Genomic DNA, 112,657 nt, shown 5'->3' on the forward strand with positions numbered 1-112,657 from the left:
TACCCCGGTGTGATTCCTGTCACGTTCGTCTGCCAAGGGTACCTCGCCTGCGACGTCTCACGAGGTGGACGATCACAGGGAGGTCTCGGCGGGCCGGAGGCACAGATGTGGCGAAAGGACAACCCCTGACTTCGTCCATCCCCGCGCCCTCGCGGGCCGTCGGACGGGTACGCGGCACCGGTGACCGATGCGATCCCCACGCCCGCGCCCTCGCGGGCCGTCAGTAGTGCTGGTTGGAGCTGGGCAGTTTGACGACGGTCACGAAGAAGTCGTCGATCCGCCGGACCACGCTGATGAACTGGTCGAAGTCGACCGGCTTGGAGACGTAGGCGTTGGCGTGCAGGTTGTAGCTGCGCAGGATGTCCTCCTCGGACTCCGACGTGGTGAGCACGACCACCGGGATCCCGCGGAGCTTCTCGTCGGCCTTTATGTCCTGGAGCACCTCCCTGCCGTCTTTTCTGGGCAGGTTGAGGTCGAGCAGGATCAGGTCGGGCCTGGGTGCGTCGGCGTAGTCGCCCTCCTTGCGAAGGAAGGCCATGGCCTGCTCGCCGTCGTTCACCACGTGCAGCTTGTTGCGGACCTTGTTGAGCTCGAACGCCTCCCGCGTCAGCAGAACGTCGCCCGGGTCGTCCTCGACCAGGAGCACGTCGATCCAGCGCAGGTCATTCATCCAAATCTCCTGTGGGAAGGGTCCAGCGGAAGGTCGTACCCCGTCTCGGGGCCTTCTCGACGTTCTCACCGGGCTCGGTGACTTCGGTGGTTCCGGCGCTCTGGGTGCTTCCCCCGTTTTCCGAGTCGACCCAGATCCGGCCACCGTGATATTCGACGATCTTCTTGCAGAGTGCCAGCCCGATGCCCGTGCCCGCGTACACGTCCCGTCCGTGCAGGCGCTGGAAGATCAGGAAGATGCGGTCAGTGTACTTACTGTCGATGCCGATGCCGTTGTCGGTGCAGGAGAACTCCCACATGTCCCCGTCGCGCCGCACCCCGATGTGGATCACCGGTGGGTCCTGCGAATGGAACTTGATCGCGTTGCCGATGAGGTTCTGGAAGAGCTGGGTCAGCTGAGGGCGGTTGCCGAGCACCTCGGGCAGCTCGTCGTGGGTCACCGTCGCGTCGCTGTCCTCGATGGTCGCGCCGAGGTTGTTCAGCGCGGCCCTGAGCGGCACGGTGGCGTCGATCCTGGTGCGCTCGCCGCCCATCCTGCCGACCCTGGAGAAGTCGAGCAGGTCGTTGATGAGCATCTGCATGCGCTTGGCGCCGTCGACGGCGAAGGCGATGTACTGCTTGGCGCGCTCGTCGAGCTGGTCGCTGTAGCGCTGGTCCAGCATCTGGGTGAAGCTGGCGACCTTGCGCAGCGGCTCCTGCAGGTCGTGGCTGGCCACGTAGGCGAACTGTTCGAGCTCGCCGTTGGAGCGCTTCAGCTCCGCGGCCTGGTCCTCCAGCTTGCGCTGCGTCTCCGAGGACAGGCGCCACTCGGCGAGGATGCGGCGGCGCATCGCGTCGACGTGGCCCGACAGCTCCGACAGCTCGGCGGGGCGCTCGACCTTGAGCCTGTGGTCGAAGTCTCCCTGGGCGACCGCGCGGACCTGCTGGTTCAGCTCCGCCAGCGGGCGGAGCACCGCGTACCGCACGATGAGCACCGCGGCGATCCCGGCCACGACGAGTGCCGCGGCCACCCCGACGAGCGCGACGTAGAGGGCCTGCCAGCCGGCGTCGAGCCGTACGACACCGGCGTCGTGCAGCTGGTTCAGGTGTCTCTGGAGCACCGCGAGGGACTGGCGCACCTCGTTGAAGCGGGTGGCGTTGACGGGGGCGTTCTGCCGGGCCGCGTCGGTCTTGAGGGTCGGCACGGCGGCGATGACCTTCTCGGCGTAGTCGCGCCGCCAGGCGTCTCCCGCGGCCTTCAGCCCGGCCACCTCGGCGCCGACCGCCTGCCCCTCCGGCATCCGGGGGAGCAGCGCGGTGAGGGTGCCCAGCGCGCTCTCCTCCGCGGTGATCGCCTTGCGGTATTCCTGGAGGGAGATCTCCTCGTTGGTCCTGCCGTAGGCCCGTACCGAGCTCTCCTGCGAGGTCAGGGTGTTGGAGATCTCCAGCAGGCGCAGCGCCGCCGGGTCGACGACGTCGACCAGCGCCTCCTTCGCCTCCCGTGTCTCCTCGATCGCGTTGACCGTGACGGCGGCCGAGATCATGAAGACCAGTGCGACGCCCACCCCGGCGAACGCGAACCAGCGTCCGACCGGCAGGTTCCCGAACCCGCGACCGGGGGTGAACGCGGGCAGGGGACGCGGACTCGAACGGTCGGAGCGGTCGGAGCGGTCGGCCATCACTTCCCGTTCCTGGAGATGAGCACGGTCGCCAGGTCGTCGCTGAGCGCGTCGCGGTTCAGCTCGACGACGCGCTCGATGAGGCGGTCGAGCTCGATCCCGCCCTGCTCCTGGACGAGGCTGAGCAGGCCCTCGGTGCCGAGCAGGTCGGGTCCGCCGCCCACGGTGGCCTCGATCAGGCCGTCGGTGTAGAGCAGCAGCGACCAGTCGTCGCCGAGTTCGACGTCGATCTCCGACCACTCGATGCCCTGGAAGATCCCCAGCGGAGGTCCCGAGGGGGTGCCCGGCACCACGCCGATCTCGCCGTCGCGGATGAGCAGCGGCGGCGGATGGCCGACCACGTGCATCCGCGCGGTGCTGAGCGTGGGATCGATCGTGGCGATGCACAGGGTGGTGAAGATCTCCGCGGACTTGCGTTCCAGGCGGAGCACCGACTCCAGGGTGGTGAGCAACTCGTTGCCGGTGTGCCCGGCCAGGACCAGGGTCCGCCAGGCGATCCTGAGCGCGACCCCCAGCGCGGCCTCGTCGGGGCCGTGCCCGCACACGTCGCCGACCACCACGTGGACGGCGCCGTCGGGGCTCTGCACGGTGTCCCAGAAGTCACCGGCGAGAAGGGCGCGTCTGCGTCCTGGCAGGTAGCGGGCGTGGTGGTCCAGGACCGTGGTGGTGAGCAGCGGGACCGGCAGCAGCCCGCGTTCGAGGCGGGAGTTCTCCTTGGTGAGCAGCTCGGCCTGCACCAGCTTGCGCTGGGCGAGGTCGGCGCGCTTGCGCTCTATCGAGTAGCGGATCGCCCGCGCCAGCAGGCGGGCCTCCACATCCTGCTTGACCAGGAAGTCCTGCGCGCCGGCGGCGACGGCCTCCACACCGACGTGGGTGTCGTTCAGACCGGTCAGCACGAGCACGGCGGCGTGCGGCGCCATCGACAGCACCTGTTCCAGCGCCTCAAGACCGGTCGCGTCGGGCAGGGAGAGGTCGACGAGCACGCATCGCACGTCCTCGGTGAGGCGCTCCCGGCTCTCGGCCAGGCTGCGCACCCAAATGATCTTGGGTGGGTTGTCCGCCTCGCTGAGCAGCTCCTCCACGAGGAAGGCGTCGCCCGCGTCGTCCTCGATGAGGAGGAGCGTGAGCGTTTCATTGGCGGGGGCGGTCACTGACGCCTCTTCGTTGATCGGGAGAACCTGTCGACGCTACGTAGAATAGTGCGACACCGGCACTTGGAGGGTGTTGATCAGTCACCTTGATCCACCGGCCGCCGTCGTGCCTGCTCCGCACATGGGAACGCGGCAAAGCGCCCGCCTCCTCCTCCCGCACCGTCAGCTCTCGGTGATCAGGTCGACCCCCTGCGGAAGGCTGCCGTCGCGGGCGGCCTCGGTGAGGAAGCGGAGCAGGGTCGCGCGGAAGGCCTGGGCTGCCCGGGTGGGTTCGACGTCCTTGCGGTGCGCGATCGCTATGGTGCGGCGCAGTCCGGGGGGTGCCAGGGGGGTGCCCGCCAGTCCGGGACGACCGTCCAGCACCATCGAGGGGACCAGGGCGACGCCCAGCCCGGCCTCGACGAAGCGCAGCACGGCGTCCATCTCGCCGCCCTCCACCGCGAACATGGGCTCGAACCCGGCCTGTCTGCAGGCGCTGAGCGTGGCCTCCCGCAGGTCGTACCCGCGCCTGAACATCACCATCGGCCGCCGCCGCAGCTCCTCGATGCGCGCGTACGGCTTGCGGGGGTGGTCGTTGGAGGGGGAGGCGACGACGAGGTTCTCCCGCAGGATCTCCTCGGTGACGAGGGCGGGATCGTCGTTGTGCAGCGGCATGATGATCAGCGCCAGGTCGAGCTGGCCCCGGGCGAGGGTGCGGACCAGGTCGCGGGAGCCGCCCTCCTCCACGAACAGCTCGATGCCGGGGTAGGCGTGGTGGAACCTGGCCAGCGCGTCGGCGAGCAGCCCGGCGCAGAGCGAGGGGGTCGCGCCCAGCCGAACCCGGCCGCGGCGCAGTCCCACCAGCTCGCCGACCTCGCTTCTCGCGGTCTCGGCGTCGGCCAGCATCCTGCGGGCCAGCGGCAGCAGGGCCTCGCCCGCGGGGGTGAGCGTGACGTTCCCCCGGGCGCGGCTGAACAGCGACGCGCCGAGTTCGGCCTCCAGGGCCTTGATCTGCTTGCTCAGCGAGGGCTGGGCGACGCGCATCCTCTCGGCGGCCTGGGTGAAGTGGCGGGCCTCGGCGACCGCCACGAAGTAGGCGAGTTGCTGGAGCTGCACGTTTCCCAAGCGTAGGGGGTCGCCGGGGGCGGATGCCTGCCGGGACATATCGGACGCGCGGGTATTTATAGCGCATGGATCCTCCGGCCTTGGATCCGGGGCCGACGGCGACACGGGAGAAAATGGGAGATTGCCCCATAAGGAAGTTGTGAGATTGCTCGCACAGCGGGGCGGTCGCGCCTCCGGAAGCAGCAGAAGCGCAGAGGTGATAGCCACAGGCTATGGAAACCACATCCTCGATGACTTGGACGGTGGTAAACCCTCCTACCTAGCGTGATGGACGTGACTGCCACGATTGAGCGCGGATCCGCCACCGCGCCGGTGAAACCTTCGGCGGACGCCCCCGCGAAGTCGACGCGACCCAGGCGGCGGGGCGGTTTCCTGGGTTCCACCAACGGCAAGAAGGCCGTGATGGCCGTCACGGGTGCCGTGATGGTGCTCTTCCTCGTCGGGCACATGGCCGGAAACCTCAAGAGTTTCTTCGGCGCGGAGTCCTTCAACTCCTACGCGGCCTTCCTGCGGACCATGGGCGAGCCGATCCTCCCGCACCGCACCCTGCTGACCGTCGTCGAGATCGGACTGGTCGTCGCGGTCGGCCTGCACATGTGGGCGGCGATCTCGCTGGCCAGACGGGCGCGCAAGGCCCGCCCGGTCAGGTACGCGGCGAGGCGCAAGTCCCGGGCGAACGGCTACGCGGTCCACACGATGCGCTACGGCGGCGTCGTCATTGTGCTGTTCGTGGTCTACCACCTGCTCGACCTGACGTTCGGCGCGGCGAACCCGGCCGGTGCCGGCTCCACCCCGTACGAGCGCCTCGTCGAGGGCTTCGCGCCGTCCCGCTGGTGGGTCACCCTGTTCTACGTGTTCGCGGTCGTCATGGTCGGCCTGCACCTGCGCCACGGCCTGTGGAGCGCCTTCCAGACGCTCGGCCTGGCGAGCCGCCGAGGCTACCGCTCGCTGAGGGCCGCCGCCACGGGGCTGTCCGCCCTGCTGGTCGTCGGCTTCCTCGCGGTCCCGGTCGCGGTCGCGGTCGGAGTGATCAAGTGAGCGGAGCCGGGCGTGGCGGCGTACGGGGAGCCGATCTCCGGTGCGACGGACGAGAGGCGGGTCCTTCGCGGGGTGTGCGGGGAGCCGGCGTACGAGGAGCGGATCTTCCGCATGGTGAGCGAGGAGCGGTGAGCGGGGCATGAGCACGGGACACGCGGGATATCCGGGATATACGGAGGGCGCGCCGATCCGCGACACCAAGGCTCCCGAAGGCCCGATCGAGGACCGCTGGGAGAAGCGCAAGTTCGGCGCCAAGCTGGTCAACCCGGCCAACAAGCGCAAGCTCAACGTCATCGTCGTGGGCACGGGGCTCGCGGGCGGTTCGGCCGCCGCGACCCTCGGCGAGCTGGGCTACAACGTCAAGTCCTTCTGCTACCAGGACACGCCCCGCCGCGCGCACTCCATCGCGGCCCAGGGCGGCATCAACGCGGCGAAGAACTACCGGGGCGACGGCGACTCGATCTACCGGCTGTTCTACGACACGGTCAAGGGCGGCGACTTCCGCGCCCGCGAGTCCAACGTCTACCGGCTCGCCCAGGTCAGCGTGAACATCATCGACCAGGCCGTGGCCCAGGGCGTGCCGTTCGCCCGCGAGTACGGCGGCCTGCTCGACACCCGCTCCTTCGGCGGCGCGCAGGTCTCCCGCACCTTCTACGCGCGCGGCCAGACGGGCCAGCAGCTCCTGCTCGGCGCGTACCAGGCGCTGGAGCGGCAGATCGCGGCGGGAACCGTCGAGATGCACACCCGCCACGAGATGCTCGACCTGATCGTCTCCGACGGCCGGGCGCGCGGCGTCATCGTCCGCGACATGGTCACCGGCGAGATCGAGCGGCACCTGGCCGACGCGGTCGTGCTGGCGAGCGGCGGGTACGGCAACGTGTTCTTCCTCTCGACCAACGCCAAGGGCTGCAACACCACGGCGATCTGGCGGGCGCACCGGCGCGGCGCGATGTTCGCCAACCCCTGCTACACCCAGATCCACCCGACCTGCATCCCGGTCAGCGGCGACTACCAGTCGAAGCTGACACTGATGTCGGAGTCGCTGCGCAACGACGGCCGCGTGTGGGTGCCGCTGGAGCGGGGCGACAGCCGTCCGGCCTCGGAGATCCCCGAGGAGGAGCGCGACTACTACCTGGAGCGCATCTACCCGGCGTTCGGCAACCTGGTCCCGCGCGACATCGCCTCCCGCGCCGCCAAGAACGTCTGCGACGAGGGTCGCGGCGTCGGCCCCGGCGGCCTGGGCGTCTACCTCGACTTCGCCGACGCGATCCGCCGCCTGGGCCGCGACGCGGTGGAGAAGAAGTACGGCAACCTCTTCGAGATGTACGAGCGCATCACCGGCGAGGACCCCTACGCCCAGCCGATGCGCATCTACCCGGCCGTCCACTACACGATGGGCGGTCTGTGGGTGGACTACGACCTGCAGTCCACGATCCCCGGCCTGTTCGTGATCGGCGAGGCCAACTTCTCCGACCACGGCGCCAACCGCCTCGGCGCGTCCGCGCTGATGCAGGGCCTGGCCGACGGCTACTTCGTGCTGCCGACCACGATCGGCGACTACCTCGCGAACGGTCCGTACGGCGAGGTCGACGAGGAGGCCGTGGCGGAGGCCGAGGTCGCGGTGCGCGAGAAGATCGCCAGGCTGCTGTCGAACGACGGCGATCGCACCGCAGACTCCTACCACCGCGAGCTGGGCAGGCTCATGTGGGACCACTGCGGCATGGAGCGCACCGAGGAGTCGCTGCGCAAGGCCCTGGAGCGGATCCCCGAGCTGCGCGAGGAGTTCTGGAAGAACGTGAAGGTCTCCGGCGAGGCCGGGGAGCTCAACCAGGCGCTTGAGCGGGCCGGGCGGGTGGCCGACTTCTTCGACCTGGCCGAGCTGATGTGCATCGACGCGCTGCACCGTACCGAGTCCTGCGGCGGCCACTTCCGCGCCGAGTCTCAGGACGCCGACGGCGAGGCCCTGCGCGACGACGAGCACTTCGCCTACGTCGCCGCCTGGGAGTACGGGGAGCAGGGCCCGATCCTGCACAAGGAAGATCTCGACTACGAGTACGTCAAGATGAGCCAGCGGAGTTACAAGTGAACCTCACTCTCAAGATCTGGCGGCAGAAGGGGCCCGAGGACAAGGGCCGTATGGTCAACTACCGGGTCGAGGACGTGTCACCGGACATGTCCTTCCTGGAGATGCTCGACGTCCTCAACGAGCGGCTCATTCTGGAGGGCGACGACCCGATCGCCTTCGACCACGACTGCCGCGAGGGCATCTGCGGCATGTGCGGCATGGTCATCAACGGGGTCGCGCACGGCGAGCAGGTGGCCACCACCACCTGCCAGCTGCACATGCGGCACTTCGAGGACAACGCGGTCATCACCATCGAGCCGTGGCGCGCGGCGCCCTTCCCGGTGGTGAAGGACCTGGTCGTGGACCGCTCGGCGTTCGACCGGATCATCCAGGCGGGCGGCTTCGTCTCGGTCCCCGCGGGATCGGCCCCCGACGCGCACAGCGTCCCGGTGAAGAAGGACGACGCCGACTCGGCGTTCGACGCGGCCACCTGCATCGGCTGCGGCGCCTGCGTCGCCGCCTGCCCGAACGGCTCGGCCTCCCTCTTCACGGCTGCCAAGATCACCCACCTCGCCCTGCTGCCGCAGGGCCAGCCCGAGCGCGACTCCCGCGCCAAGGCGATGGTCGAGCAGATGGACGCGGAGGGCTTCGGCGGCTGCACCAACACCGGGGAGTGCACGGCGGTCTGCCCCAAGGGCATCCCGCTGGACACCATCGCCCAGATGAACCGCGACTACCTGCGAGCCGCGAAGTAGATCTCCCGGAAGCGGGAGCCGCCCCACACCGGGCGCGGCTCCCGCTTTCCCGTTTTCCCTGACCGGTGTGGTTTCCGCCTTCACCGTTCCAGGCCGTCGGTGTCCGGGCGTGGCCGCCTTCACCGTCCCGAGCCGGTGACGTGCCGGGTGTGGTTTCCGCCCTCCGTCAGGGCCGGTGTCCTCCGGGTGGCCGGCCGAGCTCGCTCACGATCTCCCGTCGCAGGGTCGCGGCGTCGATGCCCGCGTCGGCCAGCACCTCGCCGCCCCGCCCTCCGCCGTCGCGCAGGATGCCCAGCAGGATGTGGCCGTCGCCGATGTAGTTGTGCTTGAGGTTCACGGCCTCGCGCAGGGACAGCTCCAGGGTCTTCTTCGCCCGAGGACTGAAGGGGACGTGGAAGCCGAACAGCCGGCCCCGCCGCTGGATGTCGGGTTTGCGGTCCAGCGCGCCGGGTCCGAAGGTCGCCTCGACCTTCTCCCGCACGGCGGACAGGTCGATGCCGATCGACTCCAGCGCCTCGGCGTCGAGCGCGTTGCCGGGCTTCTGGGGGGTGAGGCGGGTGACCGACCGGTAGGCGCGGGCGTGGTCGAGGCCGTGGCGGCCGAGCACCCGCGCCGAGACGCTTTCCGGCTGGGCGAGCAGGCCGAGCAGGATGTGCTCGGTGCCGATGACGTCGTGCCGCAGTTTGCGGGCGTTCTCCTGGGCGAGGACCACCGCCTGGCGGGCATCGTGATGGAACCGTTCGAACATCGCTATCTCTCCCGTCTCAGTAAACCTCGGCCACCCGCGTACTTCTTGTGCACCGCCTGCCGGGTGACCTCCAGGCAGTGCGCGATCTCCTGCCAGGACCAGCCCTGCTCGCGTGCGTTCTCCACCTGGAGTGCCTCCAGCCGGTCGACCAGTGTCCGCAGCGCTCGCACGGCTCGCAGGCCGACGGCCGGATCGCGGCTGCCGGCGTCGGATGCCAGTTGTGCCGTATCGCTCATGTCTGTCAATTTAGGTTGACGTGATGTGCTTGTCAACCCCAATTGACGGCGACACGCCGGGAAGGCCGAAAATGGTTTGCCGGGCCTGGTCGAAGTTTGTGACCCTTGCTGTGAGATGCGCTCCCTACCTGTCGCCGACCCCGGCGTTCCCGATGCCCGCAGCCCTTTCGGATACCTGTGGTGGGTGGCCCGCGCGCAGATGGGCCCGCTGCTCCTCGGCATCGCCTACGCCATCCTGTGGTGGCTCGCGATGGCCCTCGTGCCGTACGCCATGGGCAAGGGGATCGACGCCATCACGGCGAAGGACGTGCCTTCCCTGACCATCTGGGGCGGGGTGGTGCTCGCCCTGGGCATCACCCAGGCCGTCGCCGGCATCCTGCGCCACCGGATGGCCGTCTACAACTGGCTCGCCGCCGCCTACCGGACCGTCCAGGTCACCGCGAGGCAGGCGACCAGGCTGGGCGCGACCCTGCCCAAGCGCATGTCCACCGGCGAGGTCGTCAGCGTCGGCAACTCCGACATCGCCCACATCGGCAACACGATCGACATCCTCATCCGGGGCGGCGGCGCGGCCGTCGCCGTCGTCGTCGTGACCGTCATCCTGCTGAGCAGCTCGGCGCCGCTCGGCCTGATGGTGCTGGCGGGCCTGCCCGTGATGGCGGTCGCCGTCGCCCCCCTGCTCAGGCCGCTGCACCACCGCCAGAACGCCCACCGCGACCTGCAGGGCGACCTCTCCACCCGCGCCGCGGACATCGTCTCCGGCCTGCGGGTGCTGCGCGGCATCGGCGGCGAGCGGGTCTTCGCCGACCGCTACGGCGCCGAGTCCCAGCGGGTGCGGCGGGCGGGGGTGCGGGTGGCCTCGGTGGAGTCGATGCTGGAGGGCGCGCAGGTCCTGCTGCCCGGGCTGCTGGTCACCGCGGTGACCTGGCTCGGCGCGACCTTCGCGACGCGCGGCGAGATCAGCGCCGGCCAGCTCGTCGCCTTCTACGGCTACGCGGCCTTCCTCATCGCCCCCGTACGCACCCTCACCGAGGCCGCGGACAAGCTGACCAAGGGGCACGTCGCCGCCCGCAGGGTGGTGCGCATCCTCTCGCTGAGGCCGGAGGTGGAGGGCGGCACCGGCCGCTCGGAGGGCGGCCTGCTGCGCGACGTCGCCTCCGGGGTCGCCGTGCGTCCCGGCATGCTCACCGCCGTCGCGGCGGCCGTCCCCGAGGAGGCCGAGGCCATCGCCGACCGGCTCGGCCGCTACGGCGAGGGCGACGTCGACTTCGGCGACGTGTCGCTCGCGACCCTGCCGGTCTCCGAGGTGCGCCGCCGGATCCTCGTCGCCGACAACGACGCGAGACTGTTCGCCGGAGTGCTCAGGGACGAGCTCGACGTCACAGGCCGCGCCACGGACGAGGAGCTGGGCCGGGCGCTGTGGGTCGCGTGCGCCGAGGACATCGTCGAGGCGCTGCCCGGCGGCCTCGGCGGGCGCGTCGCCGAGGCGGGCCGGGAGTTCTCCGGCGGCCAGCAGCAGCGGCTCCGGCTCGCCAGGGCGCTCACCCTCGACCCGGAGGTGCTCATCCTCATCGAGCCCACCAGCGCGGTCGACGCCCACAGCGAGGCGCGCATCGCCGACCGGCTGGCCAAGGCACGCGCGGGCAGGACCACGCTGGTCTGCACGACGAGCCCGCTGGTGCTCGACCGCACCGACCACGTCGTCTACGTCGAAGGAGGCGTCGTGCGCGCCCAGGGCACGCACCGGGAGCTGCTCGCCGCCCACCCCGGTTACGCCGCCGTCGTCACCCGGGGAGAAGCGTGATGAGCAGGCAGATCCTGCCTGTCGCCGACCAGTCGCAGGTCCGCGCGTACGCCCGCAGGCTCACCCTGAAGTACCCCCGCGACCTGACCGTGGCGCTCCTCCTGCACGCCCTCGCCGCCGTCGCGGGCCTGACGGCGCCGTGGCTGCTCGGTGGCCTCGTCCAGGGCGTCCACGACGACTCGGGGATCGACGTCACCGGGGTGTCGCTCGCCATCGGCGGCTTCGTGGTCGCCCAGGCGGTGCTGGTCAGGTTCGCCGTCTACTTCTCCTCCAGGCTCGGGGAGAAGGTCCTCGCCGAGCTGCGCGAGGAGTTCGTCGGGCGGGTGCTCGGCCTGCCGCTGTCCACGGTCGAGCGCGCCGGATCCGGCGACCTGATCTCCAGGACCTCCCGCGACGTCGACTCGCTGTCGCGCACCGTGCGGCACGCCGTGCCGGAGACCCTGATCGCGCTCGTCACCTGCGTGATCACCGTCGGCGCGCTGCTGCTGGTCGGGCCGCTGCTCGCGCTGCCCTCGCTGCTCGCCGTCCCCGTCCTGTGGATCTCCACCCGCTGGTATCTCAAGCGGGCCAGAGACGGATACCTGCGAGAGAGCGCGGCGTACGCCGACATGACCGACGGCCTCGCCGAGACGGTGAACGGCGCTCGCGCCGTGGAGGCCCTGGGCCTGCAGGACCGGCGCCACCGCCGCACCGACGCCGACATCGCCGAGTCGTGGGCGGCCGAGAGATACACGATGGGGCTGCGCACGGTCTGGTTCCCCACGGTCGAGCTCGGCTACGTGATCCCGATCGTGGCGACGCTGGTCATCGGCGGCCTCTTCTACACCCGGGGCTGGGTATCGCTGGGGCAGGTCACCGCCGCCACACTGTACGTCCAGCAGCTCATCGACCCGCTCGACCGGCTACTCATGTGGATCGACGAGCTCCAGGTCGGCGGCGCCTCCATGGCCCGCCTGCTGGGCGTCGCCGAGGTGCCCGACGACCGCGAGGCCACCTCCGCCGCTCCCGAGGGCAGCGAGCTGAGGGCCGACGACGTCCGCTACGCCTACCGTGAGGGCCACGACGTGCTGCACGGCATCGACCTCACGATCAGGCCGGGGGAGCGGCTCGCCATGGTCGGCCCCTCGGGGGCGGGCAAGTCCACGCTGGGACGCCTGCTCGCGGGCATCCACGGTCCCCGCACCGGCTCGGTCGCGGTCGGCGGCGTCCCGCTCGTCGAACTCCCCCTGGACGACCTGCGCGGCCACGTCGCCCTGGTGACCCAGGAACACCACGTCTTCCGCGGCACCGTACGCGAGAACGTGCTGATCGCCAGGCCCGACGCCGACGACGCACGGGTCCGCGAGGTGCTGGAGGCCGTCGACGCCTGGGAGTGGGTCGAGGCCCTGCCCGAAGGGCTTGACACGGTCGTCGGCTCCGGCGGCGAGGCCGTCCCCGCCGCCCAGGCGCAGCAGCTCGCCCTGGCCCGGTTGGTCCTCGCCGATCCGCACACCCTCGTCCTGGACGAGGCCACCTCGCTGATCGACCCCCGCGCCGCCCGCCACCTGGAGCGCTCACTCGCCGCCGTCCTCGAAGGACGTACGGTCATCGCGATCGCCCACCGCCTCTACACGGCCCACGACGCCGACCGGGTCGCGGTGGTGGAGGACGGCCGCGTCAGCGAGCTCGGCTCGCACGACGAGCTGGTCGCGGCCGGAGGCTCGTACGCGGCACTGTGGAGCAGCTGGCACGGCACCTCCAGGTGAGAGCGTGTCCCTGCGGCTCTCACCCGGAGGTCGCGGGGACGGGTCCTTGCCACACCTTGGTGAGCGGCGGAACGCGACCGTCGGGTCGTTCCTGCCGCGCCGGAGACCTCCGCCCCCGCCAGGCGCTCCTCGGCGCTGAAGACACCGGCGTCGCAAATCGGGTCGAGCTGGACGTTGGTGGCGTTCTGGTCACGGGTGACCGCTCCGCCATAGCCGGTCATGACGATCTGGGCGTGGGGGCTGCGGCGCTTGATCTCGGTGAGGAGGCCGCTCAGGGGCTGCCTCAGTGCGGGAATTCGGTCGAGGATCGCCGTGGTGGGCGCGCTCGTGCAGTCGGCCTGGATGCACACGCCGCCATACCCGGCGAAGCCGATGTCGTTGCCGCCCCCTACCTTCCCGCTCTCTCAGGGGTAGCTCACGTAGAGGGTCTTCCACCCGCTGTCCTCCAGGCAGTGCAGCGATGGCTTGGTGCCTTCCGGGCGCTTGCCGTCGGTGCACGCTTTGGCTTCGAGCCGGTGGACATTCGGGTGGGAGAAGTCGAAGGCCAGCTTGGTCTTGCCCTTGCAGTTCCGGTAGTACTTCATGGTGGAAAGCAGGTTTCCGTCGGTGGCGAGATAGGTGATGCGGAAAAGTCCGAAGGCGCAGCGAAAGTCGCCCGCGACCTGGTTGATCACATTTCCTTTAACGTGGGCGGTGCCTACCGGCTGGAAGAGGTCGGGATGGATGTCGGTGATTTCGTAGGTGCCCTTCATCGAGGCCTCGAACTTGCCCGTGGCGAGATTGTGGTCGTACCTGAGGAACGAGCCGGATTCCGGCCAGTTGGCCGTCGCGGCCAGGCGCTGTGCGTCCGCGTGGGCGGTGACGGGCGCGGGTGCGATGATGGCCGCAGCCATGGCGAGCCCGGCAAGGAGGGGGGTGCCGATCATGGTAGGTCCTCTTTTCTATGGCTTGGGGATACGCCGATAGCCGGCCCCTACGGGCGGATGGAAAGCGTTCATGGCCGCTTCTGCTGGGTGTAGAGCCGGATTTCGATGCCGTCGGGGTCGATGACACCGCCGATCAGCCATCCCACGCTCCCTTCGGCGATGCCGGAGTGATTTACACCGAGGGCATCCAGATGATCGGACCAGGCGTGGAGCGCTTCCACGGTTGGCACGGCCAGTGCGACCGGATCGAACCCGCCCAGGGTGGCGGCCCGCTCGGGCTCCTCGCGTAGCGCGAGCATCAGCGTCTGGTCCGTGTCGTTCAGCGCCACGCCGCGCAGCACGCCGTCCTCGACGAACTCGATCGCCACCTCAAGGCCGAGCACGCGCCGGTACCACTCCAGACTCTTGTGCACGCTCGAGACAGGCAGCTTGACATGGTGGAATCCACCCAGGGCGATCATGAACCATCTCCTTTTATAGTGATACTTTAAGGTACCACTCTAAAGTGGTACTCTAAATGAATGGAAGACGTCAAGAGCCCCAAGCGGCGTTCGGCACAAACCAGAAGCCGTATTGTGAACGCCGCGAAAGGGCTGTTCGTGGGGCGCGGCTATGCCGGGGCGACCTTCCAGCAGATCGCCGACGCGGCCGAGGTGTCGGTGCAGACGGTTTACTTCCACTACGGGACCAAGAGCCAGCTACTCAAGTACGTGGTCGATGTCGCCTCCACCGGAGACGAGGAGCCCGTGCCGCTGCTGAAACGGCCCTGGTTCGCCGCCTTGCAGGCGGAGCAGGATCCGATGGCGGTGGTGCGGGGATGGGTGCACCATAGCGGCGTCATCCTCGACCGGGTCGCCCCCGTCCTCGCGGTAGTCCGCGACGCGGCGGCTGGCGACCCCGACATGGCCGCTCAATGGGCCGCCAACAGCGAACAGCGGCACACCGCTCACGGGGAGGTCGTCACCATCCTGGCCCGCCTGCAGGCCCTGCGGCCCGGCCTGACCGAAAGCCAGGCCACCGACATCACGGTCGGGCTGCTGTCGCCGGATCTGTTTCTGGTGATGACCCGTGAATGCGGGTGGACCACGGCGCGGTGGCAGGACTGGAGTGCCGACCAACTGTGCCACGGGCTGCTGTCACCCTGACGGTCGGGAGTGCGCGGCGTGCCGTACCGGACTCGCTCAGCGCACCGGGTGGCCTGACCGCTGCCCTGCTGCCCTGGTGCCGTGCCTGACGGTCGCGACCGGCCTTCACCGCTCGGTGGAGGCGGTGCGCCGACGACGGTGACCGGTGGCTTAGGACAAGATCGTCCGGAGGGAAACTCAGGACAGGCTCTGCTTCGGGAAGGCCCTGAGCAGAGGGCCTTCCCGAAGAGAGCTCAGGACAGAGACTTTTTCAGGAAGTCGACCTGGAGGAGCAGGAGGTTCTCCGCCACGGTCTCCTGCGGGGTCATGTGGGTCACCCCCGACAGCGGCAGCACGTTGTGCGGGCGGCCCGCGGCCAGCAGGGCGGAGGACAGGCGCAGGGTGTGCGCGGCGACCACGTTGTCGTCGGCGAGGCCGTGGATCAGCAGCAGGGGGCGGTCCAGCTTCTCGGCGTCGGCGAACAGCGACGAGGAGTCGTAGTGGCCCTCGTCGGGGTGGCCGAGGTAGCGCTCGGTGTAGCAGGTGTCGTACAGGCGCCAGTCGGTCACCGGGGCCCCGGCGACGGCCGCGTGGAACACGTCGGGGCGGCGGAGCACGGCGAGGGCGGCCAGATAACCGCCGAACGACCACCCCCTGATGCCGACCCGCGACAGGTCCAGGTCGTCGGGGAACCGCGCGGCGGCGCCGTGCAGGGCGTCGATCTGGTCCTCCAGGATCGGGGTGGCCAGATCGTGCAGGACGGCCCGCTCGAACTCCGGGCCGCGCCCCGGGGTGCCGCGGCCGTCGGCGACGACCACCGCGAAGCCCTGGTCGGCGAACCACTGGCTGGTCAGGTGCGCTCCGCTCGCGGCCAGCACGCGCTGGGCGTGCGGTCCGCCGTACGGGTCCATGAGGACCGGCAGCCTCGCCGAGCCCGGCACGTGCCCGGCGGGCAGGAGTACAGCGGTGGCGAGGTCGCGCTCGCCCGCCTTGATCAGGGAGACCCGCAGGTCCAGGGTGGGACGTTCGGCGTGGGAGGTGATGTGGCCGCGGGGCGTGCCGTTGTGCAGGACGCGGGTGACCGAACCCTCACTGCCGAGGGTCTGGCCGGTGATCACCAGGGTGCCGCCCGCGGTGTGGCCGCTGTAGACGCCGCCCTCGGTCGGGCTGACCAGGGTGATCTGGCCCCGCCGGTAGGCCCAGACGGCGATCTCGGTGGGCTCACCGCTCGCGCGGAAGAGCACGGTCTCGCCGTCGATGTCGAGGATCTGACGGACCTGGAGGGTGGGCGGCGTGACGGGGGAGTCGCCGACGATCAGGCGGTGGCCGCCCTCGGCGGTGGCGGCCCAGACGAGGCTGCCGTCGGACAGGTGGCCCGGAACGCCGGTGACGACGTCGACCCAGGCGGGGTCGGTGTCCTCGCGGACGAGCGTGGAGGTGCCGGTGGCGGGGTCGACGTCGAACAGCCGCATGGTCCGCTGGTCGCGCGTCATGGTGACGATCGAGAGGCCGTGGGCGTCCCAGCCGGCGTTGACGAGGTATTCGTCGTCGAAGGGCACCGGGACGCGGGCCCCGTCGAGGGTGAGGACGAAGAGCTCGACCCCGGCGTTGGGCGTCCCCGCGGCGGGGTAGCGCTGCTCGGTGGCGGGGCGGGCCGGGTTGGCGGGGTCGGCGATGTGCCAGTGCTGCACCGGCGACTCGTCGGCCCGCTCGACCAGGATCGCCTCACCCGACGGCGACCACCAGTAACCCCGCATGCGGTCCATCTCCTCGGCGGCGATGAACTCGGCGAGGCCGTACGTCACCTCGGGAGACTCGGGACGGGCCAGCGCGTGGTCGACCTCGTCCTCCAGGTCCTGGATGTGGAACGCGCCGCCGGTCACGTAGCCGACGTGGACGCCGGTGGGGGACATCCGGGGGTCGATCACCGGCCCGGAGGTCGTCAGCCGCCGTATGTGCCTGGTCTTCAGATCGACGACGTAGAGGCCACCGGAGAGAGCGAAGGCGGCGACGGTCACCGCCGAGTCGGTGCTGTATCCGACGATGCCCCCGGCCTGCTCCCTGCTCCGCTCGCGGCGCGCCCGCTCCTCGGGCGGCAGGTCCTCCTCGTCGGCCGCCAGCGCGCGAGGGTCGGCGATGAGCCGTTCCGTGCCGCTGAGGACGTCGTACTCCCACAGGCAGGTCACCGGGTCGAAGCCGCTCCTGGTCCGGAGGAAGACGACGCGGTCACCGCCCGGGGCGATCGTGAAGCCGCGCGGCACCCCGAGAGTGAATCGACGGGTTCTGGCGTGCAGGCGAGGGAAGCTCTCACTCATACCAGCCATCTTGCCAGTTCCGCATCGAGTGTCTTGTTTTCCAGGGGCCGCCGGGAAGGGAATTCGGAGGTTCTGGGCGATGCCCGGCATCGATACCCTCGGACGCATGACTGATCGGCGCCTCATGCTCGTACACGCCCACCCGGACGACGAGACGATCGGCAGCGGAGCCACCATGGCCAGGTACGCCGCCGAGGGCGCGCACGTCACGCTGGTGACCTGCACGCTGGGGGAGGAGGGCGAGGTCATCCCCCCGGAGCTGGCCCACCTGACCGCCGACCGCGACGACACGCTGGGCGAGCATCGCGTCGAGGAGCTCGCCGCGGCCTGCGCGGCGCTCGGCGTCACCGACCACCGCTTCCTGGGCGGCCCCGGCCGCTGGAGGGACTCGGGCATGATGGGCGCCGCCTCCAACCACAGGGAGAACGCCTTCTGGGGGGCCGACCTGGACGAGGCGGCGGGCGAGCTCGCGAGGATCATCCGCGAGGTGCGGCCCCAGGTGCTCGTCACCTACGACGAGAACGGTTTCTACGGCCACCCCGACCACATCCAGGCCCACCGCGTCGCCTGGCGGGCCGTCGAGTTGGCCGCCGACCCGGGGTTCGGGGTGCTCTCGGGCTCCGTGACCCGCTCGGAGGGCGCTTCCGCGTCCGGGGAGGCCCCCGGTGGAGGGGGCGGGGAGGTGCCCGACGAGAGGGCCGGGGGGACGTCCGGAGAGGTGCTCGGCGGGGACGGGCCGTGGCGGGTCGCGAAGTTCTACCACACAGCCGTCCCCAGATCCGTGCTGCACAGGAGCGAGGAGGCGATGCGCGAGAGCGGCACCCCCTTTCTCGTCGAGCCGGTCGACGACCTGCCGTTCGGTTGCGCGGACGGGGACGTCACCACCGAGATCGACGCCCGCGCCCACATCGACAGGAAGACCGAGGCGTTGCGGGCGCACGCCACCCAGATCAGCGTGAGCCCGCCCTGGTTCGCCCTGTCCAACGACGTCGGCCAGGAACTCCTCGGGGTCGAGCACTTCATCCTCCGCTCCGGTGTACGGGGTCCCGCGGGCCCGGGAGCGCCGATCGAAATGGGCGGGCTCGGCGAGCCGTACGACCGTGAGGACGATCTCTTCGCCGGGATCCACTAGCCTCGATGCTTGTGATGGAGCAGGTCCCGGCTGTGCGCGCGCCCTCGGAGACGGTTGTCGCCGTGGCGACGAACGCCGTGCTCTTCGTGCTCGGGCTGCTGCTGGGTGTTCTGGGAGGCTTCCAGCACTCCTGGTACATCAGGCCCGTCCCGGTCTCCGCCGTCGTCTGCCTCGCCCTGCTGTTCGCGATCCCCTACGGGGCCGGCCGGATGACGCACGGCAAGTCCGCGGCCGTGGCGTTCGTGGCGGGCTGGGCGCTGATCACCATGATCTGGATCTCCGGACGGCCGGAGGGCGACCTGGTCATCGCCAACGACCTGTCCGGTTACCTTTACCTCTACGGAGGGCTCGCGGCGGTCACGGTGGGGATCATGCTCTCGCCGTCGGCCACCCTGGGCGGGACGTGGCCGCCCACCTCGGACGGCTACCGTTCCGGTCCCGAGTCCGCGCCGATACCGTCGGATTCCCCGCCTCCGTCCGGTTCCCCGTCCGGTTCTCCGCCCTCGCCCGCGACGTCCGACCCGGGGATTCCGCCGGGCCCGGCTCAGTCCGGCGCGGTCGCGTCCGGCTCGGCTCAGTCCGGTTCGGTCGCGTCCGGCTCGGCTCAGTCCGGTTCGGTCGCGTCCGGCTCGGCCCGGTCCGGTGCGGTGCCGCCCGACTCGGTCGTGCCCGGTTCCGTGCAGCCCGACCGGACCGGGCCGGATCAAACCCCGCCCGGCCGGGTCCCTCCCGGCTCCCAGACCCCACCCGCACCACCGGGCACGTCCGCTCCCTGACGCGGCCCCGCTCGGCGTCCCGGGGCGTCTGTCGCTCGCCGCCCCGATGGCGGACAATCCGGGTATGCGGCGGTTACATCGAGTACGGCGAACCCTCAACTACATCAACCTGTCCACACCGCTGGGGCTGCTCCTGGCGCGCGTCGGCCGCGCCCGGGTGACGCCCGGGCCCGACGGGCTGCTCCTGGCGTACGGCTACCGCTTCGGGTTCCCGATCGCCTCGGCGTTCACCGTGGGGAACGTGGTGCTGACCAAGCACCCGGAGGGCTTCCTCGCCGGTGCCCTGCTCAAGCATGAGGACCGGCACGCCTCCCAGTACATGTGCTGCGTGGGCCTGCCGATGCTCCCGCTCTACGTCGTCGCGGTGGTCGTCTCCATGATGATCTGCGGAAACCAGGCTTCGTGGAACCTTTTCGAGCGGCTGGCGAACCTGGAGGACGGCAACTACGTCCGAAGGTCGCCCTGGTGGCGTAACACCAGATCCCCACAAAAGGAATGAATCCCGCTGTGGGGGGATCTACAAGGGGTGAGCTGTCGATGACCGAAGGGGGCCGCCCATGTCACAGACCTCCCACCCAGCAACCGCCTCCCACCTGCCCGCGGAATTCGACGGCCTCGTCGCGGTGCCTCCATGGCGTCCCGGATGGTCGGCCCGCTTCACCGCGCGACCGGCGCGAGCCCTCAGGAAACTGGGCCGCACCGCCGGCCGGGCGGTGCGGGATCGCCCCTCAGGACCGCGTACGGCCATCGCCGAGGCGGCATCCCGTTCCTCCGTGCTCTCCGCTCCCTCGACGGCCCCCTCGTTGGCTCTCTCGCCGGCTTTCTCGACGGGAACCTCGACGGGGGCGGAGTTCCCCGTACGGTTCGGGACCTCCGTGCGACCCGCGCCTCCCGTACCGCCCGCGCCGCCGAGGCGGCCGGAGCCCTTGCCGAGACGGTCGTGGCCGGATGGCTTCAGGGACCGGCTGACCTCGCCGATCCCGACGTTCCAGGAGTTGCTGGCGGTCGCCTGGCACGGCACGCTCCGGCCCGATGTCGGGGACGCGGACCGCATCCCGGTCCACAGGAACGGGCTCCCACGGCCGACGGGGACCGAGGCGGTCGTCACCTGGGTGGGACACGCGACGTACGTGGTGCAGATCGGCGGGCTCACCATTCTCACGGACCCGGTCTGGGCGAGGAAGATCGTCGGTGTCCACCGACCCCGCCTCACCCCGCCCGGCGTCGCGTGGGCGGACCTGCCCAGGATCGACGCCGTGGTGATCAGCCACAACCACTACGACCACCTGGACGCGTGGACGGTGCGGCGGTTGCCGCGCAGCACGCCCGTCCTCGTACCGGCCGGGCTCAGGTCCTGGTTCACCCGGCGCGGATTCCGTGACGTCACCGAGCTCGACTGGTGGGAGAGCACCCGGGTGGGGGACGTCCGCTTCGACTTCGTCCCCGCCCACCACTGGAGCCGCCGGTCGATCTGGGACACCTGCAAGACCCTCTGGGGCGGCTGGGTGATCGCCTCCGACGACCAGACGATCTACTTCGCCGGGGACAGCGCGTACGGTGAGCGCTTCGCGCAGATCGGCGCCCGCTACCCGGACGGCATCGACCTGGCTCTGATGCCGGTGGGGGCGTTCGAGCCCCGCTGGTTCATGCAGGCCGCGCACGTCGATCCTGAGCAGGCCGTGCGGGCGTGCCAGGACGTGGGGGCGCGCCGGATGGCGACCATGCACTGGGGCACGTTCGTCCTGTCGGGGGAGTCGCTCCTCGCGCCGGTGGAGGAGGCGAGGGTGGCCTGGGCACAGGCCGGACGTGACCGCGCCGACCTGTGGGACCTCGCCGTCGGCGAGTCCCGCGTCCTGACGCCCTGACAGCGCTTCGGGGAGGCGGGAGGAACGGGGATCCGGGCCGCGAGGGCTCGCCCCGCGCCCGGAAGCGGCCCGGAAGCGGCCGTCAGGGGTCCCGGAGGCGCAGCCCTCGCCTCTCAGGGGCCACGCCTCGGGGACCGAGCGTCAGGGGATGAGCGTCAGGGTGTGGGTGGCCGCCTTCTTGACGGCCTCCTGGCCGGCGAGCATGGGGGTGGTCTCGCCGCGCGCCCACAGTGGCGCCTGGTCCCAGTAGTTGTCGTGGAACGCGTGGCCGGAGGCGCCGGTCAGGTTGATCCATCGGGACTTGTCCGGGTTCGCCAGGTCCACCACCATCCGCATGGACGGCAGCCAGCTCACCGCGTAACCGTCCCGCACGTCCCACCCCGCGGCGTTGACGGCGTCGTCGCTGCCCGCGACCGGGAACGGACCCCGGTTGAACAGCCACTCGATCGGGCCGATCCCCGAGGTGCCGAAGGTCTGGTGGACGAGCTCCAGGGAGTGCAGGTCGCCCCAGCGCCAGTCCTTGACGTCCGGGCCGAGCAGGCCGTTCAGCTCGTCGTAGGCCCTCGCCATCGCCCGTCGCAGCATGTCGTCGCGGGTCTCGGCGCGTGGGGTGGTCGTGTCGTCCCAGAACGCCTCGTCCTGCTTGTCGAGCATGACCCGTACGACCTCGAACCAGCGGTCGCCGCCCTGGGGCCAGGCGCCCTCGGGGAGATCGTCGTTGAAGGTCTCGATGAGCAGGTGCCGCCAGACGGCGTTGAAGTACATCGCGGGAGCCGAGTCCGCGCCCTGCCCGTGGTCCCAGTCGCGCAGCAGCTCGCGGGCGTCCTTGGCGGGCCCGGCCATCTCGACGTCGAGCAGCCTGGGCACCAGGAAGCGGGCGAGGCCGTTGTCGCTGTCCTGCTGCAACGCGCTCATCGCCGCCACGTCCACCTTGCCGTCGTCCTTCAGCGCCTCGCGGAGGCGCTGAAGGATGCGCTGGGAGCGGTATCCGTACGCCCAGTCCTTGGTGAGGTTGTACGGATATCGGGCGGGGTCGATGACCGCGTTGTTGGCGGTCACGATGTAGCCCTCCGGCGGGTTGTAGAGGCTGGGCAGCTCGTTGAAGGGGATCGTCGACTGCCAGGCGTACTCACCGGTCCAGCCGGGCACCGGCCAGGTGCCGTCGCCGCGGGTCCGCACCGGGATCCGCCCGGGGGCCTGGTAGCCGATGTTGCCCTCGGTGTCGGCGTAGATCAGGTTCTGCGCGGGCACCTCGAACCTGCTCGCCGCCGCCCTGAACTCCTGCCAGTCCTGCGCGACGTTCAGCGAGAAGATCGCGTCGGCGGTCCTGCCGGGCTCCAGGGCGGTCCACTTGAGCGCGACCGCGTCGCCTTTCTCCTCGAAGACCGCGTCCATGCCGGGCAGCGTGTTCTTCGCGCTCTCCAGGACGTCGGAGATGATCGGCCCGTGCATGGTGTCGCGCACCGTGAGCCGTACGTCGTCGCCCCCGGCCACCTTGATCGTCTCGGTCCTGATGGTCATCGGCTTCCACTCGCCCATGAGCAGGTACGAATCGTCCTTGATCCGCTCCAGGTAAAGGTCGGCGACGTCCGGGCCGAGGTTGGTGAAGCCCCATGCGATCTTGTCGTTGCGGCCGATGACCACGCCGGGTACACCGGAGAAGGTGAATCCGGTGACGTCGAACGGGCACTCGGGGCTCTTGACGCGGCAGTGCAGCCCGGCCTGGTACCAGACCGAGGGCATGCCCGGCCCCAGATGGGGGTCGTTGGCGAGGATCGGTTTGCCCGACTCGGTGTGCTCGCCGCCGACCACCCAGGAGTTCGAGCCGATGCCCCTGCCGCCCGCCGGGTCGCCCATCAGGCTCGGCACCGCGCGGATGGCCTCGGCGGCCCGGGTGAGCGCCCCGGTGGCGGGCGCCACCCCCGACGGCTCGGGCTCGGCCGTCTTCGGCTCCTCGTCCTGGCGGAACCCGCGCTCGCCGACCGAGCCCCGGGTGACGATCGGCTGGTTGGTCTCGTACGGGTAGTCGGGCCAGAGCTGCTCCACCCGGCCGCGCGGCAGCTTGCTCGCCGCGAGCGCCCGGCCGATCTCGTCGGTCATGTTGGAGCGCAGGTCCCAGGCCATCGCCTTGAGCCAGGCGAGCGAGTCGGCCGGGGTCCACGGCTCGGGCCGGTAGTCCGGGCTGGTCGCCCGCAACAGCACGTACTCCAGGCTCTTGTCGGCGAAGCCGTCGTTCCGCTTCATCCAGGCGTTCACCCCGCCCGCGTAGGCGTCCAGGTAGCGCCGGGTTCGCTCGTCGAGCAGGGGGAGTTCCTTCTCGGCCACCTTCCGCCAGCCCATGGTCCTGATGACCCTGTCCTCGGTCAGCGTCGCCGAGCCGAACATCTCCGAGAGCCGTCCCGCGGTGACGTGGCGGCGGAAGTCCATCTCGAAGAAACGGTCCTGGGCGTGGACGTAGCCCTGGGAGAGAAAGAGATCTTCTGGGGAGTCTGCGTATATGTGCGGGATGCCCGTCTTATCGCGATATACGGTGACTTTTCCCTTCAAGCCGTCCACCTTGAGCTCGCCTTCGAGCTGCGGGAAGGACGCTCGTACGCTCCATACGCCCGCTCCGGCGAGCAGCAGCCCGAGCACCAGAAGAACGGTGAGCACCCGCGCCAGCCACGTGAGTGGGCGGGGCATCCAGGCGTACGGGCGGAACCTCACAAAAACCTCCTAGGCGACATGCTTCCGCAAGTGTGGCACCACCCCCATGGGGTCGGCACCGACGTCAGGGCGAAGATGCGCGTATGAGACTTTTGCTACCGACCTGGTCAACGCCCACGGCACGGTGGCCGCGAGCCGTCTGACCCGGTTCCGCTCGTACGACCCGAACCCTCAGGAGCGGGCCGGGACGCCGGTCAGATTGGGCCGATCCCCCAGTGGTGGACGGCGCGGTCGCCGGGGGCGAGCCTGATGACGTCCTCACCGCTGCGGAAGGCGTTCGGCGGGCAGGTCATCGGCTCCACCGCGAGCCCCAGACGGCGGTGACCCTCCGGCAGGGTGTCACCGGTGTAGAGCTGGAGCCACTCGATCCCCTCGCCTGCCCACAGCTCGACCCCGGTCCCGTCGGGGGCCGCCAGCGTGACCCGCACCCGGCCGTCGGCGCCGCGCTCCAGACCGGTGAACGCGGTGTCGAGCTCCGTCCCGCCGATCGGGCGGGGGACCCTGAAGTCGTACTCGGTGCCCTCGACGTCGTGGCGGCCGGTGGGGATCTTGCGGTCGTTCACCGCGATCCACTGGGCTGCGGGGAGTTCCAGGAGGGCATCGTCCAAAGCGCAGAGGGTGCCCAGGGACAGGTAGGGATGAGCCCCGAAGCCGTACGGCGCGTCGGTGGCGCCGACGTTCTCCACGCTCACCTCGACCTCCAGGCCGGCCGCGCCCAGCGCGTACCGGACGGAGAAGTCAAGGACGTGCGGGTAGCCGAGCTGGGGGAACAGCCGCATCCCCAGTCGGATCGAGCTGTCGTCGTGGAAGAGGACCGTCCAGGGGAACGACCGGGAGAAGCCGTGGATCGCGTTGCCGGTCTTGGGCTCGCTCAGCGCGAGCTGCCGCTCCTCGCCGTCGAACGTGTAGCGGCCGTCCTCGACCCTGTTCGGCCAGGGAAGCAGCGGCAGCCCCGCCCCGCCGAGCGGGGGCTCGTCCTCGGGAAAATCGATGACGAGCGGACGGCTGTCCAGGGTGAGACTCCGTAGTCCTGCTCCGAGCTCGGTGACGACGGCCTGGAAACCGCCGTCCGAGATGGTGTGTTGGGCCCCTGTGGGCGCGATGTTTTTCACCCGGCAATTCAACACCTCCTGCTGCCGCCCCCCATCCACCAACCACCGCGCGGCTGAAAGAGAATGATGACCGGAAACGGCCCCCACGGGTCACTTGCTTTCCTCTAATCGCTCCTTGTGCGCGCGCGTGGAGAGATATCCCCAGCCTCGAAACCGGATGCTCCGTTGGTTGAGGACGTGGCGGCGCTGCTCCTTCAGGATCGTGCCGCCGCGCCGGGCTGTTAGGTGAGTTCGAACCAGACAACGGTTCCTATGAGGTCGCGGTGGAAGCCCCAGCGGGTGGCGAGGTCGTTGACGAGGAGGAGTCCTCGGCCGCCGGTGGCATTGGGTCGGGGATTTCCGGTGTGGGGGATCCGGGTGAAGCCGGGGTCCTGGACGGTGACGATGACGCCGCGCAAGGTGAAGGCCACCGTGACGACAAACTCCCGTGGCCGGTCGACCGGTGTGACGTCCGCGCTTCCGGCGTTCGAGGTTCCGGTGTCGGCGGGTTCGGTGCTGGTCAGTCCGCTGGAGTGTTCGATGGCGTTGGTGGCGAGTTCGCTGGTCAGGAGCACGGCGTCGTCGCGGAGCGGGTGATCGTCGCCGAGGATCTCGGCGACGAAGTTCCGTGCGGGCCTGACCTGGTCGGTGGTGGCCGTGAACCGCTGGGAGATGACGGGAGCGTGGTTCGGCGTCGTCGACCAGCCGGGTATCCGGCCCGGGTCCGGCGACCAGAGCGCGGCCGGGTGAGCCGGTCGGGTGGCGTCGCCGGTCGTGGTCCGGAATCGGTCGGCGAGCACGCCGACGAGGACGGACAACAGTCGTACGGTCATCCCGGTCACCTCCCTTGCTCGTGATCTCGGCGTTCTCACAACCTCCGGCGACCCCGATGTCCCTGTCGGCTGTTCGGTGGTCGGTGCCGACCGGCTGGTCCTGCTGTTCGGGGTGAGGGTGGAAGTCCTCGATGTGCCGCATCCGCGCGGCAAGTTCGGCGGGGGTGTCGGCCTCGACAAAGCCGACGTACTGCCGATATCGAGTGGGGGAAAATGCCCACCAGCGCCCGGTGGCGTGGCCGTACCAGGGACACCAGTCGGGAAAGCGGAGCGTCAGCGTGCGCAGTGCCCGGAGGTCTTCGCCGGGCTCGTGCCGAAGGCTCTCCGCATCCGCCTCGATGAAGGACGTGCTCATGCCGTCGCCCCTTTTCGGTGTGTCTCGCGTGGCCACACCCCGGGCGGCAACTTCCGCCCGCACGGCGTCACAGCCTGTCGCGCGTCGGGTTTCGTCCCGACCTGCGACGCGCCCCAGGGGAACGGCGTTCGGCTGATGATCAATCGCCATCTTGGGGCGGCGGTTGCGGGCACGGTGGCGCTGGCGTCGCTCATGGATCGCGACTCCTTTTCGATCAAGGGACTCCGCATGGCCTGGTCCACCTACGGCGTTCCGTTTTACGTGACGCTGACTGGCGCCCATAGTCGAAGTCACGGATGGTGTTCAACAAGACACAATGCGTCGCGCCGATGCTCGTGCGACGTATGCGACGGATCACGAGGGCAGACGTGATTGGACAATCAACAGCGAATGCCTCCACGGAGTGGCAGGAGTTCGGTCGCACCCTGCGAGCGTGGCGGGAGCGCCGTGAGCTGAGCCTGCGCGATCTCGCCGAGCGGGTCCGGTGGCACTTCTCGCTGATCGGCAAGTGGGAGCAGGGGAAGCACCGTCCGCCTGTTGAGGCGATCACGGCCCTCGATGCCGAACTCGACGCGGGGGGCGAACTCATGGCACGGGCACTTCGTGCGGCCATGGTTGACGCCGATCAGTTGCGGAAGAGTACCGTCGAGGTAAAGACCTCAAGCTGGGACGAGGGCGAGGATATGGAGCGCAGACGGCTCATCCGGGATGCCGCTGTCGTTGCCGTCGGCGGTGCCGTGGCGCCTGCGTTGGCCGCTCTGACGGATGCTTGGCAGGCGTCTGAGCCTCGGATCGCCGGTGCGAGCGTGTCGGGGGTGATGATCGACGATTGGGAGGACGCCGCCGCCGCGCACGCGAAAACCGCCCGCACCGAACCGCCCGCAGTCGTCCTCACCGCGCTCGCCGCTGACTTCGCTGAGATGGCGCCCCACCTTGCCCGTAAGCAACCCGACGCTGTACGACGAGATCTGACCCATGCCGCCGCCCGACATGCCGCTTTGATCGCTGGAAAGTGGACCGACATGGGCAATCGCCGACAGGCGCGCCGCTGGTGGAGAACAACCAGAGCGCTCATCGACGAATCCGGAGATCGGCTGCTCGCCTCCTGGTTGCGTAGCCGTGAGGCGCTCCACCGGCGCAGTGATCCAGCCGAGGACCTCACGGAGGTTCTCAAACTCTCCCAGGAGGCTCGCCGTCTGGCCGGTCAGCAGCCAACTGCTCCGCTTGTGGCCGCCTTGACCGCAGAGGCGAAAACACTCGCGGCGATGGGGTCTCACACGGACGCAGTCGGCACACTGCGAGAAGCCGAGAAGATGTTCGACCGGCTTCCGGCCCTGACCGGCGCGTTTCACAGACTTGGCGAACGCGGACTGTGGTTCGATCGGAGCCTGATCTACACCCTCGCGGGTGATGTGAAGAACGCTGCTCAGTCGCAGGACGCCGCCGAAGGTCTGTATCCCGTTAGCGATCAGACGTTGCCCCGGATTCGATTGCACCGTGCCGCGCTGCATGCTCGCACCGATCCAGAGCAGGCCGCACAAGAGGCCTTCAAGATTGTCGATGATCTTTCCATCGAGCGCTGGATGACCCGCTATGCGATGGATGCAAAACTCGTGCTCGGCGCTCTACCTGAGCAGGCCCGTGCTCTGCCTGCCGCTCGTGAGCTACGCGCGCTGACTGCCAGCCGGTCGGTCTGAATCGAACACGACGCCTCGGCTTTCGGAGGTCAGGATCGAGGCAGCCGAGGCCGCGAGCCTGCACCCACAGTATTTCCAGCCGCTTGGGCAAGAGTCGTGCGTACACTCAAGGCATGACCGCCGCCCATGACTACGACGACGTACACCACCTCGTCGAGCAGCTGACCCCCGACCAACTGGTCGAGGTCCGCGCCCACGCGCTCCGGCTGGTCACCGGCCGCCAGACCTTCGTGCCATGGAACGAACTCAAGCGGACAGCTGCTCACCTGCCGCGCATCGACTACGCCGAGTTCCGCAGCGACGTCGATGTCGCGATCGATCAAGACACCCTGCTCGGGGACGCTCGGTGAGCGACCAGCACAGCCTCTTGCTGGACACCTCCGCCGTCATCGATCTCGAACGACTCGACGAGCAGCGCATCGCCGACGTTCTCGGCTGCCGTCCAGGCGATTTGCGTCCGGCGATCAGCTCCATCTCGATGGCCGAACTCGCGGCAGGCCCGCACGCGGCCAAAGCCGCCGACACACGAGCCGTACGGCAGGCGGTACTGCAGTGGGCGGAGTCCACCTTCGATCCGATTCCTTTCGACACCGACGCAGCGCGTGCCTACGGAATCATCTACGCCCTCGTGTTGGACCTCGGCCGCCAGCCACGTAAGCGACTCGCTGATCTGTTGATCGCATCGGTCGCTGCAGCCAACAGCCTCCCCTTGGTGACCCGGAACCCCGACGACTTCGCCGGGCTAGAGTCCCAGATTCAGGTGATCGCCGCCTGAAACGGCCACCTCAAGGAGGGATGGACGGGTTGTAAAGACGACGCCCTCAGAACGATATTCGCCTGATCGTCAGGACCAGGTCTGGCCCTCGGGGGTGTCGACGACCTTCACGCCGAGGGCGGCGAGCTCGTCGCGGAGGAGGTCGGAGGCGGCCCAGTCCTTGGCGTCGCGGGCTCGTGAGCGCCGATCGAGCAGTTCGGCGGCGCCTTCGGGCAAGGTCTTCGGCCTGACCGCTTTGCCGATGTCGAGGGAGAGGTCCAGGGCGAGGATCTGGTCGAGGTGCAGGAACGCCTCGAAGCGCGAACCGGGGGAGATCGAGCCGTCGCGCTCCAGCTCGCGCATGAGCCGCAGCGCGAGCGGGGTGTCGAGGTCGTCGTCGAAGGCGGCCTCGATCCGGGCGACCCGGTCGGCGGGCATCGGGCCGCTCGGCGACTCCGACCACTCGGCCACCTGGCCGCGCCAGCGGCGCAGGGTCTTGTCGGCGGCCCGCAGGGTGTCCCAGGTGAGGTTCATCTGCTGGCGGTGGCGGTGCTCAAGCAGCGCGAGCCGTACGGCCAGCGGGTCGAGACCGGCGTCGGCCACGTCCTTGAGCAGGACGACGTTGCCGGTGGACTTCGACATCTTGCGCCCGTCGAAGAGCAGGTGCTCGCCGTGGACCCAGTGCCGCACTACCTCGTGCCCGGCGGTGGCGTCGGACTGGGCGCGCTCGTCGTCGTGGTGCGGGAAACGCAGGTCGATGCCGCCGGTGTGCAGGTCGATGTTCTCGCCGAGGAAGCGCAGCGACATGGCCGAGCACTCGATGTGCCAGCCGGGGAAGCCACGGCCCCACGGGGTCTCCCAGGTCAGCCCCTGCTCGGAGGGCTTCCACAGCGCCCAGTCGGCGTGGAAGCGCTTGCGCGGGTCGACGGCCTCGATCCGGTGGCCCGGCCTCAGCTGGTCGAGCCGGTTGCCGGAGATCTCCCCGTACGTCGGGAAGGATGCGGCGTCGAAGAAGACCGAGCCGTCGGGGGTCGCGTACGCGTGTCCCTTCTCGATCAGCTTGGCGATCATCTCGATCATCAGGTCGATCGACTCGCTCGCCCGGGGCGAGTGCTCGGGCGGGCGGATGTTCAGCGCGGTCGTGTCCGCCACGAAGGCGTCCTCGTAGAAGCGCGCGACCTCGAGGATGCCCCGCCCCTCGGCTCTGGCCTGGGCGAGCACCTTGTCCTCGCCGGAGGGGTCGATCTCGGTGTCGTCCACCAGGTGCCCGACGTCGGTGATGTTGCGGCAGGCCACCACCCGGACCTTCTGCCGCTCGCTGACCCGCCTGATCAGGTCCGCGAGCAGGTACGACCGGAGGTTGCCCACGTGGGCCGACCTGTAGACGGTCGGGCCGCAGGTGTACATCCGCAGGGAACGGCTCCCCTCGGGGACGATCCGCTCGACCCGGCGATTCCGTGTGTCATACAGGCGCAGCATGTGTCGAGCCTACGCAATCGACCGCACCCCCACACGGAACGGGCTTCACGCACAACAATCAGACACTACTTTCGAGGAAGGCGAGGATCTCGCGGTCGCCCCGGTCGCGCAGGCGGGTGATCACCTCTTCGCGGGTGCAGCCCTCCGACAGGCCGATGCGGGCGCCGATCAGGCGGATGCCCTCCGCCTCTGAGGCCACCGGCGCCGTGTAGCCGATCAGGTGCAGTGCCCGGTTCAGGGCGGGCAGGGTCGGTGAGGCGGCGGGCAGGTAGCGGGTGAGCAGCTCGCCGCCGTCGGAGACCGTGAGGAAGACGTGGTCGCCCTCGGAGGCGTTGGCGGCGATCAGGACGGGACGGATGGAGCCCATCGTCGGCTGGTTGTGCCAGCTGATCACCACGTCGCCCGAGGGGGTGGCGGCGGTGAGCTGGCCGCCGGGGGCCATGCCCAGGTGCGCGGCGAAACCGGTCGGCAGCGGCGAGCCCGAGCCGCGCAGGTGCTCGGCGTTCACGTCCACCCGGTGCCACCAGCGCCCGTCGCGGCTGCGGAAGCAGCGCCGGGTCTCGGAGACGTCCCTGCGCGGCTGGTAGTCGGCCTGCTCGGCTCCGGCGACCCTGATCCACCCGCGCTGCGTACGCTCGAAGCCGGGCCCGCCCGCGTACGCGCGGACCGAGCTCTCGCTCACGTCGTAGCGTTCGGTGAGGTTGGTGACGATCGTGTTGACCGATGCCTCGCCGTTGGCCCGTTCGATCTCCCGGACGATCATCTCCCGGATGCCCAGATACTGCTCGCCGCCCCAGCGCGCGAGCCCGTACTTGTTCCGGTCGACCCGCAGGAAACGGTCGTCGGCGGTGAGCTGGTTGCGGATGCCGACGAGGCTGTAGTCCTCGCCGATGCGTTCCTGGATCTCCTCGGGGGTGAGCGGGCCGCCCGCCACCGCGAGCACGGCCTCGGCCTTGTCGTTGACGCTGCGCGGCCAGGGCACCACGTGGTTCTCCAGCACGCGCAGCTGGGGCACCGCGATGAGCCAGCGCTCCGCGACGTCCTCGCGGATGCCGAGCTGGCTGGCGAGCGTCACGGCCTCGTCCATCGGGCGGGGCCCGTCGGTGAACAGCTGCCGGGTCTTCTCCCTGAGCTCGTCGGCGCCTCCGGCGACCAGCCAGCCGTCCACCTGCTCGTAGCCGGTGAGCAGGGTCCGTACGAACCGCCAGGAGGGGATGCCCAGCGTGGCGAGCTCGGTGCGGTGCCAGGGGACGGCGGCGGCGAGGTCGTCGGCGGGTACGGCGGAGCCCAGCCGGCCCCGCAGCCACGACACGTGGGCGATGAGCGGCGCCGCGTCCTCCTTGGCGAGCCAGGCCTCGACGTGGTCGCGCAGGTCGCGTTCGATCTGCCGGATGCGCTCCCTGGTGACCGAGAACCGCTGGGCCAGGTCGTCGAGGGTGGCCCGCTGGGAGGCGTACAGCCGGTCCCTGGCGATGGCCCGCTGCCGCTCGTCCAGTGCGGTGAAGACCTCGTCGATCAGCTCGGGCAGCGGCCGGTCGGGCCGGGAGGGGCGAATCCTGGTGACGCTCTCCTCGGTGATCGGTTCGAGGAGCCGTTCCAGCACCCCGGTGAACAGCTTGTGCACCACCTCGCGGCCGAGTCCTTCCGGCGTGCGGGCGCTCGCGGCGGGGTCGGCGAACCTGAGCAGGGGGAGGACGTCACCGAGCATCAGGTGGCCCCAGCACGCCAGGGCGAGGTCGGCCAGGCGGCCGGCCACCTCGGACGTCCCGATGGTCGAGCAGGCGGTGTCGAGCGGGAGCGCCTGCCACCACGCCTCGGGGAGGCGGGGGTCGGTCGCGATCGGCGCCACCTGGCCGGGAGAGGTCCAGCGCAGAGGTGGCGCGATGTCGCTCAAACTGAGGTTCATTGAGGTCCAACCGGCAAAGGGGAATATATCCGCATTTCAGACTATGTGGTCAGGTAGGAAGGAATGGACTTGCCCGTCCGTAATGAGAAACGTAAAGAAGTTCCCTGGCCCGGGTGCAGGCCACATACAGCAGGCCGCGTTCCCGCTGAAGGTCGTGTGCCCTTGCGGCGGGGTCCTCGCCGATCGGGGTGAGGGAGTCGAGGTCGGGGACGATCCCCTCGGTCACGCCGATCACCGCGACCCGGCGGAACTCCAGTCCCTTCATGCCGTGCAGCGTCGTCACCCGTACCCCCAGATCACGCAGAGCGGCCCGCGCGTCACGCACGAGGCCGGCGGTCCTGGCAGCCACCGCTATCTCCTCGGGCGTCACACCCTCATTCACCCACTGTCCCACCTGTGCCACCAGACCCGTCAGTTCGTCCTGCGGTGAATCGTAGGCGCGGACCATCGGCCGGAGCCCGTGCCGGGTGCCCCTGAAGCCGTAAAGCTCCTGCACACCCTTGACGAGCCCGTCGGCGGGACCGCCCCCGCGTAATCGGACTCCCCAGGACAGGATCTCCCGTGGGAGCCGGTACGACACTCGCAGACGCTGCTGGATCGCGTCGATTCCCACGGCGCCGAGCGTCACCCGCGTGTCGAAGATGCGCTGGTGCGGGTCGCCCACGATGAACAGGTCGTCGCGGGCGTGCGGCACCGCCGCCCGCAGCAGCCGCCACTGCGCCGGGTGGAGATCCTGCGCCTCGTCCACGATGATGTGCCGGTACGGCTCCCGCGCGGGCTCCGCCTCCTCCAGCAGGTCCCCCGTCGTCTGGCCGAGCAGCACCGACGCCTCGGAGGCGAGCTGCAGCAGGGTCCGCTTGCCGCGTACCCGCAACTGCTCGGTGACGTGCTCGACGGCCCTCCACACGGAGGCGCGCTCCTCACCGGACAGTTCGACGCTGCGGCCGGGGCGGGGGGCCGCCAGATACTCGTCCAGGGTCCGCAGGTTCTGCGCCAGGACCACCTGCTCCCACTCGCGCAGCAGGAACGCCGGGCTGTGACCGGTCTCGGTCTCCTCCCAGAGCGCGGTCAGCTCGGCGGCGCCGATCAGCGAGGGCGGGCGCCCCTCGGCCTCGGCGACGACGCGGTGGGCGAGCCGGTCCACGTTGCCGACCTCGATCCGCTTGCGGACCACCTCGTCCTCGATCAGCAGGTCGAGCCTGGTCGCGAGCTCGGCGCTCAGCCCCTGGGAGAAGGTGACGAGCAGGATCTGCCCGCTCGCGCGCCTGGCCAGGTAGGCGGCCCTGTGCAGGGCGACGAGCGTCTTGCCGGTGCCCGCGCCTCCGGTGACCAGCGTCGGCTGCTGGTAGGACTCCCAGTACGCGAGCCGGTGCTGCGGCGGGTGCAGGAACACGCACCAGCCGGGCGCGTCGAGCACGCGGTTCAGCTCGCGCGGATCTTCGACGAAGACGGCGCGGTCGGGGCTGCGCACGAGCGCGGCGCCGAAGTCCTCGGGATTGATCGGCTCGGGGCCCGCGGCGACGGCGCGGCAGTTCTCCAGCTCCCGCCACGCCCCGGCCATCGACTCGCCCCTGGCCAGCGCCGCCAGCGGCTCGTACTGCGTCGGGGGCAGCAGCGGCTCCAGCGCCTCCAGGGTGAGCTGGTCGGTGATCTGCCTGACCAGCGGCAGGAAACGACCGTCGACCCCCAGTTCGGCCAGGTCGCTGTCGCAGATGTCGACGAACAGCCGCGTCGCGGACGCCTCGGCCGCCCGGCGCACCGCGGGCCGCACCCGGTCCAGCGCCTCGGCGTCCCACATCTCGACCACGCCCAGCGCCGTGTTCACGCCGAACCGGTAGCGCTGCGCGTACGCCCACGCCTCCGCGTCCGGCAGCACGGTGAGCAGCCAGTACACGTCCCGCTGCTTGACCACGACGCCCCGGTACCGCTCGGCCAGCCACAGGGTGGCCACCCGGGGGTCCCTCGCCCCCCTGACCCGCTCGGGGTGCGGGGCGCCCGCCACGTTCTGAAGGAACCTGCGCGTCGAGACCACGACGTCCCTGCGCACCGGCTGGGCCAGGGCGCCGAGTTCGACGGGGAAGTCGGGGGAGATGGCGAGGCGGGGCATGGGTCAGGCCAACAGGGACAGGAGATCGCGGTCCCCGCGTTCTCGAAGCCTGGTGAGGAGTTCCGGGAAGCCCACGGGGCCCGTCATGCCGACCCGGGTGGCGATGACCCGCCTCGCCTGCTCGGGAGTGCCGCCGGCCGCGGTGTAGCCGACCAGCCGCAGCGCCCGCGCCGTCGTCTCCACCTCCTCGCCCGCGAGCGGCAGGTGCCTGGCCCGTAGGACCCCCTCGTCGGACAGGGTGAGAAACAGGTGACTGCCCTCCTTGGCGCCCACGTCCTCCAGGAGCGTCCTGAGCGACTCCAGCACGGGCCTGTCGTGCCAGCTGAGTACCAGTTCGCCGACCGCGCTGCTGACCGTGCGGCCCTCGCCCGGCGACATCCCGAGGTAGGCGGCGAACCCGCTGGGCAGCGGGCACTCGGTGCCCCCGAGGTGTTCTTCGGTGACGTCGATCCTGAGCCACCAGCGGCCGTCCGGCTGCCGGAAACAGCGCCTGGTGAGCGAGACGTCCTTCAGCGGGCGGAACGGGGCCTTCCTCGGCTCCCCGCCGCCCGGCGGCTCGCCGGTCCCGTCACCCGGCTTCTCCACGGTGAGGGCCGGGGCGCCGTTCGAACGCTGGGGAGACCGCTCGCCCGCGCCGAGGATGCGAAGCTGCGGGACGTTCTCCAGCCACTCCTTGGACACCTCGGGGTGAATGCCCAGCGAGGAGACCATGTCGAGGGCCTTGTTGATCGTGAGCGGCGGCTTGGCGCCGCTGATCATGTCGCGGGTACGGTGGCGCAGCTCGGTGATGTCGCCCTCCACCAGCCACTCGTCGACCAGGTGGTAGCCGGGGAGGGTGGCCAGCACGAACTGCCAGGCCGGTACGTCGAGGGAATGCAGTTCCCCGGTGTGCCACTCGGCCGCGTTGATCAGACGCTCCCTCGGCGCGGCCTTGCCGAGGATTTCCTTCACCCCCTCCAGGTGCTCCCGGTACGGGGCGGCCTCGTCGGAGGCGACCCACTCGGCGAGTTCCCGGCGCAGATCGGCCTCGATCTCGCTGATGACCTCGGGAGACACCGCGAAGAGCTTGGCCAGCGCCTCCACGGTCGCCGGGGCGTCGCTGAACAACCTGTTCTGCGCCACCGCCCAGCGCTTGTCCTCCACGTTGGCGAAGACGCCGTCCAGCAGCGCGTGCAGGTTCTTCCGCACCGGCCGAGCCTCGTCGCCGTCGTCGCGGCCCTCGTCGTCACCCTCGTCACGCCTGTCGGCCTCGCCGCTCTCCGCGACCGGCTCGGGGGCGTCGGGGAGTGCGCGGGCGTCCTCGGAGTCGTCCTCGTGGGCGTCTTCCGCGCCGGTCTCAGCTGTCTCGGCGGCGGGCTCCACGTCCGGCTCGGAGGTTTCCGCAGCTCCGGCTTCCGTAGATCCGGCTCCTGCGGCTCCGGCTTCCACGGCCTCGACTTCCGAGGGTTCAGCCTTGGTTTCCGCGGGTCCGTCCCCGGTTTCCGCAGGTTCGTCCCCGGTTTCCGCGGCTCCGGTTTCCGTGGCCTCGACTTCCGAGGGTTCAGCCTCCGTTTCCGCAGGTCTGTCCCCGGTTTCCGCGGCTTCGACGTCCGCGGGTTCGGCCCCGTTTTCCACTGGACCGGCCCCCGCGGGCTCGGCCCCGGTTTCCAGGAACCCGGCTCCGGTTTCCGCAGGTCCGGCTCCGGAGGCGGGCTCCGCCTCCCCGGGAGCGGGCGCGAACCGGTCCTCCGGTACGAACGCGCTCGCCCCCTCCCACGGGAAGGCGTCATCCCGCTGGAAGGTGCTCGCCGACGGGCTCTTCCTCGTCGAGGCGGGCTGGAAGAGCGATCCGGGGGCCTCGTCGGGGCGGCGGGCGTCGGTTACCGGTGGCTCCCGGCGGGCCTTGCGCTTCGGCAACACCATCGGCTGCACGGGGGCCTCGGGCTCCGGCGTGGGAACGTTCTCGGCCTCTTCCGGCACGGTCTGCGCGCGGAGGTCCGCCACGACGGGCGGGCCGTCCGGCGCCCGGAGCCCTCCGGCGACGGATCCACTCGCGACGGACCCGCTCTCGGCTCCCTCGCCCGCGAGGGCTCCACGCGTGGCGGCACCGTCCGCGACGGGCCCGTGAGCGGCCCCGGCCGCCCTGGAGGACGCGGCCCCGGAGGACGCGGCCGCGTGCGCCGGCGGGATCGCGTGGGCGGGGACCGCCAGGCGCGTGAAGACCGCCGTGAACAGGACGTGCAGCAGGGGGACCGGCTGGATGAACGGCTGGTCGCGCAGGTCGTGGCCGGTCAGCGCGAGAAGGCCTGACCAGGACCCGGCGCGGTCGAGGGCGATGGCCGTGGAGGGCTCGTCGGCCTCGTCCGGGTCCAGGACGTGCAGGGCGGGGAGCACGTCACCCAGGGCGGCGGCGGGCCAGTGGTTCAGGACGATCGAGGCGAGGATGTCGGCGAGCCTCTCCGGACCCAGCACGGCGAGCACGCGGGCCATCGGCAGGCTCCGCCACCAAGCGTCCGGTAGGTCGGGCTGTTCGCGCAGAAGTGGGATCGTGGCCGCGTCGCTCCAGCGCAGCGGCGGCACGAGGTCACTCAGACAGAAGTTCATCCGTTCCCTTCACCAGCCCCTCAAGCCGCCCGAGTCACCCCATGTGGCCGGGGAACGAGACTCATGGAACAGACCATAGTCTGGCAAATTACCTCGGCGCATTGGGTGAGTTCAGCGGCGTACGGCCGCGAACCGCAGTCTCACGTAGTCGGCCATCCACCCGCTCTCCCGACGCAGGGCGGGGGCGGCCAGCTCGTTCACCCGCCGGAGCAGCGGGTCGACCATCTCCGCGGGCACCTCCTTGAGCAGCGAGCCGGCGAACATCCGCACCCAGTCGGCCGCCCCGCCGGGGCACTCGTCGAGCGGGGTCGGCCGGTCGAAGTATTCCAGCAGGCGGACGGTGAAGCCGCCCTTCTCCAGCCGCGTGGCGTATTCGGCGGGGGTGGGGAAGTACCAGGGCAGGCCGGGCTCGGGCAGCCCGTACTCCCGCCAGGCGGTGGACAGCGCCGCCGTCAGCGCGGCGCAGTTGCCCGCGCCGCCCATCTCGGCCACGAACCGCCCGCCGGGCGTGAGGGCCTCGCGGACCCTGCTGATCACCGCGTCCGGTTCCTGGCCCATCCAGTGCAGGGCGGCGTTGGAGAAGACCGCGTCGTAGGGCTTGGCCACCGTGAAGCTTCGGCCGTCGCCGACGACGAAGTCCAGCCCGGGATGCTGCGCCTGGGCCTTCTCGATCATCGCCTGCGATCCGTCGATCCCCAGGACGTAGGCGCCCCGGGAGGTGATCTCGGCCGCGAGCATTCCCGTGCCGCAGCCGAGATCCACGATGCGCTCCCCGGGCTGCGGGTCGAGGAGGTCGACCAGGGGGGCGCCGTGCGCCGAGACGTACCCGAAGCTGTTGTCGTAGGCGCGAGCGTTCCACCTCATCAAGCTCGGGGTGTCGTATCGCAAGACGATCAGCTCACATTCTGAGACGCGAAGCCTCTTATCGGTACTCTCCAGACACTTTAGAGCCTCTGGGAAGTCGCGACATATCAGTCTCAGCAGCCTCAGCGGCCTCAGGGCTATCTCACCTTGTCGGCCCACTCGCGCTGGAGATAGGCCCTCGCCGTGTCGATCTCCGGGATGGTGAGGACCACCGGCCTCGCGTTGGTGGCGGGGAGTTTCGCGGCCAGCTCCTGGTCGAGGGTGCCGCGCATCTGGAGGGCCTCCATCCTCGCGGGCCTGGCGTAACCCTTCAGGAACAGGTTCTGCCCCTTGTCGGAGAACAGGAACTCCTGCCAGAGCCTGGCCGCGGCCGGGTGCGGGGCCCGCTTGTTGATGGCCTGCACGTAGTACGCGCCGAGCACGGCGTCGCCGGGAATCATCACCTTCCACGTCTTGTCGGCGGCGGCCCGCTCGGTGTTGTTGTAGTCCCAGTCGACGAGGACCGAGGCCGCCTTGGGGGTGGCCGCGAGGTTGCCCGCCTTCTTGAGGCGGTGGAAGAACTCCACGCCCCGCTCCGCCCGCGCCTCGCCGCCCCGCAGGGAGGTCGCCATCACCCCGTTGAAGGCCGCGGAGACCTCTCGGGGGTCGCCGGGCAGCGCGACGCTGTGGCGCGGCTTGAGCAGGTCGGAGAAGGACGCGGGGGCCGTGACCCTGGTCGGGTCGTAGCCGATGGACATGTAGCCGCCGTACCCGGCGTACCAGAAGCCCCTGTGGTCCTTCAGGCGGTCGGGGATGTCCTGCCAGCCCTGGACCCGGTACGGGGCGAAACGGGCGGCGTTGGCCGCGGCGACGTCCATGCTCAGGTCGAACACGTCCGGTTTGAGGTCGTCCGCGGCCGCGATCTCCCGTGCGCTTCCGGCGTCGGGCTCCAACTGGTGCACCTTGATCCCGTACTCCTCGGAGAAGGTGTCGATGATCTCGCCGTAGTTCACCCAGTCGCGCGGCAGCGCGATCACCGTGAGCGCCCCCTCCTGCCTGGCGGCCTCCACGAGGCGCTCCATCGTCGAGAAGCCCTCCTTGAGGGAGGCGGCCTGCACGTTGAGAGGCGGGAATTGGACGTTCTGAGGAGCCGGGGCGCCACATCCGGCGATCGTGGCCGTGAGGATCACGGCGGCTGCGGCGCTGGTACGTACGGTCACGAGCGGAATGCTCTCCGCTGTCATTCCCCTGGTCGAGCAGGCGCGACGCTTCTTAGCGAACGGCTTACACGTGTCTTGGCGAGCGGCTTACCCACCGGGCGCCCATCCTGACCGGTCAAGGGTTCCGAGAGTCCCGGCGAGACTCCGGTGAGGTCTGTGGCTTACCCGCAGGGCGCCCGTCCTGACCGGTCGGCGGCTCCGAGCATCCCGGCGAGGCTCCGGTGGAATCCCCTGAGGTCCCCGGAAGTCCCCTGGAGTCCTTCGGAGTCTCTGTGCCGCCGTTCACGCGCCGGTGCGAGGCCCCCGGGGCCGTGGAGACTCGGGAACGACCTTCGCCGCGGCGAGCGTCTCCTCGGCGATCTCCACCAGGACGCCGTTCCGCCTGCGCACACCGAGCACGCCGTCCCGCCAGAACTCCAACTCGCCGACCGCGTCGCGAAATCCCTCGGGGACCCTTCTCCGAGTGGTGACTCTTTTGCCCACGTCGGAAGGGGTTATGGTGATGCTCAGGCGAGCGCTGACATGAAAGGCCACCGGCTTTTGCCCCCTCCCGTTTCAGAGACGCGGCGGGCACGGCAATACTAGGGCTTAGCAACTCGCGGTCGAAGTCGTGCCTAGGTGCGTAAAGAAGAAGGAGCCCGAGGTGACCTACGTCATCGCGCAGCCTTGCGTGGACGTCCTGGACAAGGCGTGCATCGAGGAGTGCCCTGTCGATTGCATCTACGAGGGTGAGCGGATGCTCTACATCCACCCCGACGAATGCGTCGACTGCGGCGCGTGCGAACCGGTGTGCCCGGTGGAGGCCATCTTCTACGAGGACGACCTTCCCGAGCAGTGGAAGGACTTCTACAAGGCGAACGTGGACTTCTTCGAGGACCTGGGGTCGCCCGGCGGCGCCTCCAAGGTCGGCAAGATCGAGAAGGACCACCCGGTCGTCGCGGCCCTGCCCCCGCAGGCCGAGAGCCACTAGGAGTCGGTGTCCGAGGGGGCGGCCGCGACGGCCGTTCCCTCGAGCCGCCGTCGCCGGACCCCGCTCCGGCGAATCACACCGCCATCGCCGGACCCTGTTCCGGTGAATCGCATCGCCATCGCGGGACCTCGTTCCGGCGAAATCCCTCGCCATGTCATCGGCGGGCCCAGTTCCAGTGAAAGACGACGGCTGATCACCATGAACGCCACTCCCGACCGGTCAGCGGCTTCGAGTGCCCCGGCGAGGCTCCGATGAACGGCCTGCCGGACTTCCCGTGGGACCGGCTCACGCCGCTGAAGGAGCTCGCGGCGTCGCACCCGGACGGGATCGTCGACCTGTCGGTGGGCACGCCCGTCGACCCGGTGCCCGCCATCGTGCGGCAGGCTCTCGCGGATGCCTCCGACAGTCCCGGATACCCGCTGACGTACGGCACCGAGCGCCTCCGCTCGGCCGCCGCCGGGTGGCTGCGACGCAGGCACGGCGTGATCCTCGACCAGGCGAACGTGCTGCCGCTGATCGGTTCCAAGGAGTTCGTGGCCTGGTTGCCGACGTTGCTCGGTGTCGGCCCGGGGCAGCGGGTGATCCTGCCCGAGCTCGCCTACCCCACCTACGACGTGGGAGCGCGGCTCGCGGGCGCCGAGCCGTACGCCACCGACGGGCTGCTCGCGCTCGGTCCCGAGCGGGTGCCGCTGGTCTGGGTGAACTCCCCGTCCAACCCGACCGGCAGGGTGCTGCCCGCCGAGCACCTGCGCAAGGTCGTCTCGTGGGCGCGTGAGCACGGCGCGGTCGTGGCCTCCGACGAGTGCTACATCGAGCTGGGCTGGGAGGAGCGGCCGGTCTCGATCCTGCACCCGGACGTCTGCGGCGGCTCGCACGAGGGCCTGCTCGCGGTGCACTCGCTGTCCAAGCGCTCCAACCTGGCCGGTTACCGGGCCGGGTTCGTCGCGGGAGACCCCGCGCTGGTCAAGCGGTTGCTGGAGATACGCAAGCACGCCGGCATGATCATGCCGGCGCCGGTCCAGGCGGCGATGGCCGTGGCCCTGGACGACGACGAGCACGCCGAGGAGCAGCGGGCCCGCTACGCCGCCCGCCGTGCGGCGCTCCGCCCCGCCCTGGAGGCGGCCGGCTGGAAGATCGAGCACTCCACCGCGGGCCTGTACCTGTGGGCGTCCAACGGAGCCGGCTGCTGGGACCAGGTCCGCGCGCTGGCCGGGAAGGGAATCCTGGTCGCGCCCGGCGACTTCTACGGGACCGCGGGCGAGAGGCACATCAGGATCGCCGTGACGGCCGACGACGAACGCGTCGCTGCGGCGGTGCGGCGCCTCCAGTAGGATCGCGCGGCATGACCCCCGAGGTCGTCGTGATATTCGGACTGAGTGTGGCCACGCTCGTCCTGCTGTTCGTCGCGTTCCTCGCGACGACGCGTCAGGACGGGGAGGCCGACGAGTCCGAGCGCTCCGGCGAGACGCCCCTGCCCTCGGTTGAGGCCGCGCAGCCGTCGGCCCAACCGTCCGCGGGCCATGTCGGCATCGACTACCCCGACCCCCGCACGATCAGGGTCGGCGACACGATCGAGTGCCAGGGGGTCCGCAGCAGGGTCCTCGGCGCCCTGTACCTGTCGTGGCAGGGCACCCAGTGGACCGAGTACCGCCTCGACGACGGCACCCGCCGTCCCCAGTGGCTCTCGATCCAGATGCGCCCCGGGCTGGCCACCGATGATCCGCCGCACCTTGAGGTGCTGCTGTGGACGCAGGTGCCCACGGAGGGCATGATCCCCGCCAAGGCCACGCTGAGCGTCGAGGGAGTCGACTTCTTCCCCGTCGACCGGGGCACCGCGGCCTTTCGGGGCGAGGGGGTCACCTCGATGCCCGAGCGGGGCCTGCTCGACTTCGCCGACTACCGGGCCGCCGACGGCCGCCTGCTCAGCTTCGAACGCCTCCAGGGCAAGCGCTGGAGTGCCTCCCACGCCCAGCCCCTCGCCCCCGGCACGATCAAGATCGAAAAGAAGAAGGGCAGCTAGGCCACACGCCTCCGATCACTCCGACGCCCTGTACGTCGACCCGAACCCGACCTGTCCGGTCGCGATGTGGACGCACTCGTCGCGTAGCGAGTCGCGGTGGGGCCCGCCGGGCTCCTCACTCACGGTGTACGAAATGCGGGGTGTGCGGGGCCGCCGTCCCCGGCAGGTCACGGACGATCAGGACAGATCGACTTTCCTGGCGGAGGCTTTCGGGTCGGCCCGCCAGCCGTCGTGGCTTTTCGCGGCCGTCCATGCCTGGCCGTCGTAGCGGATCCCTCCCAGCCCGAACTCCTTGGCGTGGGCGATCGACCAGGCGGCCACCAGCCAGCCGCGCTTGCGCGAGGAGGGTTCGAAGGCGCTGCCCGCTCCGAGCGCCCTGGCGAGCTCGCGCGCGGCCCTCCGCTCGTCGGGGAGCGGGGTCTTGCCCGTCGGGGCGGGGAACCAGCAGTGCACCGCCTTGGGCACGCGCCCGGTGAACGCCGCGGCGAGAACCTTCCCGTCCTCCTCGTGCTGGGCGTACGCCGACCCGTCCGCCGAGCGCTGCACGGCCTGGGCCGCCTCGTGGAGCGGCAGCTTGCGGTAGTTTCGCACCTTCACCAGCGCGGAGAAGAACCTTCCCGAGGCGTAGACGGGGTCGACGAGCTGCTCGGGCCTACCCCACCCCTGGGAGGGGCGCTGCTGGAACACGCCGACCGAGTCGCGGTCGCCGCCCGTCAAATTCTCCAGCTTGGACTCCTGGATGCCGGTGGCGTAGGCGATCACCACGGCCCGCTCGGGCAGCTTTCTGCGGGCCGCGACGGCCGCGATGACCGCGGCCACCTTGGCCTGTTCGAGGTCCAGCTCCAGAGATCCCTCGGGCGTAGTGATCTTGCATCCCTCACCGAGGTCGACGAGCGGTGTCACCTTTCTGAGAAGGCTGAGAAGACCCACGGTGATGGCCACCGCGAGCACGGTCACGATCGCGATGATCGCGATGACCCCTTTTGAGAAGCGCCGTCGCACGGTCAAGAACCTACAGGTCCCCAGCGATTGCGCGGTCTGGTAGAACGCCGCGAACGTAGGCTCCGGCCATGACCCAGAGCGATGCCGGCCCGCTGCCCGCGGCCGTCGACGAGCTGTGGCGGCGCAGGGCCGAGTTGAGCCCCGCCGACACCGAGGCCCGCGCCGTCGTCGTGAGCGCGGTGGACGTGCTCGACAGCGGCAAGGTCCGGGTCGCCGGGGTCTCCCGCGCCGGCGAGGTGGTCGTGGACGAGCGCGCCCGGCGGGCCGTCATGCTCGCGTTCCTGGTGCTCGGCACGTCCAGGTCCCAGGTGGGCGACTTCCACCACCACGACCGCGTCCCGCTGAAGGCCTCCGTCGAGGGGGTGCGCGTCGTGCCGGGGGCGATCGCCCGCTGGGGCTCCTACCTGGCGCCGGGCGTCGTGCTGATGCCCTCGTTCGTCGACATCGGCGCCCACGTGGACGAGGGCAGCACGGTGGGCACGTGGGCCTCGATCGGCTCGTGCGCCCAGATCGGCAGGAACGTCCACCTGTCCGGAGGAGTCGGCGTCGGGGAGAGCGGCGACCCCGGCAACGAAGAGGCCTTCCTCGCCGCCGAGGAACGGACGGTGCCCGCGATCGTCGAGGACGGTGCGATGATCGGCGGCCGGGCGGTGATCGCCGATGGAGCCCGGGTGGGACGGGGTGCCGTGGTCGGCGCCGGGACGATCCTGTCGGGCTCGACCCCGGTGATCGACGTGCGGACGGGCGAGGAACTGGAGCCCGGGCGCGTCCCCGACTGGTGCGTGGCGACCGGAGGCACCCGTCGGCGCGAGTTTCCCGGCGGCGCCTTCGACCTGGGCTGTGTCCTGGTGCTCGAACGCCTGAAGGACGGCCACAGACCAGGCAGGGCCGAACTCGACCGCGTCCTGCGCGGATAGGGTCGTCGGCGCCCGGACCGGTGGGGGCGCGGGTGGGACGGGAGGACCGTTCGGATCCGGCGCGGGCACGGCGGGTTTCCCACGGGGCGGGACCTCGTGCGGGCTCCCTGGGCGTGGGATCTCGTGCGGGCACCCGGGCGTGGGCGTGGGACTCGTGCGGGCACTAGGGTCGCGGGCATGAGTACGCGTCTGGACCTCACGCAGGATGTCGGGGAGCTCACCGCCAGGATCGTGGACGTCGAGTCGGTCAGCGGCGGCGAGAAGGCCCTGGCCGACGCCGTGGAGGAGTCCCTGAGGCCGCTACGGCACCTCACCGTCGAACGCGACGGCGAGTCGATCGTGGCCCGCACTCATCTGGGCCGCGGCGAGCGGGTGGTGATCGCCGGGCACCTCGACACCGTTCCCGTCGCGGGCAACCTGCCCAGCCGGGTCGAGGGAGACCGGCTGTACGGCTGCGGCACCTCGGACATGAAGGCCGGTGTCGCGGTCGCGCTGAAACTCGCGGCCACCCTTCCCGAGCCCAGCAGGGACGTGACCTACGTCTTCTACGACTGCGAGGAGATCGAGGCCGAGCGTAACGGGCTGCTCCGCCTCAGCCGCACCCGTCCCGACTGGCTCGCGGGTGACTTCGCCGTGCTCATGGAGCCCACCGACGGCGTGATCGAGGGCGGCTGCCAGGGCACGCTCCGAGCCCAGATCGTCATCCGGGGCAGGCGCTCGCACAGCGCCAGGTCCTGGTTCGGGATCAACGCGATCCACGCCGCCCAGCCGGTGCTCGCGATCCTGAACGCCTACGAGGCGAGACTTCCCGTCGTGGACGGCCTGGAGTATCACGAGGGACTGAACGCGGTGGGCATCGGCGGCGGCATCGCGGGCAACGTGATCCCGGACGAGTGCGTGGTGACCGTGAACTACCGCTTCGCTCCCGACCTGTCGCTGGACGAGGCGCGCGCCCACGTACGCGAGGTCTTCGACGGGTACGAGGTCCGCTTCACCGACGGCGCCGCCGCCGCGCGGCCCGGCCTGACCCATCCGACGGCGTCGGCCTTCGTCGAGGCCGTCGGCGGCACGCCGCGGGCCAAGCTCGGCTGGACCGACGTCTCGCTCTTTTCCGGCCTGGGCGTGCCCGCCGTCAACTACGGTCCCGGGGATCCGAACCTGGCGCACCAGAAGGAGGAGTTCGTCTCGTTGGCGAAGATCGCCGACTGCGAGCGCGGAATGCTCGGCTGGCTGTCGTGAGGGCTTGTTCGCGGCGTGCGCGGGCCTCGACGAGCGAGAGCCTGGAGGGGCGGTGCAAATGAAAGTGGCTTTCCTCGCCGGCCATTTGGCGGGGAAAGCCACTTTCAGTCCCGAGCAGCACCCTCGTTCGGTTAGACGTGAGCTGTTCAAAGTCCGGTTCCATGTTTTCATGGAGATTTTTCAAGATTTTTCTGAGACGACGCTACGGTGGCCCGCATGAAGAAAACACGTCCGGAGCGTCGCCAGGGGGCCGCCGTGGTCCGTGGTGACCTCGTCTCCGAGTCCACCCACGACCAGCGGCTTCTTGATCGGAGGGGTCCCGCCGACTGGCTGCACATGGATCCGTGGCGGGTGATGCGCATCCAGGCCGAGTTCGTGGAGGGCTTCGGTCACCTCGCCGAGCTGCCCCAGGCGGTCACCGTCTTCGGGTCCGCGCGCACCCCCGAGGGCACCCCCGAGTACGAGATGGGGGTTCAGCTGGGCAGGAAGCTGTCCGAGGCGGGCTACGCCGTGATCACCGGTGGCGGCCCCGGCTGCATGGAGGCCGCCAACCGGGGAGCCGTGGAGGCGGACGGCGTCTCGGTCGGCCTGGGCATCGAGCTGCCCTTCGAGCAGAGCATGAACGAGTACGTCGATCTCGGCATCGAGTTCCGCTACTTCTTCGTCCGCAAGACCATGTTCGTGAAGTACTCCTGCGGATTCGTCACGCTGCCCGGCGGTTTCGGCACCATGGACGAGCTCTTCGAGGCGCTCACCCTGGTCCAGACCCGGAAGGTCACCTCCTTTCCCGTGGTGCTGATGGGGACGGAGTTCTGGGGCGGCCTGATCGACTGGATCAAGAACACCCTCGTGGCGACGGGCAAGATCTCTCCGGTGGACGTGAATCTCATCCACGTCACCGACGACGTCGACGAGGCGGTCCGGATCATTGTGGACGCCGACAGCAAGAGGGGCCGCCTACTGGAGGACGAACGGAAGGCGGCCATGTCCACAGTCGGTGACGCCGAATAGTTGGCGCGTGTTCGGCCACGCCGAATAGGGTCGGCGCGTGTTCATTTGCATATTCCTCGCGTCGAGTCAGAAGATCGACAAGAAGTATCTGGAGCTGGCGGAGCAGGTCGGCACCGAGCTAGCCAGGCGCGGCCACTCCCTGGTGAGTGGCGGGGCCAGGGTGTCCTGCATGGGAGCCGTGGCCCGTGCGGCCCGTGCGGGCGGCGCCCGGACCATCGGAGTGATCCCTCAGTCGCTGGTCGACATCGAGCTCGCGGACGAGAGCGCCGACGAGCTGGTGGTCACCACCGACATGCGTGAGCGCAAGGGCGTGATGGACGCCCGCTCCGACGCCTTCCTGGTCCTGCCCGGCGGCATCGGGACCCTGGAGGAACTGTTCGAGATCTGGACGTCCCGCACCCTGGGTCTGCACGACAAGCCGCTGGTGGTCCTCGATCCCTGGGGGATCTTCAAGCCGCTGCGGGAGCTGGTCGAGGGTATGGAGGAGGCGGGCTTCACCCGCCCGAACGTCTTCGACGCCATCTCCTGGGCCACCACGGTCGACGAGGCGTTCCGGCTGCTGGAGAAGTCGACCAGGCACCTGGAGCCGAGCGCGGAGGAGCTAGGCGAGGCCACGGCGGGTTAGCGCGGGCGGTCGCCGCCCGGCGAGGGCGTCGGTCATCTCGACCGCGAGCCGCACCTGCTCGACGCGGTCCGTACGGAAGACGCGGGCACCGGCCCACGCGCAGATCGAGGCCGCGGTGAGCTCGGCGGCCTCGGCGTCCCGCTCCCTCGCGGCGTCTCCGGCGGTGTTTCCGACGGTGTCCATCCAGGTCGCTGGGTTTCCGGTGGCGTTCGTCCCGGTCCTGGCGTTTTCTGCGCCCTTTTCCGAGGCTGCTGCGGCGTCCGGCCCGCCTCCGGTGTTGCCCGCGGCCGCTGTTGCGGCCCTGGCGTCCGCCCTTCCGGCGTTTCCGGCCGTGTCCGCCCCGCCCTCGGCCTCGTCGGACTCCCCGAGGTCGCCGGACGGTACGGGTGGTGCGGAGGTGACGCCGGCCAGCCTGGCCGGGGTGACGACCACGGTGCGCCCGGCACGGGCGAGCTCCTCGACCTCCCCGATCGAGGCGGCCTCGACCCAGCCGGGCTCGCCCGGGTCACCGGGACGGAGCACGACGAAGGCTGCCAAGCCGGGGGCGGACGTCATGATCCGATCCTAGGCCAGCGCAGATGTGGCACGATTCGTATGTGCTGGTCGTATTAGCTCTCGCTGCCGTAGCCGTTATCGCCGGTGTCACGGTCGTCGCCATGGGCCGGGGAGGGGAGCTGAGTGAGTTCGCCCCCGACGTGCCCCCGCTGAACCTGCCCCAGGCAGGTCAGCTCGGCGCGGTCGACTTCATGGCCCTCCAACTCCCGGTGAGCCTCGTCGGATACAACACGCAGAGCGTGGACGAGACGCTGAGCCGGGTCGCCGGGGCACTGAGCGAGCGTGACACCAGGATCGCCGTGCTGGAGCAGCGGGTGTCGGAGTTGCTCGCCGGCCGGCTCCAGGCTCGTCACGAGCTCAACCCCGGCTCCCGGACCTCGCCGCGCGGCCCCGAGGCGCCGTACGAGCTTTCCGGCGGGGACGGTTTCGGGCCGTCCGAGGAGTTGTCGAGCGGGTCGCGGGCGGTTTCGGGTGCCGAGAGTGAGAGGTCATCCGGGCCCTTCGGCGGGGACGGTTTCGGGCCGTCCGAGGAGTTGTCCAGCGGTTCGCGCGTGGTTTCGGGTGCCGGGGATGAGACGTCCGGGTCCTCCGGCGGGGACGGTTTCGAGGCGTCCGAGAAGCTCTCTGACGGGGCGAAGGCCGAGGATGAGCCCGAGGAGGCTGTGCCTTCCAAGGATTCCGAGCCGGAGGAGCCTCTCAAGTCCGAGGAGGCCGGGCCCTCCAAGAGCTCCGAGCCGGAGAAGGCTCCCAGCTCTGAGGAGGCTGTGCCTTCCAAGGATTCCGAGCCGGAGGAGACTGCCAGGCCCGACGAGGCGTCTGAGTCATCCGGGTCATCCGGTGTGTCACCTTTCGCCAGGCCGTCCGAGCCGCCCCAGGTGCCGGATTCGTCTTCCTCGTCCGAGACTTCGGATTCGAAGAAATCGTCTCCCGGATCCGTCGGCCTCCGTACGGGGGAGCGGGAGACGGAGGACACCCGGTGACCGAGACCTCGCGAACAGTGGCTCCAGGCGCCCCGGTTCACGGTGAGCCTGTGACATCCGAGACTCTCGCGCAGCCCGTGGAATCGGCGGAATCCCCAGGGCTCGTGCGCTGCGGCTGGGCGACCTCGGCCCCCGACTACATCGCCTACCACGACGAGGAGTGGGGGCGTCCGGTCACCGGTGACGACCAGGTGTTCGAGCGGATCTCGCTGGAGTCCTTCCAGTCCGGCCTGTCGTGGATCACCATCCTGCGCAAGCGGGAGAACTTCCGGGCGGCCTTCGCGGGATTCTCCATCCCGGCCGTGGCCGCGTTCGGCGAGGAGGACGTCGATCGTCTGCTCGGCGACGCGGGCATCGTCCGCAACCGGGCCAAGATCGAGGCGACGATCGCGAACGCGCGGGCCGCGCTCGACGTCGACCTGTCCGACCTCGTCTGGAAGCACGCGGACCCCGGCGCGCCCGTACCGAAGATCCCCGCGGACGTGCCCGCCCAGACCCCCGGTTCCAAGGCGCTGGCCAAGGAACTCAAGGCGCACGGCTTCCGTTTCTTCGGCCCGACCACCGCCTACGCGCTGATGCAGGCCATCGGCCTGGTCAACGATCACCTGGCCGACTGCTGGATACGCCGGGCCTGACGTTTTCCCTCAGGGCTTGTGGCGCGGGGTCACCTTCTCACGCGGGGAGACGACGGTGCCCGGCGGCTTTTTCCTCGAGCCCCGTGAAGCGGGCGGACTCGGTGAACTCCGTGTGCGGTTTCAGACCTCGTTGAGCTGGCGGTCGACGAAGGCGGCGGCGGCGGGGAGCAGCCGCCCGGCCTCGTGCTCGAAGTAGATCCTCGCCTTCTCTCCCGGCCAGCCTCGCGGCAGGAGTTCGGCGGGGAGCCCGGGGTCGCGGAACAGGAAGTTGCGCCAGCCGTGCAGCAGCCTGCTCCGGGTGGCGAACACCTGGTCGCCGCCCGCGTTGTCGGGCAGCCCGCCGACCAGCTCCGTCGCCTGGGTCATCCACTCCTCGTAGGCGGCCCCGATGGCGTCCAGGTCCCATGTCCTGGCGACGAGCGCGGCGGGGTCACCGTCGAACACCGCCTCGAACCGGTCGGCGGCGAGATCCGCGCCTTCGAGGATCGCGTCGAGTTCCGGGGAGGGACGTGGTCCGATCCAGGTCGTCTCCGACAGGGAGGCGTATCCGATGAAGGAGAGATCCGAGCGCAGGCGCTCCCGTCTGGGACGCTCGCGCACGGGTTCCACCACGAGGATGTGCCATCGGCCGTTCCACGTGATCGTTCCGACTCGGTAAATTCTTAGCGCGGTTTCGTCGAGGCGGCGTACGCACTTGGGAGTGACCTCGTAGCCGGGTCCCCTGGGCAGCCGGGCCGGTGTGAGCCAGCCCTGCCGGACCATCCGTGAGACGGCGGTGCGGACGGCGGGAGCCGCGATGTCCAGCGGGGCGAGCAGACGAACGAGGGCGGCCACGGACGCGCGACCGCCTCGGGACCTGAGGTGGTCCCCGTACAGATCGAAGAGAGCGGCGCGGGCGTTCACGAGGACAAGTTTGGCCGTCTGAAGGGGGCTTGGACAACGGTCTTGATCGCCGGATGAGCCGACGCTGAGATTGATCGTTCCCATTCTCCCTGCGGAGGCGGGATAATAGGACATCACAGAAGACGTGAATGCGTCGGCCACCCTCGGGTCAGTCGGAGATCCGGAGCCCGAAGCAGGAAGGGATACACGCATGGCGGCTATGAAGCCGAGGACCGGTGATGGTCCGCTGGAGGTCGTCAAGGAAGGCAGGGGCATCGTCATGCGGGTTCCCCTGGAGGGTGGCGGCCGCCTTGTCGTCGAACTCTCGGCGGACGAGGCAAGTGCCCTCGGTGAGGAACTGAAGAAAATCGTCGGTTGATCCCGATCTAAACCAGAAGTGGTGGAGCCGGGCCCTATTTGAGCTTGCTCGGGGAGCATGACACCTGCGACGGCCCGCGAGACCGACGATGGACAGACGACGACACGGCCCTGGCCGTCGGACCGCCTCACGGTGGCTCGCGCCAGGGCCGTGGTGTTCTCCCCGGTGCCTCTCCCCACGCCGGGCCTGATGACTGGAGTTACCGCTATGCCCATCTCCCCCCATCTGCTCCTGCCGCGCGTCCCCTACGCGCAGGGGCTGTCCGTCGCGTCCTCGGAGGGCGCGGAGCCGGCCGCAGGGGAGGGGGCCGGGACCACGCTCCCCGGTGACGCCGAGTTGCTGGCCGTCCCCTTCGCCGAGGACCTCGCGCCCGATATCGAGCTGCCGGTTCCGGTGGCGGCGCTGCTCGCCCATCACAAGGTCAAGGGTGAGGCGGGCGAGATCGTCGAGGTTCCGGTCGCGAACGGCGACGCCGTCGGCCGGGTGCTTCTCTACGGGGTCGGCGACGGTTCGCCGGCCACCCTGCGCAAGGCGGGCGCGGCGGTGGCGCGGCGCGGCAAGGGCAGGGACGCCATCAGGATCGTGCTCCCGAGCGGGCCGGTGTCCGCGTTCGTGGAGGGCGCGCTCCTGGCCACGTACACCTTCAGGGTCGGTGAGGTGAAGTCCTCCCCGGTCACGCTCGAGTTCGTCGGCGACGGGGTCGAGACGGAGGTCGCCGCCGCCGAGGTGGTGGCCGAGGCCGTGGCGCTCGCCAGAGACCTGACCAACACCCCCTCCTCGGTGAAGTCACCCGCCTGGCTCGCCGAGCGCGCCGCCGAGCGGGGTGTCGCGGTGCGGGTGTGGGACGAGCGTGAGCTGCGCTCCGGCGGGTTCGGCGGCATCCTCGCCGTCGGCCAGGGATCGGTGAGCCCGCCCCGGCTGATCCAGCTCTCCTACGAGCCCGAGGACGCGACCGGTCACGTGGTCCTGGTCGGCAAGGGCATCACGTACGACACCGGCGGCATCTCGCTCAAGCCGACGAGCAACATGGTGTTCATGAAGACCGACATGGCCGGCGGAGCCGTCGTCATCGCGGTCCTGGGCGCGCTGGCCGCGCTCGGCGTGCGGGTTCGGGTCACCGGCCTCGTCGCCGCCGCCGAGAACTCCTTCTCCGGTACGGCCCAGCGCCCCTCCGACGTGATCACGCAGTACGGGGGCCGGACGGTCGAGGTGCTCAACACCGACGCCGAGGGCCGTCTGGTCCTGGCCGACGCGCTGGCGTACGCCGACGCGGAACTGAAGCCGGACGTCATGATCGACATCGCCACGCTGACCGGGGCGATCGGCATCGCCCTGGGCAAGGATCTCGGCGCGGTCTTCGCCTCCGACGACGAGCTGGCCGACGCCCTGATCGGGGCGGGGGAGACGAGTGGGGAGCGGCTCTGGCGGATGCCCCTGATCGACGACTACGTTCCCGCGCTCGACTCGTCCGTGGCGGACCTGACCAACATCGAGGCGGGATCGACCTACGGCGCGGGTTCCGTCACCGCGGCGCTGTTCCTGCGCGAGTTCACCGGTGGACGGCCGTGGGCGCACCTGGACATCGCGAATGTCGGCCGCAGCGGCGCCGACGACGGCGTTCTCAGCAAGGGGGCCACCGGGTACGGCGTGCGTCTGCTGCTCGGATGGCTGTCGGAGCTCCAGGGAGCGCCGATCGGGGAGCGGTGACAGCCGCGCCGACCATGCCGACCATGTCGGCGATGCCGACCACGTGGCGCTGAGCGAGCAGCGGTGGACGGCAGGCTGACCACGTGGCGCTGAGTCAGGTAGCGGTGACCGTCCGCGCCGATCACGTGGCGCTGAGCGGTAGGCCGGGAGCCAGGCCCGTGGGCCTGGCTCCCGGTCAGCCTGCGGTCGCGGGACCGGATCCCCCGAAGGGTCCGGTGCGGGCCGCCGCTCCCGCCGGACCAACTCCTACCTGCTCGCCTCCGCGAGGCTGACGATGGCCTCGGCGGCCCGGAAGTGCTTGTTGCGGCCGAGGTCGCCGATGGTCCTGATACCGAACGCCTTGGCCAGGTCCTGGGCGTCGCTTTCGCTCACCCCGGAGAGCGCGCTGACCGGCGCGTTGGCAAGCGAGTGAAGATCGGACCCCTCGTACTCCTTGTCGAGCAGTTTGTCGAGCTTGGCGGCAACCGTCATGGCGCACCCCTGTGTATCGGTGATCGTGGGAAAGGCCCGCGTTGTGGCGACATGGCCTTATCGGCATCGTTTCCGGCCGATAGAGGATTGACGCGCGTCTCCCAGGATCTTGGTGATCGCTTGCCGGACCCGTGTGAACGGTATTGCCAGGTTTCGGGGTGTGTCGCGGGCGGTGACGGTCGAGACGCCGGCCGGTGGACGGGGTGGACCCGCCCCGACGGCACCGTGGACATCGTCAGGGCCGCCCGAGAACCGGCTCTCTCCATGACGAGGCGACCGTTCGGGCGCACCGGGAGCCGGCTTGAGCGTCTCGGCGCACGGGACGTCCGTAGCCGGCTCAGTCGGCGAGTTTGACGGCCGCCAGGATGCCGTCTCCCAGGGGCATCATCAGCGGGCGGAGCCGCTCGTCGGAGCGGACCAGCTTGCCCAGTTCCCTGATGACGACCGTTTCCGGATCCCGCTGCGAGGGGTCGGCCACCCTGTTGCCCCAGAGGGCGTTGTCGAAGACGACGATGCCGCCGACCCGCAGCAGGCGGACGGACTCGGCCAGGTAGTCGGCGTACTCGTGCATGGCGCCGTCGCAGAAGACCAGGTCGTAGCCGCCGTCGGAGAGACGGGGGAGCACGTCGAGGGCGCGGCCGGTGATCAGGCGGATCCGGCCACCGGAGAATCCGGCCTGGGCGAAGCTCTGCCTGGCCAGCCGCTGGTGCTCGGGTTCCACGTCCACGCTGGTGAGCGTGCCGTCCTGGCGCATGCCGCGGAGCAGCCACAGCCCCGACACGCCGCAACCGGTGCCGATCTCCACGACGGCACGGGCGTTGATGGCGGTGGCGAGGAAGCAGAGAGCGGCGCCGCCGCCGGGCAGGATCGGGGGTGCCCCCACCTCCGCGCCGCGCATGCGCGCGGCCCGCAGGATGTCGTCCTCCCTGTGGAACTCGTCGGCATAGGCCAGAGTGGCCTCCAACGGACTTGTCGGCGTCTCTGCCATCGGCCTCTCCTCCCGCTTTCTCCGTACACAGTCATATAGGCGCTGGGTCGCAGCCTAAGGGAGGCAGGCCCGATCGGGAACTCATGTCACCCCCGGTGCGTTGCACGGTTTAAGCGGCCTTTGCCGGTCCTGAAGGTAGTGAGTGCGCACGAAGGGACGAAACCAGGCACTATGGCGATAGCGGTGGCCCCTGAGAGAGGAGTGCCGGTGGAGGGTTCCGACCACCAGGCGGAAGCTCCCATGTCCGACTGGACGCCTCCCACCTGGGAGGAGGTGGTCCGGACGCACTCTGCGCGCGTCTACCGGCTGGCCTATCGGCTGACCGGGAACGTGCACGATGCGGAGGATCTCACCCAGGAGGTCTTCGTCCGGGTCTTCAGGTCGTTGTCCAACTACACGCCGGGCACCTTCGAGGGCTGGCTGCACCGCATCACCACCAACCTGTTCCTCGACATGGCGCGGCGCAAGCAGCGCATCAGGTTCGAGGGGCTCGCCGACGACGCCGCCGAGCGGTTGCGCGGACGCGAGCCTTCTCCCGCCCAGGTGTACGACGACACCCATCTGGAGCCCGACATCCAGGCGGCACTCGACGCGCTCGCGCCCGAGTTCCGCGCGGCCGTCGTCCTGTGTGACATCGAGGGGCTGTCCTACGAGGAGATCGCGGCGACGCTGGGCGTGAAGCTCGGCACCGTCCGCAGCAGGATCCACCGTGGGCGGTCGCAGTTGCGTGAGGCGCTGGACCACCGTGCGCCGCGGAACGATCAATTCCCCCCGAACGTTACTCACGGGGAGGAATTCGCATGAGAAACCACAGTCATGACGAATGTCACGACGAGCCACTTGGCAAGGAGTGCGCATGAGTCACCTCGGAGAACGCGTTTCCGCGCTGGTCGACGGTGAGCTGAATCACCACGAGCGCGACCGTGCCCTCTCGCACCTGACCTTCTGTGCCCCCTGCAGGGCCGAGGTCGACGCCGTGCGGGCCCTGAAGAGCCGGTTGCGCTCCCTTGACGGTCCGGCGATGCCGACCGACCTGACGATGTCCCTGCTGCGAATGGCCGAGCCCGGCGGCCCGTTGCCGCCGCGTGAGCGCCCCTTTCGGGCCGCACGCACCTTCGGTGGCGCGCCCATTCCGAGCATGCACGGCATCGCACCCCCCGACAACCGGCCCAGGGGCCGTGCCGGAGGACCCCGCCGTGCGCGCAGGGCGGGTTACGTCGCGGTGGGCGTCGCCTCGGCGGCCGTGGCCATCGGGACCCTGTTCGTGGTAGGCGGGGCCGATCCCAACCCGCGCATCGTGCCGCCGGTCGACATGTTCGCCAACCAGCACAGGAACACCGCGCCCTATGGCGGGTCGGCGACGCCGACTCTCTCCCCCTCTCCGTGATCCGGCTGCCCGCCACGGTCATCCTGGCCGCTCTCATGCTGCTGGGGCTGGTGACGGGCGGTACGGCACACGCCGTCCGGTCCCCGCACGTCGCGCCGCCGGACGACGTCGAGAGCGAGGACACCGGCCTGCACCTGCTCCGCGAGGCGGCGGCCGCGGGCCGCTCCCGCGGATACTCCGGCACCCAGTACGTCACCTCCTGGGGCACCTCGGGTGCCGTCTCCGAGGTGTTGGAGGTGCGCAACGTCCCGGGAAAGGGGTTGACGGTACGCACCGCGTCCTCGGGGTCCTCGGGGTCCTCGGGGTCCGGGGGAGATGCCGCCCCCTCGGGTTCGGTGCGGAACGCCGATCCCGGCACCCCGGCCGGGGGCATGTCCAGTCCGTCCGAGGTGATGCTCGAGGTCATGGCCCGCAACTACCGGGTCGTGGACGCGGGGGAGGGCTTCGCCTGCGGGCGCCCGGCCCGCCTGGTGAACGTCCTGCGGGCCGACGGCACGGTCGCCGCCCGCTACTGGCTCGACCGGGACGGAGGTCCGGTGCTGCGCCGCGAGCTCATGGACACGAAGGGGCGGGTCGTCAGGGCCGGAGCCTTCGTCGACCTGACCCTCGATCCGGTGGTGAGGAGCGCGGCGCCCGCGATGGCGGCCGGTGGCCTTGACCTGGCCGAGCTGCCGCGGCTGGAGGCCGAGGGGCTGCGTCTCCCCCGTACCCTGCCGGGACGGCTGGAGCTCTTCGCCGCTCGCATCGTCCCTTCCGGATACGTGTATCTCGGGTATTCAGATGGTCTGTCGGTTGTGTCGGTTTTTATCCAGTCTGGGATGCTTGACGAAGAACGTCTCCAGGGTTGGCATGCGGAACGGCGTAAGGGGCATACGATCTGGATTCGAGACCCTGCTGTGCAGGAGACGATCTGGGCGAGTGGGGGTCATGTCTACACTGTCTTTGCCGACGCGCCGGCCGACATGGTCGACGCCGCTGTCGCGGCGCTGCCGCACGAGCCCGTTCCCGATCTCTGGACGCGGCTCGGCCGCGGTGCCAGCCGTCTGCTCTCCTGGGTCAATCCCTTCGGATAGCGCGTGCTTTACACATCGCGTATGCCACTCGGGGGAAGATTGCCGGGTTGCACCGGTGAGCGGCCGTCCGCGAGTCAAGGAGTAGTGAGTATTCGATGACCGACGACGCCCGTACTGCCCGCGAGGCGAACGATGCTGAGGGCCGTACGCCGTCGGAATTCGCCGACGGCGGACACGAGACCCAGGAGTCCCGCCGCCCCGACTTATCCGGCCCCGAGTTCTCCCGTCCCGAGTTCCTGCCCGCCGGAGAGGGTGCTCCCTTCCAGGCCGAGCAGCCCCGCGACGACGACTGGAGCCGGCCGGGCGCCCAGTCCGACCACGCCCGGTGGGGCAGGCCGCAGGACCAGCCCGAGTCGCTCCACCACGACAGGCACCTGCCGCCCGATGAGGGCGACCAGGGCCCCGGTCCCGTGGGCCACAGCTGGGGCGACCCCTCGGGCAGGCCGCCCAGGCAGGACACGATGGTCTTCGCCTCCCAGTCCGCTCAGCCCCCTCCGCCCACCCAGGCGTTCGGCATGGGACCCGGGTGGGCGCCGCCGCCCGGGGCCCCCGTGGGCCCCGGAGGTTTCGGCGGCTTCGGCGGTTCGCCGCCCAGGCCCGCCAGGAGTGGGCCTCGCACCACCACGCTGGTGATCCTCGGCCTGGTGATCGCGCTGCTCGCCTCCACGCTCGGCAGCGTCGGCACCTATCTCCTCACCAAGCCCGCGGGCTCGGGGCGCGACCCCTCCTTCAGCCTGGGCGGGGCGCCGACGGGCTCCAACGTCCGGCCTCCGGAGTCGGTGGCGGGCGTGGCCTCGAAGGTCCTGCCCAGCGTGGTGTCACTCGCCGTCGAGGGCGGGGCGAGTTCCAGCACCGGTTCTGGCTTCCTGATCAAGGGCGGCTACGTGGTGACCAACAACCACGTGGTGGCCAACGCCGACTCGCGCGTCCAGATCCAGATCCAGTTCAACAACCGCAAGTCCACCTCGGCCGTCGTCGTGGGCCGTGACCCCGAGTCCGACCTGGCCGTGGTCAAGCCCGCGGAGACCTTCGGCGCCCCCGAGATCGTTCTCGGCAACTCGGACAACGTGGTCGTGGGAGACCCGGTCATCGCGATCGGATCCCCGCTGGGCCTGACCGGCACCGTGACCTCCGGCATCGTCAGCTCGCTCAACCGGCCCGTCCAGGCGGGTGAGGAGAACAGCTCCGACACCACCTGGCTCAGCGCCGTGCAGACCGACGCGGCCATCAACCCCGGCAACTCGGGGGGACCGCTGGTCAACGTGAACGGTGAGGTGATCGGCGTCAACTCGGCGATCGCCACGCTCGGCAGGTCGGTCGGCGGCCAGAGCGGCAGCATCGGCCTCGGCTTCGCCATCCCGGTGAACCACGCCAGGCGGGTCGCCGAGGAGCTGATCACCACGGGCAAGGCGAAGAAGTCGCGCATCGGCGTCGCGATCGACCCGACCTACCAGGGCGTCGGGGTGCGCATCGCCACCGAGTCCAGGCAGGGCACCCAGCCGGTCGAGCCGAACGGCCCCGCGGCCCAGGCGGGCCTCAAGCCCGGAGACGTCATCCTGGAGATCGACGGTGTCGTGCTCCAGGACGGCAACGAGCTGATCGCCATGATCCGTAACAGGGCTCCCGGTGAGAAGCTCGCGGTCAAGTACCAGCGCGGCGGTGAGGAGAAGACCGCGACCGTCACCGTCGGTACCGCCCCCGAGCAGCCCTCACCCCAACCCTCCTGAGCGGCCCTTTTGAGAGGCGGGGTGAGGCGCGTGCTCACCAGTGGGGGCGTTAGTGTGGAACCTCTCCGGCGTGTGGCCGGAGAGGTGCCTCTGGCACCTTCCTCCCGGTAGGAGATCACCGTGTTCGGACTCGGCTGGCCTGAGATCGTGGCGCTGGTGGTGATCGCCCTTCTCGTCTTCGGCCCGGAGAAACTGCCCCAGGCCGCCTCGCAGGCGGGCAAGACGATACGCAACCTGCGCCGGATGGCCAACAACGCGAGAGACGACCTGCGGTCGGGGCTCGGTCCCGAGTTCGCCGACTTCGACCCGGCCGACCTCAACCCGAAGAACTTCGTCAGAAAGCACCTCATCGCCGATCTTGAGGACGATCTGAACGGCACTTCGAAGACCACCGCCACCGCGGAACCGGCGGCCGACCACCACGCGATGAGCGGCGGCGGGGAGCTGGGGTACGGCGAGATCCCCCCGTACGACTCCGACGCGACCTAGCGTCCCGTCTCCGAACGCCGGCCGGGTCTCCCGGCCGGGTGACCGATTCCTTTCGGGTCTGGTTTCCCCGGCAAGGTCGCGTGTCGGCACACCAGCCATTTGAACTTTGCGTAGTTTTTCCGTTTCGCGCGGCTGAGATGCGCCTCACACGGCCGACGGCGACGCCCCCGGTTCGGGGGCGCCGCCGTCGTCGCGTCGCGGGAGAGGCCGCTCCAGGTCCCGAAAGACCAGTCCGTCGGCCTCTGGCTCAGCCGACCCGGTCGCCTCAGCCGCGCCGGGTGGGCGAGATGCCGAGCTGGAGCCCCTTGAGGCTGGTCGACTTCTTGCTGAGGGACGCGGCGATGCGGCTCAACTCGGCCGCGGCCGGGGCGTCCGGGTCGGTCAGCACGAGCGGCTTGCCCTCGTCGCCGCCCTCGCGCAGCCGCATGTCGATGGGCACCTGGCCCAGCAGCGGCACGCGGGAGCCCAGGGTGCGGGTGAGCGCGTCGGCCACGGTCTGGCCGCCGCCCTCGCCGAAGACCGAGATCCGCTCGTCGCAGTGCGGGCAGGGCAGCCACGACATGTTCTCGATGACACCGGCGATCTGCTGGTGGGTCTGGACGGCGATCGACCCCGCGCGCTCGGCGACCTCGGCGGCGGCCTGTTGCGGGGTGGTCACCACCAGGAGTTCGGCGGACGGCATCCGCTGCGCCACGGAGATCGCGATGTCACCGGTGCCCGGGGGCAGGTCCATCAGAAGCACGTCCAGGTCGCCCCAGTAGACGTCGGCGAGGAACTGGTGCAGGGCACGGTCGAGCATCGGGCCACGCCACACGACCGGGGTGTTGCCCTCCGGCTTGAACATGCCGACCGAGATGACCTTGATGTCATGCGCCACCGGCGGCATGATCATGTCCTCGACCTTGGTGGGGCGCTCGGAGACGCCGAGCATGCGCGGAACACTGTGGCCGTAGATGTCGGCGTCGACGACGCCGACCTTCAGGCCGCTCGCGGCCATCGCGGCGGCCAGGTTGACGGTGACGGACGACTTGCCGACGCCGCCCTTGCCCGAGGCGACCGCGAAGACACGGGTCAGCGAGCCGGGCTGGGCGAAGGGGATCTCCTTCTCCGGCCCCTTCGCGCCCCGCAACTTGGTCTGCAGCGTCTTGCGCTGCTCGGTGCTCATCACGTCCATCTCGACGGAGACACCGGTCACCCCGTCGACCTTGGAGACGGCGCCGGTGACGTCTCGGGTGATGGTGTCCTTCATGGGACAACCCGAGACCGTCAGGTAGATCGCGACACGTACGGCTCCCTCGGGGGAGATGTCGACGCTCTTGACCATGTCGAGTTCGGTGATCGGCCGACGGATCTCAGGGTCGTTGACGGTCGCGAGGGCGGCCATCACCAGTTCCGTGGTAGGTGCCATCGAAGTGTCGGCAATCACGTCACCCGGGGGCGACGAGGATGCCGTCCCTCCTTGTCTGTTATCGATGAGGCGTCTCACAGGCGGGCCCTGCCCGTCGTGGCGCCCGTATGGCTTGGCAGGAGGCCGATCCCGTCAGGGAGCGGTCGGCGTCGTAAGTCCATGGTATGAACCCGAGAACACCGGAAGGAATTCCGAAACCGGTGATGGTCGCTGGATTCGGACAATCCGCTGTGTAGGTGCACGTGCAACGTTCTAAGGTTACTCCGTGACCCTCACAGCGGGCGAGTCAAGAGGGAGCACCGGCTCGGAGGAGCTGGTGGTCTGGCGCATGCTCCAGCGGGCCCAGGTCCGCATCACCCGGGTCCTGGAGGCCGACCTGCTGGTCGAGCACGACCTGGCCCTGGCCTCGTACGAGGTCCTGTCGCAGCTGTCGGAGGCGCCCGAGCGGCGGCTGAGGATGAACGACCTGGCGGACAGGGTGCTGTTGTCGCGCAGCGGCCTGACCCGGCTCATCGACCGTCTCCAGCGCGACGGCCTGGTCGAGCGCGAGGCGTGCCCCAGCGACGCGCGCGGCCTGTTCGCCGTCCTCACCGACGAGGGGGCCGCGCGGCTGGCCGAGGCCGGCCCCACCTACCTGCGCGGGATCCGCGGCCAGTTCCTGGACATGCTCGACCCCGACGAGCTGCGGCGGTGCGCGGACATGCTGAACAAGCTTTTTCCCGGCTCCGGCACCGATCCGTACTGAGCCCTCGCCTGCTGAGCCTTCGCCTGCCCGGCCGGAGCGCGGGCTCACGGCTCCATGGACCTCTGGGGCTCGGCGAGATCCTCCTGCAGACGCTGCAGCTCCGAACGGATGTAGTCGCGGGTGGCCACCTCGCCGAGCGCCATGCGCAGGGCGGCGATCTCCCGGGTGAGGTAGTCCAGGTCGGCCTGGTTGCGCTCCGCGGCCCTGCGGTCGTTCTCGTTCTGGACCCGGTCGCGGTCGTCCTGCCGGTTCTGGGCGAGCAGGATCAACGGCGCCGCGTACGAGGCCTGGAGCGACAGGATCAGCGTGAGGAAGATGAAGGGGTAGGGGTCGAACTTCAGCGTGTGGGGGACGAGGACGTTCCACAGCACCCAGACGGTGACGAAAACCGTCATGTACACCAGGAACCTGGCGGTGCCGAGGAAGCGGGCGATCCGCTCCGACAGCCGCCCGAACGCCTCGGGGTCGTAGTGCGGGCGCAACCGAAGGCCGGGCTGCCTGGGCTGGTCGAGACGGTCAGCCATTCCCGCCCTCTCTCGGTCGGTCGTCCCGCTCGCGCCAGTCGTCCGGCAGCAGGTGGTCGAGCACGTCGTCGACGGTGACCGCGCCGACCAGGCGTCCCGCCTCGTTCACCACGGGAGCCGCCACGAGATTGTAGTTGGCCAGGTAGGAGGTGACCTGGTGCAGGGTGAAGGAGGGTCTGATCGGGTCGAGGGAGGTGTCCAGGATGCCGCCGAGCAGGGTCGAGGGCGGCTCGCGCAGCAGCCGCTGGAAGTGGGCCAGGCCGAGGAAGCGGCCGGTGGGCGTCTCGACGGGCGGCCGGGTCACGTAGACCTGCGCGGCCACGGCCGGGGTGAGTTCGCGCTGGCGGATGTTGGCGAGTGCCTCGGCGACCGTCGCGCTCGGCGGCAGGATCACCGGCTCGCTCGTCATCATGCCGCCCGCGGTGTTCTCCGGGTAGATCAGCAGCCGCCTGATCGGTGCGGCCTCCTCGGGCTCCATCAGGGCCATCAGCGCCTCGGCCTGCTCGGCGGGGAGGTCCTGGAGCAGGTCGGCCGCGTCGTCGGGGTTCATCTCCTCCAGCACGTCCGCGGCCCGCTCGGGGGCGAGCCTGCTCAGGATGCCGATCTGGTCCTGCTCGGGAAGTTCCTCGAGCACGTCCGCGAGCCGTACGTCGTCGAGGGCGGCGGCCACCTCGACCCGCCGCTTGGCGGGCAACTCGTGCAGGGCGCCGGCCAGGTCGGCGGCGCGCATCGACTCGAAGGCGACCAGCAGGTTGGCCGCGCCCTGGTCCTTCTGGACGGCGCCGAAGCCGTGGACCTCGCGCCAGTCGACGATCCTGGTCGCGCCGCGCCGGCGCAGTCCCAGGCCGGGAGGGCTCTCGATCACCGCCACCTTGGTGATCAGCCACTCCGAGCGCCTGGTCTCCTCCATGGCCAGGTCCAGGACCGTCATCCGCTCGCCGTCGACCTCCACGCCGAGGTCGAGCAGCTCGGTGATGGCGAGGGTCTCGGTCGCCCGCTGTTCGAACCTGCGCATGTTGAGCTGGCCGCTGAAGACGACGGCGCCGGCCTTGGCGGAGCGTATCCGGGTGATCGGCAGGAAGACCCTCCGCCGGGGCTGCACCTCGACGACCAGCCCGTGCACGTGCGGCGGATCGCTTCCGGCGATGGCCACCACCACGTCGCGGACCCGGCCGATCTGGTCCCCCACGGGGTCGAAGACCGGGGTTCCGGCGAGACGTGCGATGAAGATCCTCACATCTGAAGCGTAGGCCGCATCCCGGACCGATCGGCCCCCGCCATGCTCCCCTGCTCACATGGCGGAACTCACTTGCTGCTCGACGCCCCACCGTGACAGCATCAAAGCTGCTTAACGGTAATTACAGAAATGGTGGGTCATGAGACGTGCAGGACTCCTGATCGCGCTCGCGTCGTCCCTGGCCTTCGCCTTCTCGGGTCCCATGGCCAGATATCTGGGCGCGGCGGGACTCGCCCCGCTGGAGGCGGTCTGGATCCGGATGGCGGGCGCCGGGCTGCTGCTCGTCGGCATCCTCGCGGTCGCCCGGCCCGCGGCCCTGCGCATCCCCCGCTCGCGGCTGCCGTTCCTCCTGGTGTACGCGGTGGTCGCGGTCGCCGGTGTGCAGGCGCTGTTCTTCGCGGCGATCACCCGGTTGCCGGTCGGCGTCACCCTGCTCATCGAGTACACCTCGCCGGTGCTGGTGGTGCTCTGGGTACGGTTCGTCCGGCGGGTACGGCTGCCGCGGGCGGCCTTCGTCGGTGCCGTCGTCGCCGTGGTCGGCCTCGGCATCGTGGTGGAGGTCTGGTCCGGTCTCGCCCTCGACCCGGTGGGCCTGCTGCTGGCCTTCGTCGCGATGACGTGCTGCGCCGGATACTTCCTGCTCAGTGACAGCTTCGGCGACGACATCGACCCGCTCGGCCTGATCGCCTGGGGCCTGCTCGGCGCCGCCGTGGTGCTCCTGCCGTTCTCCCAGCCGTGGAACATCCCCTGGGAGGCGATCAGCGGGACGGCCACCCCCGAGGGCGGCCACACGCTGCCGGTCGTCGGGGCGCTGATCTGGCTGATCGTGGTCGCCACGGCCGCCGCCTACATCCTCGGCGTCCTCGCGATCCGCCGCCTGTCGGCCGCGATCGGCTCCACCGTCGCCTCTCTGGAGGTCATCGCCGGGGCGGTGGTCGCCTGGATCCTGCTGGGCGAGGCACTCGGCCCCTTCCAGATCGCGGGTGGCCTGATCGTCCTGGTCGGCGCCTACCTGGCGCAGCGGGCCACGGCCGCGCTGCCCTCGCCCGTCGAAGAGGTCAGGGAACCGGCTCGCGTGGGGTGAGCCGTATCACCTTGGAAACCGCGGCCCAGCGCTCCAGAAGCCTCGCCCCGTCGGGGGCGTTGAGCCGCTCCTTGGCGAGCGCGGCCACCGCGTCCGGGGCCTTCGCCTGGTCCACCACCTCCACGGAGGCGTCGAAGGCGACCAGGCGCCCGCCGTTGTCCTTGCTGCGCAGCGTCACCCGCACCTCCCCGGCCTCCGCCAGCCCCGGCAGCGGCTGCTCGCCCCCGCCGGTGACCAGGTAGATCGCGCCGTCGTGCCAGGTGTGCCAGGCCAGCCGGGGCCGGTCCAGCGACAGCCACAGGACGCTCGACTTCTTCGCGCCCTCCTCGATCACACCCATGAGACGAATGTACGGCCTGTGCCTCCCCGAATGGCGGTACAGGCCGCACACGTCGCCGGGTCAGCGCCGGGAGAGCTTCCAGGCGGCCGGGAGCAGTCCCGCCGCGATGACGATCTTGACGGCGTCGCCGAGCAGGAAGGGCACCACGCCCAGGGCGAGGCCGGTGGCGAGATCCAGCTGGGCGACGGAGATGAGGACCGGCAGGCCGAAGGCGTAGATGACCAGGTTGCCGAGGATCATCGTGCCGATCGTGCGCGGCACGGTGCGGTCGCCTCCGCGTTCGGCGAGCTTGCCGACGATGGCCGCCGCGGGGATGAAGCCGATGATGTATCCGAAGGACGCCCCGCCGAAGCCGGAGGCGCCGGCGGCGAACCACGGCACGCCCGCGACACCGACCAGCATGTAGAGCGCCATGCTCAGCGTCGCGCGGTTCATGCCGAGGGCGGCGCCGACCAGCAGGACCGCGAAGGGCTGGCCGCTGACCGGAACCGGTGAGCCGGGCAGCGGGAAGCTCAGCTGCGCGGCCAGGCCCGTCAGGGCGGCGCCGCCGACCACGAGCGCGACGTCGCGGACGCGCGACGCGGGGATGAGGTCGGACAGTACGGCGGGCCTTGCCACCGAAGAAGCGTTTGCCATCGTGCGTGTCTCCCTTGGCAGATTCCTGATGTCCATTCTTCTGACATCTCAGGCAAGGGTCCTACGAGATCATCACCAAGAACAGGGCGGGGTCTTTGTGTGGAGGCCACAGGGGTGTCCTCGCCCTCACCCGGCGTGTTCCGGCCGAGGTCACGGCGTCGCCCGGCTCGTCCCGGCGCGAAGGCCGTGGCGCCGCCCGGTCTGCCGTCCGCCTCCCCGAGGGCGTTAGCGTGTTCCCCATGCGTTCTCGACGTTCGTGTCTCGCGGTGCCCGGCAGCAACCCCAGATTCCTGGAGAAGGCCCAGGGGCTCCCCGCCGACGAGGTCTTCCTCGACCTGGAGGACTCCGTCGCGCCGCTCGCCAAGGAGGGCGCGCGCAAGAACGTCGTGGCCGCCCTGCGCGAGGGTGACTGGTCGGGGAGGACGAGGGTCGTCAGGGTCAACGACCTCGGCACCCAGTGGACCTACCGGGACGTCATCGAGGTCGTGGAGGGCGCGGGGGAGTTCCTCGACTGCCTGATGCTGCCCAAGGTGGAGGACGCGGCCCAGGTGATGTGGCTCGACACGCTGCTCACCCAGATCGAGAGGGCGAACGGCCTGCCGGTCGGCGGGATCGGCATCGAGGCCCAGATCGAGAACGCGAGGGGCCTGGTCAACGTGGACGCCATCGGCGGAGCGTCCCCGCGCCTGGAGACGCTCGTGTTCGGCCCGGCCGACTTCATGGCCTCGATCAACATGCGGACCCTGGTGGTCGGTGAGCAGCCGCCCGGCTACACCGAGGGCGACGCCTACCACTACATCCTGATGCGCATCCTGATGGCCGCGAGGACGCACGACCTGCAGGCCATCGACGGCCCGTACCTCGCGATCAGGGATCTCGACGGGTTCCGCCGGGTGGCGGGGCGGGCCGCGGCGCTCGGGTTCGACGGGAAGTGGGTGCTCCACCCCTCCCAGATCGAGGCCGCGAACGAGGTGTTCTCGCCGCCGCAGGAGGACTACGACCACGCCGAGCTGATCCTCGACGCGTACGAGTACTACACGACGGTCGAGAGGCGCGGCGCGGTCATGCTCGGCGACGAGATGATCGACGAGGCGTCCAGGAAGATGGCGCTGGTGGTCGCGGCGAAGGGCAGGGCCGCCGGTCTGCGGCGCACCACGGCCTTCACCCCTCCTACAACCTGACCCCGATCGTGGTGAAGAACCAGAACGACGAGGTGAGCCAGAGGCCGGTGAGGGCGACGAAGGTGAGCCCGCCGAGGACAGGGAGGGTCCAGCCGGGCAGACCCCGCCTGGGCAGCGACAGCATCTTCGCGGTGAAGACGCCGTAGAAGAAGCAGCCGAGCAGTGAGTGGATCATCACGCGCGGCACGTCGAACTGGGCGCCCAGCGCGTACAGGCAGTGCAGTGCCACCGGGATCGTGAGCAGGAACGCCGCCCGCCCCGACCAGCGGTGCAGGGCACCGATCCACGGCACGTCCAGCTTGATCCGGCCCCACATGACCAGGGCGGAGAAGAGCTGGACGAACGCCAGCAGGAACGCGCCGGTGGTGAGCCAGGACTTCATCGCCAGCGCCCCGGAGAATCCGGCCGGCCCAATCGCGTACCCGGTGGGCGTGTGGACCCGCCCGTAGACGCCGAGCCCGACCGCCACCAGCCCGCCGACGACGAGCGGGACGAGGAGCGGGGCGACGTTGTTGGCCCGCCGCTGCGGGACCGGTGTGATCTGCGTGTCACTCATCAGAACTCCTCGATGAACTCGTCGACGTCCCGGGGATCGACCTCCACGCCGTCCACGACGGCGTTCTCGCCGGGCTCGGGGATCGGCACGTCGGCGACCTCGTCGCCCACGAGGGTGAGGCCGACCCTGGTGCCGTCGTCGAGATAGATCCATCCGGCGCGGACGTCGGCGCCGCGGACGAGCGCGGTCGCCCGGTAGAGGCCGGAGGGCTTCTTCACGGTCGGAGCCTTGAAGCTCCACTTCCTGCCGCCGAAACCGAGGGTTCCCGCGGCGACGCCGCCGCTGAGACGGGCGGTGAGCGAGGCGTCGCCGCGGCCGGACAGGGTGACCTTGCCGTCGGCGGCCCTGCCCTTCATCCAGGCCTCGATCCTGCCGTCGCAGAAGTAGCCGACCGCCTTGCCGTTCCTGACGGAGACGGCGATCAGGCCGCCGTTGCCGGTGACCCGCCCGGCGTAGTCGGCCTTGGCGGGGGTGGGCCTGGCCGTCTTGACGACCTCCGGCGTGGGCGACGCCTCCGTGGCGGCCCGGGCGGGCGTGGCGGGTGCGTCGTCCTGGACGTCGACGGGCCGTGCGTCGTCCTGGGCGTTGACGGCCCGGGTGGCGGGTGAGGTGGTGGCGCTGGCCACGCCGAGGGCGACGGCCATCACCGCTCCTGCCGCCAGTGTGTATACGGGCCCCAGCCGTGTCATATCCGCTCCCTGGGGTGGTGGATGGTGACATCAGATGTACCGGCCGTGGTTCCGGGCGTCTGTGAACTAATCCGCACTCGGAAGGACGACCTTGGATCCTCACCGAACTACGAGAAAGCCGGATAATTCAGGTACTGGATTGAAAAATCTGACTAGAGAGGTCTCGTCATCGCGGCCCGGACGTGTTGCTCTTGACTGTGTACGGCAGGGGACCGGGTATCCGGTCGCGGGAGGTGATCGTTTCCGGAGAACGGGGTACTAGTAGGAACGCTGCGATTTGCCGCATCCATAGGGGTTGCGGCCTGCTGTTACGGAGACGACTGGAACGGTCCGGGGCGAGTTGTCCCGGTCTGAATGGGCTTCCTGCAAGGAGGTGCTGAGCGTGGCCTCGGGCCCCCACGACCCGCGCTCGCAAGAGTGGCCGGCGGACGACGACGGCGTGCACGACGACGCTATACACGAAGGCAGGTCCCAGGAGCCCCAGACGTCACCGCCGACGATCCAGCACTCCCCGCCAGGCCCCTCGGACGACGGCACGCGAGGGCGTCCGATGGCCTCCCCGTGGATGCTCCCGCCGTTCGCCGCGCCGACCCCGGACGACGGCGAGCCGCAGCAGGCCCGCCCCGAAGGGCTCGGGAGCGAGCGCCGCCGACCGTACGCCCGCCCCTACGGCCCCTCCTCCCAGTCCTCGGGCCCCTCGCCCGCGCCGGAGACCTCCGCCGACCCCTCGGGCGAGGAGGAGCGGTCAGCGGGGCAGGGACGCCATGCCACGCCCGATCAGGGGCGGCCGCGGCTGGCGGACCGTCCCGACCTTCTCGTCGCCTCAGGACCGGCTCCAGAGCGCGGGAGGAGGAGAAGGGCGGATCGCCCCGACCTCCTCGTCGCCTCGGGGCCGCCCCGCGAACCGGGAGGGAGCGGGAGAAAGGAGTCCTCGCAGCCCTCCGCCGAGGAGCGGATCAGGGTCGAGCCGAGCATCGCGGCGACACCGGAACCGGCGCCGAAGCCCGGACCCGAGCGCGGAGCGCCGTCCGGGCCGGCGTCCGAACCCGAACCCGAGCCCGAGTGGCCCTCCGCGACGGCCGAGGACGACTTCGAGCCCGTACGAAGAGTGGGGCGCCCACCGGGCGGCAGGCCCGCCAGGCCCGACATGCTCGTCGCGCAGGGCCCGCCGGGCAGGCGGGGGACGAACGGCGGGCGGCACCACCGCCCGGCCACCGCGCCCTCCGCCGTGCGCCGTTCCAGCCCGACCAGGCGCAGGCGCGGCCGTGGTCTGGTGATCCCGTTCCTGATGGTTCTGGTCCTCACCGTCGCGGTCGGCGGCGGCCTGGTCCTGTGGGGCTGGGTGAGCAGCCCGTTCGCCACCGGACTCCGGCTGGTCGGTGACGAGGTGACGTCGGGCGACGACAACTTCGTGCCGCAGGCCGGTGTCGGCGGCAACGGATCCAACCAGGTGCTGAACGCGGTGGCCTCGGTGGGTTCCGTCATGGTCGCGGTCGGCAGCGACACCACCAGCCCGGTCCCCAGGCCGCTGTTCCTCGTCTCCCCCGACGGTGGCACGACCTGGCAGCTGGGCAAGGTGACCGGCCCGGAGGGGTACGAGACGGGGCCGACCACGGTGGGCCGGGTGGCGGGCGGCGACGGCCTCTGGCTGGCGGCCGGGAACGACCCTCTCGGCGGCGGGCACGGCCTGTGGACCAGCTCCGACGGCTACGCCTGGACCGCGGCCGACCCCGGCGGGCTGGACGCCTTCGCCCGCGGGGACAAGATCATGGATCTGGCGAGGACCGACTCCGGTTTCGTCGCGGTCGGTGCCGCCGTACTGGAAGACGGCACCACCGGGGCCGTCGCCTGGGTCTCCTCGGACGGGCGCGCCTGGGACCGGGTGGAGACCCGGGAGATCGGCATGCCGGACAAGGTGCGCGGCATGAAGGCGGTGGTCGCCAGGGGCGACGCCGTCGTCGCGCTGGCGGACCCGGCCCAGGGGCAGTCCACCTCGGTCATCCTGCGCTCGTCCGACGGCGGCAGGAACTGGCAGCGCACCGGCGCCGCGCTCAACGACGTCATCCCCGAGCCGGGCGCGCTGGCCGTGGCCGGCGACGGGTTCGTCCTCGTACCGACCCAGCAGCGCAGCGACAAGGGCGAGGTCCGCGTCTACTGCTCCAAGGAGGGTGCCGACTGGAAGGCCTGCGGCGCCATCACCGGCCTGGGGCAGGAGGGCACGGGTGTCAAGCGCCTCGCCTCCTCCTCGGCGGGGGTGGCCGCGGTCGTCGAGTCCGGCTTCGAGCGCTACACCGTCCACACCAGCGAGGACGGCCGCGACTGGAGCAAGACCACCGATCTCGGCGAGGTGCCCGGCTCGCTGCGCGCGCTCGCGCTGTCCGACACCGGCACGCTCGTCGTCGGCGGCGACGAACGCGCCGCCGACGTGGACAACCGGGTGGTCCTCATCACCGCGCCCAAGGGGGGCGAGGCGAGGCCGGTCCCGCTGAGCGGCATCCAGGGCCTCGCCAGAGCCGCCCGCGAGACGGCCAGGGTGGCGTCGGGGGACGGCAGGTTCGTCGCGGTGGGCACCGTCTCCGGCGACGCCGGGATCTGGAGCAGCGCCGCCGGAGAAGCCTGGAAGCCGGGCGGCCCCGCGCGGCTCTTCGGCGGCCCGAGGCGACAGGCGCTCGCCGACGTCGCGCACGGCAGGCGGGGCTGGCTGGCGGCGGGCAGCACGATGACCGACGCCTCCTCCACCGAGCCCCTGCTGTTCACCTCCGCGGACGGCGAGAGCTGGCGCAGGGTGCCGGTGCTCGGACCCCTCGCGCCGGCGGGCGACCACGACTTCCTCGCCCCGCACGCGGTGGCGGCGGGGCCGTCCGGCTACGTCATGGCGGGCGAGGACCGCGGCCCCGCCGCCACCGTGCCCGTCCTGTGGTTCTCCGCCGACCTCAAGCGCTTCTCCAGGGCGTCCAAGCTTCCCGCGGGCGGTACGGGGGTGCGGCTGTACGACGTCTCGGCGACCTCGTCCGGGTACGTCGCCGTCGGCGGCACCGGTACGGCCGAGCGCGAGACCGGCGTGGTGTGGGTGTCGGCCGACGGGGTCAACTGGACCGCGCGCAAGCCGGTCCTGCCGCCGGGGGCGACGTCCGCGGGCCTGCGGCACGTGGTCCTGTACGGCGGGTACGTCGTCGCGGCGGGCACGGCACAGACCGAGGAGGGCAGGAAGGCGTTCGGCGCGGTCTCCGACGACAACGGGGCGAGCTGGGAGTTCTCCTGGTTCCCCACGGACCGGGCGTCCGCCGTCCAGGATCTCGCCGCGACACCCGAGGGTGTGGTGGCCGTCGGCTGGCACGGGGTGGCGGGGGCCGGCGACAGCGCGGCCTGGACCTCGGAGGACGGCCTCAACTGGCAGCGCCACACCCCCAGCCAGGGCAGCCTGGACGGCGAGGGCACCCAGTGGCTCGGCGCGGTGGCGGTCTCCGGCGCCCAGGTCGTCGCCCTGGGCCGCTCCACCACCTACAGTGCGGACCACCTCACCCTGTGGCGTTCCACGCTCACCTCGTCACGATGACAGGAGTCTCCACCACGTACGGTGCGGAACGCCTCACCCTGTGGCGCTCCGCGCCCACCTCGTCACGATGACGGGAAACCGCGTCGCCACACACTCACCCGCGCCGCTCCCGTGTCGCCCGGCGCTCCCGGGCCGCGTGGCGCTCGCGGCGATCCCGTGGCGCTTCACCCTGGCGCGATGACCGCCCACTCGGTCAGCGCGTCCAGCAGGCCGGGGGTGAGGGGGAGGCGCGAGAGCTCCTCGCGGGTGAACCAGCGGGCGTCCGCGGCGTCGTCCCCCGCGGCGAGCGTGCCGCCGGAGACCTCGGCGAGGTAGTCGCGGATCTCGTAGACGGTGTCACCGGGACCGGGGCGGTCGACGGTCCCGGCCAGACGTCCGGGAACGACCGTGAGCCCGGTCTCCTCAAGGACCTCCCGCACGACCGCCTCGGAGTCGGACTCCCCGGACTCGACCCGCCCTCCGGGGACGGACCACAGGCCTTCGCCCGGCGGGTGGCCACGACGCACCAGAAGCATCCGCCCCGACCCGTCGAGGACGATCGCTCCAACACAATTTACGCGCACGTGAACAAGATTACGTTGTGATAACGCCCCAACCTCTTGACGGATGACCCGTACAAGAAGCAGCGTGGGTAGGCGTGAAAGCCGCCCCTGTCTGTCCACGGTGTTTCGGCCCGCTTCGTCCGCCGAGTGCTTGGTCAAGCTCCTGGAGATGCGGTCCGCACGGCGATGTCCTGCCGTTCCAGCCACCCAGACCTCCGTCGTCCGCCGCGGTGGAGGCCGTCACCCGAGACTCCCGCGTCCCCGCCTGGGTTCCCTGGCCGCTGCCCACGGGGTGGCTGGTCACGGGATTCGCCGAGGCGGGCGACGAGCGCAGCGGTACGCGGGCCACCGTGGTCGCGGTCTCCGGTCCCTCGCTGACCTATGGTCCCGCCGACCTGCTGATCATCGCGGAGGAGCCCGGGGTGGGGCTCGGCGCGGCGTTCGCGGGGCTGGAGGGCACCGACCCCGGCACCGGGTTCGACCAGGGCCCGCCGCACGCCAAGATCGACGTCAGGGGCCATCCGTGCTCCCTGTGGTGCGTCACCGCCGCCCCCGACCGGGCCGTCTACGCCGGTGAGGCTTTGGGAAACTGGCTCTGGGCGGTCGTGTGGCCCCCGGAGGCCGGTTACCTCATCACCCTCGCCGAGCTCTCCCTGCGCGATCTGCGCGACCAGGACCAGGCCCTTGACCTGCCCTTCGGGGCGTTCTCCCCGCGTCTGGACGTCCCGGCGCCCTGACACTCGCCCGCTCGCGTCCCCTTTGTTCGGAGCCTTGACCGTTCCGTCCGAACCGGAGGGCGGGTGTAGGCAGTAAAGTTCGGAAGCGTGACAGCGCGTATCGAGCGAGTGGTGACCGAGGGCGTCGTCGATGTCGACGGCGTCGAGCACAAGGTCGAGAACAACACGTGGATCCTGGGTGACGACGAGGATGTCATCGTCATCGACGCCGCGCGCGACGCGGAGAAGATCCTGGAGAAGGTCGGCGAGCGGGAGGTGCTGGCGATCATCTGCACCCACGGCCTGCCCGACCACGTGGGCGCGGCCATCGAGGTCGCGGCCAGGGACGAGGCGGTGGTCGCCCTTCACCCGAAGGACCGGCCGCTGTGGCGGCTGACCTGGCCCGACACCTGGCCCGACATCGACATGGAGGACGAGGGCCTGTTCGAGGTCGGCGGCGTCCAGTTGGAGGTCATGTCCACCCCCGGCATCTCCCAGGGTGGTGTCTCGCTGTACTGCGAGGCCCTGGACGCGGTCTTCACCGGCAAGACCCTCCAGGCCGACGGCCCCGGCAGGATCGGCGGTGAGTATCCCGCCCTGGCCGACCAGCTGACGGCGATCGGCGGGCGGCTGTTCACCCTGCCGCACAGCACCCGGGTGCTGCCCGCGCACGGGGAGGAGACGACCATCGGCGACCTGGAGCCCCAGTTCGACGCCTGGCTCTCCGGATCGCTGACCCGCGGCCCCGAGGCGCCGGAAGAGGAGGGGCCGCTCACCGACGGCACGCGCGCGGCGGGAATCCGGCTGAACCTCCGGGACGAACAGCTCTAAATGGATCAGCTTCCCCTGGAGGGCATGCCGCGGCGGCTCTACGCCTGTACGCCGTCGCGGCTGAACAACTGGCTCGACTGCCCCCGCCGCTACCGGTTCACCTACCTGGACCGGCCCGCGCCGCGGAAGGGCCCGGCGTGGGCGCACAACAGCGTGGGCGCCAGCGTCCACAACGCCCTCGCCGCCTGGTGGCGTGAGCCGCCCGAGCGGCGTACGCCCGAGGTCGCGGGAAGCCTGCTCACCAGGGGATGGATCAACGAGGGGTTCCGCGACGCGGAGCAGTCGCGGACCTGGCGGGATCGGGCCAGGGAGATGGTCAGCGGATACGTGGCGAGCCTCGACCCCTCCGCCGAGCCGGTCGGCGTCGAACGTACGGTCGCCACACGCACCTCCGTCGTCGCGCTCTCCGGCCGGGTGGACCGGCTCGACCGGCGCGGCGAGGAGCTGGTCGTGGTCGACTACAAGACCGGCAGACGCCCGCTCACCACCGACGACGCCCGCTCCTCGCTCGCGCTGGCGGTCTACGCCATCGCCTCATCCCGGATGATGCGCCGCCCCTGCCACCGGGTCGAGCTCCACCACCTGCCGACCGCCTCGATCGTGGAGTGGGAGCACACCGACGAGTCGCTCGCCCGCCACCTGGGCCACGCCGAGGAGATCGCCGTCGAGGCGTCCGGCGCCGACGAGCGCTACAAGGAGTGGTCGGCCACGGCCCGGCCCAAGGGAGCCGCCCCGGCGAAGGCGCGCGGCGGCGACCAGGCCCCGCCCGTCGTGCCCCCCGAGATCGACGCGGCCTTCCCACCCCGTACGGGACCCCTGTGCTCCTGGTGCGACTTCCGCCGCCACTGTCCCGAGGGGCAGGCCGCAGGCACCGAGCGCGAGCCCTGGGCGGCCCTCTCCGACTGATGGCGAGGACTTGGCGACGGCATCCCCCCGCTCTGAAACCGAGGGATCCCCCGCGCTGAAGGCGAGGGCCGTCTCACCGGCCCCGCGCCCGAACAACAGGGCTCGACGTCGCGCGCCTTCGCCGGGGCGGCACCCGCTCACCCGGGACGCCGTTCGAAGGCGGTCACGCGACGACCCGACGCCACCCGCCGGGCACCTGGCGGGGTCAGCTCCTGAGACGGCTCTCGGCGGCGTTCCAGAAGCGGATGAGGGCGGCGGCCGTGGTCTCCGGTGCCTCCACCGCGGGAGAGTGGGCCGCGCCGGGGACGACCACGCACTCGGCGTCCAGGCGGCGGGCCATCTCCGCCTGCATGCGCGGCGGCCAGCCGTCGTCGTGCTCGCCGTACAGGACCAGGGTGTCGACCTCGACCTGGGTGAGCTCGTCGCACCGGTCGGGCGCGGTGAGCACCTCGTTGGTCATCGTGAGCATGCCGACGGTCGAGTTGGCGAACAGCCGCTTGCGCAGGAAGGCGATGATCTCGTCGGACACCCCGGAGGCGAGGGCATCGGGCTCCAGCCGGGTGTGCCACAGGTGTTCGAGACCGACTTCGGGCAGCTCCGAGATCATGAAGCGGCCCGCGCGCTCGCGGGGCCCGACGATCGCGGCCGGCCCGGAGCTCATGAGCGTGTAGGACACGAACCGGGTGCGGCCGTCGATGACCGCCTCCCGGGTGACCAGGCCGCCGAACGAGTGGCCCACCAGGTGGATCGGACCCCCGTGGCCGATCACCTGGGCCAGGACGTCGACGTCGTTGCCGAGCGCGGCGCGGGTGTAGGCGCTCCTGTCGTCAGGGCCGTTCGTCTCGAACTGGCCGCGCATGTCGATCGCGACGACCTGGCGACCCGACTGCGCGAGAGTCTGCAGGACCGCGATGAAGTCTTCCTTGCTGCCGGTCAGGCCGGGCACCAGCAGGGCGGGCCATCGCTCCGGGATGCCGCTGACGGGCAGGGCCTCCAGTACGGCGAAGGAGCCCACCGCCGTCTCGATCTGGCGAGAGCGGACGCCAGGAGGCAGGGTCAGAAAACGCGGCGTACTCACGTGGCCCCACGATACCTCTCTTGGTGACTGCGCTCCGTGCGTCCGCGAGGGGCCGGGAGCGTGAAAAGGGGCGCTACCGATATGGTCGCGCCCCTTTTCATGGTGGTACTTGCTAGTTGGGGCGACGCGATCCTCGCTGCTGACCGTTGCGTACCGGCGGCCGGCGGCGGCTCTGCACGCGTTCCGAGGCCGCCGAGGGGGCGATCTCGTCATCGTCCGACGCCAGGTCCGGGGACTTGAAGATCACCGAGAACGGGCTCGGAGGAATGATCTTCTCGGGCTGAGGCCGGGGCGCGGGAGCCTCGGCCACGGGCTCGTCGTCCCAGCGCTCCGCCACGATGTCGTCCTCTCTGGGCTCCGCGAACGCCGCGACCCGCTCGTCGGCCCGAGGCGGGGCCGAAGGGGTCTGCGGAGCCGCGGGGACGTCCGCCACCTGCTCGCGGCGGGCGCGGCGCTGCCGGCGAACCGGCTCCTCCGCGACGGGCTCGGGGTGAACCGGAGCCTCGGACGTGCCGGTGAGGCTCACCTCGGGGTTCAGCCCCGCCTTGCGGGCCCTGCCCCTGCGGGGCGCGGCCTCGGGCTGCTCGTCACGGATGTCCCTGCGGGCTGCCACATCCGCCTCCACCTCGGCGATCTCGACGACAGGGGACTGGAGTCCTTCGTCCGCGACCGGCGCGGAAACCTCCCCGCCGCTACGGCCGCCACGGGTGCGACGGCGTTCGCGGGACGTGCGCGCGGGACGCTCGCGACGCTCCTCGCGATCGTCCTCGCGTCCCTTGCGGGATGGACGGGAGCGGATGCGCCCCGTCTCGCCGAGGTCCTCGACCTCCTCGGCGGCCAGACCCGCCCGGGAGCGGTTGGCGCGCGGCAGCACGCCCTTGGTGCCCTCGGGGATGCCCAGGTCGCTGAAGACGTGCGGGGAGGTCGAGTAGGTCTCGACCGGCTCGGGGAAGGGGAGCGAGAGCGCGTTGTTGATGACCTTCCAGCGAGTGAGGTCCTCCCACTCGACGAAGGTCACCGCGACGCCCGTCTTGCCGGCCCGGCCGGTGCGGCCGATCCGGTGGACGTACGCCTTCTCGTCCTGCGGGCAGTCGTAGTTGACGACGTGGGTGACGTCGTCGACGTCGATGCCGCGCGCCGCGACGTCGGTCGCGACCAGCACGTCGATCTTGCCGTTGCGGAAGGCCCGCAGGGCCTGCTCACGCTGGCCCTGGCCGAGGTCGCCGTGGACAGCCGCGGCGGCGAAGCCACGCTCCTTGAGCTGCTCGACGACCATGTCGCAGGCGCGCTTGGTCTCGCAGAAGATCATGGTGAGACCGCGGCCCTCGCACTGCAGCAGGCGGCCGACGATCTCGATCTTGTCCATCCGGTGCGTCCGCCAGACGAACTGGGTCGTCTGCGGGGTCGCCTCGGCCTCGGCGTCGTTGTTCTCCGCCCGCACGTGGGTGGGGCGGGTGAGGTAACGCCTGGACAGGGCGACGATCTCGCCCGGCAGGGTCGCGGAGAACAGCATCGTCTGCCGCTCCGCCGGGATGAGCTTGATGATGCGCTCGATGTCGGGCAGGAAGCCCAGGTCGAGCATCCGGTCGGCCTCGTCCAGGACGAGGGTCCCGATCTGGCTGAGGTCGAGGTGCTTCTGCTTGACCAGGTCGAGCAGGCGGCCCGGGGTGCCGACGATGACGTCGACGCCCTGCTTGAGCGCCTCGATCTGGGGTTCGTAGGCGCGCCCGCCGTACACGGTGAGGATCCGCGAGCCGAGCTTGCCGGCCGCCGTCACGAGGTCCTCGGTGACCTGGACGGCGAGCTCGCGGGTCGGTACGACGACCAGCCCGCGGGGCTTCTTGCGGTTCTTCCTCGGCTTGCCGACCCGCTGCAGCATCGCCACGCCGAAGGCGTAGGTCTTGCCGGTGCCGGTGCGCGCCTGGCCGATGATGTCCTGGCCGTTGAGGGCCAGGGGGAGTGCCATTTCCTGGATCGGGAACGGCGCGATGATGCCCTCGGTCTCAAGGGCATCGGCGATCTCTGGGGTGACTCCGAGGTCTCGGAACGTCGTCAGCTTGGCCTGCCTAAATCTCCGTTGAAGGCAGGCCTGCCGGGACCACGGGCAGAAAACGTGTCCCCGTGCCGGGTCCTCGCGGAAGGTCCAGCCCTCTCATGTCATCAGCGACCGCTGCGGCGTCACGCCGACTTTTGGGGGCGTCCGGGCGTGGATATCCCGGATTAACACGGTGCGGTCGCACTTTCACAGAGCAGTGTACTCGATACCACAACGGAGAACCGATTTCTTCGTATTCCCGGTGAATCGTGAGGCCGCCGAACTCGTAGGCTGCCTCCATGAGCGATTCCCCTCCCGGCGTCTCCGACCTGCTCGGCGTCCTCGCCTACGCCGAGCTGACCGCGTTCCTCAGGCTCGCCGAGGACGCCACCAGGTACGCCCCCTCGCTGACCGATCAGGCCGCCCTCGGCGGCCTCGCGGCGGCGGAATACGCGCACTTCGAGTTGCTCCGCGACCGGCTCACCTCCCTGGGCGTGGACCCCGAGGAGGCGATGGCGCCGTTCACCGGGCCGCTGGACGACTGGCACGCCCAGACCTTCCCGGGAGACTGGCTGGAGGCCCTGGTCAAGGCGTACGTCGGCACCGGGATCGCGCTCGACTTCTACCGCGAGGCGGCCGTCGGTGTGGACGACGAGACGCGGGAGCTCGTCGACGAGGTCCTCACGGACGAGGGACGGTCGCAGTTCGCCGTCGAGCGGGTCCGCGCGGCGCTCTCCGAGGATCCCAAGCAGGCGGGACGGCTCGCGCTGTGGGCGAGGCGGATGGTGGGAGAGGCACTGAGCCAGGGGCAGCACGTGGCCGCGGCCAGACCGGAGCTCGCGGCCCTGCTGGTGGAGGCGGTGGGAGAGGACATCAGCCGGATGTTCTCCCGGCTGAGCGAGAAGCACGGCCGGCGGATGGCCGCCCTGGGGCTCACCCCGGGTCCCTGACGGGCTTCCCGCACGTGCCGGGCCCGGGGCCTTCGATCGCCTCCGAGCCTGTTCGCCGGTGGCGGAGAGGGGAAGCCGGTCGGCGGATCACGACACGTGAGGCGGCGAACAGCTGTAGCGTGCGAGACATGAGGGCCTCGCGCCGCTATGGCAGTTCCTTGACGAGATGTGGGCCGAACCGCTGGACTTCGCGTCCCGTGCTGCGCAGGGGAGGTGCGGGCTGCCCGGCGGTGAGCCGGGGGCGGGAGCATCTGCGCCGCGTCAGACGCCCGCGCTGCTGCGGGTTCGGCGAGCGGGACGAGTGCTCGGGCACCTGAGGCTTCGGCACCTGTGGTCACGGCAGCCGGGAGCAGCCGGGAGCGGGGTGCTCTCCGGGCAACCGCCCTGCCAACGGGTGTGCCCGAGCGGGGCGCCCCTCCCGCCGGCTCCGGCGGCGCGCTCGCACCGGATCCGCGGACCGCGCCATGCCGGCGAGGGACGACGACCCGGCGCGAGCCCGGAATCCGTCAGAGCGTGCCGCCGAAGCCGACGGGACGCGCCTGCTCCTCGCCGATCTCGATGAAGCCGAGTGAGGCGACCGGGACGATGATCTTTCGGCCGTTGACGTCGGTGATGGTGAGGACACCGCTGCTGGACGACAGGGCGGCGCTGACCTCGCCCTCAAGCTGCTCGGCCGTGAGGTCGGTTTCCACTACGAGTTCACGGTGCACAGAACGTACGCCGATCTTGATTTCCATCGTGCTCCCTTTTCGATGAGGGTTGCTCGCCCCATGGTGTCCCCAACGAAGGCACGACGCGCCGGTTGATCGCGCGAAGCGAACAGCTGATCGCGGCGAGCGAACAACCGGGCCGCGGCCCGGAGCGCCGTCGGCACCGGGATCTCAGTGGTCGGCGACGGTGCGCGGGAAGCCGGAGATGCCGCGCCACGACAGGCGGGCGATGAGCTGGGTGGCCGCGTCCTTGGGAATGGAGCCGTTGCTGCTGATCCAGTAACGGGCGCTGACCTCGGCCATGCCGACGAGCCCGACGCCCAGCAGGCGCGCCTCGTCGCTGGAGCAGCCGGTGTCCTCCTGGATGACCTGACTGATCATCTCGGCGCTCTCCCGGAGGTTGCGCTCCATGCGCTGGCGGACCGGGGCGACGTTGCGCAGGTCCGACTCGAAGACCAGCCGGAACGCCTCCCCCTGGGTGGAGACGAAGTCGAAGAAGGCGCCGATCGCGGCCTGGACGCGCTGCTTGTTGTCCGTGGTGGAGGCGAGGGCGTCGCGACAACGGGCGATCATGTCGTCCACGTGCAGGTCGAGCAGGGCCAGATAGAGCTCCTGCTTGCCGGGGAAGTGCTGGTAGAGAACCGGCTTGCTCACCCCCGCCCGCTCGGCGATCTCGTCCATCGCGGCCGCGTGGTAGCCGTTCTCCACGAACACCTCCTGTGCCGCGCTGAGCAGCTGGCGGCGGCGAGCTGTTCGGGGCAGCCGGGTGCCCCGGGGCTTGGCGTCCGGGGTAGCGGTCACGTGGTCTCCTCGTGTCAAGCTCCTGGCGTCTGGGGCCATCCTACGCGTGGGTAACCCGGGTCAGCGATAGTCGTCCTCGTCGAGCTCGACGGTGCGTCGCTGCTCGTAGGCGTCCGCCGGATCGGCCTCCAGGGGGACGGAGTCGGGCCACCGCGGCTCTTCCTCGTGCGTCGCGCGGCTCTGCTCGGCGGCGTCGGCGGGATCCACCTCCAGCGGGAGGTCGGTGGGCGTCTCCGAGCCGTTCTCCCGGACCGGCCTGTGCTGCTCGGCGGCGTCGGCCGCGGGCGTCTCGACGGAGAGCTCCTCGGGAAGGTCGTCGGCCGTTTCCCCGTGTGATCTGTCGTCCCACGCGTTCATTTCAGACATCCCCTGTCGTCATCCGGGCTTCGGCAAGCTCCCTCTCCTCGCCCGGTTCCGGTAAACGTCGGACATCGCCCAGCGTACGACCTCGGGTGCCGAGTGCCGAGAAGGACGCGGCCTCGGGCCGCCCATGGCGTCGTCCATGGCATCGGCGGGGTTCGGCGGAACGTGTGCGCGGCATCCGGGCCGAGGTGAGGTGTCGGAGGGAAGGGCCGCGCTCGGCCGTCCAAGGGAGTGCCGTGCCGTCTGAGATGCGAGGGAGGGCCGTGGCCTTCAGGGAAACAGGGGAGCAGGGGGATGCAGAGGGACGGGAAGGGGCGGGAGAAGGGGTGCGGAGGGTCGTGCGGCGGGCTTCGGACAATCCGCCGGACAACACAGGACGAGGGCTCCGCGGCTGGAAAACCGCAGAGCCCTCGCCGGTGATTCGTGAGAAATGAGAATTCGCACTGTGTTGAGAGTCGAAATCCCGAGGAGGTCATCCCCGGCTTTCCATGCTCACCGTCCGGGCCGATGTCCCCGAGTGGGCGAACGCGATCCTGGTGAACACGGGATTCCTACTTCTCGGTAACGGTTTCCGAGCCGCTGCGAAAAGCGGTTCCAGCCGTTGTGCCTCGTGTTCCGATCCCGTGTCAGGCGGGGATCAGGACGCGGCAACCGGGCCCTCCGGAGGGCCCGGAGGGCGAGGCGGGGTGTGGTCTTCCTTGTGGTCTTCCTCATGAAGAGGCACGAGGCGGTCGGAGCGGGTCTTGTTGTGCAGACGGTTCCGGTTGCAGCTGTCGTTGTTGAGCGTCAGACGGAAGCGGTGGTGGGTGCGACGGTAGTCCCGGTTGCGGCAGCAGCCGCCGCCGCCCCACCAGGTCGTGAAGGTGCCGGCGGTGACCGCGGTGGTCATCGCGTTGGCGCTGGTGACGGTGGTCGCCGCGCCCATGGCGACGACTCCGCCGGCCAGGGCCGTGCTGATCGCGAGCCCTGCGAGAACACTCTTGAACTCGGGCATTGCGTTTCCCCCTTGAAAGGATCGATTTACCAATTTTTGGCATTTACCGTGTGAGTCGGTAATTGCCAGAGATGGTTAGAGGTAGCCGGTGATGGGCCATCCCTGCTTGTCATAGTTTCCTCGTATGTCTGCTGACAAACGAAGATCGAAGGCTTTTACCCTACTCTTAGCTATTTATCGTCGATGTTGGATGCTTATTGGCCGCTTTAAAGCGAAATGTATTTAATGTCGGATTTGTTCTTCGGGGAGGAAAGGAGACTCCGGTGTCGCCGAGAATGGGGCGGTGCGGTTCGCGTCCGTCGAGAGTGTCATCGCGCGGCCCTGGGGCCCGGCGTCTTGATCGAGCGTTCCCGGAGGGGCCGATCCGCCGATGGGCCGAACGGGCGTCGGTGCCGCGCTCCGGCGCCGGCAGCGGCCGGTCGGAGGGGGAGGCGGTGTGCCGGGAACGGACATGAATGACGAAGGCCCCGCGGTGTGGAAACCGCGGGGCCTCGCTGTCACTTCGTGAGATGAGAATTCGCACTGTGGTGAGGATCAGGCACCCGCGGATCTCTCCTCGGGGTCCCACTGTCGTCGTTCGGCCGGTTCCCCTGGGTGAGGAGCACGGTCGCGGCGAGCGCGGGGTCCTGTCTCTCCGTTGTCACGGTCTGGAAACCACGGGAAATCGTGGATCCCGCCGTGAGCGATTTTGTTCTCCGAACGTGCCGCGCCCCGGTCGGGGGATGCGGCCTCGCTCCGAGGACTAACCGACGGCGCCCGTGCCGATCAGCGGCACGATGCGGTCGTTGCGGTTGTCGTTGAACAGCTCGTTGTCGTTGTTGTTGTGGTTGTTGATGATCAGCCTGAAGCGCTTGCGGCTCCAGTGCCGGTGGCAGTGGCCGCCGCCGCAGCAGCAGCGACGCTCGCAGCCGCCGCCACAGGTCGGGAAGGCGGCGGCGGTGACCGTGGTGGTCATCGCGTTGGCGCTCATGACAGTGGTCGCCGCGCCCATGGTGACGATCCCGCCGGCCAGCGCGGTGCTGATCGCGAGCCCTGCCATGACACTCTTGAACTTGGGCATTGCGTTTCCCCCTTGTAAGGACTAAGTATCCCCGTTTTTGACTTTTCCCGTATAAGCCGGAAATTGTCAGGGATGGCCGGTGATGAGCCATCCCTGGTTGTCATAGTTTCCTCGCATGTCTGCTGACAAACGGAGATCGAAGGCTTTTGCGATCCTCTTAGCTATTTATCGTCGATGTTGGATGCTTATTGGTCGTTTTGAAATGAAATGCATTTAATGTCCGATTTGTTCTTTGGGGGGACGGGGTGAGGGGGTGGAATGTCTCCGAAGGGCGAGCCGGTGCCGTCCCTGAGCGCGGGTGTCGAGGTGGTGAGAGAGGTTCACGGTCCGGGGAAGATGCCGGGCGACGGCGGGAAAGGCGGGGCGCGGGAGGTCGTGAAGGACGCGAGAAGGCCCCGCGGTCCGGAAACCGCGGGGCCTCGCTGTCACTTCGTGAGATGAGAACTCGCACTGTGGTGAGAGTCAGGCGCCTGTAGATCTCTCCTCAGGTTTCCGCCGTCGTCGTTCGGCCCGTTTCCCTGGGTGAGAAGCACGGCCGCGACGAACGCGGGGTCCTGTCTCTCCGTCACGGTCTCGAAACCGCGGGAAATCGCGGATCGGGCCGTGAGTGATTCTGTCCTCCGTCGGTGCCACGCCCCCTGCGGGTACGCGACCCCGGGCCGGTGACTACTCGTCGTCGTCGCCGCCGAGGGTCAGGGGGCGAAGAAGACCGTTGCGGTTTTCATTGCGCAGGTAGTTCTCGTTGTTGTTGTGGTTGTTGATGATCACCTTGATCCGGTGGTGGCGACGGTGGTGGCGCCAACCGCCGCCGCAGCAGCGGCGACCGCAGCAGCGGCCGCAACCGCGACGCCAGCCGCAGCCACCGCCGCAGGTCGGAAAGGCGGCGGCGGTGATCGTGGTGGTCATCGCGCCGGCGCTCGTGGCGGTGGTCGCCGCACCCAGGCCGACGACTCCGCCGGTCAGTGCCGTGCTGATCGCGAGTCCTGCGAGGACACTCTTGTACTTGGGCATGCGTTTCCCCCTTGAAAGGATCGATTACCCCGATTTCTGACATTTTCCGGATAAATCGGAATTGCCAAAGGTGGCTGACTGTGAGCCATCCCTGCTTGTCGTGATTTCCGCCCATGTCTGGCTAGAAACAGGAATCAAAGGGCTTTGCACTGCTCTTATCTATTTATGGCATGTGTTGGACTCTTATTAGTGATTTTGAAATGAAATGTCTCTAATGTCGCTTTTGTTCTTTGGTGGTGAGATGTGGAGAGGAGGTTCGTCCGCCGACATGCCCCTCGGGGGTCGCGGGCGCGGGTGAAACGCCAGCGAATTAATGATGATAAATCGTGTAATAAAAGACATTTAGCGAAAAATGCGTTATGCGTCTTTCGTGGTAACCGGAGGCTGTCTCCCGGCATCTCGGGGGCCGAACTATCGTGGAAGGGCAGTGGGACGACAGGAGGCGAGTGGTGAACAACCCGATCCCCATCTGGCCGGGTGAGATGATCGACCTCGGCGAACAGCGGGTCCACGTGCGGTCGACACCCCGTGGGCCCTCCGAGACCGCCGTCTACGTGCACGGTCTCGCAGGCTCGGCGACCAACTGGACCGATCTGATGGACGAGCTGTCCGAGACGGTGACAGGCCACGCCCTCGACCTGCCCGGCGCCGGATACTCGCCCGCGCCGCCGGGCGCCGACTACTCCGTCGACGCCCACGCCAGGACCGTCGCGGCCCTGATCGAGCGGCTCTCCAGCGCTCCCGTACACCTGTTCGGGAACTCCCTGGGCGGTGCCGTCTCGGTGCGGGTCGCGGCCACACGCCCCGACCTGGTCCGATCGCTCACCCTGATCTCGCCGGCCCTGCCCGATCTCCTGCCCAGGTACGCCCCGGCTCGGGTCGCGCTGTCCACCGTGCCCCGCATCGGCGAGTGGGCCGCGAGCAGGCTCACCCTCTTACCCGCCGAGCGCAGGCTCGGCGCGACGCTCGCCCTGTGTTACGCCGACACCGGGCGGATCCACCCTGAGCGGCTCAGGGAGGCGGCCGAGGAGCTGCGCCGCAGGGACGGCCTCCCGTACGCGGTGGAGGCGATGATCAACTCGGCCCGGGGCATCGTCGCCGAGTACTTCAGGCGCGGGGAGACGAACCTGTGGCGGCAGGCGGCCCAGGTGAGCGCGCCCACGCTGGTCGTCCACGGCCGCCACGACCGCCTAGTCAACCCCCGGATGGCCGCTCGCGCGGTCCGGACGTTCCCGCGCGTGCGGCTGGTGCTGCTGCCCGACGCCGGGCACGTGGCCCAGATGGAGTTCCCCGAGCGGGTGGCCCGGGAGGCGAGGCTCCTCATCGCCGAGACGCGTCTCACACCGGTTGGGGAATGACGGGGGCACCGGGTTAGGTTGTGAGTGGAGCGTGCTGCGCCAGCCGCATCAAGGACCCCTGAAACGGGAGCAGAACTGTGTCGTTGCCACCGCTGGTAGAGCCGGCAGCCGAGCTGACCGTCGACGAGGTGCGCCGTTACTCGCGCCACCTGATCATCCCGGACGTGGGCATGGCCGGGCAGAAGCGTCTGAAGAACGCCAAGGTGCTCTGCGTGGGCGCCGGAGGCCTGGGTTCTCCGGCGCTGCTCTATCTCGCGGCGGCGGGAGTGGGCACGCTCGGCGTCATCGACTTCGACGTGGTCGATGAGTCCAACCTGCAGCGGCAGGTCATCCACGGCCAGTCCGACATCGGCCGCCCCAAGGCGGAGAGCGCCGCCGACAGCGTCAGGGAGATCAACCCGCTGGTCAACGTGGTCGTCCACAACGAGGTGCTCACCACGGACAACGTGATGGAGATCTTCGCCGCCTACGACCTCATCGTGGACGGCACCGACAACTTCGCCACCCGTTACATGGTCAACGACGCGGCCGTTCTCCTCGGCAAGCCGTACGTCTGGGGTTCGATCTACCGCTTCGACGGCCAGGCCAGCGTCTTCTGGGCCGAGCACGGCCCCTGCTACCGCTGCCTCTACCCCGAGCCCCCGCCGCCCGGCATGGTCCCCTCGTGCGCCGAGGGCGGCGTGCTCGGCGTGCTGTGCGCGTCGATCGGCTCCATCCAGGTCAACGAGGCGATCAAGCTCCTCGCGGGCATCGGGGAGCCGCTGGTCGGCCGTCTGATGATCTACGACGCCCTGGAGATGAACTACCGCTCGGTCAAGGTCCGCAAGGACCCCGAGTGCGTGCTCTGCGGCAAGAACCCGACGGTCACCCAGCTCCTCGACGACTACGAGGCGTTCTGCGGCGCGGTCTCCGAGGAGGCGCAGGAGGCCGCCTCCGGCTCCACGATCACCGCCGCCGAGCTCAAGTCCTGGCAGGACCAGGGCGAGAGCATCTACGTGATCGACGTCCGCGAGCCGAACGAGTACGAGATCGTGTCCATCCCCGGCGCCGTGCTCATCCCCAAGGGAGAGTTCCTCAACGGCTCCGCGCTGGAGCGGCTCCCGCAGGACAAGAAGATCGTCCTGCACTGCAAGTCGGGTGCCCGCTCCGCCGAGGTGCTCGCGGTCGTCAAGAGCGCCGGCTTCTCCGACGCCGTCCACGTGGGCGGCGGCGTGCTCAGCTGGATCAAGACGGTCGACCCGAGCCTGCCCACCTACTGAGGCTCGTGTCCGATATGTCCGGCGCCCCGTGGAGCACGCGCTCCGCGGGGCGCTCGCCGTTCAGGCGGTCCGCAGTGGTTCCAGGGGTTCCGTCGGGGTCACCAAGTGCTCTCCACACTGACGGATCTGGACGGAACGGCGGATGACACCCGCCTCGCCGCATTAAGGTCGAGGGCGTGCATGAAGTCCCACGTCAGCGGCGGCGTTCATGGCCGACGCTGGTCGTGGCCTCGGCCCTCACGATGTTCTGCGCGATCGTGGCCGGGGTGGCGAGCAGTGCCGCGGCGACGGAGCTCACCCGGGGGCCGACCCAGGCGGAGCTCGACCGGGCCGCCCTCGACGAGGTGGCCAGGCGCTGGCAGGCATGGCCGGCCGGGCGCGTCTTTCCCGAGACCGTCACCTACGCCCCCGAGCAGGGCGGCGAGGAGAAGGCCCGCCGGGTGGGCATCTCGCCGGAGACCCGCTGTGACAGGGCGGTCGACGCCCGGCTGCGCAAGGTGCTGCGACGGACCGGTTGCCTGGGCATCCTGCGGGCCACCTACATCGACGCGCTCCAGGGGATCGTCGTCACCGTCGGCGTCGCGGCCTTCGCGGACGAGATCGGCGCCACCACGGCGAGGGCGGCACTGCCCAGGAGCGGCAGGCCCGCGCCGGGGTTGAGGGCGCTCGCCTTCCCCGGCACCGTCACCGACAGGTTCGTCTCCGCGGGGCGCCAGGCGGGCCTCGCCCGGCAGTCGGGCCCGTACCTGGTGATGGCCACGGTCGGGCAGACCGACGGCCGACCGGCGAGGGCGGTCGGTGAGCAGCGGCCGACCCTGTTCGCGTTCACCGGGGACATCGCCGACCGCATTCTCGCCAAGCTGTCCATGCCCGCCCACCCCGACTGCGCCTCCACGGAATGGCGATGCTGACCACGCCGAGGCGTCCGCCCGCCGCCGGGCCGTCCGTGGGGGTGCCTCCGGTGCTCACCGTGCTGGTGGCGCTGAGACTTCTGGTGTCGCCGAGGGCACCGAGGGCGCTGAGAGCGCTGAGAAGCGCGGTGACGCGGGCGACGCCGGTGGTGTTGGCGGCCCTGGCGGTGCCGGTGGTCCTGGTTCCGGCACCGGTCGCGCGGGCCGACGACGTCAGGGACAGCCAGCGGGAGGTGCTGCGAACCCTTGACCTGCCCGCGGCCTGGCAGATCTCCGAGGGCAGCGGGGTGATCGTGGCCGTCCTCGACTCGGGGGTGGACCGCGACCACCGGGATCTCGCCGGCTCGGTGATCGAGGGTAAGGACTTCACGACCGGGGCCAACCCTCCGGGGGTGGAACCCCTGAGGCTGCACGGCACGTACATGGCGTCGCTGATCGCCGGACACGGGCACGGTCCCGGTGGCGGCGACGGGGTGATCGGCGTCGCGCCACGTGCGAAGGTGCTCTCCGTACGGGTCATCCTGGAGGACGAGGAGCCCGGTTTCCGGGAGTTCAACACCGCCGAGCGCTACGAGAACGTGGTGGCCAGAGGCATCAGGCACGCGGTGGACCGCGGCGCCGACGTGATCAACATGTCGATCTCCAAGGAGCTGGCGACCAGGGAGGAGCGGTCGGCGATCCGGTACGCGATCTCCAAGGGGGTCGTGCTCGTCGCGGCGGCGGGCAACGAGGGCGCGGAGAAGCCGGACGCGAGAGGTCACGCCCCCTACTCCTACCCGGCGGCCTTCCCCGGGGTGGTCTCGGTCGCCGCGACGGACCGCGGGCTGCGCCGGGCCTCGTTCTCCAACCGGAACCCCTCGGTCCTGGTGGCCGCGCCGGGGGTGGACATCCTCGGCGCCGGGCCCGGGGACGAGTACTGGGTCGGCCGGGGCACCTCGCAGGCGACCGCCCTGGTGTCGGGCGTCGCCGCCCTCATCAAGGCCAAATATCCGGATATGTCGCCCGTGCTGGTCGTGCAGGCGATCACCGCGGGAGCCACCCGGCGGCCCACCGGCGGCTACGACACCGATACGGGCTTCGGCGTCGTCAACGCCACCCGGGCACTCGCCGCCGCCGCCAGGATCTCCCGGCACACCCTCACCGCCGAGGGGGCCGGGGGCGCCGGTGGGCACGACCCCGCCCGCCCGCTGGGCAGGGCGGTCGAGCCCGTGCGGATCGTCCACCGCGACCGGGACCGGATCACCCTGTACGGCGGGGTGGCCGTGGCCGCCGGGCTCGGCGCGGTCGTCTCCCTGATCGTGCTCGCCGTGTGCATCGGCCGTACGCGCTCGTCGGAGATCGTCGAGGAACCCGTGCGGGACCCGTTCACGGCCCCCTGGCCGTGAGCCTCCGGCCTGACCGTGGATGTCCGGGCGGGGGAGCGCCGCGAAAATACACTCCACCGATAGGGCGGAGAGGTCCTTCGACGTAGCATCGGAAGTATGTCGCAGCAAGGGCGGTCCCGGGAGCCGGAGCGGCCCCTGGGGACTCCCGCCCCCCGCGCGCGCGGCGGCTGGCCGCCGTCCGGTTCACGGGTGGGCGGCGCCGGAGGCGGCCGGGGTCGGCGAGCGCCCGCGCCCGGTGCGTCCGCCCGGCGGGCCCGGGTGCGGTCCTGGCCCGCGGCGGGCCGCGACCGCGAGGCGGTCAGGCGGGCCGAGCTGGCGACCCTGGAGCAGGGCATCCACTTCCGTACGATCTTCCTGATCCTGGTGGGCACGATCCTCGCCATCGCCGCCACCAACGTGCTGACCGGCACGGTCGGGCTGGTGCGCGAGACGAGCTCACGCCCGCTGACCGCCGCCGAGCAGGCCCGCTACATCCAGGACGACATCGCCAGGCGCTGGTACACCTGGACCGCCGACCTGGTCTTCCCCGTCGAGTTGCAGTACATCGGCCTCGGCAGGGTCCAGCAGTACGCCCGCAGGGTCGGTCTCGCCCCCGAGGTGGCCTGCGCGGCGGGAACGGACGCGCCGGTGGGATCGGTGCTCTCCGAATACGGCTGCCGCACCCTGCTGCGGGCCACCTACGTCGACCAGACGTCCTCGTTCGTCTTCACCGTGGGCATCGCCGTGCTCGACAACGAGGAGCGGAGGCTCGCCGCGACCGCGCAGCTGGGCGTGGACGACCGGGTGGGGGTGCGTCCCGTGGCCTTCCCCGGCACGGCGACCGAGCTGTTCGGGGCCGCGCAACGCCAGCGCAACGCCTGGGTGGGCGTCGGTCCCTACATCGTCTTCTCCACCGCCGGTTACACCGACGGGCGCACCCGGGCTGCGGTCGCCCCCGAGGAGATCCTGCACAGCGAGCTGTGGCCCGCGGCCCAGGCGGTCGCCGGGCGCATCGCCCGTGCCCTTGGCGACGAGCCGAGCGCCGTGCCCCAGTGCACCCAGGGGAACGTGTGCTGAGGCGGCGCCGGTTCTGGGCGGCGGGAGTGCTGGCCGCGCTCTGCGTGGCGGGTCCGGCGCTCGCCGGGCCGGTGTCGGCCGCCTCGCCGGTGTCGGCACCGTCTGTTTCCGTACAGCCCGGGGGGGCCGCGGACGTCCGAGAGGACCAGCGCTGGGTGCTGGAGATGCTCAACGCCGGGGAGGCGTGGAAGGTCACCAGGGGCGCGGGCGTCATCGTGGCCCTGGTCGACAGCGGGGTGGACGACCAGGTCGCCGAGCTGCGGGGGCGGGTGATCTCCGGGCCGGACATGGGGTCGGTCCAGTTCGACAGGGACGCCCCGGACGCCGGGCGGCACGGCACCGCGATGGCCTCGCTCATCGCCGGGGCCGGCAAGGGGGAGGAGGGCCTGCTCGGCGTCGCGCCCGAGGCGAGCATCCTCTCGCTGCCGCTGATCGTCGAGGAGCGGCCGGAGGACGGGCCCTCCGCGCCGCCCCAGGACCTGCGCTCGGGCGCCGACAGCCCTCTCGCCCGCGCGATCCGCTACGCCGCCGACCACGGGGCCAAGGTCGTGAGCATGTCGCTGGGCGCCTACGGGCCGCACAGGAGTGAGCGGGAGGCGGTCTCCTACGCGCTGTCCAGGGGCGTGGTGCTCGTCGCGGCCGTGGGCAACGACGGGGATTCCCAGTACGCCATGGACAAGGCCACCTCCTTCTGGAACTTCCCCGCCGGATACTCCGGGGTGATCGGGGTGGGCGCGGTGGACGATCTGGGCAGGCCGGCGACGTTCAGCAGTGACAACCTCTCGGTCCTGGTCTCGGCGCCGGGCGTCAATGTTCCGGTGGTCGTTCCCGGTGGGGAGTACGGGTCTTCTGAGGGGACCAGTTCGGCGACCGCGCTGGTGGCCGGCGTCGCCGCCCTAATAAAAGCAAAATATCCGGATATATCGCCGCAAATGGTGTCGCAGGCCCTCACCTCCACGGCCACGTCCCGACCCCGTAACGGCTACGACGACCACGTCGGGTTCGGCGTCGTCGACGCCGCGGCCGCCCTGGAGGCGGCGGGCCGCCTCGTGGCCGGCGCGAAGGAGGTTCCGGTTCCCGAGGGCAAGCACTTCGGTGACGGCACCCTGCCCACCGAGCCCAGCAGGCCGGGCCCGGAGCCCGTGCGCCTCTGGCTGTACGGCACGGGCCTCGTGGCCGGCCTGCTCGCGTTCGCGGGGGCCGTGGTGATGCTCAACCGGCACTCCGGCAAGGGAGGGCAGGTGATGGCGGCCCCCGAGCCGATCCGGCGCGGGAGATCGCGGAGGTAACCGTGTTCGACGGCGATTCGACTGCGATTCGAACGCGTTTTGGACACCGTTCGGATGCGGCAGCCCAGATGTCGGGATTCATACCCGGAATACCTGGAAGGTTCGATAGTCTCGCGCCTTATGGGGTACGAGTTGCGCGTGGAGCGCCCTGCGCCTCTCGCCTTCGCGGAACTCGCGACTGTGCTGGGGCAGGCGGGGTTCGAATTCAGAGGTTCACAGGAGTCGGGAGAGATCCTGGCCCGTCACAATGGCGCGGTCCATGCCATAGCGGTATGGGACGGTCGGCTTTCCGGCACGCCCGGATCCGACTGGCAGGTGGCCCAGCTGGCGCGGGTGTCCGCCCTCCTGGGGGCGCGGCTCGTCGGTGAGGACGGCGAGTCCTACGCGATCCGCGGTGGCCTGGTGGAGCAGCTGAACGGCTCCGCGGCCTACGAGTTCGGCAAGCTCGACGAGATCCTCTCCGCCGGACCGACCGTATGGAGCCAGTAGGCCACCCCACCCCGTACGCCGAGCGGGTGCTCGACCTGGTCGAGCGCATCCCGCCGGGGATGGTGATGTCCTACGGCGACATCGCCGAGTATCTCGGCGAGGGAGGTCCGCGCCAGGTCGGCAGGGTGATGTCCACATGGGGCGGGGGCGTGCCCTGGTGGCGCGTCGTGCACGCCGACGGCACCCCGCCGCCCGGTCACGAGCAGCGGTGCCTGGTGAGCTGGCGCGAGGAGCGGACCCCGCTGAGGGGTACGCGCGCCGACATGCGGGCGGCCAGATGGGACGGGAAACCGTAGACGGTACGAAGGGACCGAGCGGGAAACCGGCTAGATTACAAATGCCTGTAAATCCTTCAAGCCCGTAAATTACCGCGTAACCGGCCCTGCTGTGGCGCACTAACATGGCCTAGGACAGCGCTCTGTCCGAAAGGCGGTGCCTTCTCCATGGCGACCGGTGCCACTCCCGCACGAGCCGGCGGCGACCCCGTCGCCGATCGCCTGCGGGCTGTCCAGGATCTCTGCGACCGGGGAGAACCACTCGACTCGATCATGGAAGCGGTGCTGGCAGACGGACTGAAACCGGTCGAGCGACGCCGTTTCGACGCCGACGCGCTGGCCGGCCCCCTGGGGTCCAGGCTGGAGATCGCGGCCAAACGAGGAGCCGCCAAGCGCCGCGAGTTCGTCACGCTCCTGAAGCCGTACGTCACCGGCGTCGACCCGAAGGTCAAGCGTGACCTTCCGGTCGCCCGCAGGATCGCCTTCCACCTGATCGAGCACCGGGAGATCGACGAGCTCGCCGACGGCGACGCGCTGCAAAAGCTCGTCACCGCCGCGGCCGAACCGTCCAGACGCGTCCGCAAGAGCCTCAGGTGGTACGCCGACCTGCCGCTCCAGGACGAGCTGCCCGAGGCCCTGTACCGCCTGCGGGCGGCCGACCTCATCCCGGTCACCCAGATCGAGGACATCTCCTGGTCGGGTGGCCGTCTGCATGTCAGCGGGCACGCCTACCTGGCCGGACTGTCCGTGCGCAGCCGCCGCTTCAACCGGGCCACCGTGGTGCTGCGCGGCCCGCGCTGGCTGCCGCCGGTGCGGCTTCGCACCCGCAGGGTCTTCCACCCCGAGGCGACCCACGGGGCGGAGGAGGCGGGCTGCAACTACGACTGGTCCGGTTTCACCGCCGAGATGAGCCCGTGGCCACTGCGCTGGCGTTCGGCCGTGCGGGCCGTGGTGCGCGGCGGCAAGCGCCTGCTGCGCCGCCGCGAGACCGTCCAGGACACCACCACCTGGCGCGCCGAGATCGTGATCTGGAGCCGTGGCGCCCGCGCGGGCGGTCTGCTGCGTGGCCCCTCCACCGGCCGCACCGAGCGTCCCGCGGGCCTGGACCTCGGCAAGGGCTGGTGGATCCGTCCCGTCTGGACCTCCGACCGTGCCCTCCAGATCGTGCTGCAGCCCACCCGGGCCGAGCTGGTCGGCGTGCGGCTGGTCGGTGAGCGCCTGGAGGTCGAGGTCTTCCTGCCGGGCAAGGAGGTCAACAGGGGACAGGCCCGCCTGGACGGCCACCGGATCGCCGCCGACTTCACCCCCGGTGAGGGCGGCACCACCGTCGTCGTGCCGCTCGCGACGGCCTCCCTGCTGCAGGAACGCGACGGCGGCAGGCTCTGGATCGAGCCCAAGGGCGATCCTGCGGCCTCCGTCATGATCGGCAAGGCCCAGGAGAGCCGTACGGTCGTCGGTGACCGGGAGATCACCGTGCTGCGCGACCGGCGCGACCGCGTGAGCGTCTCCGCGCACCGGATCCGCCCGGTCGTCACCGCCGCGACCTGGGACGAGGGGGGTGTGCTCACCCTGGAGGGCTCCTACCCGGGTTCCGGTGAGGCAGCGCTCACCCTCAAGCACCGCAGCGGGCTGATCCACGCGATCCCCCTGGAGCGCGAGGACTCCCGCTTCACGGTGAGGCTCGCGCCCGCCGCGATGCCCCGTTTCGGCGACACGGCCCCGCTGAACAGCGGCACCTGGAGCATGGCGGTGCGCGACGCGGCCGGGCAGATCGTCCCGTTCCGCGTCGACCACGCCATCCTCGACGGGCTGGACGAGGAGACGAAGATCCGTGACGGTCGCGAATACCGCCTGATCTCCACCCGCTTCGACATCCCCGTGCTCTCCGTCGCCGAGCACCTTCCCGACGACGAGAAGGGCGCGGGCGGCCTGTACGCCCTGCGCCGGCACTTCTACCCCGCCGAGCGGACCCGCGAGCTGAACGACGCGACCGTCTACGTCGCCTACGACGGGCGGCAGTACGAGGGCAGCGTCCGCGCGGTGTACGAGGAGCGCGTGCGGCGCGGCGACACCGGCGAGCACATCTGGGTGGTCAAGGACGGCGCCTTCGTGCCGCCGGGCCCCGACAGGCTCGGTTTCGGCACGGGCGAGGGGCCGACCGTGGTGCGCGCGGGCAGCCGCGAGCACTACGCGGCGCTCGCCCGCTCGCGCTACGTGGTGACCAACGGTTTCCTGCCGCCGTGGTTCCGGTCCCGCGAGGACCAGGTGGTGGTGCAGACCTGGCACGGCACCCCGGTCAAGCGCCTGGGCAACGACCTGCCGCACATGTCCCGCGACCCCAAGCCGCCGGCCTGGCACCGGCAGGCCGTCGAGGTGCGCGGCTGGGACCTGCTGGTCTCCCAGAGTCCCTGGGCGACCCGCGTCATGCGCAAGGCGTTCGGCTACCAGGGCGAGGTCCTGGAGAGCGGCTACCCGCGCAACGACGTGCTCGTCGCCCCCGACCGCGACGAGCTGGCCGCGGCGGTGCGCGCGCGGCTCGGCATCGCCGAGGGGGCCAAGGTGGTGCTCTACGCGCCGACCTACCGCGACTACGACCGCAAGAACGCCTCGATCCGCCTGGATCTGGCCGAGGCACACCGGGTGCTCGGTCCCGGCCACGAGTTCCTGATCCGGGGTCACTCGATGCAGGCGGCACCGAACGTGCGCGCCGGCCTCGGCCGCGACGTCACGACATATCCGGATATCACGGATCTGTTGTTGATCGCGGACGTGCTGATCACGGACTACTCGTCGGTCATGTTCGACTTCGCCGCGACCGGCAGGCCGATGCTCTTCTTCACCTACGACCTGCAGCGCTACTCGTCCAAGCGGGGCATCTACCTCGACCTCGCCGCCGAGGCCCCCGGCCCGCTGCTGTCCACCGGGGCCGAGGTCATCAAGGCCCTGAAGTCGATCGACGAGGTGGCCGCCGCCCACGCCGAGAAGTACGACCTCTTCCAGCGCACCTACGTCCCCCGCGACGACGGCAAGGCGACGGCGAGACTCGTCGACCGCGTCTTCTCCGCCTGACCCACCCGCCTGACCCGCCCGGACCGGACGGTTCGCCGGTTCTTCGGGGCCGTTCTCCGGATACGGCCCCGAAGAACTGTCTTCGGGATCGTCCCGGGGAGAGCCTCCCACGGGAAAAGGCCGCCGGGCCCGGAACCGCCTGCGAGTTCGTCGCACGGAGAGCACCTCTCCGCTCCGGGCGCTCTCGCGGATCCCCGGCCGGTTCCCGGTGATTCCGCGAGTCTCCCGCACGATGCCCGCCCCGTCCGCCGAACCCCCTTCGGAGCCCTTGGAAGACTCCCGCCCAGGTCCGCGCGGTGCTCCGCCCGCCGGTTTTCCGGAAAACCGCTCGCGGCCCGCCCCATCCGGTGAAGAATCCGCCATGCCGTACCCACCGACTCGGCACGATCATCGTCCGGGATCTGGTGGAATGGCGAGTTGTGAGTGGTCAGGACTGGCGGCTGATACGTCGTGAGGGCGCGGGGAGGGCTGTTGCCCCTGTGCTCGACGAGCACCAGCGGGCGGTGGTGGCCCATGAGAGCGGCCCGCTCCTCGTGCTCGCGGGGCCGGGCACCGGCAAGACCACCACGATCGTCGAGACCGTCGTCGACAGGATCGAGCGCCGAGGCGTCGACCCCGAGCGGGTGCTCGTCCTCACCTTCAGCCGCAAGGCCGCGGAAGAGCTGCGCGAGCGCATCACCTCCCGGATGCGCCGCACCACCCGCACCCCCCTCGCCCTCACCTTCCACAGCTACGCCTACGCGCTGCTGCGCCGCGAGGCCGTGCTCGCCGGAGGGCTGCCACCGCGCCTGCTCACCGGCCCCGAGCAGCTCCTGGAGATCCGCCGCCTGCTCCACGGCGAGCTGGAGGACGGCGCCACGCACTGGCCCCACGACATGCACGAGGCGCTCAAGACGCGCGGCTTCGCCCAAGAGCTCCGCGACTTCCTCGCCCGCGCCGCCGAGCGCGGTCTCGACGGACCCGAGCTGAGAGAGCTGGGCCGCCGCCACGGCCGCGCCGACTGGGTGGCCGCGGGAGGGTTCGCCGACCGCTACCAGGCCAGGTTCGACCTCGACCTGGAACCGGTGCTCGACTACGCGGAGCTGATCCGCGCGGCGGGCGCGCTGCTCTCCGACCCCGAGGTGCGCGCTCGCGAACGGTCGGCGTACGACGCCGTCTTCGTCGACGAGTACCAGGACACCGACCCCGCACAGGAGTTCCTGCTGCGGCAGCTGGCGGGGGAGGGCCGCGACCTGGTCGCGGTCGGCGACCCCGACCAGTCGATCTACGGCTTCCGTGGCGCCGACGTCCGCGGGATCATGAACTTCCCCGACAGGTTCCGCGACGCGAACGGCGCGAAGGCCCCCGTCATCGCGCTGCGCGTCTGCCGCCGCAGCGGTCGCGAACTCCTGAGGGCGACCCGCCGCGTCACCGCCCGCCTGCCCGCTCCCCCCGGCGCCGCCGCCCACCGCGACCTGCGAGCCCTGCCGGACGCCGAGCCCGGCGACGTACGGGTGCTGGTGGCCGACGGGGGACCTCAGGAGGCGGCGATCGTGGCCGACACCCTCCGCAGGGCGCACCTGCTCGACGGTGTCCCCTGGTCACGGATGGCCGTGCTGGTGCGCTCGGCGACCCGTCAGGTGCCGCTGCTGCGCCGGGCGCTGGTCAGCGCCGGGGTGCCCGTGGTGGTCGGCGGCGGCGAGGTGCCGCTGTTCCAGGAGCCGGGCGTACGGCCGCTGATCAGGCTCATCCAGGTGGCACTGCACCCGGAGACCCTGGACGAGGGGGTGGCCGAGGAGCTGCTGACCGGAGCACTCGGCGGCACCGACATGATCGGGGTGCGCCGCCTGCGCCGCGCGCTGCGGATCGCCGAGAACGAGGCGCTCACCGGCATCGGCGAGCACACCGTGGACGAGACGCGGGCCGATCCCGGCGAGCACACCGTGGACGAGAGGTCGGCCGGTTCCGGAGAGCGCGACGTGGACGAGAGGTCGGCCGGCCCTGGCGGGCACGACGAGGGTGAGACGCCGGCCGGTTCCGAAGAGCGCGACATGGGTGAGACGTCGGCCGATCCCGGCGAGCACGATGCGGACAAGGCGCCGCCCCGCATCGGCGACCATGGCGCGGACGAGGCGCCGACCCGCGTCGGTGACGTCACGGACGAGCCGGAGACCGGCCTCGGCGAACACGGTGTGGACGAGGCGCCGGCCCGCGTCGGCGCGTACGACGCGGACGAGATGGCGGCCCGCGAGACCCACGGTCCGCGTTCGTCCGGCGAGCTGATGGTCGCGGCGCTGAAGGACGCGCGGGAGCTGGTGAGGGTGGAGCCGCACATCGCGCAGCCCGCCGAACGGCTCGCCGGTCTCATCTCCGCCGCCACCGAGGCGGTGAGGAAGGGCGGCACCGCCGAGGACGTGCTGTGGGCCGTCTGGCAGGCCACCGGACTGGCCAGGAAGTGGACCGACGTCAGCCTCAGGGGCGGCGTGCGGGGCCTCATGGCCGACCGCGACCTCGACGCCGTCGTGGCGCTGTTCGACCACACGGCCAGGTTCGTCGACCGGCTCCCGCACGCCGGGGTGGACGTGTTCGTCGAGGACCTGGTCGCCCAGGAGATCCCCGGTGACTCGCTCGCCGAGCGCGCCCCCGACGGCGACACGGTCCGCATCCTCACCGCGCACCGCTCCAAGGGCCTGGAATGGGACGTGGTGGTCGTCGCCGGGGTCCAGGAGGGCGCCTGGCCCGACCTGAGGCTGCGCGGGTCCATCCTGAGCACCGACGACATGGTCGCCAGAGCCGAGGGCTCCGAGCACGAGAACCCCGCGGCCGTCTCCGCCGCCCTCGCCTCCCAGCTGCTGGCCGAGGAGCGCCGCCTGTTCTACGTGGCCGCGACCAGGGCGAGAAAGAGGCTCATCGTCACCGCCGTGGGCGGCGACGACACCGAGGAACGGCCCTCCCGCTTCCTCACCGAACTCGTCCCCGGTTCGACCGAGGACGCGGGCGTCGACGAGCGTTCCCGCTGGCTCAGCATGCCCGCGCTCGTGGCCGACCTGCGTTCGGCGGTCGCCGACTCCACCAGGCCCGAGCCGCTGCGCAGGTCCGCGGCCGAGCACCTGGCGAGGCTCGCCGCCTCGGGGGTGCCCGGCGCCCACCCCAACGAGTGGTACGCCCTCACCCCCATCTCCGACGACCGCCCGCTCAGCTGGCCCGACGACATCGTGCGCGTCTCGCCCTCGGCGGTGGAGAGCTTCAGCAAGTGCGGCCTGCGCTGGCTGCTGGAGACCTCCGTGGGCGCGGGCGGCACCGACGTGGCCCGCGGCCTGGGCACGGTCGTGCACGCGCTCGCCGTCCTCGCCGCGACGGGCATGCCCACCGAGGAGACCCTCGGCAAGCGCCTGGACGACGTCTGGCACGAACTCGACTTCGGCGGCGTCTGGTACAACCGCAAGCAACGCGCGGTCGCCGAGGAGATGATCTCCAAGTTCGTCCGCTGGCACGAGGAGAACCCCAGGGAGCTGGTCGGCCTGGAGGAGGCGTTCACGGCGATGGTCTCCGAGGGCGTGCAGATCAAGGGCCGGGTCGACCGGGTCGAGCGCGACGGCGAGGGCCGGGCCGTGATCATCGACATCAAGACCGGTAAGACCGGCGCCAAGGACGGCGAGCTCGAACGCCACCCCCAGCTCGGCGTCTACCAGCTCGCCGCGCTGCTCGGCGCCTTCCAGCGGCACGGCCTGACCGAGCCGGGCGGCGCGGCACTGGTCCAGGTGGGCGACGCGGCGGGCAAGAAGGCCGCCAAGGAGCAGTCGCAGCCTCCCCTCGGGGACGACCCCGACCCGAACTGGGCCAAGGACATGGTCGGCACCGTCGCCGTCGGCATGTCGGGGCCGTTCTTCCAGGCCAAGGTGAACGACGGCTGCCGCACCTGCGCCGTACGGTCGAGCTGCCCGGTCAGCAAGAACGGAGACCAGGTGTGCTGAGCCCGGTCCAGCTCGCCGCCAAGCTGGGCATCCTGCCGCCGACCCCCGAACAGGCCGCCGTGATCGAGGCCGGCCTCGAACCGATGGTCGTGATGGCCGGGGCCGGATCCGGCAAGAGCGAGACCATGGCCGGGCGCGTCGTCTGGCTGGTCGCCAACGGGCTGCTCCGCCCCGAGCAGGTGCTCGGCCTCACCTTCACCAGGAAGGCCGCCGCCGAGCTGGCCGCGCGGGTGCGCGAGCGGCTCAACGGTCTCGTCGAGGTCGGGCAGGTGCCGGCGGAACTGCTGGAGGGCGAGCCGACCATCTCGACGTACCACGCCTACGCGGCCCGCCTGGTCACCGAGCACGCCCTGCGCGAGGCGCTGGAGCCGACGATGCGCCTGGTCTCCCCAGCCGTCTCCTGGCAGCTCGCCAGCCGGGTGGTGAGCTCGTACGACGGACCGATGGAGCAGGTCGAGTGGAGCCCGGCGACCGTCACCCGGGCGGTGCTCGAACTCGCCGGTGAGCTCGCCGAACACCTGCGCACCCCGCAGGACGTACGCGACGTCGGCACCAAGCTCGCCCAGCGGCTCGCCGCGCTGCCCGGCACCCCGACCAAGGACCAGCGCAGACCGCTGCTCACCCAGCGGGCCAGGGAGCAGCTGCTGCCGCTTGTCGAGGCGTACAACCGCCTCAAGCGCGGCCGGGAGGTGGTCGACCACGGCGACCAGATGGCGCTGGCCGCCAGGATCGCCGACCGGCACGCCGACGTCGGCGTGATCGAGCGCGGGCGGTTCGCCGTGGTCCTGCTCGACGAGTACCAGGACACCAGCCACGCCCAGCTCGTCCTGCTGCGTGCCCTGTTCGGCGGCGGCCACCCGGTGACGGCGGTGGGCGACCCCTGCCAGTCCATCTACGGCTGGCGCGGCGCCTCGGCGGGCAACCTCACCCGGTTCCCGCGCGACTTCAGGACCGCCTCGGGGGAACTCGCGCCCGTCAACCGCCTCTCGGTCAGCTTCCGCAACGGTGACGCCGTGCTCGACGTCGCCGCCCGGATCCAGCTGCCGCTCCGGATGGAGGCGAGGGAGGTGCCGGTCCTGGTGCCCGGTAAGAACCGGGTCGAGCGCGGCCGGGTGATGTGCGCCTTCCACGAGACCGCGGACGACGAGGCGCGCTGGGTCGCCCTGGAGGTCGCGAAGGTGCTGGGCGTCGAGAGCGCGCCCGACGGCATGCCGTGGGGCGAAGGCGAGCGTAAGAAGGCGAAGCAGAGCATGTGGGGCGGGCCGCAGGCGCTCCAGCCGCACGACGTGGCGGTCCTGGCGCGCAAACGCTCGCAGTTCCCCGCGCTCCGCAAGGCCCTGGAGGAGCGCGGCATCCCGGTCGAGGTCGTCGGCCTGGGCGGGCTGCTGCTCGTGCCGGAGATCGCCGACATCGTCTCCACCCTGCGCGTGATCTACGACCCGAGCGCGGGGGACGCCCTGGTGCGGTTGCTGTCCGGCCCTCGCTGGCGGATCGGACCCGCAGACCTCAAGGAGCTCGGCGAGCGGGCCCGCGAGCTGAACCGGGAGACCCGCGAGGGCTCCTCACCGGTGGCCGACCCGCTGGACCAGGTCGTGGCCGACATGGCCGAGGAGCGCGGCAGCCTGGTCGACGCCCTCGACGAACTGCCCGACCGCCCCGAGTGGCAGGAACTGTTCTCCCCCCTGGCCGCGGTGAGGCTGGTCGCGATGGCCCAGGAGTTGCGCGTCCTGCGCGCCCACACCGGCCAGCCGCTGCCCGACCTGATCCTGGAGATCGAGCGCACCCTCGGCCTGGACATCGAGGTGGCGGCGAGGGGGACGGCTGTCGGCCCCTTCGCCGCCCGCGCCGACCTCGACGCCTTCCTGGACGCCGCCGCCCGGTTCGCCGGAGACTCCGAGGACCCCACGCTGGGCGCGTTCCTGGCGTTCCTGAAGGCGGCCGACGAGGAGGAGAACGGCCTGGACGCCGGGCGGGTGGGCGAGAGCAACAGCGTGAAGCTGATGACGGTCCACGCCTCCAAGGGCCTGGAATGGCCGGTCGTGGTGGTGCCCGGTCTCTCCCAGGCGCTGTCGAAGACCGGGACGCTCACCGTCGGCACCGTGTTCCCCGCCCGCTCCACGACCAGCACGAGGTGGACGGAGAACCCGCGCAAGCTGCCCTACCAGCTGCGCGGGGACGCCTCCGACCTGCCGGGACTCGCCGGGCTCGCGAAGGAGGAGCTGGCCGACTTCGACGAGCGCTGCCGCGACCGCGACCTGCTCGAGGAGCGCCGCCTGGCGTACGTCGCCGTCACCCGCGCCCACTACCTGCTGATCGCCTCCGGCTACCGCTGGGGCACCGCGGCCAGGCCGCTGGACCCTTCGGACTTCCTGCTGGAGATCCGCGAGACCTGCGGCAGGGTGGTCTCCTGGGCGCCGGAGATGGAAGAGGGCGCCACCAACCCGCTCCTCGACGAGCCCGCCGAGGCCCGGTGGCCGATCGAGCCGGACGACGCCCGCTACGCCGCCGTTCTCGACGGCGCCACCATGGTGGAGGCCGCCCTCGCGGCCCTCGCGGGCGGGGCCGCCTCCGTTCCCGCTCCCGCGACCGAGGGCGTTTCCGCGCCCGCGTACGAGGACGTCCCCTTTCCCGAGGCCCCGCTGTCCGAGGCCTCACAAGGAGGGGTCTTCCCGGACGAGACGGACGTGCCCTTCCCCGAGGACCCGTGGGACGAGTCCTTCCCCGAGGACCCTGAGGCGCCATTCCCTGCCGATGCCGACCTTGGAGCACCCCCCGTCCAGCGGGACGAATCGACCGGTTCGGGAGCCGTACCCGAGTCGGGGACGGCTCCCGGGGCGGAAACGGTGTCCGAGCCGGTCTCCGGGGCGAGTGCGGTGTCCGAGTCGGGGACGGCGGCTGCGGAACCCGCAGCCGACTCCGGGCCCTGGGCCGGGTTCGAGGCCGAGCCCGGTGAGTTGTCGGAGCGGCGGCCGGCCCCCACGGCAGAGCTGCGAGGGTGGGACAGGGAACGGGCGAAGGCGTGGGAACGCGACATCGAGCTCCTGCTCAGGGAACAGGAGCTGAAGCGGCGGCGCGGCAGGGGCCGGGTGGAGCTGCCGACCCACCTCACTGTCTCCTCCCTCGTCACCCTCGCCTCCGACCCCAAGGCGCTCGCCAGGCAGATCCGCCGCCCGGTGCCGAAGAAACCGGCGCCGCTGGCTCGACGGGGCACCTCCTTCCACCGCTGGCTTGAGGGGCGCTGGGGCCAGCAGCGGCTGATGGACGAGTTCGAGCTGCCCGGCGCGTCCGACGACTTCGAGGAGACCGACGCCCACCTCGACCAGCTGCGCGAACGCTTCGAGGAGAGCGAGTGGGCGGGCAGGGAGCCGCTCGACGTCGAGGTCCCCTTCGAGACCGTGATCGCCGACCGGGTGGTCAGGGGCCGGATGGACGCGGTCTTCCAGGTCTCGGAAGGCCGCTACGAGGTCGTGGACTGGAAGACCGGCCGCCGCCCGAACGGGAGGAAGGCCGAGGCCGCCGCCTCCGTGCAGCTCGCCGCCTACCGGCTGGCCTGGTCCCACCTGGCCGCCGTCCCGCTGGACCAGGTGGGGGCGGCCTTCCACTACGTCCTGCTCAACGAGACGGTCCGCCCCGTCGACCTCCTCGACGAACGCGGCCTCGTCACCCTCGTCGAGTCGGTCCCCGTACTCCCGTAGAACTCCTCACGGTGAACATGACGCTCTCGGCGTGATCCCGCGTCTTGGGTGCCGGAGTGTGACCCAATGATCCTGGCCGGAGGGCGCGGAGGCCGGCGCATCATCACTTCAGCGCCATATCTGTACTACGACATCCCTGATATCCGGCTGGAGACCCTCCCCTGAGTGTCTTCCCGTGAGATTTTCGAAGACCGACCTTCGAGCACCGGAAGGTAAGCGCGTCGGTCCGACCCACCGCACCTGGTTCCACGCGTATGAGAGAACGCACGAGCCCGGCTGATCCCGGACCCGTCCTGAGCGGAAAGGCACGCCATGACCACCATCGCCGACACATGGGGCCTGCACGAGGGGCACTTCTGGCTACGCGGAAAGCGGCCCGACCAGCCGGTGAGCTTCGACGCCGACACCGGGATGTGGAACGTCTACGGCTACCCCGAGGCGCTGCGGATTCTCGGCGACCCGAAGACCTTCTCCTCCGACACCAGCCGCATGGTGCCCGAGATCGCCAGGCCCGCCGAGCGCAGCCTGACACAGCTGGACCCGCCCATGCACGGCAAGCTTCGCAAGCTCGTCAGCCACGCCTTCACCCCCAAGATCGTCGCCGACCTCGAACCGCGCATCGCCACGCTCACCAATGAGCTGCTCGACGCGGTGGCCGAGCAGGACCGGCTGGAGCTGGTGTCCGACCTCGCCTACCCGCTGCCGGTCATCGTCATCGCGGAACTGCTCGGGGTGCCCAGCTCCGACCGCTACGTGTTCAAGCAGTGGGTCGACAGAATCTTCGAGAACTCCCAGCGGTTCTCCCTGGTCAACCGCAGCGAGGAGCAGGAACGCAACCTCGCGGTCGCGATGGAGCAGATGAAGCACCTCACCGACTACCTAGGCGAACACGCCGCCGAGCGCAGGCGCCACCCGCGCGCCGACCTGCTCACCCAGCTCGTCGAGGCCGAGGTGGACGGTGAGCGGCTCAGCCAGGCCGAGGTGGTGAACTTCGCCAACATCCTGCTGATAGCCGGGCACATCACCACCACCATGCTGCTGGGCAACACGGTGCTCTGCCTGGACGAACAGCCCGAGCGGTTCGCCCGTGCCCGTGCGGACCGCTCGACGATCCCCGCCGTGATCGAGGAGTCCCTGCGCTTCTTCAGTCCGTTCGCGGCCCTTGCCCGGGTCACCAACGTCGACGTCGAGCTCGGCGGGCAGCAGGTGCCCGCCGACCAGATGCTCATGGTGTGGATCGCGGCGGCCAACCGCGACCCCAGGCAGTTCGCCGACCCCGACGTCTTCGACCCGACCCGCGATCCCAACCCCCACCTCGGTTTCGGCAGGGGCATCCACTTCTGTCTCGGCGCCCCGCTGGCCCGCCTGGAGGGCCGCGTCGCGCTCGACATCCTGCTCGACCGCTTCCCGCACCTGCGCACCGACCCGGACGAGCCGCCGCAGTTCATCCCCAGCCCCAACATGACCGGCGTACGCAAACTGCCGCTGCTCACCTCCGCCGGCTGAGCGGGCCCGCTGAGCCGGGAGAGACGTGGACGGCGACGTCCCGGTTCATCCTCTCAGCGGGCGCAGGGCGGAGCCCCAGGCGAGGACCTGGTCGAGGACGACGTTCAGCCGGTCCTCGTGGACGGAGGCGGGATTGAAGCCGTCCACGAAGTCGGTGTGGATCGACAGCCCGACCTGGTTCGACACGGTGGCCACACTGAGCAGGCCCAGCACGTGCCGTAGGTGCGCGATCGCCCGGGGCGCGCCGTCCACGCCGTAGCCGACGAAACCGGCCGCCTTGTTGCTCCATTCGGTGTACAGGAAGTCGAGGGCGTTCTTGAGCCCGCCGGGAAACGAGTTGTTGTACTCGGGAGTCACGATCACGAACGCGTCCAGGGATGAGATCTTGGCCGACCAGCGCTTGGTGTGCTCGTGCTGGTAGTTGCCCATGGCGGGGTGCTCGGGCTCGTCCAGATTTCCCAGTTCGTAGTCTTTCAGGTCGACGAGTTCGTACTCGGCGTCGCCCCGCTTGGCCGCCAGATCGCGGACCCAGTGCGCCACCGCCTCGCCGTTTCTGCCAGGGCGGGTGCTGCCCAGGATGATGCCCACCTTCAGCATGTCGATGCTCCCTCGCTCGGTTGTGAAAACCACCGTAGGGAGGCCGGCTGAGATAATGAATGCGCAGCTGTCCAATATTTATAAGCCATCGTCTCAGGGCGTAGACTGGCCGCGTGGATATGCTGAGCGACGTCGCGGCCTTCATCCGGTGTGGACGCCCCACCTCCGCCCGTGTCTCCTGGCGTGCGCCCTGGGGGGTGTCGTTCCGCGCGTCGCCCGGTTCCGCGGGGTTCCAGGTGGTGCTGCGCGGATCCTGCTGGCTGCTCCCCGAGGAGGGCGAGCCCGTTCCGCTGAGCGTGGGCGACCTGGTGTTCCTGCCGCACGGCGACTCGTTCGGGTTGGCCGACGATCCCGCGAGGCCGCTGGTCGAGTCCGACTGTGGCGTGCACTCCGAGCTGTTCGCCTCGGCAGGGTTCGGCGGGGCGGGCGCCGAGACGGTCATTCTGTCCTGCGGTTACCTGCTCGACCTCGACAGGACCCACCCGATCCTGGGTTCGCTGCCCGGCGTGATCCATCTGCCCTCGACGCTCGGCAGCCATCCGGAGCTGCGGGCCGCCGTCGAGTTGCTGGCCGGCGAGATCGACAACCCTCGCCCGGGCACGGACACCGTCGTGTCGTCCCTGCTCGACATGTTGCAGCTGTACGTCCTGCGGGCCTACTTCGAGACGCAGGACGAGCCCTGCACCCTGTCCGGCTGGGCCGCCGCGCTGGCGGACCCGGCCGTCGGCCGCGCGCTCGACGCCATCCACCGCGACCCCGCCCGCCGCTGGACGGTCGAGTCCCTCGGCGCTCACGCGGGCCTGTCGCGCGCCGGCTTCGCCCGCCGCTTCACGGGACTGGTCGGGCAGCCGCCGCTGGCGTACCTGACCTGGTGGCGGCTGATGAGCGCGGCCCGCATGCTGCGTGACTCCGACGCGTCGGTGGCGGAGGTGGCCGAGCGGGTGGGGTACGGGTCGGAGTTCGCCTTCGGCAACGCCTTCAAGCGGGAGCTCGGCGTGGCGCCCGGCCGGTATCGCCGCCAGAGCGCGGTGGCCTAGCGGGAACGGCGGCGGGTCGTCCGGGGCGGAAGACGGCTGGAACGCGCGCCCGTCGCCGTTGTGGGTCTCCGGTGGCCGAACGGGTGCGACGGTCATCCCGTCACCCGTCACATCGCGCGGGTCGGGAGTATTTTCGACCCACTTCGAGTGAGTTTAAAGCTGAGATCGAGGTTTGTCGGCAGGTGCGAACGGCATCCTGATTTGAGCGGAAGTTTCGGTCCGGTTCATCGTTCGTTCCGCTTCCCTGCACAGGATCGAGGTCGCGACACCCCCCTTTCCCAGGAGAAGTCAATGCGTCCCTTGAGCACACTGGCATCCACAGCGTTGACGGTCTGCCTGCTCGGTACCGTGGCCCTACCGGCGACGGCGAAGGACCTGCCCACCGTCGACCCCAGGGTCGAGACCCCGGCCCTCTTCGACGACGAGGCCGGAGGCAACGCCAACGGTGACGACCCGGCGATCTGGGTCCACCCCACCTCCCCGGCGGCGAGCGTGATCGCCGCCACCGCGAAGGAGGGCGGGCTCTACGTCTACGACCTGAACGGCAGGCAGCTCCAGCACCTGCCCGCGCCGGCCGCGCCCGGCCGGGACGACGAGCCGGGCCGGTTGAACAACGTGGACGTCGTCTACGGTCACGCCTCCGCGGCGGGACGGTCGGACATCTTCGTCGCCTCCGACCGCGGCGCGGACAAGCTGCGCGTCTACCGGATCGATCCCGCGAAGACCGGACGGGACCGGCGGGTGCTCACCGACGTCACCGACCCCGCCGCCCCGTTCGTCTTCAACACGACCCAGGCGGAGGTGAACGACGCCGAGACCGTGTACGGCCTCGCGACCTGGAAGCGGGACTCGGGCACCTACGTCCTGGTCAGCCGTCGGCACACGACGCGGCTCGCGCTGCTGAAGCTCACCGACGCCCCGGGCGGCAAGGTCGGCTACACGAAGATCAGGACCATCGACCTGCCGTCGCGCTTCACCCTCCCGAACGGTCGGAGCTGGACTCCCTGCGACGAGCCGGGCGTGGGTCCGCAGATCGAGGGCATGGTCGTCGACGCCAGGACCGGCACGCTCTACGCGGCACAGGAGGACGTCGGCATCTGGCGCATGAACGGTGATCTCACCGGCTCACCGGTGCTGGTCGACCGCGTCCGGGAGTACGGCGTACCCGCCACCTACGACGCCGACGCCGACGAGTGCGTACCCGGGGCCGACCCGGGGTACGGCGGTCGCAACCTGACCGCGGACGCCGAGGGCCTGACCGTCTACCACGGCAAGGGCGGCGAGGGTTACCTGATCGCCTCCAGCCAGGGAGACAACACCTTCGCCGTCTACGACCGCGGCGGAAGGAACGCCTACCTCGGCTCCTTCCAGGTCGGCGGACGCGGTCGCATCGACGGTGTGCAGGGCAGCGACGGGGCGATGGTGATCAACGTGCCTCTCGGCCGCGGGTTCCCCAAGGGCCTGTTCGTCACGCACGACGGCACCAACACCCCCGAAGCGTCGGACTCGGAGGGCGAGGTGCGGGAGAACACCAACTTCAAGTACGTGAAGTGGGACGACATCGCCCGTCGTCTCGGCCTGGACATCGACACCAAGAGCTGGAACCCGCGCCGCTGACCTGCCTTCACCCGCTCGGCGCCGTACGAGCGGCTCGTACGGCGCCGAGCGGGAGCGTCGGGGCGACCCGCCACTCCCTCCCGGCGCCGAGGCGCGTCAGGGTTTGCGACCCACTCCGACGTAGCCGATCGCGGTGCTCCGAGCATTGAACAGGGGCTCGTCGACCGGGCGCCATTCCCTGGGGAACACCAGGCCGGGTTCGAGCAGCTCGTAACCGTCGAAGAAGCGGGAGATCTCCGCGTGCGTGCGCAGGCTCAGCGCCGCGGTGGCCCGGTTGTAGACCTCCAGGGCCTCCGGCGTGGTGTCGGGCTTGGCGTCGGTGCCGTGACTGACGACGAGATGGCTGCCCGGCGCGCTCACCTCGTGCAACCGCTCGACGATCTGGTAGGCCCCCGCGCCGTCGGGGCTCTCGTCCGGGATGAAGTGCAGGATGGCGAGCAGCAGGAACGCCACGGGCTGGTCGAAGTCGACGTGCTCGCGCAACTCGGCCAGCAGCGTCTTCGGGTCACGAACGTCGGCTTCCACGACGGTGACGTTGTCGCCGTTGCCCAGGATCGCCCGGCTGTGCGCGCACACGACGCTGTCGTAGTCCACGTAGACCACGCGGGTGTCGGGTGCGATCTCGTGCGCGATCTCGTGCGTGTTGCCCCGGGTGGGAAGCCCGGAGCCCAGGTCCACGATCTGCCGGACGCCCGCCTCGACCAGGAGACGTACGGCACGGGCGAGGAACGCCCGGTTCTCCTTCGCGGAGTCGCGTGTCTCGGGGAAGATCTTCAGAATCTGCTCGGCCGCGGCCCGATCGGAGGCGAAGTTGTCCTTGCCGTCCAGGTAGTAATCGTACATCCGGGCGACATTGGGCACGTTCGGGTCAATCCCGGCCGGCCCAGCCTGATCATCCACGGTTTCTCCAGACTCTTCCGCCTTTGTCTGGCTTTGATCTTAGAGAGGCTTTCACGTTTTGGCAGCGAGATCAGGTCATCGCTGTGGGTCTTTGGCGGCGGACGCGAACTCGGAAGTCAACGGATGACGCTGATCACCATGAGGCGCGATGCCCCCGACCGGGGCACCGCGCATGGTGATGAGGTCACCTGCAAGGAAGGTCGGCGTCGTCAGAGTGGGAATTGAACGCCGGTCGGTGTTCTCACAGGCCCGGGGGAGTCGATCAGGGACTGGGCGTCGAGGGGGAGGTGGCGGCCGCCCAGTCGCCGAGCCGACTGCCCGTAGGGGGTGCCAGTGTGGCACTGTTTGATCCATCAGGGCTCATGGTGATCAAGCGGTTGCCTTGACAAAGGATTTGGGTGCCGTCCGGGGACCATACCGCCCTAAGTGTTCCGGCGGAGATCCAAGTCTTGTTGCTGCCGTCGGCGGCGTTCATGACGTAGATGAGCGGCGGAGGACCTGGCTGGGAATGCATGTAGACGATCTTCGTGCCATCTGGGGACCACTCCGGATGGCTGGAGGTGTCGCTCCAGGTAGGTGGGTTCACGGTGAGCTTGTTCTGTCCGGTGCCGTCCGTGTTAATGGTGTAAATGTCTTTGGTAAGCCCGTAGGCGATCTTGGTGCCGTCGGGGGAGTAGTCCGGGGAGTAGGCGTTGCCCGTGATCAGCGTCACAGGGTTGGTGCCGTCGGCGTTGATCACCTTGATCCCGCCGTTGAAGGTGTACGCGATCTTGGTGCCGTCAGGGGAGATGTCGAGCCCCATGCAGGTGGCACTGGAGCCGGTGGTGAGCTGGGTGACGCCGGTGCCGTCGGCGTTCATCGAGTACACGTCAGCCGAAGTGCTCGAGCAGCGTAAGAAGACTATCTTGAGGCCGTCGGCGGACACGCTCAGTTCGCGCTCGGCCGCGGGGGTGTTGGTGAGCTGGACGGGGTTGGTGCCGTCGGCGTCGACACCGTAGATGTCCTCGTTGTACAGAAAGTAGATCTTGCCGTTGGCGCCTGGATAGGCGGCGTGGGCGGGAGAGGCGGTCAGGAGCCCTGTCACGCAGGAGGCCAGGACCAGCGTCACGGTGGTCACCGCGGAGGCTAATCGGGTGAAAGGCCGTCGGTCGGCGGTGAAGGCTCGGTCGGACAAGGTGGATCTCCTTTCGACGATCCGCCGTCACGACGGGTTCGGGACCGCTCGGTGACGGCGGGCGGGTGGACAAGGCGCGATCGCTCCGTGGCATTACTGGCGAACATCGATGGACCATGCCGAGAGCGGGAACGCGACGTTTTCTCGGAGTGGTCCTTTTGATTCCGTCATCGCCGTCCTGCGCCCGAGGTTTCAAAAAGGATGGTCCCTCGCCGGCCGGCCGAAGTCCAGAGCGAAAATAAATTCCCGAATATCCGGTCCGGGCCAAAAGTCCACGCCGGCGATCCCATCGATTTATGGGTGGGAGAGAATATCATTATTTGTGCCGGTTGATCGTCTGCCGGAGGCGACACGGCAGATTCGCCCGATGCGGCGGTCGTCAACTCGTTGAGCTTTTTTCGTACGCCTGGCAGAGCAGGAGATGAAGCCTTGACATAACGGCTCACCTCGGTTCTCATGAACTCGTTGTCGCTCGCCGGTGGAAGTCCGGTCCGGGCAGCGGTGGGAGGCTCGGCGCCAAGCCGGAGTTGAATGGGCAGGGTCGCCCGCTGTCGATATCCGTCGCTCGTGATCGGATCACGCAGGTGGCCGTCAGGCCGCCGGATAGGTTGGCGGCCTCGACGCGGTCATCGGTGTTGGCCCAACTGAAAATGCTCCTATGCCAGGGGAGATTCCGAGTTCTCCGGCCCCGGGTTTTCCTTGTCCCTTGTTTTGATCCACGGGTATTTCCGGATGACGAACTGGCTCTGCTGCTTGTCCGGGTCAGTCGAACTGGCCGTTTTTGACGTTGTTGATGAATGCTCGCCATTCGGTGTACGTGAAGTTGAGCATGGGGCCTTTGGGGTCCTTGCTGTCTCGTACGGCTCGGTTGCCGCCGGGGAGGTTGGCTACTTCGACGCAGTTGTCGTTGTTGGTTCCGCTGAGGGTGCTCTTGCGCCAGGTGAGATTCGGACGGGTCTGGTCCACTGTTTCGCCTATCCCTTGTGATGCTTCATGGGATTAGCCGCCTGTTGAGTCGGCTGGTTTGGCTAGTCGAACTTGTTGTTTTTGATGTTGTTGGTGAATGACTGCCACTCTGCGGGAGTGAAGTTCAGTATCGGCCCGTTGGGGTCCTTGCTGTCTCGTACTGCCCGGTTGCCGCCGGGGAGGTTGGCTACTTCGACGCAGTTGTCGTTGTTGGCCCCGCTGAGGGTGCTCTTGCGCCAGGTGAGATCTTGAGTGTTTCGGTCCACCGGATTTCGCCTATCTCTCGATGTCCTAAACAAGTGTCGCCATGTGTCGAACTGATTCCTCTGGCGATAGAGCCAATGTCATCACATGACTGAAAATAAGGCTATATCTCTGGTAGTCCTCCTGCTGCTCAAGCCAGAGGCTTTCCGTCGTGGTCACTGTGTAGATGAGGCTCGGGTCGTCAAGGAAGTCCAGGATGACGAACGCCCCTTCCAGGGCGTGGTGAGCGCCAGCAGAGTCGGGAACTATCTGGATGGTGATGTTTGGTTTGGTAGCCATGTCGATGAGATGGCGAATCTGCTCACGCATCACCTCTGCCCCACCAATGGACTTTCGCAACGCGGCTTCGTCGATCAGCGCCAACAGGGTCGGTGGATTCTCTCTGGTGAGAATTTCCTGACGCGCAAGCCTCGCCTGCACATGGCGCTCTATGAGACCCTCGTTCAGAACTCGACCGGCTTGCCACACTGCCTTGGCGTATCCCTCTGTCTGAAGCAGGCCTGGGACAAGAATGACTTCCCAGGTACGGATGGCACTGGCGCCTGCTTCGAAGTCGGGCAAGCTGCCACGGAAGACGTCCTGGTACTTCTCCCACCAGCCGCGCTGACGTGACTCCCTGGCGAGAGTGATCATCGCCTCGCGCTGGTCTTTGTCGGTGACCCCATAGAAGTCGAGCATCAGGCGTATGTCATGGACGCTGGGAAGCTTCCACTCGTTGCGCTCCATCCTCGATATCTTCGACGGCTCCCACTCCAGCCTCCTGGCGGCCTCGGTCACCGAGAGGCCGGCTTCCTGGCGGAGTTGGCGGAATGCCTGAGAAAGCCTCCGTCGCTTGACCGTAGGGCTGTTCGCCATGCTGAGACCTCCCTGGGAATTGTCCGCTATGACCTCCGGTCAAAGTGGACAATTTACCGCACAATCACTTGTGCGTTGCGATTTATACTTTGCTCTGCCAGCATGCTAGTGGGCTTGAGGCGGGAAAGTGGTCGCATTGCGACAGTGGTAGTTGCTTGCCCTGGAGCCTGTGGAAACGTGTCCGAATTAGTGTTATATCGGCGATTAGCATATTTAATGCTACTTGCGGATCGCTAGTTCGGGCACGGATTGCATGTCAGATCTGGATCGACAGAAGGAATGTCTGATGTGATCGATGTGGAATGAGAAGGGCGGTGACATCGGTGATCCTGGTCTATCTATCCGGCCCAAGCGGTTGCGATGGTCGCATCCCGTCTCGTCTCCACTGAACCGATGCCAATAGGCGAGGCCGCCACGGTGAGGCAACACCGTGACGGCCTCTTGAACCGGACGTAGGAGGTCCGATCCCATGGTCGACTTTACAAGAGCGATCAAGGTCATCCGGATGCGTTTCAGTGGTGACCGGCCGCCCGCGCCGCTGGGGTGTCGGTGGTGCGGGCACTCGCCGTACGCGCACGACGACCGATGCCTGCCGCACCGGCAGGCGCACGCCTACGAGCGGCCGACTCCCGCGCAGTTCCGGGCGCGGCTGGCGGAGTGGTGGCGGCTGGGGTTCGCGGAGCGCCTGTCCGCCTCGGCGGAGGTACGCCCGGCGAGGGAGACGCGGCCGTTTCCCGGTCACGGACGTCACGCCCGGCCCGTGGAGCCGGTGGGCGCGGGGTCGTTCGCGCCGTACGGGCGAGGACGACCACCGGACGAGGTCACCGGGAGCGGGCGGAGGCCGTACCCGGGCATGCTGCGGCAGGGAAAAGCGGCGTGAGCGGGCGGCATCGGCGGGGCGAGCCCGTCGACCAGCGCGGTCCACGGCGGTGGGACCGCGAGCAGCGGGAGGTCGCGGACCGGCTTGATCGGGCCGAGACGGGCTGGCTGGTCATGTACGGGGTGGGCGGGCGCCGGTTCTACGCGATCGCGGTGGGAGGCGAGCCGCTGGTCGTGCAGGCGGGCACGGCCGAGGAGTTGTGCGCGCTGATGCGCGAGGCGGAAGAGACCGAAGCGGAAGTTCACGAGCAGGCGGAAACCTACCGGCACGGGCAAGGAGATCTGATGGTCGCAGGCACCCCCGACGGACTCCGGACCGTCTGCTGGGACATCCCCCGTGACCCGGCGACCGTCGCCGAGGCCCGCCGGATGACGCGTGACGTCTTCACCCGTTGGGACCTGCCGCCGGAGTTCGTCGACGACGCGGTCCTGGTGGTCGGCGAGCTGGTGGCGAACGCCACGGTGTACGGAGAGGAGCCGATCCGGCTGTCGCTGTGGAGCACGGCCCAGGGAGTCTGCGTACGGGTCACCGATCACGGCTCCGAGCGGCCCCGCAAGCTCAGCCTGGGCGAGGATGCCTCGCACGGCCGAGGGCTCGCGATCGTGGAGGTGCTGGCCGACCGGTGGGGTGTGATCCCGGTAAGGGGCGGAATCGGCAAGACGGTCTGGGCCGCCTGGGGAATCTCCTACGTGGAGTCCGACCCGTCCCACGCCGTCGACTGCGCGGGCTCGACGCCTGCCGGGGTACGCGCGGTGGTGTCCCACAGGAGTGACCGGCTCCTTTGATGGTGGCGGAATCGGCTGCCCTCTGCGTACTTCGGCTTGCAGATCTGGGAGATGGCACTGCCCGGCCTTGCCGCCAGGTCGGCTTGCGCTTGAAACACCACTCAATCAGCCATCGACCATACTGCCGAACGAGGATTCCACCGCCCCACGGACGTGCCGGCAAGTATGGGAGTGATGAACCTGTCTGCGGCTACCTGAGCATCAACCAAGGAAAGGCACCCCCTGAGTCCAACGACCTCGGCCGCGGCGGTGGGATAGCCCTTGATCCAGGAGGAATCGGGTACGGTAAATCGATCCGGCAACGTCAAATCCATTCCCATCCCGGTGCGGCGATGGACTTCGCTCTTCAGTGCGATTTGTACGGCGGCTCCGTGCAGACCTTCCCGTTGGCTGATCAACAGCAGGTCCGCGAGGTCGCGGAAACGACTGGACGCGACGCCCTGGTGACGCTCGTACATGGCGCAGATTTTATCCGCAACGTGATCGGCGAGCGGATACAACTGCACGAGCGGCCAATCGTCCGGCCATGGCATGAGAGCGCTTGATGCGAGGCTTACGGTCTCGGGGGTGTCGGTAGGATATCGGCCGACAACAAGATCAACCTTGATCGTGTCCAGCGTGCGCGTTCCCAAGGTAACGGTGAAGGTTTGTTTTGCTCCACCTGTTTCATCGGAATGTTCAATCGTGCTGGTGGGGCTGAAAACGAAAAAGTCCCCCAGGTCGAGTGCGGCGGCATCGAGTAATGCCCTGAGCGCTTCTTGTGCGCTCGAAGCTGTGAGGCGTTGCAGATCGATGTCCCGACTCAGTCGGGCCTGGATCGGATAACGCAGCAGGAGGGATTGGCCTCCTTTGAGCAGCCATCCGTCGGGGTCGTGACGAAATACTCGTGCAGCCAAGCGACTGAAGTAGAAGCTACGGAAGACCAGGGAGGGGTTGAGTCCATGCTGCTTAGCAAGAGCTCCTAGGCGTTTTTTCATAGCCATCTCAACGGCTCGGGGGGTGGTGTAGAGATCACTCACCGGGCATCTCCGGAAGGTGAGTCGTCGCTGCTGCCCGTAGTCGATCTTTGTTTAAAACGGTTAGAACTGCCTGCCTTCGTTTTTGTGGCGGGAGAGCGGCAAGCGGCGGTTCGGGAAGTTTTGGAAATCTGATGATTGTCTATTTTTGGTGATCCGGCATCGCGCGCTATTCGTTCGGTCAGTGATGAGATCAGTTGAGCTTGCAGGCCGGAGAACAGGGTGTTGTGGATGTCGGTGGAGATCTGTTTTAGCGATTCTCGGGATGCTGATCTGATCGAATCAAGAGCGCCACTCTTGGCTATTTGTTCGGCCAGTGATGAGATCGCTTGAGCCTGTATTTTGGAGAGTTGGAGGTTGGGGCGTTCAGTGGAGATCCGGTCCGCTCGCTCGTTTTCATTTTCAGAAAGCAGTGCGAGTGCGGAGATGAAACCTTGAGCGACACCCTCTTGCCTAAGTCGCGCGGCTTCCTCGATGGGCATCTCCGTACCGGACTGTTCCACCAGGTATTCCAGCAGTTGCCGTCCCGAGGCGGAGCGAGGTAGCCCATAGGAGGCCGTGAACCGGTCAACCCGTCGAGCGAGAGAGTCACGGTTTGTCAGGCCGCGCCGATCGGCGTCGGCGAT

General features: G+C 69.9%; 101 protein-coding genes (1 of these 101 only partly in view). 53 read left to right on the forward strand and 48 right to left on the reverse strand.

Features of this window, described 5'->3' with window-relative positions:
- Nucleotides 1-220 precede the first annotated feature (220 nt).
- The 4 genes from ACFY3V_RS24385 to ACFY3V_RS24400 form a co-directional block, all read right to left on the reverse strand.
- Nucleotides 221-670 (reverse strand): response regulator, encoded by a 450-nt coding sequence (locus tag ACFY3V_RS24385; RefSeq protein WP_350947941.1) that lies wholly within the window; start codon nt 668-670, stop codon nt 221-223.
- A complete protein-coding gene (locus ACFY3V_RS24390) occupies nt 663-2,327 on the reverse strand; it encodes an ATP-binding protein (RefSeq protein WP_389776449.1) in 1,665 nt (554 codons plus the stop codon). Before ACFY3V_RS24390 ends, ACFY3V_RS24385 begins: the two co-directional genes overlap by 8 nt.
- The gene (locus ACFY3V_RS24395; protein ID WP_362898993.1) at nt 2,327-3,478 is read right to left on the reverse strand and encodes a SpoIIE family protein phosphatase; all 1,152 of its coding nucleotides are present in this window, start codon (nt 3,476-3,478) and stop codon (nt 2,327-2,329) included. The genes ACFY3V_RS24390 and ACFY3V_RS24395 overlap by 1 nt, the downstream gene beginning before the upstream one ends.
- Before the next feature lie 162 nt (nt 3,479-3,640).
- A complete protein-coding gene (locus tag ACFY3V_RS24400) occupies nt 3,641-4,573 on the reverse strand; it encodes a LysR family transcriptional regulator (RefSeq protein WP_362898995.1) in 933 nt (310 codons plus the stop codon).
- A 276-nt stretch (nt 4,574-4,849) separates the two neighbouring features.
- Here ACFY3V_RS24400 and ACFY3V_RS24405 point away from each other — a divergent pair, with 276 nt between their 5' ends.
- From ACFY3V_RS24405 to ACFY3V_RS24415, 3 genes are all read left to right on the forward strand, one after another.
- Entirely contained in the window at nt 4,850-5,620 is a 771-nt protein-coding gene (locus ACFY3V_RS24405; RefSeq protein ID WP_389776665.1) for a succinate dehydrogenase cytochrome b subunit, read from the forward strand.
- Between the two features lie 139 nt (nt 5,621-5,759).
- Nucleotides 5,760-7,706 (forward strand): fumarate reductase/succinate dehydrogenase flavoprotein subunit, encoded by a 1,947-nt coding sequence (locus ACFY3V_RS24410; RefSeq protein ID WP_362898997.1) that lies wholly within the window; start codon nt 5,760-5,762, stop codon nt 7,704-7,706.
- Nucleotides 7,703-8,440 carry a succinate dehydrogenase/fumarate reductase iron-sulfur subunit gene (locus ACFY3V_RS24415; protein ID WP_350947935.1) on the forward strand — a complete coding sequence of 246 codons (738 nt, stop codon included), beginning with the start codon at nt 7,703-7,705 and terminating at the stop codon, nt 8,438-8,440. The genes ACFY3V_RS24410 and ACFY3V_RS24415 overlap by 4 nt, the downstream gene beginning before the upstream one ends.
- Before the next feature lie 166 nt (nt 8,441-8,606).
- Here ACFY3V_RS24415 and ACFY3V_RS24420 read toward each other — a convergent pair whose 3' ends face one another.
- Nucleotides 8,607-9,188, reverse strand: a complete 582-nt coding sequence (locus ACFY3V_RS24420; protein WP_389776456.1) for a Clp protease N-terminal domain-containing protein — start codon at nt 9,186-9,188, stop codon at nt 8,607-8,609.
- 2 nt (nt 9,189-9,190) lie between these two features.
- Entirely contained in the window at nt 9,191-9,424 is a 234-nt protein-coding gene (locus ACFY3V_RS24425; RefSeq protein WP_329085846.1) for an RNA polymerase subunit sigma-70, read from the reverse strand.
- A gap of 115 nt (nt 9,425-9,539) precedes the next feature.
- Between ACFY3V_RS24425 and ACFY3V_RS24430 the strand changes: the two genes are divergently transcribed.
- Both ACFY3V_RS24430 and ACFY3V_RS24435 read left to right on the forward strand, forming a co-directional pair.
- A complete protein-coding gene (locus ACFY3V_RS24430) occupies nt 9,540-11,228 on the forward strand; it encodes an ABC transporter ATP-binding protein (RefSeq protein ID WP_389776460.1) in 1,689 nt (562 codons plus the stop codon).
- Nucleotides 11,228-12,973, forward strand: a complete 1,746-nt coding sequence (locus ACFY3V_RS24435; RefSeq protein WP_362899001.1) for an ABC transporter ATP-binding protein — start codon at nt 11,228-11,230, stop codon at nt 12,971-12,973. The genes ACFY3V_RS24430 and ACFY3V_RS24435 overlap by 1 nt, the downstream gene beginning before the upstream one ends.
- 404 nt (nt 12,974-13,377) lie before the next feature.
- Here ACFY3V_RS24435 and ACFY3V_RS24440 read toward each other — a convergent pair whose 3' ends face one another.
- Together ACFY3V_RS24440 and ACFY3V_RS24445 are read right to left on the reverse strand one after the other, a co-directional pair.
- Nucleotides 13,378-13,899, reverse strand: coding sequence for a hypothetical protein (locus ACFY3V_RS24440; RefSeq protein ID WP_362899003.1), 522 nt, complete (start codon nt 13,897-13,899; stop codon nt 13,378-13,380).
- 68 nt (nt 13,900-13,967) lie between these two features.
- Nucleotides 13,968-14,360 (reverse strand): VOC family protein, encoded by a 393-nt coding sequence (locus ACFY3V_RS24445; protein ID WP_362899005.1) that lies wholly within the window; start codon nt 14,358-14,360, stop codon nt 13,968-13,970.
- 60 nt (nt 14,361-14,420) lie between these two features.
- Here ACFY3V_RS24445 and ACFY3V_RS24450 point away from each other — a divergent pair, with 60 nt between their 5' ends.
- Nucleotides 14,421-15,044 carry a TetR/AcrR family transcriptional regulator gene (locus ACFY3V_RS24450; protein ID WP_362899007.1) on the forward strand — a complete coding sequence of 208 codons (624 nt, stop codon included), beginning with the start codon at nt 14,421-14,423 and terminating at the stop codon, nt 15,042-15,044.
- A 233-nt stretch (nt 15,045-15,277) separates the two neighbouring features.
- On the opposite strand, the gene ACFY3V_RS24455 is transcribed toward ACFY3V_RS24450, so the two are convergent.
- Complete coding sequence (locus ACFY3V_RS24455; protein WP_362899009.1) at nt 15,278-17,338, reverse strand: prolyl oligopeptidase family serine peptidase; 2,061 nt, start codon at nt 17,336-17,338, stop codon at nt 15,278-15,280.
- 106 nt (nt 17,339-17,444) lie between these two features.
- Between ACFY3V_RS24455 and mshB the strand changes: the two genes are divergently transcribed.
- From mshB to ACFY3V_RS24475, 4 genes are all read left to right on the forward strand, one after another.
- Nucleotides 17,445-18,470, forward strand: coding sequence for an N-acetyl-1-D-myo-inositol-2-amino-2-deoxy-alpha-D-glucopyranoside deacetylase (gene mshB, locus ACFY3V_RS24460; RefSeq protein ID WP_389776466.1), 1,026 nt, complete (start codon nt 17,445-17,447; stop codon nt 18,468-18,470).
- Nucleotides 18,471-18,475: 5 nt separating this feature from the next.
- Nucleotides 18,476-19,246 carry a DUF6113 family protein gene (locus ACFY3V_RS24465; protein WP_389776469.1) on the forward strand — a complete coding sequence of 257 codons (771 nt, stop codon included), beginning with the start codon at nt 18,476-18,478 and terminating at the stop codon, nt 19,244-19,246.
- A gap of 64 nt (nt 19,247-19,310) precedes the next feature.
- Complete coding sequence (locus tag ACFY3V_RS24470) at nt 19,311-19,745, forward strand: hypothetical protein (protein WP_362899013.1); 435 nt, start codon at nt 19,311-19,313, stop codon at nt 19,743-19,745.
- Nucleotides 19,746-19,803: 58 nt separating this feature from the next.
- The gene (locus ACFY3V_RS24475) at nt 19,804-21,111 is read left to right on the forward strand and encodes an MBL fold metallo-hydrolase (protein WP_362899015.1); all 1,308 of its coding nucleotides are present in this window, start codon (nt 19,804-19,806) and stop codon (nt 21,109-21,111) included.
- Between the two features lie 141 nt (nt 21,112-21,252).
- On the opposite strand, the gene ACFY3V_RS24480 is transcribed toward ACFY3V_RS24475, so the two are convergent.
- From ACFY3V_RS24480 to ACFY3V_RS24490, 3 genes are all read right to left on the reverse strand, one after another.
- Nucleotides 21,253-23,793 (reverse strand): penicillin acylase family protein, encoded by a 2,541-nt coding sequence (locus tag ACFY3V_RS24480; protein ID WP_389776667.1) that lies wholly within the window; start codon nt 23,791-23,793, stop codon nt 21,253-21,255.
- Nucleotides 23,794-24,011: 218 nt separating this feature from the next.
- Nucleotides 24,012-24,929, reverse strand: coding sequence for an aldose 1-epimerase family protein (locus ACFY3V_RS24485; RefSeq protein ID WP_389776472.1), 918 nt, complete (start codon nt 24,927-24,929; stop codon nt 24,012-24,014).
- A gap of 221 nt (nt 24,930-25,150) precedes the next feature.
- Nucleotides 25,151-25,741, reverse strand: coding sequence for an ATP-binding protein (locus tag ACFY3V_RS24490; protein WP_389776475.1), 591 nt, complete (start codon nt 25,739-25,741; stop codon nt 25,151-25,153).
- A gap of 651 nt (nt 25,742-26,392) precedes the next feature.
- Between ACFY3V_RS24490 and ACFY3V_RS24495 the strand changes: the two genes are divergently transcribed.
- The 3 genes from ACFY3V_RS24495 (at nt 26,393) to ACFY3V_RS24505 (ending at nt 28,568) form a co-directional block, all read left to right on the forward strand.
- Nucleotides 26,393-27,793 (forward strand): helix-turn-helix domain-containing protein, encoded by a 1,401-nt coding sequence (locus tag ACFY3V_RS24495; protein ID WP_389776478.1) that lies wholly within the window; start codon nt 26,393-26,395, stop codon nt 27,791-27,793.
- A gap of 113 nt (nt 27,794-27,906) precedes the next feature.
- The gene (locus ACFY3V_RS24500; protein WP_389776481.1) at nt 27,907-28,143 is read left to right on the forward strand and encodes a hypothetical protein; all 237 of its coding nucleotides are present in this window, start codon (nt 27,907-27,909) and stop codon (nt 28,141-28,143) included.
- The gene (locus tag ACFY3V_RS24505; protein ID WP_362899025.1) at nt 28,140-28,568 is read left to right on the forward strand and encodes a type II toxin-antitoxin system VapC family toxin; all 429 of its coding nucleotides are present in this window, start codon (nt 28,140-28,142) and stop codon (nt 28,566-28,568) included. The genes ACFY3V_RS24500 and ACFY3V_RS24505 overlap by 4 nt, the downstream gene beginning before the upstream one ends.
- 69 nt (nt 28,569-28,637) lie before the next feature.
- Here the strand turns inward: ACFY3V_RS24505 and cysS are convergent, their stop codons facing one another.
- The 7 genes from cysS to ACFY3V_RS24540 form a co-directional block, all read right to left on the reverse strand.
- Nucleotides 28,638-30,026, reverse strand: a complete 1,389-nt coding sequence (gene cysS / locus ACFY3V_RS24510) for a cysteine--tRNA ligase (RefSeq protein WP_389776485.1) — start codon at nt 30,024-30,026, stop codon at nt 28,638-28,640.
- A 58-nt stretch (nt 30,027-30,084) separates the two neighbouring features.
- Entirely contained in the window at nt 30,085-31,920 is a 1,836-nt protein-coding gene (locus ACFY3V_RS24515) for a sigma factor-like helix-turn-helix DNA-binding protein (RefSeq protein ID WP_389776489.1), read from the reverse strand.
- Nucleotides 31,921-31,981: 61 nt separating this feature from the next.
- Complete coding sequence (locus ACFY3V_RS24520; RefSeq protein WP_389776492.1) at nt 31,982-34,039, reverse strand: UvrD-helicase domain-containing protein; 2,058 nt, start codon at nt 34,037-34,039, stop codon at nt 31,982-31,984.
- A 3-nt stretch (nt 34,040-34,042) separates the two neighbouring features.
- Nucleotides 34,043-36,622 (reverse strand): hypothetical protein, encoded by a 2,580-nt coding sequence (locus tag ACFY3V_RS24525; RefSeq protein WP_389776494.1) that lies wholly within the window; start codon nt 36,620-36,622, stop codon nt 34,043-34,045.
- A 111-nt stretch (nt 36,623-36,733) separates the two neighbouring features.
- The gene (locus ACFY3V_RS24530; RefSeq protein ID WP_350947919.1) at nt 36,734-37,486 is read right to left on the reverse strand and encodes a methyltransferase domain-containing protein; all 753 of its coding nucleotides are present in this window, start codon (nt 37,484-37,486) and stop codon (nt 36,734-36,736) included.
- Between the two features lie 137 nt (nt 37,487-37,623).
- Nucleotides 37,624-38,685 carry an ABC transporter substrate-binding protein gene (locus ACFY3V_RS24535; RefSeq protein ID WP_362899035.1) on the reverse strand — a complete coding sequence of 354 codons (1,062 nt, stop codon included), beginning with the start codon at nt 38,683-38,685 and terminating at the stop codon, nt 37,624-37,626.
- A gap of 282 nt (nt 38,686-38,967) precedes the next feature.
- Nucleotides 38,968-39,168 carry a hypothetical protein gene (locus ACFY3V_RS24540; RefSeq protein WP_350947917.1) on the reverse strand — a complete coding sequence of 67 codons (201 nt, stop codon included), beginning with the start codon at nt 39,166-39,168 and terminating at the stop codon, nt 38,968-38,970.
- Nucleotides 39,169-39,328: 160 nt separating this feature from the next.
- Between ACFY3V_RS24540 and fdxA the strand changes: the two genes are divergently transcribed.
- From fdxA to ACFY3V_RS24555, 3 genes are all read left to right on the forward strand, one after another.
- Nucleotides 39,329-39,655 carry a ferredoxin gene (gene fdxA, locus ACFY3V_RS24545; protein WP_344902423.1) on the forward strand — a complete coding sequence of 109 codons (327 nt, stop codon included), beginning with the start codon at nt 39,329-39,331 and terminating at the stop codon, nt 39,653-39,655.
- A gap of 251 nt (nt 39,656-39,906) precedes the next feature.
- Nucleotides 39,907-40,986: a succinyldiaminopimelate transaminase gene (gene dapC / locus ACFY3V_RS24550; protein WP_362899037.1), complete on the forward strand. Its 1,080-nt coding sequence runs from the start codon at nt 39,907-39,909 to the stop codon at nt 40,984-40,986.
- Between the two features lie 11 nt (nt 40,987-40,997).
- A complete protein-coding gene (locus ACFY3V_RS24555; protein WP_362899039.1) occupies nt 40,998-41,675 on the forward strand; it encodes a DUF4178 domain-containing protein in 678 nt (225 codons plus the stop codon).
- A gap of 177 nt (nt 41,676-41,852) precedes the next feature.
- Here ACFY3V_RS24555 and ACFY3V_RS24560 read toward each other — a convergent pair whose 3' ends face one another.
- Nucleotides 41,853-42,632 (reverse strand): hypothetical protein, encoded by a 780-nt coding sequence (locus ACFY3V_RS24560; protein ID WP_389776501.1) that lies wholly within the window; start codon nt 42,630-42,632, stop codon nt 41,853-41,855.
- A 113-nt stretch (nt 42,633-42,745) separates the two neighbouring features.
- On the opposite strand from ACFY3V_RS24560, the gene ACFY3V_RS24565 reads away from it, so the two are divergent.
- The 4 genes from ACFY3V_RS24565 to ACFY3V_RS24580 all read left to right on the forward strand — a co-directional run bounded on the left by ACFY3V_RS24565 (nt 42,746) and on the right by ACFY3V_RS24580 (nt 46,469).
- Entirely contained in the window at nt 42,746-43,594 is an 849-nt protein-coding gene (locus tag ACFY3V_RS24565) for a 2,3,4,5-tetrahydropyridine-2,6-dicarboxylate N-succinyltransferase (protein WP_389776504.1), read from the forward strand.
- 177 nt (nt 43,595-43,771) lie between these two features.
- On the forward strand, nt 43,772-44,833 hold the full coding sequence (gene dapE / locus ACFY3V_RS24570) for a succinyl-diaminopimelate desuccinylase (RefSeq protein ID WP_362899045.1): 1,062 nt from the start codon (nt 43,772-43,774) through the stop codon (nt 44,831-44,833).
- Between the two features lie 216 nt (nt 44,834-45,049).
- Entirely contained in the window at nt 45,050-45,844 is a 795-nt protein-coding gene (locus tag ACFY3V_RS24575; RefSeq protein ID WP_362899047.1) for a TIGR00730 family Rossman fold protein, read from the forward strand.
- Between the two features lie 37 nt (nt 45,845-45,881).
- Nucleotides 45,882-46,469, forward strand: coding sequence for a TIGR00730 family Rossman fold protein (locus ACFY3V_RS24580; protein WP_362899049.1), 588 nt, complete (start codon nt 45,882-45,884; stop codon nt 46,467-46,469).
- On the opposite strand, the gene ACFY3V_RS24585 is transcribed toward ACFY3V_RS24580, so the two are convergent.
- Nucleotides 46,446-47,024, reverse strand: coding sequence for a hypothetical protein (locus tag ACFY3V_RS24585; protein ID WP_389776509.1), 579 nt, complete (start codon nt 47,022-47,024; stop codon nt 46,446-46,448). The two genes, ACFY3V_RS24580 and ACFY3V_RS24585, sit on opposite strands and share 24 nt — an antisense overlap.
- A 23-nt stretch (nt 47,025-47,047) precedes the next feature.
- On the opposite strand from ACFY3V_RS24585, the gene ACFY3V_RS24590 reads away from it, so the two are divergent.
- Together ACFY3V_RS24590 and ACFY3V_RS24595 are read left to right on the forward strand one after the other, a co-directional pair.
- Complete coding sequence (locus ACFY3V_RS24590) at nt 47,048-48,004, forward strand: hypothetical protein (protein ID WP_389776512.1); 957 nt, start codon at nt 47,048-47,050, stop codon at nt 48,002-48,004.
- A gap of 50 nt (nt 48,005-48,054) precedes the next feature.
- Nucleotides 48,055-48,639, forward strand: coding sequence for a DNA-3-methyladenine glycosylase I (locus ACFY3V_RS24595; protein ID WP_362899055.1), 585 nt, complete (start codon nt 48,055-48,057; stop codon nt 48,637-48,639).
- Between the two features lie 120 nt (nt 48,640-48,759).
- On the opposite strand, the gene ACFY3V_RS24600 is transcribed toward ACFY3V_RS24595, so the two are convergent.
- The gene (locus tag ACFY3V_RS24600) at nt 48,760-49,542 is read right to left on the reverse strand and encodes a PaaX family transcriptional regulator C-terminal domain-containing protein (RefSeq protein WP_389776515.1); all 783 of its coding nucleotides are present in this window, start codon (nt 49,540-49,542) and stop codon (nt 48,760-48,762) included.
- A gap of 190 nt (nt 49,543-49,732) precedes the next feature.
- Here ACFY3V_RS24600 and ACFY3V_RS24605 point away from each other — a divergent pair, with 190 nt between their 5' ends.
- Together ACFY3V_RS24605 and ACFY3V_RS24610 are read left to right on the forward strand one after the other, a co-directional pair.
- A complete protein-coding gene (locus ACFY3V_RS24605; RefSeq protein WP_084195322.1) occupies nt 49,733-49,900 on the forward strand; it encodes a DUF3117 domain-containing protein in 168 nt (55 codons plus the stop codon).
- A 207-nt stretch (nt 49,901-50,107) separates the two neighbouring features.
- A complete protein-coding gene (locus tag ACFY3V_RS24610; protein ID WP_362899059.1) occupies nt 50,108-51,607 on the forward strand; it encodes a leucyl aminopeptidase family protein in 1,500 nt (499 codons plus the stop codon).
- Nucleotides 51,608-51,853: 246 nt separating this feature from the next.
- Here the strand turns inward: ACFY3V_RS24610 and ACFY3V_RS24615 are convergent, their stop codons facing one another.
- The gene (locus ACFY3V_RS24615; RefSeq protein WP_350947904.1) at nt 51,854-52,078 is read right to left on the reverse strand and encodes a hypothetical protein; all 225 of its coding nucleotides are present in this window, start codon (nt 52,076-52,078) and stop codon (nt 51,854-51,856) included.
- Nucleotides 52,079-52,415: 337 nt separating this feature from the next.
- A complete protein-coding gene (locus ACFY3V_RS24620) occupies nt 52,416-53,066 on the reverse strand; it encodes an O-methyltransferase (RefSeq protein WP_350947903.1) in 651 nt (216 codons plus the stop codon).
- Nucleotides 53,067-53,237: 171 nt separating this feature from the next.
- Here ACFY3V_RS24620 and sigE point away from each other — a divergent pair, with 171 nt between their 5' ends.
- From sigE to ACFY3V_RS24645, 5 genes are all read left to right on the forward strand, one after another.
- A complete protein-coding gene (sigE, locus tag ACFY3V_RS24625; protein WP_350947901.1) occupies nt 53,238-53,870 on the forward strand; it encodes an RNA polymerase sigma factor SigE in 633 nt (210 codons plus the stop codon).
- Between the two features lie 52 nt (nt 53,871-53,922).
- Nucleotides 53,923-54,453, forward strand: a complete 531-nt coding sequence (locus tag ACFY3V_RS24630) for a zf-HC2 domain-containing protein (RefSeq protein ID WP_350947900.1) — start codon at nt 53,923-53,925, stop codon at nt 54,451-54,453.
- A complete protein-coding gene (locus ACFY3V_RS24635; protein ID WP_389776522.1) occupies nt 54,450-55,526 on the forward strand; it encodes a sigma-E factor regulatory protein RseB domain-containing protein in 1,077 nt (358 codons plus the stop codon). Before ACFY3V_RS24630 ends, ACFY3V_RS24635 begins: the two co-directional genes overlap by 4 nt.
- Before the next feature lie 95 nt (nt 55,527-55,621).
- Nucleotides 55,622-57,253 (forward strand): S1C family serine protease, encoded by a 1,632-nt coding sequence (locus ACFY3V_RS24640; protein ID WP_389776525.1) that lies wholly within the window; start codon nt 55,622-55,624, stop codon nt 57,251-57,253.
- Nucleotides 57,254-57,373: 120 nt separating this feature from the next.
- On the forward strand, nt 57,374-57,742 hold the full coding sequence (locus ACFY3V_RS24645) for a sec-independent translocase (protein WP_350947897.1): 369 nt from the start codon (nt 57,374-57,376) through the stop codon (nt 57,740-57,742).
- A 265-nt stretch (nt 57,743-58,007) separates the two neighbouring features.
- Here the strand turns inward: ACFY3V_RS24645 and ACFY3V_RS24650 are convergent, their stop codons facing one another.
- Complete coding sequence (locus ACFY3V_RS24650) at nt 58,008-59,150, reverse strand: Mrp/NBP35 family ATP-binding protein (protein WP_362899067.1); 1,143 nt, start codon at nt 59,148-59,150, stop codon at nt 58,008-58,010.
- A gap of 265 nt (nt 59,151-59,415) precedes the next feature.
- Here ACFY3V_RS24650 and ACFY3V_RS24655 point away from each other — a divergent pair, with 265 nt between their 5' ends.
- On the forward strand, nt 59,416-59,895 hold the full coding sequence (locus ACFY3V_RS24655) for a MarR family transcriptional regulator (RefSeq protein ID WP_362899069.1): 480 nt from the start codon (nt 59,416-59,418) through the stop codon (nt 59,893-59,895).
- A 44-nt stretch (nt 59,896-59,939) separates the two neighbouring features.
- Here the strand turns inward: ACFY3V_RS24655 and ACFY3V_RS24660 are convergent, their stop codons facing one another.
- Together ACFY3V_RS24660 and ACFY3V_RS24665 are read right to left on the reverse strand one after the other, a co-directional pair.
- Nucleotides 59,940-60,419, reverse strand: a complete 480-nt coding sequence (locus ACFY3V_RS24660) for a DUF1003 domain-containing protein (protein WP_350947894.1) — start codon at nt 60,417-60,419, stop codon at nt 59,940-59,942.
- A complete protein-coding gene (locus ACFY3V_RS24665; RefSeq protein ID WP_362899072.1) occupies nt 60,412-61,656 on the reverse strand; it encodes a magnesium transporter MgtE N-terminal domain-containing protein in 1,245 nt (414 codons plus the stop codon). Before ACFY3V_RS24665 ends, ACFY3V_RS24660 begins: the two co-directional genes overlap by 8 nt.
- A gap of 139 nt (nt 61,657-61,795) precedes the next feature.
- On the opposite strand from ACFY3V_RS24665, the gene ACFY3V_RS24670 reads away from it, so the two are divergent.
- On the forward strand, nt 61,796-62,740 hold the full coding sequence (locus ACFY3V_RS24670) for a DMT family transporter (RefSeq protein WP_350947892.1): 945 nt from the start codon (nt 61,796-61,798) through the stop codon (nt 62,738-62,740).
- Here the strand turns inward: ACFY3V_RS24670 and ACFY3V_RS24675 are convergent.
- Both ACFY3V_RS24675 and ACFY3V_RS24680 read right to left on the reverse strand, forming a co-directional pair.
- Nucleotides 62,715-63,080 (reverse strand): hypothetical protein, encoded by a 366-nt coding sequence (locus ACFY3V_RS24675; protein WP_386205539.1) that lies wholly within the window; start codon nt 63,078-63,080, stop codon nt 62,715-62,717. The two genes, ACFY3V_RS24670 and ACFY3V_RS24675, sit on opposite strands and share 26 nt — an antisense overlap.
- A gap of 60 nt (nt 63,081-63,140) precedes the next feature.
- On the reverse strand, nt 63,141-63,716 hold the full coding sequence (locus tag ACFY3V_RS24680) for a biotin transporter BioY (RefSeq protein WP_362899076.1): 576 nt from the start codon (nt 63,714-63,716) through the stop codon (nt 63,141-63,143).
- A gap of 239 nt (nt 63,717-63,955) precedes the next feature.
- Here ACFY3V_RS24680 and ACFY3V_RS24685 point away from each other — a divergent pair, with 239 nt between their 5' ends.
- Nucleotides 63,956-64,897: a CoA ester lyase gene (locus tag ACFY3V_RS24685; protein ID WP_350947889.1), complete on the forward strand. Its 942-nt coding sequence runs from the start codon at nt 63,956-63,958 to the stop codon at nt 64,895-64,897.
- Here ACFY3V_RS24685 and ACFY3V_RS24690 read toward each other — a convergent pair.
- Both ACFY3V_RS24690 and ACFY3V_RS24695 read right to left on the reverse strand, forming a co-directional pair.
- Nucleotides 64,887-65,453, reverse strand: coding sequence for a DUF6529 family protein (locus ACFY3V_RS24690; RefSeq protein WP_350947888.1), 567 nt, complete (start codon nt 65,451-65,453; stop codon nt 64,887-64,889). The genes ACFY3V_RS24685 and ACFY3V_RS24690 overlap by 11 nt on opposite strands.
- On the reverse strand, nt 65,453-66,142 hold the full coding sequence (locus tag ACFY3V_RS24695) for a hypothetical protein (protein WP_362899079.1): 690 nt from the start codon (nt 66,140-66,142) through the stop codon (nt 65,453-65,455). Before ACFY3V_RS24695 ends, ACFY3V_RS24690 begins: the two co-directional genes overlap by 1 nt.
- A gap of 382 nt (nt 66,143-66,524) precedes the next feature.
- Here ACFY3V_RS24695 and ACFY3V_RS24700 point away from each other — a divergent pair, with 382 nt between their 5' ends.
- Entirely contained in the window at nt 66,525-69,698 is a 3,174-nt protein-coding gene (locus tag ACFY3V_RS24700; RefSeq protein ID WP_389776536.1) for a hypothetical protein, read from the forward strand.
- Between the two features lie 164 nt (nt 69,699-69,862).
- On the opposite strand, the gene ACFY3V_RS24705 is transcribed toward ACFY3V_RS24700, so the two are convergent.
- A complete protein-coding gene (locus ACFY3V_RS24705; RefSeq protein WP_362899083.1) occupies nt 69,863-70,261 on the reverse strand; it encodes an NUDIX domain-containing protein in 399 nt (132 codons plus the stop codon).
- Between the two features lie 74 nt (nt 70,262-70,335).
- Here ACFY3V_RS24705 and ACFY3V_RS24710 point away from each other — a divergent pair, with 74 nt between their 5' ends.
- The 3 genes from ACFY3V_RS24710 to ACFY3V_RS24720 all read left to right on the forward strand — a co-directional run bounded on the left by ACFY3V_RS24710 (nt 70,336) and on the right by ACFY3V_RS24720 (nt 72,693).
- Nucleotides 70,336-70,977, forward strand: coding sequence for a DUF6758 family protein (locus ACFY3V_RS24710; RefSeq protein WP_362899085.1), 642 nt, complete (start codon nt 70,336-70,338; stop codon nt 70,975-70,977).
- Between the two features lie 87 nt (nt 70,978-71,064).
- Entirely contained in the window at nt 71,065-71,787 is a 723-nt protein-coding gene (locus ACFY3V_RS24715) for an MBL fold metallo-hydrolase (protein WP_350947883.1), read from the forward strand.
- Complete coding sequence (locus ACFY3V_RS24720; protein WP_389776541.1) at nt 71,788-72,693, forward strand: RecB family exonuclease; 906 nt, start codon at nt 71,788-71,790, stop codon at nt 72,691-72,693.
- Between the two features lie 205 nt (nt 72,694-72,898).
- On the opposite strand, the gene ACFY3V_RS24725 is transcribed toward ACFY3V_RS24720, so the two are convergent.
- Nucleotides 72,899-73,771, reverse strand: coding sequence for an alpha/beta hydrolase (locus tag ACFY3V_RS24725; protein ID WP_350947881.1), 873 nt, complete (start codon nt 73,769-73,771; stop codon nt 72,899-72,901).
- Between the two features lie 112 nt (nt 73,772-73,883).
- Nucleotides 73,884-75,737, reverse strand: coding sequence for a DEAD/DEAH box helicase (locus ACFY3V_RS24730; RefSeq protein ID WP_389776545.1), 1,854 nt, complete (start codon nt 75,735-75,737; stop codon nt 73,884-73,886).
- A gap of 368 nt (nt 75,738-76,105) precedes the next feature.
- On the opposite strand from ACFY3V_RS24730, the gene ACFY3V_RS24735 reads away from it, so the two are divergent.
- Nucleotides 76,106-76,756, forward strand: coding sequence for a ferritin-like fold-containing protein (locus ACFY3V_RS24735; protein ID WP_350947879.1), 651 nt, complete (start codon nt 76,106-76,108; stop codon nt 76,754-76,756).
- Nucleotides 76,757-77,262: 506 nt separating this feature from the next.
- Here ACFY3V_RS24735 and ACFY3V_RS24740 read toward each other — a convergent pair.
- From ACFY3V_RS24740 to ACFY3V_RS24765, 6 genes are all read right to left on the reverse strand, one after another.
- Complete coding sequence (locus tag ACFY3V_RS24740; RefSeq protein WP_362899091.1) at nt 77,263-77,493, reverse strand: DUF3107 domain-containing protein; 231 nt, start codon at nt 77,491-77,493, stop codon at nt 77,263-77,265.
- A 144-nt stretch (nt 77,494-77,637) separates the two neighbouring features.
- Nucleotides 77,638-78,267 (reverse strand): TetR/AcrR family transcriptional regulator, encoded by a 630-nt coding sequence (locus ACFY3V_RS24745; protein WP_350947877.1) that lies wholly within the window; start codon nt 78,265-78,267, stop codon nt 77,638-77,640.
- Between the two features lie 60 nt (nt 78,268-78,327).
- The gene (locus tag ACFY3V_RS24750; protein WP_389776550.1) at nt 78,328-78,624 is read right to left on the reverse strand and encodes a hypothetical protein; all 297 of its coding nucleotides are present in this window, start codon (nt 78,622-78,624) and stop codon (nt 78,328-78,330) included.
- A 643-nt stretch (nt 78,625-79,267) separates the two neighbouring features.
- A complete protein-coding gene (locus tag ACFY3V_RS24755; protein ID WP_389776552.1) occupies nt 79,268-79,624 on the reverse strand; it encodes a hypothetical protein in 357 nt (118 codons plus the stop codon).
- Nucleotides 79,625-80,366: 742 nt separating this feature from the next.
- Nucleotides 80,367-80,684 (reverse strand): hypothetical protein, encoded by a 318-nt coding sequence (locus tag ACFY3V_RS24760; RefSeq protein ID WP_389776555.1) that lies wholly within the window; start codon nt 80,682-80,684, stop codon nt 80,367-80,369.
- Between the two features lie 666 nt (nt 80,685-81,350).
- On the reverse strand, nt 81,351-81,695 hold the full coding sequence (locus tag ACFY3V_RS24765) for a hypothetical protein (RefSeq protein ID WP_389776558.1): 345 nt from the start codon (nt 81,693-81,695) through the stop codon (nt 81,351-81,353).
- A 449-nt stretch (nt 81,696-82,144) separates the two neighbouring features.
- Between ACFY3V_RS24765 and ACFY3V_RS24770 the strand changes: the two genes are divergently transcribed.
- The 12 genes from ACFY3V_RS24770 to ACFY3V_RS24825 all read left to right on the forward strand — a co-directional run bounded on the left by ACFY3V_RS24770 (nt 82,145) and on the right by ACFY3V_RS24825 (nt 101,940).
- Nucleotides 82,145-83,053 (forward strand): alpha/beta hydrolase, encoded by a 909-nt coding sequence (locus ACFY3V_RS24770; protein ID WP_362899099.1) that lies wholly within the window; start codon nt 82,145-82,147, stop codon nt 83,051-83,053.
- Nucleotides 83,054-83,130: 77 nt separating this feature from the next.
- Nucleotides 83,131-84,312, forward strand: a complete 1,182-nt coding sequence (gene moeZ / locus ACFY3V_RS24775; protein WP_350947871.1) for an adenylyltransferase/sulfurtransferase MoeZ — start codon at nt 83,131-83,133, stop codon at nt 84,310-84,312.
- A gap of 176 nt (nt 84,313-84,488) precedes the next feature.
- Nucleotides 84,489-85,223 carry a hypothetical protein gene (locus tag ACFY3V_RS24780; RefSeq protein WP_389776562.1) on the forward strand — a complete coding sequence of 245 codons (735 nt, stop codon included), beginning with the start codon at nt 84,489-84,491 and terminating at the stop codon, nt 85,221-85,223.
- Nucleotides 85,217-86,608, forward strand: a complete 1,392-nt coding sequence (locus ACFY3V_RS24785; protein WP_389776565.1) for a S8 family serine peptidase — start codon at nt 85,217-85,219, stop codon at nt 86,606-86,608. The genes ACFY3V_RS24780 and ACFY3V_RS24785 overlap by 7 nt, the downstream gene beginning before the upstream one ends.
- Nucleotides 86,609-86,704: 96 nt before the next feature.
- Complete coding sequence (locus ACFY3V_RS24790) at nt 86,705-87,664, forward strand: hypothetical protein (RefSeq protein ID WP_389776569.1); 960 nt, start codon at nt 86,705-86,707, stop codon at nt 87,662-87,664.
- Nucleotides 87,658-88,953: a S8 family serine peptidase gene (locus ACFY3V_RS24795; RefSeq protein WP_389776572.1), complete on the forward strand. Its 1,296-nt coding sequence runs from the start codon at nt 87,658-87,660 to the stop codon at nt 88,951-88,953. Before ACFY3V_RS24790 ends, ACFY3V_RS24795 begins: the two co-directional genes overlap by 7 nt.
- 138 nt (nt 88,954-89,091) lie before the next feature.
- Complete coding sequence (locus tag ACFY3V_RS24800) at nt 89,092-89,442, forward strand: hypothetical protein (protein ID WP_350947866.1); 351 nt, start codon at nt 89,092-89,094, stop codon at nt 89,440-89,442.
- Nucleotides 89,430-89,738, forward strand: coding sequence for an MGMT family protein (locus ACFY3V_RS24805; protein ID WP_350947865.1), 309 nt, complete (start codon nt 89,430-89,432; stop codon nt 89,736-89,738). Before ACFY3V_RS24800 ends, ACFY3V_RS24805 begins: the two co-directional genes overlap by 13 nt.
- A 252-nt stretch (nt 89,739-89,990) precedes the next feature.
- Nucleotides 89,991-92,786: a CDP-glycerol glycerophosphotransferase family protein gene (locus tag ACFY3V_RS24810; protein WP_389776670.1), complete on the forward strand. Its 2,796-nt coding sequence runs from the start codon at nt 89,991-89,993 to the stop codon at nt 92,784-92,786.
- A gap of 479 nt (nt 92,787-93,265) precedes the next feature.
- Complete coding sequence (locus tag ACFY3V_RS24815; protein WP_389776576.1) at nt 93,266-96,739, forward strand: UvrD-helicase domain-containing protein; 3,474 nt, start codon at nt 93,266-93,268, stop codon at nt 96,737-96,739.
- Nucleotides 96,733-100,434, forward strand: coding sequence for a UvrD-helicase domain-containing protein (locus ACFY3V_RS24820; RefSeq protein ID WP_389776579.1), 3,702 nt, complete (start codon nt 96,733-96,735; stop codon nt 100,432-100,434). Before ACFY3V_RS24815 ends, ACFY3V_RS24820 begins: the two co-directional genes overlap by 7 nt.
- Nucleotides 100,435-100,746: 312 nt before the next feature.
- Complete coding sequence (locus tag ACFY3V_RS24825; protein WP_362899116.1) at nt 100,747-101,940, forward strand: cytochrome P450; 1,194 nt, start codon at nt 100,747-100,749, stop codon at nt 101,938-101,940.
- A 45-nt stretch (nt 101,941-101,985) separates the two neighbouring features.
- Here the strand turns inward: ACFY3V_RS24825 and ACFY3V_RS24830 are convergent, their stop codons facing one another.
- Nucleotides 101,986-102,537, reverse strand: coding sequence for an NAD(P)H-dependent oxidoreductase (locus ACFY3V_RS24830; protein WP_362899118.1), 552 nt, complete (start codon nt 102,535-102,537; stop codon nt 101,986-101,988).
- Nucleotides 102,538-102,656: 119 nt separating this feature from the next.
- Between ACFY3V_RS24830 and ACFY3V_RS24835 the strand changes: the two genes are divergently transcribed.
- Nucleotides 102,657-103,574: an AraC family transcriptional regulator gene (locus tag ACFY3V_RS24835; RefSeq protein ID WP_362899202.1), complete on the forward strand. Its 918-nt coding sequence runs from the start codon at nt 102,657-102,659 to the stop codon at nt 103,572-103,574.
- Between the two features lie 291 nt (nt 103,575-103,865).
- The gene (locus tag ACFY3V_RS24840; RefSeq protein WP_389776583.1) at nt 103,866-105,191 is read left to right on the forward strand and encodes a phytase; all 1,326 of its coding nucleotides are present in this window, start codon (nt 103,866-103,868) and stop codon (nt 105,189-105,191) included.
- 96 nt (nt 105,192-105,287) lie between these two features.
- On the opposite strand, the gene ACFY3V_RS24845 is transcribed toward ACFY3V_RS24840, so the two are convergent.
- The 5 genes from ACFY3V_RS24845 to ACFY3V_RS24865 all read right to left on the reverse strand — a co-directional run bounded on the left by ACFY3V_RS24845 (nt 105,288) and on the right by ACFY3V_RS24865 (nt 109,350).
- Nucleotides 105,288-106,091 carry an SAM-dependent methyltransferase gene (locus tag ACFY3V_RS24845; protein WP_362899122.1) on the reverse strand — a complete coding sequence of 268 codons (804 nt, stop codon included), beginning with the start codon at nt 106,089-106,091 and terminating at the stop codon, nt 105,288-105,290.
- A 262-nt stretch (nt 106,092-106,353) separates the two neighbouring features.
- Entirely contained in the window at nt 106,354-107,265 is a 912-nt protein-coding gene (locus ACFY3V_RS24850; RefSeq protein WP_389776586.1) for a TolB family protein, read from the reverse strand.
- Between the two features lie 762 nt (nt 107,266-108,027).
- A complete protein-coding gene (locus tag ACFY3V_RS24855; RefSeq protein ID WP_389776589.1) occupies nt 108,028-108,231 on the reverse strand; it encodes a DUF397 domain-containing protein in 204 nt (67 codons plus the stop codon).
- A 62-nt stretch (nt 108,232-108,293) separates the two neighbouring features.
- Nucleotides 108,294-108,497 carry a DUF397 domain-containing protein gene (locus ACFY3V_RS24860; protein ID WP_389776592.1) on the reverse strand — a complete coding sequence of 68 codons (204 nt, stop codon included), beginning with the start codon at nt 108,495-108,497 and terminating at the stop codon, nt 108,294-108,296.
- Nucleotides 108,498-108,522: 25 nt separating this feature from the next.
- Nucleotides 108,523-109,350, reverse strand: coding sequence for a helix-turn-helix domain-containing protein (locus tag ACFY3V_RS24865; RefSeq protein ID WP_389776594.1), 828 nt, complete (start codon nt 109,348-109,350; stop codon nt 108,523-108,525).
- Nucleotides 109,351-109,819: 469 nt separating this feature from the next.
- Here ACFY3V_RS24865 and ACFY3V_RS24870 point away from each other — a divergent pair, with 469 nt between their 5' ends.
- Nucleotides 109,820-110,230, forward strand: coding sequence for a hypothetical protein (locus tag ACFY3V_RS24870; RefSeq protein ID WP_389776597.1), 411 nt, complete (start codon nt 109,820-109,822; stop codon nt 110,228-110,230).
- Nucleotides 110,227-111,015 (forward strand): ATP-binding protein, encoded by a 789-nt coding sequence (locus ACFY3V_RS24875; RefSeq protein WP_389776600.1) that lies wholly within the window; start codon nt 110,227-110,229, stop codon nt 111,013-111,015. Before ACFY3V_RS24870 ends, ACFY3V_RS24875 begins: the two co-directional genes overlap by 4 nt.
- Before the next feature lie 101 nt (nt 111,016-111,116).
- Here the strand turns inward: ACFY3V_RS24875 and ACFY3V_RS24880 are convergent, their stop codons facing one another.
- On the reverse strand, nt 111,117-112,034 hold the full coding sequence (locus ACFY3V_RS24880; protein WP_389776603.1) for a nucleotidyl transferase AbiEii/AbiGii toxin family protein: 918 nt from the start codon (nt 112,032-112,034) through the stop codon (nt 111,117-111,119).
- Nucleotides 112,031-112,657, reverse strand: partial view of a type IV toxin-antitoxin system AbiEi family antitoxin domain-containing protein gene (locus tag ACFY3V_RS24885; RefSeq protein ID WP_389776606.1) — the 3' portion only. Its footprint extends 507 nt past the window's final position; only the last 627 of its 1,134 coding nucleotides appear in the window; the start codon falls outside the window, past its right edge; its stop codon occupies nt 112,031-112,033. The genes ACFY3V_RS24880 and ACFY3V_RS24885 overlap by 4 nt, the downstream gene beginning before the upstream one ends.

Origin of the sequence: Streptosporangium sp. NPDC000095, assembly GCF_042899335.1 — a bacterium.
In the GTDB taxonomy this organism is placed as follows: Bacteria; Actinomycetota; Actinomycetes; order Streptosporangiales; family Streptosporangiaceae; genus Streptosporangium.

What these genes read in the sequence shown, in the direction of transcription:
- ACFY3V_RS24385 (WP_350947941.1), bottom strand. Translation starts at nt 670, where the DNA reads ATGAATGACCTGCGCTGGATCGACGTGCTCCTGGTCGAGGACGACCCG.
- ACFY3V_RS24390 (WP_389776449.1), bottom strand. Translation starts at nt 2,327, where the DNA reads ATGGCCGACCGCTCCGACCGCTCCGACCGTTCGAGTCCGCGTCCCCTG.
- ACFY3V_RS24405 (WP_389776665.1), top strand. Translation starts at nt 4,850, where the DNA reads ATGGACGTGACTGCCACGATTGAGCGCGGATCCGCCACCGCGCCGGTG.
- ACFY3V_RS24410 (WP_362898997.1), top strand. Translation starts at nt 5,760, where the DNA reads ATGAGCACGGGACACGCGGGATATCCGGGATATACGGAGGGCGCGCCG.
- ACFY3V_RS24420 (WP_389776456.1), bottom strand. Translation starts at nt 9,188, where the DNA reads ATGTTCGAACGGTTCCATCACGATGCCCGCCAGGCGGTGGTCCTCGCC.
- ACFY3V_RS24425 (WP_329085846.1), bottom strand. Translation starts at nt 9,424, where the DNA reads ATGAGCGATACGGCACAACTGGCATCCGACGCCGGCAGCCGCGATCCG.
- ACFY3V_RS24430 (WP_389776460.1), top strand. Translation starts at nt 9,540, where the DNA reads ATGCGCTCCCTACCTGTCGCCGACCCCGGCGTTCCCGATGCCCGCAGC.
- ACFY3V_RS24435 (WP_362899001.1), top strand. Translation starts at nt 11,228, where the DNA reads ATGAGCAGGCAGATCCTGCCTGTCGCCGACCAGTCGCAGGTCCGCGCG.
- ACFY3V_RS24440 (WP_362899003.1), bottom strand. Translation starts at nt 13,899, where the DNA reads ATGATCGGCACCCCCCTCCTTGCCGGGCTCGCCATGGCTGCGGCCATC.
- ACFY3V_RS24445 (WP_362899005.1), bottom strand. Translation starts at nt 14,360, where the DNA reads ATGATCGCCCTGGGTGGATTCCACCATGTCAAGCTGCCTGTCTCGAGC.
- ACFY3V_RS24450 (WP_362899007.1), top strand. Translation starts at nt 14,421, where the DNA reads ATGGAAGACGTCAAGAGCCCCAAGCGGCGTTCGGCACAAACCAGAAGC.
- ACFY3V_RS24455 (WP_362899009.1), bottom strand. Translation starts at nt 17,338, where the DNA reads ATGAGTGAGAGCTTCCCTCGCCTGCACGCCAGAACCCGTCGATTCACT.
- mshB (WP_389776466.1), top strand. Translation starts at nt 17,445, where the DNA reads ATGACTGATCGGCGCCTCATGCTCGTACACGCCCACCCGGACGACGAG.
- ACFY3V_RS24465 (WP_389776469.1), top strand. Translation starts at nt 18,476, where the DNA reads ATGCTTGTGATGGAGCAGGTCCCGGCTGTGCGCGCGCCCTCGGAGACG.
- ACFY3V_RS24470 (WP_362899013.1), top strand. Translation starts at nt 19,311, where the DNA reads ATGCGGCGGTTACATCGAGTACGGCGAACCCTCAACTACATCAACCTG.
- ACFY3V_RS24475 (WP_362899015.1), top strand. Translation starts at nt 19,804, where the DNA reads ATGTCACAGACCTCCCACCCAGCAACCGCCTCCCACCTGCCCGCGGAA.
- ACFY3V_RS24480 (WP_389776667.1), bottom strand. Translation starts at nt 23,793, where the DNA reads ATGCCCCGCCCACTCACGTGGCTGGCGCGGGTGCTCACCGTTCTTCTG.
- ACFY3V_RS24490 (WP_389776475.1), bottom strand. Translation starts at nt 25,741, where the DNA reads ATGACCGTACGACTGTTGTCCGTCCTCGTCGGCGTGCTCGCCGACCGA.
- ACFY3V_RS24495 (WP_389776478.1), top strand. Translation starts at nt 26,393, where the DNA reads ATGGTGTTCAACAAGACACAATGCGTCGCGCCGATGCTCGTGCGACGT.
- ACFY3V_RS24500 (WP_389776481.1), top strand. Translation starts at nt 27,907, where the DNA reads ATGACCGCCGCCCATGACTACGACGACGTACACCACCTCGTCGAGCAG.
- cysS (WP_389776485.1), bottom strand. Translation starts at nt 30,026, where the DNA reads ATGCTGCGCCTGTATGACACACGGAATCGCCGGGTCGAGCGGATCGTC.
- ACFY3V_RS24520 (WP_389776492.1), bottom strand. Translation starts at nt 34,039, where the DNA reads ATGCCCCGCCTCGCCATCTCCCCCGACTTCCCCGTCGAACTCGGCGCC.
- ACFY3V_RS24525 (WP_389776494.1), bottom strand. Translation starts at nt 36,622, where the DNA reads ATGAACTTCTGTCTGAGTGACCTCGTGCCGCCGCTGCGCTGGAGCGAC.
- ACFY3V_RS24530 (WP_350947919.1), bottom strand. Translation starts at nt 37,486, where the DNA reads ATGAGGTGGAACGCTCGCGCCTACGACAACAGCTTCGGGTACGTCTCG.
- dapC (WP_362899037.1), top strand. Translation starts at nt 39,907, where the DNA reads ATGAACGGCCTGCCGGACTTCCCGTGGGACCGGCTCACGCCGCTGAAG.
- ACFY3V_RS24555 (WP_362899039.1), top strand. Translation starts at nt 40,998, where the DNA reads ATGACCCCCGAGGTCGTCGTGATATTCGGACTGAGTGTGGCCACGCTC.
- ACFY3V_RS24565 (WP_389776504.1), top strand. Translation starts at nt 42,746, where the DNA reads ATGACCCAGAGCGATGCCGGCCCGCTGCCCGCGGCCGTCGACGAGCTG.
- dapE (WP_362899045.1), top strand. Translation starts at nt 43,772, where the DNA reads ATGAGTACGCGTCTGGACCTCACGCAGGATGTCGGGGAGCTCACCGCC.
- ACFY3V_RS24575 (WP_362899047.1), top strand. Translation starts at nt 45,050, where the DNA reads ATGAAGAAAACACGTCCGGAGCGTCGCCAGGGGGCCGCCGTGGTCCGT.
- ACFY3V_RS24585 (WP_389776509.1), bottom strand. Translation starts at nt 47,024, where the DNA reads ATGACGTCCGCCCCCGGCTTGGCAGCCTTCGTCGTGCTCCGTCCCGGT.
- ACFY3V_RS24590 (WP_389776512.1), top strand. Translation starts at nt 47,048, where the DNA reads ATGTGGCACGATTCGTATGTGCTGGTCGTATTAGCTCTCGCTGCCGTA.
- ACFY3V_RS24605 (WP_084195322.1), top strand. Translation starts at nt 49,733, where the DNA reads ATGGCGGCTATGAAGCCGAGGACCGGTGATGGTCCGCTGGAGGTCGTC.
- ACFY3V_RS24610 (WP_362899059.1), top strand. Translation starts at nt 50,108, where the DNA reads ATGCCCATCTCCCCCCATCTGCTCCTGCCGCGCGTCCCCTACGCGCAG.
- ACFY3V_RS24615 (WP_350947904.1), bottom strand. Translation starts at nt 52,078, where the DNA reads ATGACGGTTGCCGCCAAGCTCGACAAACTGCTCGACAAGGAGTACGAG.
- ACFY3V_RS24620 (WP_350947903.1), bottom strand. Translation starts at nt 53,066, where the DNA reads ATGGCAGAGACGCCGACAAGTCCGTTGGAGGCCACTCTGGCCTATGCC.
- sigE (WP_350947901.1), top strand. Translation starts at nt 53,238, where the DNA reads ATGGCGATAGCGGTGGCCCCTGAGAGAGGAGTGCCGGTGGAGGGTTCC.
- ACFY3V_RS24630 (WP_350947900.1), top strand. Translation starts at nt 53,923, where the DNA reads ATGAGTCACCTCGGAGAACGCGTTTCCGCGCTGGTCGACGGTGAGCTG.
- ACFY3V_RS24640 (WP_389776525.1), top strand. Translation starts at nt 55,622, where the DNA reads ATGACCGACGACGCCCGTACTGCCCGCGAGGCGAACGATGCTGAGGGC.
- ACFY3V_RS24650 (WP_362899067.1), bottom strand. Translation starts at nt 59,150, where the DNA reads ATGGCACCTACCACGGAACTGGTGATGGCCGCCCTCGCGACCGTCAAC.
- ACFY3V_RS24660 (WP_350947894.1), bottom strand. Translation starts at nt 60,419, where the DNA reads ATGGCTGACCGTCTCGACCAGCCCAGGCAGCCCGGCCTTCGGTTGCGC.
- ACFY3V_RS24670 (WP_350947892.1), top strand. Translation starts at nt 61,796, where the DNA reads ATGAGACGTGCAGGACTCCTGATCGCGCTCGCGTCGTCCCTGGCCTTC.
- ACFY3V_RS24675 (WP_386205539.1), bottom strand. Translation starts at nt 63,080, where the DNA reads ATGGGTGTGATCGAGGAGGGCGCGAAGAAGTCGAGCGTCCTGTGGCTG.
- ACFY3V_RS24680 (WP_362899076.1), bottom strand. Translation starts at nt 63,716, where the DNA reads ATGGCAAACGCTTCTTCGGTGGCAAGGCCCGCCGTACTGTCCGACCTC.
- ACFY3V_RS24685 (WP_350947889.1), top strand. Translation starts at nt 63,956, where the DNA reads ATGCGTTCTCGACGTTCGTGTCTCGCGGTGCCCGGCAGCAACCCCAGA.
- ACFY3V_RS24690 (WP_350947888.1), bottom strand. Translation starts at nt 65,453, where the DNA reads ATGAGTGACACGCAGATCACACCGGTCCCGCAGCGGCGGGCCAACAAC.
- ACFY3V_RS24695 (WP_362899079.1), bottom strand. Translation starts at nt 66,142, where the DNA reads ATGACACGGCTGGGGCCCGTATACACACTGGCGGCAGGAGCGGTGATG.
- ACFY3V_RS24720 (WP_389776541.1), top strand. Translation starts at nt 71,788, where the DNA reads ATGGATCAGCTTCCCCTGGAGGGCATGCCGCGGCGGCTCTACGCCTGT.
- ACFY3V_RS24730 (WP_389776545.1), bottom strand. Translation starts at nt 75,737, where the DNA reads ATGGCACTCCCCCTGGCCCTCAACGGCCAGGACATCATCGGCCAGGCG.
- ACFY3V_RS24735 (WP_350947879.1), top strand. Translation starts at nt 76,106, where the DNA reads ATGAGCGATTCCCCTCCCGGCGTCTCCGACCTGCTCGGCGTCCTCGCC.
- ACFY3V_RS24740 (WP_362899091.1), bottom strand. Translation starts at nt 77,493, where the DNA reads ATGGAAATCAAGATCGGCGTACGTTCTGTGCACCGTGAACTCGTAGTG.
- ACFY3V_RS24750 (WP_389776550.1), bottom strand. Translation starts at nt 78,624, where the DNA reads ATGAACGCGTGGGACGACAGATCACACGGGGAAACGGCCGACGACCTT.
- ACFY3V_RS24755 (WP_389776552.1), bottom strand. Translation starts at nt 79,624, where the DNA reads ATGCCCGAGTTCAAGAGTGTTCTCGCAGGGCTCGCGATCAGCACGGCC.
- ACFY3V_RS24760 (WP_389776555.1), bottom strand. Translation starts at nt 80,684, where the DNA reads ATGCCCAAGTTCAAGAGTGTCATGGCAGGGCTCGCGATCAGCACCGCG.
- ACFY3V_RS24765 (WP_389776558.1), bottom strand. Translation starts at nt 81,695, where the DNA reads ATGCCCAAGTACAAGAGTGTCCTCGCAGGACTCGCGATCAGCACGGCA.
- ACFY3V_RS24785 (WP_389776565.1), top strand. Translation starts at nt 85,217, where the DNA reads ATGCTGACCACGCCGAGGCGTCCGCCCGCCGCCGGGCCGTCCGTGGGG.
- ACFY3V_RS24790 (WP_389776569.1), top strand. Translation starts at nt 86,705, where the DNA reads ATGTCGCAGCAAGGGCGGTCCCGGGAGCCGGAGCGGCCCCTGGGGACT.
- ACFY3V_RS24805 (WP_350947865.1), top strand. Translation starts at nt 89,430, where the DNA reads ATGGAGCCAGTAGGCCACCCCACCCCGTACGCCGAGCGGGTGCTCGAC.
- ACFY3V_RS24810 (WP_389776670.1), top strand. Translation starts at nt 89,991, where the DNA reads ATGGAAGCGGTGCTGGCAGACGGACTGAAACCGGTCGAGCGACGCCGT.
- ACFY3V_RS24825 (WP_362899116.1), top strand. Translation starts at nt 100,747, where the DNA reads ATGACCACCATCGCCGACACATGGGGCCTGCACGAGGGGCACTTCTGG.
- ACFY3V_RS24830 (WP_362899118.1), bottom strand. Translation starts at nt 102,537, where the DNA reads ATGCTGAAGGTGGGCATCATCCTGGGCAGCACCCGCCCTGGCAGAAAC.
- ACFY3V_RS24835 (WP_362899202.1), top strand. Translation starts at nt 102,657, where the DNA reads ATGCTGAGCGACGTCGCGGCCTTCATCCGGTGTGGACGCCCCACCTCC.
- ACFY3V_RS24840 (WP_389776583.1), top strand. Translation starts at nt 103,866, where the DNA reads ATGCGTCCCTTGAGCACACTGGCATCCACAGCGTTGACGGTCTGCCTG.
- ACFY3V_RS24865 (WP_389776594.1), bottom strand. Translation starts at nt 109,350, where the DNA reads ATGGCGAACAGCCCTACGGTCAAGCGACGGAGGCTTTCTCAGGCATTC.
- ACFY3V_RS24870 (WP_389776597.1), top strand. Translation starts at nt 109,820, where the DNA reads ATGGTCGACTTTACAAGAGCGATCAAGGTCATCCGGATGCGTTTCAGT.